An 89,163-nucleotide genomic window follows, 5' to 3' on the forward strand; every position below is an offset into this window, starting at 1 on the left:
CGCAAAGAGGCCGAGATCGAATACGGCGAAAGAATCAAATAAGCATAATCACATGTATGATACATCAGAGCAGGGTCTTAATCCCAGTTCCGTAGCAAGTAACGGGTTTCACCTTGTCTCAGCAGACTTGGGCACAAGTCGGCGGGACGTCTTTCACTGCACTTCGTTAGCAAAAGGCAAGCCTCACGAATAAAAAAATCGGCACAGGCGATGAACCTGTGCCGGATGAATGAGTCGTTAGTTTCTTAAGCTATTTCATCAACGTGATCTTATGACTTTGTGAGAAATTCCCTGCCTGTAAAAGTACGATATAAATCCCGCTCGGTTGTATATTTCCACTATCATTGGTCGCATCCCACTGCACGATATGTCGACCGGAGGACTTGACGCCACGATAAAGTGTTTTCACTTTCTGCCCCAACGTGTTATATACCGTCAGCGTGACATACGCTTCTTCCGGCGCTTCAAAGGCAATCGTCGTACTGGGATTAAAAGGATTAGGATAGTTGGCGGTGATTCTAAACTGTTCGGGTATGGAAGAAAGTGAGGATGAAGAAGAAGCTTTGGACAATAATGCCGGCTTGATCTCAGGCGTAGCGCTTGGGGTTGTTTCCGGTATAGATTTTGCCCCCCCCATTGATTCCTCTTGATCCAATGCTTCTACATATGGGTCAAGTCCTTCCGTATAAGGATCGTTTTCTGTCCAGCGGAAGTGATAACCTGAGGCGCGCACCATTTCTTTGATCGGACGAAGCCATTCTTTTTTCTCCACATCGCTCATCGTACTAAAGTCCGGGATGGATTGAGAAGCAGTACCGGAGCTTTGCGCATAGTACTCTGAATTCTCGTCACGCTGTGCGATTTGGGGTCCGCCACCACCGCCTCCGCCCGCATAATCTACGGCATGATCTTCAGCAGAGTATTGAACAATCTGCTCGGACGAATCTCGGGTATAACAACGCAGTAAAAAACTGTAATCTGAAGAGGCATTGGGAGTAACGTACGCTACGGTATCCGAGCCCAGCATCTGCCACACGTTAGAAAAATTCCACTTGACGTACCACCGGAATACAGCACGGAGCGTCGGTATGGCTAATTGCCGCCTAAAAGTCAGTGTCTGCTTCTGTGTAAATATCTCAGGCCCGGTGATCGTCGTTACCTGATTACTTTGTTTGTAGCTTGGTTGAAGATAATTACCATCCAAGTTGGCGCTAACGCTGCGAATCGTATCAAAAAGCGCTCCGTTTTCCCACTGGCTAAAATAAATCGAACTCCCGGCACGATGCGGCACGATGATAGACGTCGAACCGGTAGCCGCTACGAAGTACAACTGATCTTTGGCTAACGTGACATTGGCGCCATTGATATTGACTATCACTGGATTCATAGCCGCAGTTGATGTGGGCTGAACATTCATATTCTTAAACGGCGCGGCATTCTGAGTGCGGTTACCAAGTCCCCATATCGTCCGCGTACCGCCACTAGCGCCAAACTCGATACGCTCTGCTATATTGCCAAAACAAGTTACATAAGTATAGTAGTTCGTAGCCGGATCAGACACTTTCTGAAAGCCAACGGCATCGTAATACACCCTGAAGTCGTAGTCACATGAATAGCTATTACAATACGGCTGGGACGTATTATAATCCGCATCACGAAAATCCAGATACACAGGACTGCCGGGAAGGGGGTCATACCTTTGAGAAGAACTGTTCCATATTTGATAATTGATTTCATAGAGTCCGTAATACACCGTGCCGTTTATTTGTTCTGCGGATCCAGCCGGAGATCCATCCCCCACGAAATTCCAAAGAACATTCTCCGGATCGGTGAATTCGTTGTAGGCAGCATGCCCGAGAGGTAAAGCGTTGTAATTTTGGTCGAACACTAAGGTATTCAATTTAGGTTTGATAGAGATGCGCACCGTGCCGGTAGGTTTGGTTTTCCAGCGCACGTAGAGTTCCGAGGCGCCATCGGCTAATATCGCTTGCAGTAAGCAAGCCTGTAGTAATAAGAGATAAAATAAACGCATAATTCAAATTCCTTTTTTGTGTGTTAATTGATCGCATACAGATACCCCGTCTTTCCCGCACTCCCGTGCACCCAGCTTGCGATATACAGCACTCCATCGCGTCCCATCGCCAAATAACTTTCTAGAAGATTCCCATCTCCCTGAGGAATGTGCATATCCCAATGTTTGTTGATCAAAAAAGATGGACCGGTTTCAGTCCCCTCTGCTAAATACGCTGAAATACCTGCGCCGGGGAACGGCATATAAAGTGTACCGGCATCATCTATCAAGGGCGCGGTGTTTTCACTAATATATCTTGCTAATGGTACATAGCCAAATGTTACGGGATCAGTCCCGGTATCCTTATCAAGCCTAAACATAGAGGTAAAAGCCCCGAAATACAGATACTGTCCACGCAGTGCCAGATCGCTCATACCGCCGATGTTATTGACGCTGCCTACCCAGCGTAATACGCCATTACGATCTATCGAGCGAAGATTATTGGAACTCGTTTTGAAGTAGATATTCTCCTCCTCATCGGATACCATACTAAAATGAAGTGGGCTAAAAAAATCAACAGGATAAAACCACTTTTTCTTACCAGTATAGGATAAAGCAAGTATTCCATCCGAAAAACCACAAATAACCATTGTTGGAGTCAGTACAATCTTCGTACAATACCCTATATACTCATCCGGTATATACTGCCATTGCAATTTACCACTACCACTGTAACACCAAATCGTATCTGATCCAAAGTAAGCCCGATGAGAGACATCCACAGCAGGACCAGCCGGCGCGTTTTTGCGCTTTGACCATTTTATACTACCGTCTTTACGAAGCGCATAGATTATCCTATCAAACAAGGTTAGATAGATTGTTCCATCATCCGCTAAGGCAACGGACCGGCCATGCATAATCGCGCCACCGGGCAGAGTGGAATCAGGTCTGGAAAAATACCATTTCTGCGTACCATTGGGATTGATAGCAAAAAGCCCGACATCGCGGTAACCTCCGTTATCCGCTTGACCTGGTTTTTCGGCGACTAAGTAGATCGTGCCGTCATCGCCGATCACCGGAGGCGCGGCTGTGCCCGGGCCGCCGATCTCAAACTTCCACTTGACCGTCGGGGGCAGATACGGCGCTGAAGGCCCTAGATGCCGATATACACAGCCTTTGGTGCGAATATCTGTAGCTCTTTTAGTATTTTGCAGATCGCCAAGGCCGTGCGACCACATCGCATCCGATGCCGAGAGCAGACTGTCGGAGCAGTATTGGGGTTCATACTTAGTCTCATGCTCCTTTGGGTCGCAGCCGGGTATCAGTAGCGCGACAGCCAAAAGCATGATTACAAGACCTCTCAAGCGTTTACGTTTCATCTTATTCCTTTTTATCATTTTAGATCACCTCCCTACAAGGAATGTTTGGTTACTTTAAGTTCACGGAATTCTCCCGTGAAACGACGTACATTCCTTGTAGTACAGATAGGCTTATAGATATTACAAAATATTTATAAAAATAATAAAATTTCTTTGTACGCTATATTCTGCATGACGATTCTAATCTATGGGATTGAGTTATTTGCTACTGCTATAAAAATGGGGAATAATGGAGAGCGAAGCAAGAGATAGAACGATTGGAATAACATGTATCGTACCCCTCAGGGCACGCGCTTAATCCAGGTTCCGTAGCAAGCTGTAGAGTAATATACATTCCATCTTGCATCGCTCACGCCTTGCCTCGATACGCTCGGCGCAAGCGTGAGCAAAATTGTTCGACTAAACCTTTCGGTGTACTTCGTTAGCAAAGGCAAGCCTCACAAATAAAAAACCCCTTTCCATACGGAAAGGGGTTTTAAGTTGTTAAACGATAAATTCTATATCTGCATCAAATACTGAAATTTTAAAAAGAAGTTAGTGCGATTGAGGTTCGTTCCGTCATAATTCGGAAAATCTAAATTATTCCTGCCCATGAAATTGGCACCAAGATAAAACACCGTAAACGGATTGATCTTGTAACTCATAAGCGGTGATATGGCGTAGAAAACATCATGCGTTTTATCGAGCACCTGCTGATTGTTTACATCAAGTACGATGTCATCGGTATTTTTATCGCGTTTTGCGCGGTGTGAATTGATAGCACCCATCTCTCCGATCAAGCGAAGAAATAGCCGCTTAGTGAATTGATACTGCAATGTATTGCGATAAATCAATTGTTGATCAATGAGATCGCCACCAAAGTCTTTGCGGAAGCTTGCTGAATTAAATTCGAAATCATTACGCAAGCGGCTGATCGGTCGAATCGTAGCCCAAACCGTCAGCTTGACGCCTTTGATTTTGGATAACGGATTAAACGTGTCTTCTGCGTTTCCTGAGCGATTAATATAATTACCGACTTCTCCATAGAGCCCGCCGGAAAGTTTTTGAAAAGCATCCGTACCCGATTCAAATGAAATACGATGAATGTTGTTAAACTGTTTGCCTGCAAAATTTTCATTGTTGAGTGCTGCGACGCCTAACCAAAAGTAAGTTTGTTTTTTGAATTGTAAAAAAATCTGAGGATTGATCCACCAATCTTTGAGTTTACCGTCGTAATTATATTTACGATTAAATCGTACGCGCGGTTCAACGCGGGTCAATAACGGATGGTCGTCATTCATATAAAACGTGTAACGACTAAAGGCGCCCGCTTCACGAACATTATTGTTGGTGATAAAACCCTGTTCGGAACGAAATCCTGGCGAGCGGTCATTAAACCATGCAAAGAAACCCCACTCGCGAGCGGTTCTGTCCAAGGTAACGCGCGTTGCTATGCCCTTAAATTTTTCATTGTTAAATCCATACGTTAAGGAATCTCCAAACGCTACAAATCGGTCGGTGCTTCCATACAGCGACGTCGCATCCGGCTCATCCGTAGTACTAGCGGAGACAATACCGGAAAGAGTGTAGGTATCATTGATTCGTATTTTAGTATCTATCGTGCCGACGGTATTCGAACCGTCGGACGTCCGGCGATCTGTTCCTAAAATGCCGACATAGGTGCCTTTGGCAAGTTCGTATTTGGCGCGAATTGTGTTGTTTGTTGTATTGTTAGTACTTAACAACGTGCGGCTGCCTTCTTCTTTGGGTACAATGTAAGGCGCATTTTCATCCAAGCCTAAAAGATATCCGTAACTTAGCCGGTCTGTTTTTCCGGACAATTTGCCAAGCAACAGGGGATCATTGATACTGCGCGTGTACATCAGATTAAGATCGTCGTCCACGAAAAAAACATCACGCCCCTCAAGGAAAAAAGGCCGTCTTTCGTTATAGTACAATGCAAAAGTATTGTTGACGCTGATCTGCGTTGCATCGGCTTCGATCTGGCTGAAATCGGGATTGTAAGCCAAATCCAAAGTCATATCGGAGGTGATTCCATACTTCAAGTTGAAACCGAAGTTTTTATCGTAATTACTTTTACTCCATATCCCTTTGGTTGTATCGCCGTTAAATTTGACAAAACGATCGCGCGAACCTAAAGCATAAGGTAGAAATTCAATCGGCTTGCTCGGCCGCTTTTCCATATTCATCGCAATTTGGCCGGCCTGTGCATATTGGTTTCCTTTCCCGCGGTTAATCGGTATCCATGAATAGAGAAAGCGATTTTCACGAGGATAAACTCGCCAAAGGTGGATTAGCCAGTTTTGATCTTGTCTGTCGGGGAATCGTAAACTTTTGAACGGGATGGCGATTTCTACGGTCCAACGATCATCATAAATTTTAGCTGCGGATTCCCAAACGGCATCAAAACTTTCATCCTCATTTTCGTTGACATCCACGGAAAGATCACCTTGGATACCGAGGGGATTTACGAAAAACTCAAAACCATTAGTTTGTGCGCCAAACGGATCAATGTTGACTCCGACGAAATCATCGCGAAATATGCGATCCCGGTCGCTCAAATTGGCGCGTAGCTTATGCATCTCCGGGTCATAAGCGATAAATGCAAAATAAACATAGTCATTATCAAACAAAATATAACCTTGTGTTTCCGCTAAAGGCTGGCGCCCCTCGACCGGGCCGTTTTCAACAAAATTCCCAAATGACGCGCCTTGTAACCATGTATCTTCAATTTCACCGTCTATGATAAGCGCCGATTCGGCTTTCGGTACATTGAGAGTCATTTTAGTATTAGGTTGGAAGGTGCTTCCACCTGAGCGATGCGCTTTTTTGTTTGCGGACTCGGCCAGTTGTGCAGATACATCCAAACCAAACTGCATCGGCAAAGTCATAAGCCAGGTGTGCATCAGTATGCGTATCCAAGAGTTGCGTTGCATAAGATTCCTTCCGGTATGAAGAGAGTGACTGTTACGCCCTGTCATACGATGAGATAAAAAAAAGGTTGCAGGATTTTTTATAAATGAGGGCGTAGTTTTTCTAAAAATTCATACACGATAAACCCGGTAACACCCCAGACGGTGTGTTCTTGGTAATCGAAATAGTGGATTTCATACGTACGATCTTGCCACATACGAAATCCCTTGCGATGATGGCGTTCATCCAAAAGATGGGACATCGGTATTTCGATGATGGATTCGGTTTCATACGGATTGATTTTCCAATCAAACGGGTAGGGCACGATGCCGATAAAAGGAGTTACATGAAATTGTGTCGGCGTGACCATCGGGCTGGTTTCAGCTAAAATCTCGACGGTATTTCCGGGTATGCCGATTTCTTCTTCTGTTTCGCGAAGTGCGGTATATTGTAAATCATTATCTTCCGCATCCCGCGCACCACCGGGGAAAGCGATCTGACCTTTATGGGTGCGTACAGTTTCGGTGCGTTTGGTAAATAAGACGTGAATTTTTTTTTCTTTGAGAAAGAGCGGGATTAAAACGGCGGCTTGCGTATTCTGTCCGGCGGGCAATATGCGCTTTTCGTGACCCTCGTACACTTGACGAATCAGAGTGCGCAATGTATTCAAATCTTCAAGCGGATGGGGCATCGTAGGATTCTAACATGTGCATAATGCGCAATACTTCGGCGACGGACCAAGCCTGTGCGATGCAGCCTTTGGGTAAGTGCGGTGCATCCCCGTCGGCGATTTCCGATAATGTACCTAAGCCGGCGTCGTGTATCAGCGGTTCGATCGTTTGCAATATCGCCCGGATATGTGTGCGTGCTTCCGCAGAAAAATGATGAACTCGCAAATAAGCTTCCATGTAAGGGCCGATAAGCCACAGCCATGCCGTGCCTTGATGATACGCCGCATCACGATGATACGCATCGCCGGCGTAAACGCCCGTATATCCGCTATCGGAAGGCGCAAGACTGCGCAGGCCGGCGGGCGTTCTCAGCTGCGCATCAACGCAGCGTACCACAGCCAAAGCTTTATCATCAGATAACAACGCAAAAGGCAGGCTGATCGCAAATATCTGATTGGGGCGTATACTCCCGTCATTTCCTGATGAACTGATTACATCGTAGAGGCAGCGGCGCTCTTCATTCCAATATGCGGATTCAAAAATATTTTTTATCCGATCGGCCATCGCTTCATATGCTTTAGCCGCGTCGTCATGGTGGAGCTGGTTTGCAAAGTAAGCCATGATCCGGAGTGCGTTATACCAAAGGGCATTGATTTCGACCGGTTTGCCGATGCGCGGAGTGACAACCCAATCTCCGATTTTGGCGTCCATCCATGTCAGCTGCACACCGTTGTCACCGGCATATAGCAGCCCGTCATCATCCATGTGAATGTTATAACGAGTGCCTTGCGTATGCGCCGTGATGATATCTTTGAGTGTATCAAACAAGCGATGTTTCAGAAATTCTGTATCTTTGGTTTTTTCATAATACTGATAACAGGCCATCACAAACCACAACGTGCCGTCCACGTTATTGTATTCCGGTGCTTCGCCGGCATCCGGAAAACGATTGGGGATCATGCCTTGCGATACGAATGGAAGAAATGTCGAAATGATAGCCTTCGCGTCTTCGGTTTTTCCTGTGGCCAGCGTGAGGCCCGGTAAACTGATCATCGTGTCGCGTCCCCAATCGGTAAACCAGTGATAACCTGCGATAATGGTCTTACCGCTTTGTCCGGTCACCATAAATTGGTCGGCGGCCAACGCCAATCGCCGGGCAAGCGGATCTTTCAACGGAAAATCCGACAGTATTTTTATACGGCGATGAACTTCATGGGTCCACATTTCCCAAATCGCTTCAGAAGTGAGGCGGGTATCATACAAGGAAGCGGCGACATCGAGAGCCGATCCGGGTTCCAATGTCACCGAAAGAGTGCCGTGCGTAAATAAATCTTCGCGAAATTCAAGCCCGCGTTCCTGTTCTTTACGGTACTCAGTGTTATTGTACCAATAAAATTTAGGATCAAAAAAAGCACCGGGTGCGGTGATGTACAAAGGCGGTAAATGATCGTAGGGACGAATGGTCAACCGATGTTCGGAGAATTCGGCTTCTTTACGAATTTGCGATGTTTCGCGGGAAAGGCTATGGTAATCGCGGAATGCGCATAAGGGGCGAAGAATCAGTGTGACGGGCTGACTGGATTCACGAAGGTGATACCAAACGATCACGGTATTACTTCCATGCGGCATGAGAATGGCTTTTTCGAGCAGTACACCGTCCAGATCGTAGATCATGCGCGGATAAAGATCGTATTCGAAGGACGCCATGCGCTTATGGCCGTCGGGATGAATAATAAACGGATATTGATTGGTCGCGAGGTCATACAATTTGTCGCCGATACGTACTTGTTCGTCGTATTTGGATAAAAAAACAAAACGTTGAGCAGGCGGGCGTAGCGGGGCGCATAATAAACCGTGATATCGGCGTGTATGCGCGCCGATGATCGTTGACGAAGCAAAGCCACCAAGGCCGTTGGTTTCCAGCCATTCTTTTTGCGTGGCATAATAATAATCACCACAGGTTTCGCGGTCTAATCGTATGGGCTCCGGAGGTGCCGGTTTTTGCATGGTAAAATCCTGATAACTAATCGGTAAACCGGAAAATGTAAGCCATGCGGCAAGTTATCGTTCTGATATGAATAGCATAAGTTAGAAGAAATTAGAAATAAAGCATTAGAAAATAATCAGTATGCTCAAATGAAAATTTGCATGGCAAAAGTTAATGATAATCTGCTGCAAATTATAAAGTGCATGACTTAGTTTGGAAATTTTAATGCTTTTAGGTTAATAATAAAGCGCTAGCCTAGTCATACTTACGCACTTTTGATTGGCACTATGTGTATTCTAAAATAGATAGCGTCCCGGATATTTACGTTACCTGTTTTCGCCGAGGGATGATGCGGAGTGCACCACACGGCCTTTTTTGATGACGTGCGCGACATGATTTTGTCCGAAATTATAAGGGATGTACCTATACCCCGGTACATCAAACAAAACCATATCCGCTTGCATACCCACGGCGATATTTCCGATATGTGCTTTATCCAGCGCACGCGCGGCATGCAGCGTCACGCCTTTGATCGCTTCGTCCGGCGTCATGCGCATTTGGGTGCAGGCGATGGACATGATGAGCTGTAGATTTTGCGTCGGACAAGAACCCGGATTAAAATCCGTAGCTAAAGCAACCGGGATGCCCATGTCGATCATTTTACGGGCCGGCGGATATTGCATACGCAGGTAAAATGAACAGCCGGGTAATAAACCGGCGACGACATTGGATTCGGCCAGTGCCGCAAGCCCTTTATCGGAAATGGTTTCAAGATGATCGGCGGAAATAGCGCCCATCTCCGCGCATAATTCGGCGCCTCCGGTATTGGTCAATTGATCCGCATGCAACTTTAACTTCATCCCGTATTTTTTGGCCGTTTCAAAAATGTGACGCGTTTCATCCGGTGTAAATACGTTGGTCTCGCAAAACGCATCACAGAATTCGGCCAGTCGGTGTTCCGTTACCATGGGAATCATGGTTTCGCAAACCAAACGAATATATGCTTCGCGTTGCTGGCTGTATTCCGGAGGAATGGTGTGCGCGCCGAGGAAAGTGGCGCAAATCTCAAGCGGTGTGTGTTGCCGCACATCGCGAATGGTTTCGAGTATTTTGATTTCCGCTTCGACCGACAAACCGTACCCGCTTTTCATTTCCATCGTGGTGATGCCGAGTCCCAATGCCGACTGACAACGTCGGATACCGAGTTGCAGTAGTTCCTCTTTGGATGCCGCGCGGGTTTTGTGCATTGTACTTTTGATGCCGCCGCCTTTAGCCGCGATGTCTTGGTAGGTGGCACCGCGCAGTTTCATTTCAAATTCGTCTTCGCGGGAGCCGCCGAAAATCGTATGCGTGTGCGAATCAATCAATCCCGGAAGCGCGACATACGATGCGCCGTCTAAAATCGTTGCATGGGCCGGCGCTGAAGTGGTCCCGGTGGGAGTAATGTCTGCGATCATTCCGTTTTCGATACGTATGTCTACCGTGTTGGCTGTGCGGAACAAGTCTTTTTCAAAAAAAACGACTTCTTTGATGTTTTGGATAAAAAGCGTCATGGGTGTATTTTTTTGCAAGTGAAATAATCGTGCAATGGTAATAAAAACACACCGCAAAAGAAACAGTGATGTATAACCAAAAAAACAGAGGACGGTATACTGTCGAAGGCTTTGAAACAGCATGAAACAAGGTTGATTTTAAGCGTCAATTTCAATATCATTTTCGGCTTATGATACAAATCCAAGATATACTCAATGCCTATAAAACGGTTCAGCCGATTGTACATAAAACTCCGCTGATGCAGTCCCATGCGCTGGATGAAAAAACGGGGAACTCGGTTTTTTTTAAGTGCGAAAATTTTCAAAAAGTGGGCGCTTTCAAAATACGCGGGGCGTATAATAAAATTGCATCGCTTTCTGCGGAACAAAAAGACAAAGGTGTAGTAGCTTTTTCCTCCGGTAATCATGCACAAGGCGTGGCCTTGGCGTCGCGCTTGCTTGGTACGACGTCCAAAATTGTCATGCCGGACAATTCGCCGAAATCTAAAATGGAAGCGACCCGCGCGTATGGTGCTGAGGTGATTGTTTACGATTTTCTCAAGGAAGATCGTGAAGCGATCGGTAAACGGATTTCCGAATCGGAGGGACGTACGTTGGTGCCGCCGTTTAACGATGAATACATCATGGCCGGTCAGGGTACGGTGAGCGTTGAATTGGCGGAGCAAATATCGGATTTGGACTATGCCTTTATTCCTTGCGGTGGCGGCGGGCTTTTATCGGGCAATGCCGTCGCACTCAAACATTTTTATCCGCACATCAAAGTGGTCGGCGTAGAGACAGACACCGCTAATGATGCGTACCAATCATTTAACAAAGGCGAAATTGTAAAAATAGCGCCGCCGCCGACGATCGCGGACGGCATGCGAACCCTCGCTCTCGGCGACAAAACCTTTCCTGTGATCCGGCGTTATGTGGATGCGATGCTCACTGTGTCGGATCACGCCGTGATTGAAGCGATGTATTGGATTTATTCACGACTCAAGATCGTTGTCGAGCCGACCGCTGCGGTACCTTTTGCTGCGGTCATGCAAAATACATTGCAATTGCGCGGAAAAAAAATCGCCGTGATACTTTCCGGCGGAAATATAGACTTGGATGATTTTTTTGAACTTCTCAAACGACAGGCCGCTTAGATTATGAACTTAGCAACGCTCCGGCAAAAATTACTTGATTCCTCTCGCCCTAAGATACTGGTGGTCGGCGATATTATTTTAGACAAATTTATTTGGGGCAGCGTTGATCGCATTTCGCCCGAAGCGCCGGTGCAGGTCGTCAATATGCGCAGAGAGACTCTGGCGCTGGGTGGCGCAGCGAATGTCGCCCACAATCTTGCGGCGATTGCTTGTGATGTTACGATGTTGGGTGTGATCGGACAGGATGCGCACGGCGCGGCGCTGAAAGAAGCGCTTGGGCAGGCCGGTATTCATTCCAGTCACGTAGTTACCGATGCGACGCGTCCTACGACCACCAAAACCCGCGTTATGGCCGGAAGCCAGCACGTCGTCCGTATTGATAACGAAGTCGCGGATGCTGTTTCGCCCGACGTTGAAAATCAAATCATCGCTTCCGTTAAAAAAATTATCGGTAACGTTGATGCAGTGATTATTTCTGATTATCAAAAAGGCGTTTTGACCGATAAAGTCTTACTCAATACGATACAGTTGGCCCGTCAAGCCGGTGTTCCGAGTATCGTGGATCCTAAACGCCGTGAATTTTCAGCGTATTCGGGCGCTACGATCATCAAGCCTAATCTCAAAGAAGCTGAAGCGGCCACGGGAAAAAAATTGACCAATGCGGACGAAGTTTTAAAAGCAGGGCGGTCCTTGGTCAATCAATATCAAACCGATGCGGTGCTGATCACACGCGGCAAGGACGGCATGATGCTCGTCGAAGCGCGCACGCATACCTCGATTGCGGCTACGGCGCGTGAAGTTTTTGATGTTACGGGTGCCGGTGATACGGTGAGCGCTTTTTTGGGAATGATGTTGGCCTCAAAAGCTACGCTTGCGGAAGCGGCCGAAGTGGCCAATCTGGCTGCCGGTGTGGCGGTGAGTCGTATGGGCACGGTGACGGTGACGCGGGAAGAAGTGCTGCATCAGATGGAGCAATCCGCGAGCGGTTCACGAAAAATCCTGACGGCCGGTGAAGCGCGTGTACTCATCGCCGGTATGCGCGGAAAAAAGAAAATCGTATTTACCAACGGTTGTTTTGACATTCTCCATGTCGGTCATATCACGTTGCTCAATCAGGCACGGGCACTCGGTGATGCGCTGGTCGTAGGACTTAATAGCGATGCTTCCGTGCGGCGACTTAAGGGCGAAAAACGCCCGATCGTTTCGGAGCAGGAACGCGCGCATATCCTTGCGGCGCTGGCATCGGTAGATTACGTCGTGTTGTTTGATGAAGATACGCCGTTGGAACTGATACGACAGATTCAGCCGGATATTTTAGTCAAAGGTTCGGACTACACCTTGGATCGCGTTGTCGGACGCGCGGAAGTGGAGTCGTATGGCGGACGGGTCGCGCTTGTTGATTTGGTCGTCGGGTTTAGTACGACCAATATTGTCGAATCTATTTTGCAGGCCTACGGCGTAAAACAAGAAAATAAAACAACGGACGATAAAAATTTGGCCCATGCTGAAAATACCATGCAACGCATCACATCGTTGCAGGATCGGTATGAAGAAAAAATTGATCGCATTGAAAATAAAAACAAATCCGACGCGCTAAACGCATTGCACCCAAAAAAGAAATAATCAGATATTCTAATCTATGAAGTACTCCGAAATCAAATTTGATTGCCGCTTTTTCCGCGGTGATATTCCGTGTAAACCTAATAAATTGCACGGCAAAATTTGTAATACCTGCGATCAGTATCAACCGATTTCGCGTCGCATACTTATCATCAAACTGGGCGCTATCGGTGATGTCATTCGTACGACGCCGCTTGTGGTGCGTTATCATAAAATGTTCCCCAATTGCCATGTATCTTGGATCACGCACACACCCGAGGTCGTACCCTCTTCGATCGTGGACAAAGTTTACAAATTTGATTTCAAATCCGTGTATGCGTTAAGTCATCAACACTTTGACATCGCAATCAACTTAGATAAAGATATCGAAGCCTGCGCTTTGCTCAACGATGTGCACGCCAAAGAAAAATTCGGTTTTGGCCTGAAAGACGGGCATGCGGCGGCAGAAAATCCGCTGGCAGAACATAAGTTTATTACCGGCGCTTTTGACAGCATCTCGCGCGCCAATACTAAAAATTACCTCGAAGAGATTTTTGAAATATGCGGGCTTACGTTTGAACGTGAGCCCTATATTTTAGATGTGGATAACAAATATCTTTCTGTAGCCGATCCGGTTTTACGTGCCGCGCAGGGCAAAAAAATCATCGGACTCAATACCGGTTGTGGAGACCGATGGCTCACGCGATTGTGGCCGGAGGCGTATTGGGTCGAATTGATCCAGATTCTTCAGATGAATGGTTTTTTTCCTCTGCTTCTGGGCGGGCCTGCAGAAGATGCGATGAACAAAAACTACGCTAAAATGACCGGTGCGTATTATCCGGGAACATTTACATTGCAGGAATTTATCGCGTTGTCTTCTCGCTGTGATGTAGTGCTGACAGCGGTTTCCATGATGATGCACATTGCGATCGCAACGCGGGTACCGCTGGTACTTTTTAATAATATTTTTAATCCGCATGAATTCGAATTGTACGATAACGGTATCATGGTTCAGCCGGCTACCGGGTGCGATTGTTATTTCGGCAATACCTGTTCCCGCACGCATCACTGCATGCTTGATATTCCTGTAGATTCGGTATATCAGGCGATTGTTCGACTGAAAGACCGCAAAGCATGAAAATTGCTTATCTGTCCACGTTTTATCCCTTTCGCGGCGGGATTGCTCAGTTTAATGCATCGCTGTACCGCACGTTTGAAAAACAACACACTGTTCAGGCTTTTACCTTTACGCGTCAATATCCCGATCTTCTTTTTCCCGGCAAAAGCCAATACGTAACTCCCGATGATCACGCCGATCCGATACCGTCCCGTGCGCTATTGGATACCGTCAATCCACTCTCGTATCGTCGCACGGCATTAGAATTAGCCGCGTTTGCTCCGGATATGCTGGTGATGAAGTTTTGGATGCCATTTTTTGCACCATCGTTAGGTTATGTGGCGGGTTATCTTCGCCGACGCGGCACCAAAGTGATAACCGTGCTTGATAATGTTATCCCGCATGAAAAGCGACCGGGGGACATGGCATTGATTCGTTATTTTCTCCGTCGCAATAGCGGCTTCGTTGCGATGAGCAAAACGGTCGAACAGGATTTATTGGCATTGATGCCTGACGCACGATACACGCTCAAAGCGCACCCGCTGTACGATCATTACGGTCCGGCTATCGCCCGTGATGAAGCGTGTGCGAAGCTGGGTATTCCGAAAAACAAAAAAACTATTCTTTTTTTTGGTTTTATCCGCGATTACAAAGGACTAGATCTTTTGATCCGTTCCGTTGCGCGATTGAGTGAATCGCATCATCTGATCATAGCCGGCGAAGTGTATGGAAGCTTCGATAAATATCAGGCTTTGATCAATGAATTAGGGTTACAAAATCGCATTTCACTGTTTACCCGTTATGTTGACGATGCCGAAGTGCCGTTGTTTTTTTCCGCGGCACAGTGCTGTGTATTGCCTTACCGTTCCGCAACTCAGAGCGGCATTGTGCAAATCGCGTATCATTATCACCTGCCCGTATTAGTTACCGATGTCGGTGGTTTATCGGAAATGGTGTCCGGCGGTCAGACAGGTGCGATCATTCCGCAAGCAGAACCGGAATCCATAGCAGCAGCAATTTCAGACTATTTTGATAAGGGATATTATGAAGCCATGTCACAAGCGATAGCTGGTCGGCGTGCGGAGTATTCATGGCAAGGATTTGCAGTCGCGATAGAAAAGCTATATGCGCAGGTTTCCGGATAGCGTGAACTTAAAATAGAAATTGAAAAATCAAATTATATAAGTTACTTTTCACTCCGTTCTGAAATTAAGATTTAGAATATACCCCTTAATCTAATCGGTTCGATCCATATGTATACTTTTTCAAAGAATTTCGCTTTTCTTTGGATTTTTCTATTTCTGGTGCAGTCCGCGGTTTATTCGCAGTCGGCGGCTTCTCTTAGCGGTATTGTGCGGGATAGCGATACGCGCGAACCGATGATCGGCGCGTATTTGAAATTGGCAGGTACTTCTTTGGGTGCCGTATCCGATAGGGAGGGACGTTTTCGTATCAGCGGTATTGCATCGGGGTCATACACACTCAAAGTTTCATATCTCGGCTATACAACTTACGAAAAAGAAATCACTGTAGCTGCCGGTGATCATACTAAGATGGAAATTTTGCTTAAGGCCGGCAGTATCGAATTGTCCGGTAGTGAAGTGTATGGTATGCGCGAAGGTCAAGCGAAAGCATTAAATCTTCAAAAAAATGCAGACAATCAGCAAGTTGTTACTTCGTCGGAGATTATCAAACTTTTTCCGGACCCCAATATTTCCGAGGCTTTGCAACGCATGCCGGGCGTAGCCGTACTGCGTGATCAAGGCGAAGGGCGTTATGTTTTTTTACGCGGATTAGAACCTAAATATTCGTCTGTCAAAATTAACGGTCAACCGGTGCCTTCGCCGGAGGGCGATATTCGCCAGGTTAGTTTGGATGTAATTTCTTCGAGCATGGTATCCCGTATTGAAGTTTCCAAAACGCTCACGCCGGACATGGATGCCGATGCCGTCGCCGGTGCGATCAATCTGGTTACAAAAAATGCGTTGGATTTTGATCAACAAATGTGGCAAGTGTCCGCCGGAACAGGTCGTAATATGCTTGAAGGCAAACCTCTGGCCAATTTTGATATAACCTACGGCAACCGTTTCGGGGAAGAAAAAAGGTTGGGCGTGTTTGTCAATGCGATGGGTTATTACACGCATCGCAATTCCGATGACATGGAACGCGTTTGGGGTGAACGCGCTTTCAATGGTAAAAATCACTACTTCATGAATGAATTTGAACTCAGAGACTATAATGCAATACGGAAAAGGTTAAGCTTCAATGCCGCGACCGATTATCGTTTTTCGGAAACGAGCGATATACACTTTGGGGCCGTACATAATTATTTTAGAGATGACGAGATACGTCGTCGTTTGCGAATTAAACTGAGCGAAGGTTCTGCTGCCGTTCGTGCACGACGTTTTAAATTTGTGTCGGATTCATCGGTAACTATGGATTCGGCCGTCGTAGAGAGAGAGACCAAAGATTGGGCGTTGACCCGAAGCCTTACGAGTTTTCAGATGAGTGGTCACGCACAGTGGGCAGATATGGACTGGACATACAGTGCCGCTTTATCGCGCGCAACAGAAGCGATTCCGGATCGCTTTGATTTCACCACCCGTCAGACGGATGTCAATCTTAAATACGACATGACGAACCGTCAATTTCCAAAGTTCGCGTTTCTTTCCGGCGATCCTTATGACCCGGCCCTTTTCAAACTTAAGAACTTTGAAGTGCAAGAATACGACATTACGGAATGGGATCGTATTGCTGAGCTGAATATTCGCAAGTCTTTGAGAATATTGTCGAACGGCGATTATGTCCAGTCCGGTGCAAAAGTGAGGTCCAAGGCAAAAGAACGGAATGATGAACACAATCGTGCAACGATAGCGAATCCCAATGCTCCACCATTCATGAATTTTTTTGCGGAATCGGATGAAGACATAAATTTTCTTTATTCGCGATACCGATTCGGCACGTCAGCGGATCCTTCGCTCATTCGGCGTTGGGCCGACACAGTCAACTTGCAGAATAGCGCAGCGTATTCGGCCGATAATAATTTTATTACAAACTACAAAGCGGCTGAAAAAATTGTCGCCGTTTATGGACTGTCAAAAATATATTCCGGTTCTTGGGAATTTTTAGCAGGCGTGCGTATGGAAAAAACCTACATTGATTACGACGGTATAAAGGTGGTGCAAAACGGAAACAGGATTCGATCTACACAACAAGGGTATCCTGACACACTTCATCCTGCCGGTTATCCGATCGATACGATAAGCCTAAACGGTAAACATGAATATTATCAATTGTTTCCGTCGGTCAACATAAAGTATTCGATGTCGGATAGGTTTGTTATGCGCGGTGCGATCAGTCGGGCTATTTTTAGAGCTGATTATTTTGATCTTATTCCCTACGAAGTCTTTGATTATCAAAATTTAACTATCGCAAGGGGCAATACATACCTCCGCCCCACGACTTCATGGAATTTTGATTTGTCTGCCGATTACTATTTTCAGAATGCGGGAATTATAGCCGGCGGAGTATACTATAAATATATCGATGACTTCATTTATCAACGGCAATATATTGATAGCACGAATATTCAAGACGGTGTCCCGTGGATCGTGAATCAAAAACAAAATGGTAAAGCGGCTAAACTTTTTGGCGCTGAATTTAATTGGCAGCAAACATTTACTTTTTTACCTCCCAATTTTGACGGGCTTGGCATTTATTTGAACTATGCCTATACGCATTCGCAAGCCTACTATCCGCAAAGGCCGGGTAATAAAAATACGTTGCCGGGTCAGCCTAATCATGTGGGCAATTTTGCTTTGACTTACGAGAAAAAAGGATTTGCCGCGCGCGTAGCGTGGAATTATAGCGGGCCTTATGTGTTAACGGTTTCCGATTCGGTAGATACGGATTTTGATACGTACGTGGATCGGCATTTGCAGTTGGATATTTCCGCTTCCCAGAAATTGACCAAACATATTCGTATTTACCTTGAGCTCAACAACCTGACCAATGAACCGTATCGTGAGTACGTCGGTTCCCGTAAACGGTTACGCCAGCAGGAATATTATTCGTGGTGGGGCAAATTGGGTGCGGAATATACTTTTTAATTTACGGATTCCAGTGGCTCAAAAAAAAGACTATCTGATATCTGTCAGACAGTCTTTATAGCAGATTTTCTTTTGTAATTGGCTATTCCGATTTCAACTTATCTTTAAAAACCTTCCTGAATTTTTCCAGTTTTGGTTTGATCACGTACGCGCAGTACGGCGCATTGCCGTTATCATTGAAATAATTTTGATGATAATCTTCCGCGGAATAAAATTTCTTAAACGCCGAAATTTCGGTTACGATGGGGCTTTTGAATGCGCCGGATGCATCTAATTTTTGTTTGATGTCCTCGGCGAAACGGCGCTGATCATCACTGTGATAAAAAATAGCAGAGCGATACTGCGTTCCTTCATCCGCGCCTTGACGGTTGAGCGTGGTCGGATCGTGGGTGCCGAAAAAAACTTCAAGCAATTCGACAAACGAAACGGTTTTAGGATCAAATGTCAATTGGATGACTTCCGCATGGCCGGTATTACCGTTGCAGACTTGTTGATATGTCGGGTTGTCCACATGCCCTCCGCTATAACCGGACTTGACGGACAATACACCTTTGGTTCGCTGAAATACTGCTTCCACGCACCAAAAGCAACCGGCGCCAAATGTCGCAGTATCTACCGCCGCTTGATTAGTTATCATAGGTTCCTTCCTCATGGTTGAACGTAAAATTTCGGTTGAATTATCATGTTCTTTACTGCAACCGATGATAAACAACATACTCAATAAAGAGTATAAACTCATAGATTTCCTTTCATGTTATTGCCGTGTAATACAACGGTGACAATCGTCATCTATTCCCTCATGGCGTCAAAATAACACAAAATAAAAAAGGTTTGTGATCGTCGTCACAAACCTTGAAGTGAAATTATTTATCAAATCGTTTAAGAAGACCAATCTTCCGCAGATTTGATCCATTTTTCGACCGTAAGATAAGCCGGCATGCGACCGGTGCTGATGATGTGCCCATTGATGAGCAAGCCCGGCGTCGCAAAAACGCCAAGGCGGCTGTAGTCCTGCCTCTCGGTAATGCGTTCGATCTGAGCATCCACGTGATAAGCGTGTATCGCTTCACGGCACATATCTTCGAGTTTGGTGCAGTTGATACATCCCGGTCCGGCAATCTGAATGCGCATCATGATGAGACCTCCTTCGTCTATTAAAAAATAATACGACGAATAGCATCGTGATGGCAATGCGGAGAGTCAGGATGGCGATTGACCGAAGTCAGGTGTTTTAAATTCTATTTTGAACCGATGATATCGTTGACCCAGCTCATCGCCGCCATCATACCGGGAAATCCGATGGTGGGAAGCGTAAGCATGATTACGTGACGCATTTCCTCCGGTGAAGCGCCGGCTGTAAGGGCTTTGCGCACATGCGAATGGACGGCGCCTTCTTGGCGACTGGCTGCGGAAATAGCCAATTTGATCAGTGCACGTGTTTTGGTATCCAGAGGTCCGGCATGATGCACGGCATCGCCAAGTTCCTCATACGCTTTAGCTACACGCGGATAGTCTTTGACAAAATTCTGATAATTTTTCGGGATCTGCTTTTTTTTATTCGTTTTCATGGGTACTTACTTTCAAATATGGATCACAGATTATTCACGCCATGAGTTTACTCAAAAAAAATTAATAAAAAAAGGGATGTCCCAAATTGATTTCGCAATCCGGGACATCCCTTCATAAGGGCGTTATAAAAAACTATTTATACACATAAAAAAATGTCAAACGCGCTACCACATCGGCGTCACGGGAACTGCCTTTTTTGGCCGAGAAACCGTTGATCCAAATATTGGGCATGAAGTGAACATTTTTGATCGGCATATAATCCAAACCTGCAGTAAAGAAATATTCATTGAACCCGGTTTTGGATATTTCGGTGTTTGGATTATATGAATCATAGCGTACAAATGTGTTGAGCTTTTCTTTGATCACCGGAGCAGAAGCAAATATGGAAAAACCGAACGGTTTTACATCCGTTGTGTCTGTCAATTTCTGTGTTTGCTGAATAACTTCCAAGCCGGCTGTAGCCATTTCGCTCTGATAAGCAACAAGTCCTTTTAGAGTATTACGGCTATCCACTTTGTTGTATTTTTTCGGATCGGTGATGGATCCTTCATAATCGGCATAAATTTCTGTTATAACAGATTTGATGGGTTTAACGCTTAATGATCCGATATACTTTCTGGATTTATTATTTTCCGGTTTTTGACCGTTTCCATTGACGACAGATAATGTATAGCCGAGCATTCCGTCATCAAGAAATTTTCCTCTCGCTACAATACCAATATCGGATGCGCCACCCAATCCACGATAGTCTGTAATAGTTTTTTCGATTGCTCGGTAACCCCAATATTTTTCAGATAACGACCATGTTGCTGTTGGGATCAAACCGATCGCGATGGAGTGATCTTTAATATAATCTTTCCATTCTAAGTTAGCGAGTTTGATAAAAACAGAATGGCGCCCAGGCACTTGAGCTTTTGATGTGTCTTCGGCCCACTCCATGGCTTTATCGTTTCCTTCAAGTAAAAATGTGGCGTGGAAATTAGAACTTAAATCATGTTCATAATACAGATACATACGACGTAATTGAAAAGCGCTTTTTTTTCGTAACGCCGGGTCGGAGTACTGTGTATTGCTTTGAGCTTTTGCTTTGTCGCCGCCCATCTTATAATAATAATCGCCAAATACATAACCGTGGACTTTGCCGGCGGGTTGGTCCTGTGCAATCGAGGCCGTCGCTACGCACAAGGCGAGCAGTAAAAACATTTTTTTCATCTCTTTCTTTCTCCTGATTAAATAGCAGTTGATTGAAAACTGCGGGTTCAAAATACATGCAAATTTTCGATAAAATAATTCCAATACATTACCCCGATATGATACAAATATTATGGATTTGTTAAGCTTATAATATGACAAAAATCCTATTTCAGATAAATAAATCTGAAATAAATATATGCTACTTATTAATATAAGTATAGAAAAAACAATATTATTTATATCTTTTATATAACAATTTCATAACAATTGAATAATCTTTAGAAAACAAGCCAACTATAGATTGCTGCATTATTATATCGAAACAGAAACATGAATTTAATAAACGATCAGGAGAAAGTATGAAACACATGCAGCAGTTATTAGCCTCCGCTGTTTTTGCCGGGATGATGATGCTCGGTGCGTGCGGTGATAAGAAAAAAGAAATCAAAAACGAAACGGTGGATCCTTCCAAAACAACAACAGCTGTTGCCGCTTCGACAGCCGTCAAAGTGGATGAAGGTATTGCGGCTTATGCCAAAACATCCGGTGTTTCAGGCAACGTGAATAGTATCGGTTCCGATACGATGAATAACCTCATGACGTTTTGGGCGGAAGCGTTTAAGAAATTTTATCCTAGCGTCAATGTGCAGATCGAAGGCAAGGGCTCCAGCACGGCGCCTCCGGCTTTGATCGAAGGCACGGCCCAACTTGGTCCGATGTCGCGCCCGATGAAAAAAGAAGAAGAAGATAAGTTTGAAAAAAAATACGGTTACAAACCTACAGGTATCGCAACGTCGTATGACGGCTTAGCGGTGTATGTTCACAAAGACAACCCTATCAAAGGTCTGACGCTGCAACAGGTGGATGCGATTTTTTCAAAAACACGTAAAGGCGGCGCCAAAGAAGATGTCGTGACCTGGGGTCAACTCGGCCTTGAAGGGGAATGGAAAGATAAACCGATCAGTTTGTATGGCCGTAATTCGGCTTCCGGTACTTACGGATATTTTAAAGATCATGCGCTTTTCAAAGGCGATTTCAAAGATCAAGTCAAAGAGCAGCCGGGTTCGGCTTCGGTCGTGCAAGGTGTGGGAAGCGATAAATACGCGATCGGTTACAGCGGCATCGGTTATACTACCAGCGAAGTGCGCGCCATTCCCGTGGCCAAAGATGATAAATCGGAATTTGTCGGCGAATCCTACGACAATGTGAAATCCGGAAAATATCCGCTCAGCCGTTATCTGTATGTATATGTTGCCAAACATCCCACGAAGGATATGGATCCGCTGACGAAAGAATTTTTGAAATTTATTCTTAGCAAAGAAGGTCAAGAAGTGGTAGTCAAGGACGGTTATATGCCGTTAACCGCCGATGTAGTCAAACAACAACTGGAATTAGTTGAAAAGAAAAAATAATCGCACCTAATTTTCCCGACGGAAGTCTGCCCGCATGTCAGATTTCCGTCGGTATGTTATAACCTAACCGAAAGCTCGTACTACAATGTCAAACGAAGTGTTGATGTGGATCGGTTTCAATGTGTTTGTTCTGCTCATGTTGGCGCTTGATCTCGGGATATTTCATAAAAAATCCCATTCCGTCGGCATGAAAGAAGCGCTGATTTGGAGCGGTGTGTGGATCACGCTGGCGATGGTTTTTAATATCGGCGTGTATCACTACATGGGTTCTGAAGCCGCGATGCAGTTTTTGACGGGTTACGTCATCGAAAAATCGCTGAGCGTGGATAATATTTTCGTTTTTGTACTGATTTTTTCATACTTCGCGGTGCCCGCCGAATATCAACATAAAGTGCTGTTCTGGGGCATCATCGGTGCGCTTATTATGCGCGCCATTCTGATCGCTGTCGGCGCGGCCTTGATCTCCGAATTCCATTGGATCATATACATTTTCGGAGGTTTTCTGATCATCACAGGTATCAAAATGCTTGTGCAGAAAGAAATGGAAATTCACCCGGAATCCAATCCGGTTGTACGGTTTTTTAAAAAATTCATGTCCGTAACACCGAGTTTTGAAGGCGATCGTTTTTTTGTAAAAAAAGATGCCAAAACATGGGCCACGCCGCTTTTTGTCGTGTTGTTGATTGTCGAATTCACCGATTTGATTTTTGCCGTGGATTCGATTCCCGCGATTTTTGCGATCACCACCGACCCTTTCATCGTGTACACGTCCAATGTGTTTGCGATTTTGGGTTTACGCTCGCTGTATTTCGCCCTTGCCAGTGTGATTGAAAAATTTCACTTACTCAAGCTCGGTTTGGCGTTAGTACTCATTTTTGTCGGCGTGAAAATGACCATCGTTGATTTTTACAAGATACCGGTCGTCATCGCCTTAGCGGTGGTCGCTTCTATACTTTCGGTTTCCGTAATATTGTCACTGCTGATTCCCGCAAAATCTAAAACGGAAAAATCATGAATTTTTTGAACCGGCGACATATTTATGATCGCTTAGCAAGCGGCATCATTGCCGCGGGCGGATTTGCGCTGATCGTGATCATTTTAGGTATGATGGGTTTTATCATCAAACAGGCGTTGCCGCTTTGGTCCGGCGCTGAATTGTCAACAGTGTCGGCGATCGAATTAGCCCAAGATACCAATGATAAAAGTGCAATCAAGCTGATCGGTCAGGAGGAGCAGCGCGAAATTCTATTTGCTCTCACCGATAGCGGTGCCGTGCGTTTCATGCGTACCTCTGATCAAAAAGAACTGCAAACGTTTCACATCCCATTGCATAAGGATGAACACATAATCCATGCGATGGAAGCTTTTGCATCGCATCGTATCGCCTGTGTGACGGATCAAGGTCGTATCATCGAAGCGGAGATAAAATTTTCTTCGCAGTTCACCGGTGATCATCGTTCCATCATTCCCGAACTTCATATCCTCTCCGTACGAACGTCTTCAAAAACCAAAACGCCGGTCCGTGGTATTTCCTACGCCGTAACGGCTTCGGATGCGTATGTTGCCGTGGCGAAAGAGAATACGGCTTATTACTACAAATCATCAGACACGGTGCCGTCACTCGTCGTGACCGATGCGGTGATCCGCTCAATGGCTATCAATCCATTGCGCGAAGAAATCGTATTGGGATTGGAAGACGGGCACATGGAACGTTGGGATATACGCGAAACCAATGCGCCGACGCGGATCGAATCCGTGGCGGCTACCGCTCAAAACGGAATTGCGGTGACAGCGCTGGCGTATCTGATCGGCGATATCAGTTTGATCGTCGGAGATGAAGAAGGGCGTGTCTCGGGATGGATGGAAGTCAAGCATACCGACGGCAGCAAAAATTTTGCACGCATCCGTGATTTTGATCGGCACGAATCTTCGATACAAGCCATCACGGCTTCCTGGCGCAATAAATGTTTTGTAACCGCCGATGGCCGCGGTGTATTCAAACTGTTTCATTCAACCAGCAATCGGTTGCTGGTAGAACATAAGTTATCGTACGCGCCGTCGCAGTTGAGTTATGCACCCAAGGCCGACGGGTTAGTTTTCCTGAGCGGCGAAGGCAGAGTTGAAAATTTTGCATTGCATAATCCGCATCCGGAAAGCAATTGGCAAACGCTCTTCGGCGAAGTATGGTACGAGAGTTATGATGCGCCGGGTTATACTTGGCAATCTACCGGCGGCACGGATGATTTTGAACCCAAATTCAGTCTGATACCGTTGATTTTTGGTACACTCAAGGCAACCTTGTATGCGATGCTTTTTGCGGCGCCATTGGCTATCCTGGGCGCGTTGTATACCTCGCAATTTGCTCATCCTCGCATTCGTACGATCGTCAAACCGACCGTGGAAATTATGGCGGCATTGCCTAGTGTCGTCATCGGCTTTATCGCAGGTTTATGGCTTGCGCCGTTGCTCAAAAATGTGCTGATCGAATTTATCGCCGTGATAACGCTTCTGCCATTGTTGATCATTCTGTTTGTATTGTTGTTTGATAAGCTGCCCAAAAAATGGACGAATCCGTTTCGTCACGGCTATGAAGTATTTTTGATGTTGCCTGTCTTGGCGATTTCCATTTGGATCGGCTACATGGTCGGTTATTGGATTGAAACCAACATGCTTGGCGGTGATGTGCAAAACTGGCTTTATCAAACGCTCGGTATCCGCTACGATCAACGTAATTCGATCATTATCGGCATAGCGATGGCGTTTGCGGTGATGCCGATTATTTTTACGATTACCGAAGATGCACTCTCCAGCGTACCTAAACATTTGACCAGCGCTTCATTGGCATTGGGTGCGACGCGTTGGCAGACGGCGATCAAAGTGGTGTTACCCGCGGCCAGTGCGGCCATTTTTTCCGCCGTGATGATCGGTTTTGGTCGTGCGGTCGGTGAAACGATGATCGTACTCATGGCGACCGGCAATACCCCCATTATGGACTGGAGCATTTTTAACGGGATGCGTACGCTTTCCGCCAATATCGCCGTTGAAATCCCAGAAGCGCCTGAGGGTGGAACACTGTACCGCGTACTCTTTTTATCCGGTTTGTTGTTATTTGTGATCACGTTTGTGGTCAATACGCTGGCGGAAATAGTGCGTCAGCGTTTGCGAAAAAAATATGCATCCATGTAACGGAATAATGACGTGAAAAATCTTTTTAAAAGCGGCGATATTTTTTTGTGGTTCACCGGTGCCGTACTCGGTATGATCATGTTTCTCGTTGCGGGCTTGCTGCTCATCGTAAGCTTGCAAGGTGTGGGCGTTTTTTGGCCGGGCAGTGTGGCGGAAGTCGAACTCAAAGATGGACGACGTTTTGCCGGCGAAATCATGCAGGAGGAAAATATCCCGCTGACCAATGTGCCGGATGCATATAAAGAAGAAGTGCAAACGCGCATTCAAATCAAAACCGGTAATCGCGATATTTATGGGTTGGATTTCAAATGGCTAAACACATACGATATCGCGTCATTGCAGTATCCGGATGACTTCGTAATTATCGAACGGCGTGAATTCGGTAATTTCTACGGACGCGTGGCTTCGATTTCAGAAAACGGAACAATCATCGCCAGCGGAGCACAGGCGACCGAAACGTTGGATCAGTTTCTCCGCAAAGCCTTGGACGTGCATGATGAACAACTGCACCTCGAAAAAGGGGAAGGCGGTCGCATCAACCGGGCGATCGAGGATACGCGACTTGAAATCAAACGTCTGAAATTTTATAAAGAAGATACGCCGGAATTATTGTCGTCGCTTGAGGCGGAGATTCATCGTTTGCAAGAAGCGTATCAGGGCATTCAAAAACAATTGGAAACGTTGCATCTGAAAACGAGCGGCATGTATGTCAGCGTGATCACTACCGACGGTCAAACCCGCGATTTACCGGTGTCCAAAATCGTGCGTTTTTATCAACCCAATACGATGAATACGTTTGAGAAATCCGGTTTTTATATAAGCAAAATATTTGAGTATCTGACGGATGAACCGCGCGAGTCGAATACGGAAGGCGGCGTTTTCCCGGCTATATTCGGTACGGTGTTGATGGTGTTTTTGATGAATCTGGTCGTAGTTCCATTTGGCGTCGTGGCCGCGCTGTACCTGCGCGAATACGCGAAACAGGGAATCGCTGTACGATTGATTCGCATCGCGGTCAATAATCTTGCGGGCGTACCGTCGATCGTTTTCGGAATTTTCGGATTAGGTTTTTTTGTGTACTTCTGCGGCGGCACGATAGATCAACTTTTTTATCCGGATCGCCTTCCGACGCCGACATGGGGCACCGGCGGTATTTTGTGGGCATCGCTGACACTTTCTTTATTGACGGTGCCGGTCGTGATCGTTGCAACGGAAGAAGCCCTGACTACCGTTCCTAAAGGCGTACGGGATGCGTCGCTGGCGCTGGGTGCGACAAAGTGGCAAACCACATGGCGCGTGGTCATACCGGCTTCTACACCGGGTATTTTGACGGGTGTGATTTTGGCTATGGCGCGCGGTGCAGGCGAAGTGGCGCCGCTGATGATCACGGGTGTCGTTAAGCTGGCTCCCAATCTGCCGTTGGACGGATCGTTTCCCTTCTTTCATTTGGATCGCAAATTCATGCATCTCGGATTTCATATTTACGACGTGGGTTTCCAATCGCCCAATGTAGAAGCGGCCAAACCCATGGTGTTTATGACGGCGTTGCTTTTGATCACGATAGTGCTTTTGCTCAATCTGACGGCGATCATCGTGCGTGCGCGTTTACGAAAAAAATATCAAGGTTCGGCATTTTAATGTATATTCATAAAGAGAACACTATGGACATTCGTATCAGTATGGACAATTCCGCGCCGGGTGAATCAACACCGGAGCAAGTTTCACATCGTGTGAAAATCGTTTCGCGCGATATCAATATGTATTACGGCGCACACCATGCGCTCAAAAACATTTCGGTGGATATTCATGCCAACGAAGTCACCGCGTTGATCGGTCCGTCGGGTTGCGGTAAATCAACATACCTGCGCTTATTTAACCGGATGAACGATCTGATCGAAAACGTACGTATCGACGGTCAGATTCTCATGGAAGGGCAAAACATCTATGATAAAGATACGGACGTGGTGGAGCTTCGAAAAAAAGTCGGCATGATTTTTCAGAAGTCCAATCCGTTTCCTAAATCCATCTATGAAAATGTGGCATACGGTCCGCGCGTCAATGGTGAAAATAACAAAACCAAATTAGACGGCATCGTCGAACGGTGTTTACGAAAGTCGGCCTTGTGGGACGAAGTAAAAGATCGTCTTCACGCTTCGGCGTACGGATTGTCCGGCGGTCAACAGCAACGTTTATGTATAGCCCGTGCGTTGGCCGTGGATCCCGAAGTCTTATTGATGGATGAACCATGTTCCGCTCTGGATCCGATCGCCACACAAAAAATCGAAGATCTTATCGAAGAATTGAAGCGTGATTATACCATCGTCATCGTCACGCACAATATGCAACAAGCGGCCCGCGTGTCGGATAAAACGGCATTTATGTGGATGGGCGAGTTGATCGAATTTAACGCCACTAAAAAAATATTTACCTCGCCGGAGAAAAAAATGACCGAAGATTATATCACGGGTCGCTTCGGATAGAAAGACATAAACCTAACCATGAAAAGTTTTGAGAATAAAGGATTATAATACATGAAAGCTCAGTTTACGGAACAGCTCGGCCAACTTGAAAAACTTGTTATCGAAATGGGCAGCGTCGTTGAATCGCAGGTCAATAACGTCGTGACCGCGCTGCTGACGCACAATTCGGAATTAGCCCAGACCGTGATCAAACAGGACGAAACAGTCGATGCGTTGGAAATGCAAATTGACGAAGCCGTGCTTAATCTGCTTGCTTTGCATCAGCCTGTAGCGATGGATTTACGCGACATCATCGGTATTTCTAAGATCAACGGTGATCTTGAACGTATCGGCGATCATGCGCTCAATATCGCGCAGTCCGTGCTGGTGATCAATGAACGCAATTACCGCGGCATCCACGCACAGATATCCAAAATGGCCGATATTACGCGGGAAATGCTCAAAGATGCGATTGACAGTTTTATTCACAAAGACGCCGATCAGGCTATCGCGGTATGCCGACGTGATGATACGATTGACGATATCAATAAGTTCATGTTTGCGGATGTATTGGCCGGAATGATCAAAGACCCGCAGAGTATTCCGATTTCGATGGAGATCATTCGCATCAGTAAAAATTTCGAACGCATGGCTGATCTTTGTACCAATATTGCCGAGGACGTTGTGTTTATTCGTAATGCGAAGTCTATCAAACATCAGAAAGAACTACTACAACCAAAGTAAAGCGTATGTCTAAAAAACCAAAAACCATCCTGTGCGTTGACGACGAACACGATATCCTGGATATTCTAACGTACAATCTCAAAAAAGAAGGATACCAGGTATATACCGCGGACAATGGCGATAAAGCGATCACCATGGCGGAGAAAATTCGACCCGATATGGTTTTACTGGACATCATGATGCCGGGCAAAGACGGATTGGAAGTGTGTAAAGCGCTGAGAGCGAATCCGCACCTTAAAGATGCGCACGTTATTTTTCTGACCGCCAAAGCCGATGAAGTGGATGAAATCATCGGGCTTGAATTTGGTGCCGATGACTATGTAACCAAACCATTCAGCCCTCGCAAAATCGTAGCCCGCGTGAAAGCGCTGTTTCGCCGTGTCGAAGTCCAAAAAGAACTTACGGACGACAAAAAAAGCATCATTAAAATCGGCGGTATCGAAATCAACCGGATCAACTATACCGTACAAGTGGACGGCCAGGAAGTAAAATTTCTCCACAAAGAATTTGAATTGTTGTATTTTCTGATGAATCGGCCCAATATGGTGTTTTCCAGAAACAATCTTCTTTATCATGTGTGGGGCGAAGATGCATTTTTTGTGGATCGCACCGTGGATGTCCATATAACAAAAATTAGAAAAAAATTAGGCCCGTACGGCGATTGGATCGAAACCATTCGCGGTGTGGGTTATAAATTCATACAAAACGCCTGATCATGAAAAAAATCAGTTCGCAGATTTCATATGCGACGATCGCACTTTTCCTGGTAGGAATCGTAGCCCTTCTTTTCGTTGTAGATAATCTTCTTCGCAAAAATCTCCAACACGAACTGATCGAAAACCTTAAAGTTCATTGCTTACTGATTGATGAACTATTGCCGGTACAGCCGGATTCGCTGGAGCGGGAAATCCCTATGTATTCGCGTATGGCCGGCGTGCGTATCACCGTGATGGATATCCAGGGTCGTGTATGGGCTGATTTTGACGGTACGCGTTTTACACGCACCATCGAAAATCACATCATGCGTCCCGAGATACAAATGGCGCTGAGCGATGTGGCGGGATTCGGTTATGCGATACGGCATTCCGGTACCGTGGATCAGGATTTGGTTTATACGGTGTATAAGTCGCCTAAACAGCGTTTTGTGCGCGTCGCTCAAAATCAATCGTTCATTGACGGCATTACATCACAAGTCCGATTTACGTTTTATTTGGCGTCCGTATTGGTCGTCGGATTGATGCTGTTTCTTACCGTTCGTATAGCCAAACGCATCACGCGTCCTTTGACTGAGATCATACAGGCTTCGTCGGAAATCAAATCCGGAAATTATGATAAAGAGATCATTGTCCGTGAAGACAATGAACTCGGCGAATTGGGTCGTACACTCAATGCCATGTCGGCCAAATTGAAAGACGATATCAAACAGCTCAATAAAGTACAGGAAATCAGAAAAGATTTTGTGGCCAATGCTTCGCATGAATTGCGCACTCCGATCAGTTCGGTACGCGGGTATATCGAAACATTGCTGGACGGTGCGTATCATGACGAAGAAGTGAGCAAAAAATTTCTTGAACGCGCGCATTCTAATATTTTGCGTCTTGAAAATATCGTCAATGATATGCTGGACCTTTCCCGTTTGGAGTCCCGCGATCAATCGCTGAGTCTGCGCTATTTTAATGTCGAACAAAGTCTGCGTAATATTGTTGCTGATTTTGAAGAGGTGGCACGGCGTAAAAATCTGGATTTGGCATGTACGGTCAATTTGCCCTCGGATTTCAAATTTATCGCGGACCCGTATCAGTTTGATAAGGCCGTATTGAATCTCGTAGAAAACGCCGTCAAATATACGGAAAAAGGGCGCGTGGATGTGCGCGCAAAGTTTGAGAATAAGAAACTAGTGGTCGAAGTTGAGGATACCGGCAACGGTATCAAACAAGAAGATACGGAGCGTATTTTCGAACGTTTTTATCGTGTGGACCGTGGTCGTTCACGGGAACAAGGCGGGAGCGGTCTGGGGCTTGCTATTGTCAAACATGTTATGGAAATTCATAAGGGAACTGTACGTCTCGAAAGTGAAGTCGGGAAAGGTTCCCGCTTTATTCTCACTTTTCCTGTGTGAGTCGTATGAAATCAATACAATTACTCTCGCAGCTTGAGCTTACCTGCATCAAACCCGATGACCATCAAAAACGATTTCAGATCATGGATGGAGCCGACGTGGTCGGTGAGCTGAGCTATGCCAAATCGGCGGGCACACTTGCCCGCGCCGAGTCCGGCGATGCGATTTGGACGTTCAAACGATGCGGTCTTTGGAAGCCGTACATCTCAATCCGTAAAGAGGGCACGCACACCAATCTGGCGCGCATCGTTCTCGGTTGGCACAATGTGCTGATGTCGGAGCCGCCACTCCGGCGCGTACATTTTCGCAATTCGAGCTTTTGGCACAACGAATGGTCGTGGGTGACCGATGAAGATGAAACGATCATGAAATTCAAACCGACGCATGATCATCATATGCGCGGGAAAATTGTGATTCATGAAAAATTTCGTCAGGACGGATGGCTCATGATGATGGCATTGCTGGGCTGGTATATGCTGGTTTCGCTTGAAGATGAAGCCGGCGATACGATGGTCGTGATGTCCTGATTCAGTTGGGTGCGTCGGTGATTTTGCCGCCTTCGACACGGATAATGCGTTTGGGAAGCGCCTTCACGATGTTATAATCGTGGGTGGCCATAACGATGGCTGTGCCTTCCGCGTTTATTTTGGTCAGCAGCTGCATGATCTCCATCGAAGTATCCGGATCAAGATTACCGGTCGGTTCGTCAGCGAGGATCACCATCGGTTCGTTGACAAGTGCGCGTGCGATGACGACGCGCTGTTGTTCGCCGCCGGATAATTCGTACGGCATGCTGTTCTTTTTGGTGGAAAGCCCTACTTGGGCCAGTGCACGCATCACTTTTTTCGGAATTTCGCTTTTGGGCGTCTCCGTGACGAGCAACGTAAACGCTATATTATCGTAAACCGAACGATCCCGTAATAACCGAAAATCCTGAAATACAATACCCAGCTGTCGGCGCAGGTAAGGGATTTCCTTTTTTTTGACATTCGATGATTCAAATTCACCGATGCGCACCTGACCTTCTTCAGGTATGATATCCATATATAATAATTTAAGCAGTGTGCTTTTGCCGGCACCGCTAGGTCCCAACAAATATACGAACTCACCCGGAGCGATGCGTAGCGAAGCGTTTTCCAAGCTGGTGCGATTGCGATAACGTACGGTTACGTTTGAAAGTTCGATCATCGGTTACTCCGCGTCTTTTACGACAAACGCTTTGGGAAACGTTTTTTTCAATTCATCGGCTTTCGCGCGGTCCTCAAACCCGCCGATCCATACCTTGTACATACCGTCGGTATGGGAAATTTTAGAGCGTACTGATTGTTTGGATTCGGCTTCCGTTTTTGCTTTTTGCGCTGCCGCTTCAGTAGAAAAAGATCCGATTTGAAGCCAGAAAAGTTCTTTACCGGAAATCTTCGGCGTAGCCATATCTTTCATTTCATGGATCCACGCATCGGGATAACCGTTTTGTATTAGTTTCTGTTTGGCGGCATCGGCTTCTTCCCGTGTCATAAAATCGCCGACCCAGACGCGCCACTTGCCGTCGGTTTTGTCATCCAAAACATACACGGCTTTTTTCCATGTGGTATCGGCGGAGAGCGATGTATAATTTTTCTGTGCGTTGGAGGGACTGCCTGCAAACACCTGTACGCGGAAACGCGCCTGGATCGTGGGCTCGTAAGTTTTATAAGTGATCGAATCGGGCGCAGGCGTCATCGGGCTTACCGTATCCGGGGGAGTGATCATATCATTGGGTAGTTTTTCATCGGCCAAAAAATCTAATTTTTCTGATTTATTTTTTTCCGACGTCTCAAGCGCTTTGGCAAAGTCGGCATCGGATTTAGCCGCAGGCTGCGTGGTTTTACAAGAAACTACCGTAAGCACAGCCGCAATGGTCACAATCATCAAACGCATACATTTTCTCCGATAGGTGTATTAAAACAAATTACTTTTTTCGCGCAAATAGCTGTATGAATATATACCCGTATCATGTCCGTCCGACCAGGTAAAACGCAGAGCATAGCGCCCGACTTCCTGCACGTCCGACATCGTAATATCCGCAAATTGCTCCGGATACAGTGGGTTGGCTTCTCCGCCGTGTTTGGTCGTGTCACAATTGGCGCAGGGGCATGCTGCGCGCAGATAGGCGTACGGTAACTCGCTGAGTTTTCCGTCGGCCCATTGGATCGTGACTAATTTTTTACCGCGGTCTATCGTGACGTCCGTAGCGGTTTCGTGATTCAGCATAATGATTTCAAAAAATTTATGGTTTCGTTTTGTACTATCGTTTTATCAAAATCCAACGTGGCTAAATGATACGTGTTTTCGAGAACAACTTTTTTCTTTTGGGTCGAAGCGACGCGGCGATAAATCATGTCCTGGTTGCGAAAATCAAACGTATGATCTTCACGTCCGTGTATCGTAAGCAACGGGCAAGCTACATTGCCGATCTCGGCCCGCAGCGATTTCAACAGTTTGAGCAACTCATGAATACTGGCATACGGCATGCGTGTGTAATGCACTTCCGTTTGTTTGACGCGTTCATCTTTGACATCCGGCCCGTACAATTTTGGTTTGTGTTTTATGAAATGTTTGACTAACGGCACCAACCCAATGCCGGTATTATAGATTTTTAATCCCGATGCGATGGTAACTACACCGTCTACAGCACGGTTTCGCGCCGCGAGCAATAAAGCGAGGCATCCGCCCATAGATTGTCCGGCGATAAAAACTTTGTTGTAATTTTTTTTCATTTCTAAAAAAGCAATATTAACCGCTTCATACCATTCCGACCAATAACGTGTAGCGAGGTCGTCGGGTGTAGTACCGTGTCCCGGAAGCAGTATGCCGCGTGCATCCATGCCGTTTTCATAAATTCTCTTTCCGAGTTCGCGCATCGAGTGGCAACTGGAAGTGAAACCGTGGACTAATAGTACGGCGTTACGTGCCGGGGTTTCCGAAGTGTAAAAGAACGGTTCGGCGCCGGGCATGAGCTCCGGGGTCATATCACTTAAACGCCGCGAGGCGCTGCATAATACCGCTGATATCAAAGCCGTCAGTAGTGCCTTCATTGGCCAATTTATCAATGAGTTGCGCCATACCAAGGACGGCAACATTCACGTTTTCGATCATATCGGGCGTCAGGAGTGGTTTCCCGTCTTTGACGACTTTGAATCCGTCTTCCAGCGCACGCCCGATCTCTTCGATAGGGGTCAGACCGAGCATACGTGCTGCGCCTTTCATGCTGTGGGAAGTGCGGTGAAGCTGCTCAATCGCTGCAGGATTGGAAGGGTTCGCAGCAATTTCTTTCATCTTATCGTTAAGTATCTGAAGATTTTCGGCGCTCTCGGCTTTGAAAACGGCCATAATCTCCATCATTTCTTCTTTGGAAAATTCCATACACACCTCGGAATGTTTCAGGTCGGTGAATGTAGGCGATTTCTCTAAAAACTTCAATTTGTTTTCCGCACGAATAATTCCTTTAGCCTTTGCTCTTTTTTTATGACATTGGTGAATACAACGGAGCACACGATGGAAATTGTTTTAGCAACAAGTAATCCCAAAAAAGTAAAAGAAATGAATGCTATTATGAGCGGGATGCAAGTCCGGTTCAGACGGCTGAATGAATTTTCTGATGTACCGGAAATCATTGAGGACGGATTGACGTTTAAGGCCAATGCATTAAAAAAAGCGCACGTGATATTTGAGCATACGGGGATAATGGCGCTCGCGGATGACTCGGGTATCGAAGTGGATGCGCTGGGCGGAAAACCCGGTGTTTTTTCGGCACGGTATGCCGGCCCGTCACAAGACGATCGTGCTAATCTGGAAAAATTGTTACGGGATACAGAGCATGTGCCGGATGAAAAGCGTACCGCGCGCTTTCATTGCGTCATCGCGCTGGTGTGGGGTCAAGCCGGTAATGCGATGGAAAAAACATTTCACGGTGTGATGGAAGGCGCGCTTCTGCGTGCGCCGCGCGGAACACATGGTTTTGGCTATGATCCTATTTTTATGGTGCCTCAATACGATGGAAAAGCCGCCGCGGAATTAGATCCTGATCTTAAAAATAAAATCAGTCATCGCGGTCGAGCGTTGGAACAGTTTAAAACATTTTTTGAAAAAGAATTTTCTATACGATGAAAAATAACCTTTTTAAAATTACATCCGTTCTAGCGGTGACGCTCATCGGTATCGTGGTGAGCTGCAAAAATGATCAAACAAAAAATTCGGTCAACCTATCGGCCGATTCAAACATCGTAAAAAACGATACAATGTTGCTATCCAAAGTAATGCCTAAAGGGATTATTACACGATTGCCGGGTTCAGATTCGGTTGTAGCGCTGACATTGGATGCCTGTGAGTCACTGATCCCTTCTTATTTTGACACTACGATTTTAAACTATTTGTTGCTTGAGCGTATTCCGTTTACTCTGTTTATGACGGGCAATTTTGCCGTACGAAATCGGGAGACATTACGTATGTTGGCGGGTTATGAATGGATAGATATTCAAAATCATTCCTACCATCATCACCTGCACATGGAGTCGCTGAGTGACAGTGCGGTTGTAGCCGAAGTGAGATCGGCGGAAGATACTATTTTTTCGATCACGGGCCGACGAACAAAGTTGTTTCGTTTTCCGGGCGGAAATTACGATACGCTGACATTAAATCGTGTCGAACACTTGGGCTATCGCGTCGTCCACTGGAGTTTCGAAAGTGGGGATCCGGACAAAAAAATTACGCCACAAAAGATGATTCCGTGGGTTACATCCAAAACACGACCGGGGGGTATTTTGATTTTTCATATCAACGGCCGCGGGTATGCTACAGGCAAGGCTTTACCGGAAATCGTCACGCATCTGCGTAACACCGGTTATCACTTTGCGAAGCTTAATGACTACACCTTCGCCGAATAAGTGATTTTTATTCCTCTTCCTCTTTTTCCCAATTGATTTTACCGAGCATCGTACCCATGATGTCTTTGTAGCTTACATGCGATTCGATCCAGTCTTTGCTTAACGACGAATTTTGATGAAGGCCTTCCAAAACAAACTCCATCGCTGTTGCCAAGGTCATCGCGTCTTTGTTTTCTGTTTTCATGTATTTGGCGGCGACATCGCGTAAGCCGGGAATGGATAATAATTTGGCGTTGTACGATGCAAAAGATTCTTCGTTAGAAAGCTCCAGTTTGTTGCCGGTGGAAAACCAACTAAGGATGGATTGGTACGTCGGGAGATTTTTTTTGTTGAGCGGGTCGGGAAAGTATTGTTTAAATGTCGCTTTGACGGCGCGCCCGATCAATACTTTAGCGACAGAGGCCATACCTTGTTGTTCGCCTTCATAGACGAGTTCGATTTTTCCGGTGATCGAAGGGATGAGATAAAACAAATCGCAGATACGCGGAAAAGATGTTTCTTCGTGCAATAGTATCATGCGTCGCTCGATGGTGCTCAGAAGGTTTTCCATGCACGAAATCGTAAGCCGGGCGCTTACTCCGGATTTTTGATCAATGAATTCACTGCCGCGCGCTTGAAAGGCGATATTTTCGACAATCTCACGGAAATAATCGGGTATGGCGATCGTAGCCGGATTTCGATCTTCCCACGCTTCCTGACGTGTGATACGAATGCCGTCCTCTATTTGTGTGGGGTAATGGGTCAGGATTTGCGAGTCAATACGATCTTTGAGCGGCGTGATAATGCTGCCGCGATTGGTATAATCTTCGGGATTTGCCGAAAAGACAATCATGATGTCCAGCGGGATACGAATATTGAACCCGCGAATCTGAAAATCTTTTTCTTCCAAAATATTAAACAAACTAACCTGAATGCGCGGTTGGAGATCGGGTAATTCATTGATGGCAAAAATGCCGCGGTTGCTGCGAGGGATAACACCAAAGTGCATGACGCGTTCATCGGCGTAGTGAAGTTTTTGGGTAGCCGCTTTGATCGGGTCGATATCGCCGATCAGATCGGCGACGGTTACATCGGGTGTGGCCAATTTTTCACCGTAGCGCTCATGGCGCGGCCACCATGTGATCGGTGTGGCATCACCGTATTTTTCCACGGCATCTTTGGCCGCTCGTGAAACCGGATCAAATGGATTGTCGTTGAGCGGTGCCTCTTCGATGACGGGGATTTCTTCGTCTAAAAGATTGGTAAGGCTGCGCAGAATACGTGTCTTAGCTTGTCCGCGTAATCCCAATAGGATAATATCGTGTTTGGATAAAATAGCATGAATGAGTTCAGGTATAACGGTTTTATCATAGCCGATGATATTGGGAAAAATTGTTTCGCCCTGTTTCAGTTTGCGCATCAGATTGCGCCGCATTTCATCTTTGACCGATAAAGCTTGATAGCCTGAAGATTTGAGTTCGCCGAGCGTCCGCGGTTTTGCCATATATATCCTCTATTGTAAAGTGGTCTTAATCTAATACGATTATAGGTGATCTTCAACGCTCAGGTTTGAGAATTGTGCTGATAAAAAAAAGCCGCTTCGGTTTAACGAAGCGGCTTATGTCGACAATGTAAATCAAATTATTTTTTCGTCGTGTCTTTACCGCTGAAAGGTACCGGCATAGACGGAGGTACTTTGGAGTTGAGTTCGTTGAGCAGTGTTTCCGTCAGGTCGTGGCCGGTTTCGCCGTATACGATCAATCCTTCGACGGGCGTGCCAAGGATAACGGTATATCCGTTATCTTTACCGTATTTTTGAATAAACGTGCTGATGTCCTGGAAAATAGGTTCCATCAGTTGGGATTGTTTTTGATTGACCTGTTGCTGCAGTGATTGCTGCAATTGGTAAAATTCGGATTGTTTACGTTGAAAGGATTCCATCTGCGGTGCCATAGCGGCCGAACTTAAGACTTTAGATTTTTTTTCAAGGTCTTCGCCGATGGTTTGCAGCTCCGCATAACGCTTTTGCAAGTCAGCTTGGAAAGGCGCTGTTTCTTCTTGCAGTTTTTGCTGAATTGCGAGCGCGGGTTTGTACTGTGCAAGCAACGCATCCGATTTGATGAAGCCGACTTTGGAACCGCCTTTTTCGAGCGAAGTTACTTTGACGAATAAAATGATCATACCGATCAGAAGCAAAGCGCCGAGCGCCACGCCGGCGTAAAGCAGGTTCTTAGAATTATTTCCGGATTCTTGAGACATGGGATTCTCCTTGTTATTTTATGATAATGTAGGAATTTGTTTGTGTTGATCGGCGGCGATCAAGGTGCTGATATTCATCAGCACGGGAAACATCTCCGTATCACGCGCCAAATTTTCGACCGTTGCGGACTTGACAGCGATGGCGTGACGTTCATTGAATACCGCAAATTTGAATCGGCATTTTTCAAATAATTCGATCAATTCCGTCTGAATAAAAGGATTTTCAAACGTATGTTGAATCGTTTCTTTATCATAATTGGAAAAAACGATCCCGTGGCGTTGGTACGCATACCGGCGCGCATTGAGCACCATCGGTGCATAAAATTCTACGTCCAAAGATTCGCGAATATCCACGCGCGGATTGACAATAACCATCTGAAACGGCTGGGGTACCCGTACAGCGATGGTGATAAGCCCTTGCTCACCGATAATCGTTTTTTGATCCGCGGTTTCTTTCCCCAAAAAAGTTAATGAAATGCGTATATCCGTCTGGCCGTCGCGAATACTATAGCTGCAACCGCGTTCGCTGATCAATCCCCGGGATGTCGCATGCTCCCGGTGAAAATGCCTGAGCTGTACATGGTTATGCGTAGCCGTTATGGCAAACACTTCCATCACGTCGCGATCATCCAAAATATAAGACCAGTAACGTCTGATCAAAAAGACCACGCATGTGAGAACGGAAACAAACCCTAGGATCAAAAGAAAGGCCTCGTATTCGCCGTCGATAGCGCGGCGGAGATCTTTGATGAGCCAACCCGCTCCGACAACGATGGTAAGGGCCAGCACGGCGTACCAAAAAAACCGATAACGGAGGACTGCGTAAATCGCCTGCACGTCAGACAGCCTGATTGGGGGTAACGGGTTTTGCAGCGCCGAATTTTTTTTCTTCGCCTCGCATCAAACGCCGTATATTTTCGCGGTGAGTAAAAGTGATGAGCGCCATGACAAAGAGACTAAAACCCAACAAGTAATCGGAAACAGGTAGTTGTAACACAAAACGCTGGATAAAAACAACGATTGGAAAAACCCATGAACCGATGATTGAGCCCAGGGAAACATAGCGTGTGAGCGCAAAAATCAGAATAAATGTTGCGAAACAAATACCGACAGGTAACGGTGCTACACCCAATACTGCGCCGGCCATGGTTAAAACGCCTTTTCCGCCTTTGAATCCGAAAAATATGGTCCATATATGCCCGGCAACAGCGGCGATAGCCGCTAAGATTCGTACCAGAGTGATCTCCAACGGTGTCGCATCAAATGCAGAGTATAAGGCATCAGTAAGCCACAACGATGAGATCAGACCTTTGAGAATATCAATAATGGCGACGACAGCTCCCCAGCGTCCCCCGAGCAATCGGATCGCATTGGTCATACCTGCATTGCCGCTACCGTAGGTGCGAATATCCACACCTTTTATCCAACGGGATATTAGAATACTCGGACTGATTGAGCCTAGGAGATAAGCTATTATAAGTATTGCTAAGAGTGAAATCATGATGTTCTCTATGTTACTGAACGGCGCATGATACGTAATAATGTAAGAAAATTCAATGTTATATTTGAAATGTGTGAGATACTCTAAATACATCAAACCCTCATGCTGACCAAACATGAGGGTTTGTTATTAAGAAAAGGAGGAGGATTCAAAACGGGTACAGTCTAAATCTGTGTATGCCGAAAGCCGCCGGGCGAATCACTGATACGACCATTCAAGCGTTGAGTTTTTCCCAGATTCACAATGATTGCAGGGATTTGATCCATGTCCGTAGATTTATCAAGAAAAAAATCGGCACCATAAAATATGCATCGGCTTTTAAATTGAGGATACGGATGTTGCGTAAACATGATAACAATCGGGGGTGAAGACAGGTTTTTGATCTGAGTCAAAACACCGACGCCGCTGCCATCCCGCATTTTGATGTCCAGTATGACAACGTCAGGACGTATTGTGCTTACGGATTCTAACGCTTGTGCGGCACGGGCTTCAGTTTCTATAAAAACATCCCGGCATTCCTCCGTAATCAACGTTTTTAAACGCTCTCGTATAAGCTCCGAATCATCTATGATCAGTATGCGCATATACTTATTCCGTAAAAAATAAAAATTTAGTGTTCGAACGATCGTGCAAGAAAATATATAAAACCGAGCAGAATGAATATAATACATCACGTGATCATACTAGAACACAATGTCTGATTAGATATTGATGCCTACATAAGATAATCAAAATTAAGTTATTTGTCTGTAGGTAAATGGCTGAAAATCGTGTAGGTAATTTACCTACAAATCTTGATGAGGCAGGATTAAGTTTAAATTAATCAAAGCAAGGTAAAACAAAACAACCTGCGATGAGTTCGCAGGTTGTTTATGTTAAAATCAAAATGGGATCAATTCATCGCGATTTTTTCGAGGACATCACCGATACGATCAAATTCGCTGGTTTTGTCAAAAAAATAGTCGGCTCCATATTGGAGGCAACGATCCCTAAACTGTGGATAAGGGTACTGTGTAAACATAATAATAACCGGCGGTTTTGGCTCGGATTTTAGTTGTTTAAGGACTTCGATGCCGTTCCCTCCGGGCATCTTAATGTCCAAAATTACTACATCCGGTTTTTGCATGATAGCCTGTCGAATTGTATCAGGCGCCGTTTCCGCATGACCGACTAATTCCAGATTTTTATGCAACTCATGTATTAATGATGAAAGGCGATCATACACTAGCGCTGAATCATCTGCAATCAGTATTCGCACAATACCCCTTTTCTCTTTTGTCCCCTAAAAGAGACTCTTATTATTTTACGATAATAGACCCAAGTAACATTTGAAATATAATGTTCGAAATCACGAAAGTATGTAGGTATTTTTCTGAAAATATTGTAGGTAAATTACCTACAAGATTTATTTAAACTAAACATTTACAATATAAACATATAACTGTTTAAATTTATTTTAAGGGTTATATAAAACTGCTTTGATCCAATCCACTCAGGTGTTCGATCATTAGGAAATGAAATGTGAATCAAGGAGAATGAAAAAAATTAGTTGGTATTCAGAGGATCAGCGGAGGCAAACAAGATTCAATACACAAAAAATAAAAACACAAAGTAGAATTTACTCGACTAATTTTTTTTGAATGGCGTAGCGGATAATTTCGGCATTAGATGTTAGATTCATTTTTTCAAGAATACGGTCTCGCATCGAATTAACCGTTTTGGGGCTGATGCTGAGTGCTTCACCGATCTCTTTGGGTGACAATCCTTGTGCGATCAAGCGCATAACCTCGTATTCACGATCCGATAGATTGGTATGGGGTTCATCCGCTCCGGTATCTTTTTCAGCTAGGATCATGGCTACAGCTTTGGTGATAAATTTTTTTCCGGCCTTTACTGTACGAATTGCTTCGACCAGCTCGTCCGATGCGACGGATTTATTGATATATCCCATAGCGCCTAGGCGAATCGCACGTTCGGCGTATTGGCTTTCCGGATAAGCCGTTAGTATCAGAACCGGTAATTGAGGTCTTATCATACGCACCTGTTTGAGTGCTTCTAATCCCGTGACACCTGGCATCGAAATGTCCATCAACGCGACATCAAATATTTCCGTCTGAATGCAGCCAATTAATTCGTCGGCATTCGACGCGTGTGTGATGTGGCAACGCGGATAACGTTCTAGTACCGTTTCGGCAAGGCCTTTGCGTACGATAGCGTGATCATCAGCAATAAGAATGCAAGCTATGGGAGCGGGCTGTTCCATAATGTGGTTTACGAAATGGGGTTAATAATTGGCAGAGATACATGTACTACGGTACCTTTACCTTGTTCGCCGGAGATTGTGATTTCGCCTTGTAAATGTTGAATACGTTCACGCATGCCCACAAGACCCAATGAATGGGGGCTGTTGAGTTGTACTTTGGTAATACCTTTTCCGTTGTCGCGAATAATGAGATGAAGATGTTCATGTTCGGCGAAAAACTCAATAACGACTTCCGTAGCTTCGGCATGGCGCATCACGTTCGTCAGTGTTTCCTGAAAAATACGAAACAGCGCAGTGCCTTGCTCATTGGTGACCGGTGTATCGCCTTGTTCCAGATAACAACGGCACTGAAGGCCCGTACGCTTTTCAAATTCCGATGCTTGCCATTCGATGGCGGCCGAAACACCGAGATCGTCCAGAAGTCCCGGACGCAATTCGCTGGCAATTCGCTGGACACTTTTAACGGTGGCGTCGATGAGTGAACTCATCGTGTTAGATTTTTCTTTGAGGGAAGGGTCTTCAGGGAGGCGTTTTTGTATCCAGGAAAGATCCATTTTCAGTGCGGTCAGTTGTTGACCCAGTTCATCATGCACTTCGCGCGAAATCCGCGTACGCTCTTCTTCACGGACCCGAACCAAGTGATCGGAGAGATCGCGCAGCTGTTTAGTGCGCTCTTCGACCCTCTTTTCCAATTCGTCATGCGCATGCTGCAATTCATCTTTCTTCTGATTTAAAGCTGCCGTGCGTTCGATTACGATACCTTCAAGTCTGCGGTTCATCGCTTCAATATTGCGTACACGAGCGGAATAAGCAAATAGTAAAATTCCAATCAGCGCGGCAAATAAGATCGTTCGGAACCACCACGTTTCCCAATACGGCGGGCGGATCACAATCGGAAAACGAAGACCGTCGCTATTCCAAATCTGATCGTGATTGGAAGCGCGGACCAGGAGCGTGTAATTTCCCGGATCAATGTCCGTATATTTTACGATGCGATTTTTTCCTGTTACAAAATTCCAATTTTCATCAATACCATCCAGTTTGTAGGCGTATTGATTTTTTTCGGGGACATAAAAATTGAGTGCGGAAAAGGAAAAGCTAAAAAAATTCTGATCATAATCTAAATGAAGATCGTGTTTGTAAGGAATGCTTGTATCCAATTTAGTGGGTTTGTCAAAAAGCCTGAAATCCGTAAGCGCTAGTCGCGGTGCTTGTTCGTGAGGTACGATAGCGCGCGGATGAAAGATATTAAATCCATTAACACCGCCAAATAGAAATTCGCCTTCACGCGTGCGAAGGCAAGCATTCGGTTCAAATTGATCAGCTTGTAAACCGTCATCGGATGTATAAACAGTAAAAACGCGGGAAGTATCGGATTTTGTTTGCATCCGAATAATACCGCGATTACTGCTCAGCCACAGATTGTCATTTTCATCGCCGATAATACCGTAAATGACATTGTTAGGCAAACCGTCTTTACGGGTGATGCGTTGAAATTTCTGTGTAAGTGGATCAAAGCGATTTAACCCGTTAGCCGTGCCGATCCATAGATAACCTGACTTATCCTGATAGATGCTATATACGTGGTTATCTGAAATCGTGAAGGCATCCGCCGTGTTTTTGGAAAACGTCATAAATTGTTCGGTTTGTCGATCAAAACACATCAAGCCCCGCAGTTGTGTGCCAATCCATAGTTTTCCTCTGTTGTCCATATAGAGTATTGTTAACATCTCATGTCGGATATTCTGATCTCCTAATTTGGTTACTCCATAGGTTTTAAATTGCTCATTTTTTGGGTCATATCGCACAAGTCCGTTGCGATAAGTTGCAATCCAGATGAACCCTTCGTTGTCTTCGACAATGTCATATACGCGGTTGGCAGTAAATTGACCTTGCGTCGTCGAACGGCGATAGGATTTCATTGTCCTACGTGCAGGATCATAACATTGCAGCCCACTCTGATGCGTACCGATCCATATTTTACCGGAGCGATCTTCGAAAACGCGGTGTATTTGACGATCTCTCAGTGCATCGGAACTATCGGGACTATATCGCAAATGTTCAAAACGATCCGTAGTGCGGTCCCACCGCGAAATGCCGTCATCCGTACTGATCCAGATTGAACCATCGTCGCTTTCGGTGAAGCTGCGTACTACATTATGGATCAGACTGTGCGGATCCAACGGGTTTTTTTTGTAGTGAACAAAACGCGGCTCCATTCCGCTGATTTGTGTTACACCATTGGAATACGTACAAACCCAGACGATGCCGTCGGTAGATTGGTAAATATCATAAATATACTCATCGGTAAAAATGGCCGGCTGATTAGGCGTGTTGCGGAAATTAAGAAATGTGTCGCCGGTCATCAAGTTAATGCCGCCTTCGGTGGTACCTATCCACAATCGGCCATAGGCGTCGCGTAGAATCCGGCGAACACGGTTGTGGCTTATAGTGTTTGGGTTCTTATTTTCAAACGTAAAAAATTCCCATTGTTTCGTTGTGCGGTCAATTTTCCCCAGCCCTTGCGGTGTACAAACCCATAAGGTATTACCTCTGTCTATCGGATCTTCATACACATCCCAAATCGTACTAAAATTGAAATGAGGGGGCACAACCAGATCGTCATATATCTTTGAAAATTTATTGGTCTCCGTATCCATTACGCAGAGACCGCCGGCAGTTGTTCCGATCCAAAGTTTTTTTTCTGCCGTGCCACCTGCGTTATGAACTTGGCAAATTGCTCGAATCAAATTGGATGATACACTTTTGCTATCGTTGGGGTTGTGTAAGAATGACTCGAAATCCGTTGGATTGGTTTGCCGTAACTTATTGAGCCCTACGTGCGTGCCGATCCACAATGTGCCGTAACTGTCTTGATATAATACATTGATATTATTATTGCTGATAGATGTCGGCTGCATCGGGTCATGAAAAAACTTTTCGAAGCGGCCTGTGATGGGATCAAAACGGTTGAGTCCGTCTTCCGTTCCGACCCAAATACGTCCGTCTCGATCTTCGAGCAATGCCGTTACATAATTGTGAGAAATGGAAAAACTGTCGTTTTCGTCGTGCTGAAAGACAAGGAATTCATACCCGTCAAAGCGGTTGAGGCCTTCGCGTGTACCAAACCACATAAATCCGTCCCTGGTCTGAAGCGCGCATGTTACCAGATTTTGAGATAATCCATCTTCGAGCGTATAGGATCGCACCTGGAAATGGCGTTGTGGTTTAGCGTCTCCGCCTTGGACGGCGTAACCACAAACCATGATCCATATGCACAATACCGTTGCAAAACGACGCCGTGGGGACATTTGAAAAAAGATTAATGAATTGAGATCGGTGTAGTGAAAACTAATCGAAAAGAGTCGAAAAAAAAAGTGAAAAAATATTATTTAATCCGTGCCTGATTTGTAACGTCAAAATCTATTTTTTAGGACCGATGCGCGTAAGTAATAAACCGGTGGCTACGGTGTCTCCGTCTTGGTCACGGATATCAACCCGTACGGAGATGTCGCGCGTTTCGGCTGTCGCCACGATCTCGGTTTGGCATTCTCCAACAAGTGTACCCCGTGCCTTTTTTTGATAATCCACCGCGATATTTTTTACGATAAAACGCGCATCCTCCGGTAATCCGCATACCAACGCAAGATTGCCGGTGTATTCCGCGAGGTTAGCAAGAGCAATGGCATGTATCGAACGCAGATGGTTGCGCACTTTACGCCGATCCCGTAATAAAACACGCGCATAACCGGGTTTGAGTTCTAAAACGCGGGCTGATATGCTCCCGGTGTAGGGTATGTAGCGGTTGACAAAACAACTGAATATCAAGGCACCCAATGGAAGTTTATTCAAAAATAACCATTGACGGTGTATAGCGTTGCGTCCTTCAGTTTGCATAAATCGTTATCGGGGTTTAGATGAAATACAATTCCATTCAGTTCATATACTTATTGTAAAGGAAATCCGACTAAATTCCAATTGAATTGTGTCTGTGAAAAGACTACTTTACGCGCGAATTTAAAGAAAATGTTAATATGAAGAAAATCGATTTTTTAGATTGGTCACTTGACGCTTGGTTTTTAGCGTTATGTTTGATGTTGTGTTTAACATGTATGGCCTTCAGTTGTTCATTGAACGCACAGGAAAAAGACACGGTTATTTTGCGCGACTCCGCTGTAACCGAGGGCGACAGCGTGGACACGTTTAATGCCACAGTACAGAATGTGGTGAATGAAACTCGACGTATCGTCAAACGACGCGCCCAAGCCGCATCGCGTTTTCTGAACGAACGCTACATCATCGTCATTGACCCAGGCCATGGCGGCACAAAGTACATAGACAAAGGGAATTCGGCCAAATTGGATGGCATCGAATACCACGAAAAAGACATGATGTTTGAATATGCACAGCTAGTGGAGAAAAAATTAGCCGCGGCAGGATATGAAGGACTGCGAAAAACGAAAGAAGCGGCGGATGATTCGTCGCTATCCATTTACACGCGTGCCGGTCGTGCGGCCAAATTCGGAAAAGATGCAGGCAAAAAAGTTCTTTTTGTCAGCCTCCACTGGAATAATTTTGAAGATCCTTCGGTCGGCGGTACGGAGATATATATCAAAGAAAGTCAAAATTACAAAAGTCGTAAATTGGCGGAATTTCTGCGCGGTTCGATGAGTCATATTTTACAAATGCACGGTGCCGGTCAAAATATTACGGGTATCGTCGAACGCGATTATCGTGTGCTGCGCGAAATGGATACCGGTGTTTTGATCGAAATCGGGTACGCAAGCAACCCCGGCGACCTCCGAAAGATGCTGTCACAAAAAGACGAGATTGCCACCGCTATTGTCAATGGCATTGATGCGTTTGCGGAATATATGCAGGAACAAGAGGCGCAAAAACAAATGCCCAATGATGATCCCAAAAAAGCGGCTGAGGATGCCAAGTTAGCCGAAATCCCGAGCATCCCGTTTGGATGGTCCTGGCGCAAAAAAGATATTAGCGCCGATGTGGATCATCTGATGAAACGTTACGACGGGATGTACGAAAAGGTCACCACTGAAAAAGAAATTTACCTGACGTTTGACTGCGGTTGGGAAAACGGCTATACGCCGAAAATATTAGATGTGCTGAAAGCCAACGAAGTCAAGGCCGCGTTTTTCATTACCGGCGGATATTTGAAGTCGGCAGAGGATGTCGTGGCGCGTATGGTGCAGGAAGGTCATATCGTCGGCAATCATTCTGTCAACCACCTCAGCATGCCGCAGCTCAAAGTGCGGGAGATGAAGCGGGAGATTCTTGGTTTAGAGCAGGATTTTTATGATCTTTTTGAAATGAAAATGAATTATTTCCGTCCGCCCAGCGGCGAATGGAGTCGTCGTTCGCTGGCCGTGACCCAGGCGCTGGGATATAAGACCGTATTTTGGTCGTTTGCGTACGATGATTGGGATGTGCAGGCACAACATGGGCGGGATTATGCATACAAAAAAATCACCCAAAATGTTCGCCCCGGCGTCATTATTCTGTTGCATGCGGTATCAAAGGATAATTTTGAAGCATTAGACGCCGTGATCAAAGATCTGCGCAAAGACGGTTATGTATTTAAGAGTTTGGATGAAATCAAATAAAGAACGATGAGAGCGAATGGGTACACATGATCAAACGGCGGATGCCGTACTCCCCAAACCGGAAGAAAAAAAACAATACGTACGCGCCATGTTTGACGGCGTGGCGTCAAAGTATGACTTTCTCAATCATTTATTGAGTCTCGGTATTGATATTTATTGGCGCCGTCGTGCCCTGAAACTGATCAATTTTTCGATGAATCCGAAATTGCTGGATTTAGCCACCGGCACGGGCGATGTGGCGATCATGGCTATACGTATGGGTGCGCAACATGTGTACGGTGTGGATTTATCGGAAGGGATGTTGGCCTACGGGCGAAAAAAAATCGAAAAAGAAAAAATGACGGATGCGATCGATATGATCTGTGGTGAGGGCGAACGCATACCGATGGAAGATGCGTGTGTGGACGCTTCGACGATCGCTTTCGGCATTCGTAATGTCGTGGATATCCCGCAAACGCTGCGCGAAATGGCGCGTGTGACCAAAACATCGGGCATGATCGTGGTGCTCGAGTTTTCCCAACCGCAATGGCCGGTGATGAAGCAGTTGTACCAATTCTACTTTACGCAAGTTCTTCCGCGCATTGGTTCTCTCTTTTCCAAAGATAAAAAGGCGTATCATTATTTGCCGGCGTCGGTGATGCGTTTCCCGGCACGTGACGAGTTTGCTCACATGATGGAACAAGCCGGCTATACCAACGTTCGTCATTTTGATATGACGCTGGGTATCGTGACAGTTTATTCCGGCATCAAATTGTAAACGTTTTTTTGGAGAACACTATGCTGATCGAAAAAAAAGTAACAGAATTTTTAGATGAATTGGCCTCGTCGGCGCCTGCGCCCGGGGGAGGCAGTGTAGCCGCGTTGGCCGCGGCTCTGGGGACGGCACTCACAGCGATGGTCGCGCAGCTTACGATCGGAAAAAAGAAATATGCCGATGTCGAACCTATCATGCAGGAGATCAGCCGTAAAGCGGAAACCCTGCGCCGTGATGCAACAGCCCTGATTGATAAAGATACGATTGCATTTAATGCCGTGATGGCCGCATTTGCCATGCCCAAAGAAACCGACGAACAAAAACAAGCGCGCGCGTCGGCCATCGAAAGTGCGACACAAAACGCAACGCGTATTCCTCTGGATGTTATGAAGTTGTGCGCAGCCGCAATCGGGTTGACCCATACGGTCGTTACGCGCGGCAATACTAACGCCCTCAGCGACGGCGGCGTCGGTGCGCTGATGCTGCAGGCCGCTTGCCGCGGTGCTTATTATAATGTGATGATCAATTTGGGCGGACTCAAGGATGCGGCATTTGTATCGGCGACCCAATCGGAAGCGCAAATTACCATGAAAACCGTGGATGATGCGGCGCTTGCGATCAGTCAACACGTAGGCAATCAGTTCGGCGTATGAATTTAGATACGATACTTTTTTTTATTGTCGTTGTCGGACTGTTGTCGTTTACGTTTTTGATTTATATCGGTCGTAAAAGAAAAAAAAGTATAGGCGCGCGTAAAGAACGCATCAAAAACCAATGGCGTAACCGCCTTGAGGAATGAGTATGGAACCGATGGACAAGCCGCTGGATAAACAATCCCTCATCAAAGGCGAGGTGCAGGATGACGTGGATCGCAAACTGCTGGAACTGTCTGCGCTTTTTGAAATAAGTCAGTTGCTCAATTCTTCCCTCAATCTGACTTCGATCGTAGATAATATCTTGCTCTCACCGATGGGCCGCATGATGATCAATAAAGGTCTTTTTTTGCTGCATCGCGGTGATCATCAGTATGAAATATTTACCCTCAAAGGTTTATCCCGCGATCTGATCGGAAAAAAAATAAGCATCACCGAGATACCGCAAAAATCTTTTCTCCTCGATGAGGTTTCCGACGCGCCGTATCCGTGGCTTTCGTTTTTTACGCAGTACGACATGAAGCTGATCGTGCCGATCGTTTTGCGCAACGATATGCTTGGGTTGGTCGCTTTCGGAAAAAAATTGATCGGTGGTCCGTACATCGAAAGCGAGATCGAATTTTTATCGTCCATCGCCAATATTGCCGCCACCAGCATTCAAAACGGTATTGTGTTCGAAGAGTTACGATCGGTCAATGCGCGCTTAGATAAAAAAATACAAGAACTGCACACCCTTTTTGACATCGGCAAGGAACTCAACGCCACGTTAGATGCGCAGAAGGTCGTCAAATTGCTTTCCTACGGGCTTATGGGTGAAATGATGGTTAATCGTTTCGCGATTTTGGTGCGTCGCCATGACGGTGTCGAATATGCCGAAAAACGGGGCCTTGCCCGATTGCAGCTCGATGACACCCAGACGTCGCTGGTATTCAATTATTCGCAACCGGCGGTGGTGACGGATGACGAGCACAGCGAACTGCAGCACGCTCTTCAAAATCAGGATATTATCGCAATTGTTCCGATGCGAAGCCAGGATCGCACAAAAGGTGTTCTGCTTCTTGGCCCTAAAATTTCCGGAAAAGGATTTACTAAAGAAGAATTAGATTTTGTTTTTACGCTGGGTAATCAGGCGATGATTTCGCTTGAAAACGCATGGCTTTTCGAAGATTCACTGGAGCGTAAACGACTGGAAGAGGAACTCGAACTTGCACGCAAAATTCAGATGGGCTTGTTACCTAAAGATTTTCCAAAACTGAACAATTTTGAAGTGTACGGTTTGAATATTTCATCCAAACAAGTCGGTGGCGATTACTTTGATGTGCTCAAAATCGATGAAACGCATTATATCATAGCGATCGCGGATGTGAGCGGTAAAGGCGTACCGGCTTCGCTTTTGATGAGCAATGTGCAGGCCAGTTTGCTGGCGCTCAGTACCGAAGTCAGTGATTTTAGCAAGCTTGTCTATAAGGTAAATAATATCATTTACGCGAATACCGATTCCGAAAAATTTATCACGTTTTTTGGCGGTGTACTGGATATCGAAAAACGTACGTTTACATATGTCAATGCAGGGCACAATCCGCCGTATTGGCGGAAAACGGATGGGACGTTACATACACTGGATAAAGGCGGTTTACTTTTGGGTATGTTGCCCGACATGCCGTATGAACAAGAAACGATCACGCTTTCACCCGGTGAAGGCATCGTCATGTTTACCGATGGCGTGACGGAAGCGATGAACGAAAAGTTGGATCAATATGACGAATCGCGCCTTGAAGCATTGATCAAGACGCATCCGAAGATAACGGCCAAAGAATGTACGGAAAAAATTGCCGCTGAAGTCAAAGCCTTTGCCGGTGCGGCGCCGCAGTCAGACGATATCACCGTTGTTATCCTCCATGCTATTTAAGAGCCTACCTTTATTTTGGAAACATAGCGGCGTGATGTAAAACATCCGCCGTTTTTGATATGAAAGTGATATGTATAAAATGTTAGTAAAGAATTTAATTTTTTTAGCGTTGTTTGTTACCGTCGCTGTAGTCACTGGCCAAGAAACCGGTGTGATCACGGGCGTGGTCATTGACGCGAAAACCAAAGAGTATCTTGCCGGAGTGAATGTGCAGATACTGGGCACAACGCGCGGAACGGTAGCCGATATCAACGGGCAGTACCGGTTGGATAAATTGGCCGGTGGGACATACCGCCTGCAATTTTCACTGATCGGATATGCGCCGCTCATCAAGACCGATGTCATTGTCACGGGGAACAAGCCGTTTCGGCTCAATGTTGCAATGGAAGCGGAAAGTATCGAAGGCGACGAAGTGATCGTAACGGCGGGATATTTTGAAGAGCAAAATCAAACTAAGACGAGCACGGCTAATCTATCCCGTGAAGAAATACGGCGATTTCCCGGCGGTTTTGAAGACGTCGTGCAAACAGTGGCTACACTGCCCGGTGTGGCGGTCAATGGCGGCGGTGGACGCAATGATTTACTGGTGCGCGGCGGCGGTCCGTCAGAAAATTTGTATATCGTCAACGGGTTGGAAATTCCCAATATCAATCACTTTGGCACGCAGGGAAACAACGGCGGTTCGCTGAGTTTCATTAACCTGGATTTCGTGGATAATGTTGATTTTTCGACAGGCGGTTTTTCGGCACGGTACGGTGACAAGATGTCATCCGTCACACAACTTACATTGCGAAGCGGACGCGATGATCGTATCGGCGGTAAAGGGCTGATCTCGGCGACGCAATTTGGCGTCAACACCGAAGGACCATTGGGAAAAAGCGGAAACTTTATCATGTCGGCCCGACGGAGTTATCTGGATTTTATTTTCAAAGCCGCCGGATTTGCTTTCGTGCCGAGGTACACGGATTTTAATGTGATCGGTCAATACGAACCATCGCCGCGTGATAAATTCACTTTTCTCGCATTGACGGCACTTGATGATGTGAGTAAAAATAATGAAAAACGGAAAGATCGTATTTTTAATTCCGGGCTTCTTGATAATGAACAATTCATACAAGTCGTCGGTGCCAGTTACCAGCACAACCTTGAAAAAGGATTTTGGCAGGCTACAGCCAATGTCAATTTTTCAGGATATCGTTTTTCACAAAAAGATACGACGCTGCGCGAATATTATAACAGCCGTGCCAACGAAGTGGAAACGAATGCTTCCGTTCAGCGGTATTTTGTGATTAATAAATCCATGGGTATTTTGACCGGATTGAGTATGAAATCCGTCAATAATCGCAATGAAACCGTATTTGGTGATACGATCGTGGATCGCAACGGTAATCGTATACCCGCGGATTCGCTGGGCCTAGCGGGATTGGATGAAACACGTGCGTCAGCGTATAAATACGGCGGGTTTACGGAAATGGATTGGGTCGTGTCGCCGCGCCTCAATGCTAATGCAGGTTTACGCGTAGATCGGTACTCGGCTTTGGAAAAAACAACGTATGTTGCTCCGCGTTTGGCATTCAAATATAAAATATCGGACAAATCCAATCTTAAATTGAGCGGCGGAACCTATTATCAATCGCCATCGTACGTATGGTTAGTCAATCCGGCTAATAAAAAACTCAAAGCATTGCGCAACGACATGGTCGTAGCGGGTGCGGACCGTTTATTGCGTCCGGATGTGAAGTTATCCATTGAGACATATTACAAAAAGTACAGTCATCTGCCGACCGGAACACAACAAGGTATCAATGATTATATCGTCATTACAAGCACCGGCACCGGGTTTGGTGGGCGCGAAGATAATTTTCAATCCTTCGGATATACGACGTTGGTTTCGCGTGCAACTGGAAAAGCGTTTGGTGTCGAAATGTTACTTCAAAAGAAATTTTCTGACATACCATGTTACGGTCAAATCAGTATTACGGTGGGTAAAAGTACAGTGGTAGCGGGTAACGGTAAAACCTATCCCAATCCGTTTGATCAGCGCTTTATTTTAAATGTTTCCGGCGGTTATAAATTGAATACCAAATGGGAATTCAGCGGTAAGTTTCGCTATTTTACCGGCGCTCCGTATACACCGGTTTATCGTCCTCAGGATAATCCCGTGCAACCGGGTGTCGTTCAAAATCTTCCGGATGAGTACCTTTCCAAACGTCTGGGAGCGAGCCATCATCTGGACTTACGCGCGGATCGGTATTTTAATTATGAACATTGGCGGCTTATTATTTTTATGGACGTACAAAATGTATATAACTACAAAGTCAAAACGCCGCCGTCGTACGATTTCGCGGAGGATAAAGTGACCCGTGGTGATCGCATAGGGATACTGCCTACGATCGGTATCAGTGCTGAATTTTAATCTAATGGAGAAGGATATGCCGAAAATATTGATTTGCGTAGTCGTCCTGAACCTAACCGGTTGTGGTTTTTTTATCACGCCCCGCTCTTCAGACCAGGCATCCATTCGCGAGGAAAATTTAGTGGCTCATTTGACGTATCTTGCATCGGACGAATTAGAAGGACGGGAGGCGGGTACACGCGGAGAAAAATTAGCTGCCGGTTATATCGCCTCACAGTTAAGACAAAACGGTGTTAAACCTTTTGCGCTCGCCCGAACGGCGGACGGCCGAGACAGTCTGTCGTATTTTCAGGAATTTTCTTCGACCAAAATTGCGATCGGCAAACATTCATCCGTGATTTTTTATGACAGCGCAAGCGGGAATTCGTACACCATGCCTTATGCCGAAACATTTAGTAATTTTCATGAATATGTAGATAATTGTAATACTTCTGCACCGCTCGTTTTTGCCGGGTTTGGTATCACGGCGCCGGAATACGGATACGATGATTATGCAGGTCTGGATGTACGCGGTAAAGTCGTATTAGTGCTTGATGGTGAACCGACATCGGATGATGATCAGTTTTTCGACGGGAAAATAGTAAGTTCGTATAGTAGCGCTTTATTTTATAAGAGGCATCGGGCAAAGGAATTGGGTGCGGCTGTGTTGTTTGTGTTATCATACCAAGCGCTTTTGGAAAAATGGGATGACTATGTGGATTTCTTCGGATCCAGCCGCATGATTTTTGATCCATCGGTTTTACCAAAATCGGAGGGCGAACGGGTTCCTTTTTATTATTGCCATATGGCATTTGCCAAACGTGCATTGGCATCCGCTGAGACGAATTTTGAACAAATTCAATCTAAGGCGCAGTCGGGTGCGATGGTGCCGCGGTTTACTGTGAAAAATATACGTTGCGATGTACGTGTCGAACGCACGGTTACAGAAGTGAAAGCGATGAATATTATCGGTAAAATCGAAGGCCATGATCCGGTATTGAAAAATGAATATGTGGCTATCGGGGCACATTTCGATCATTTGGGAGTCAATGCGTCGGCCGCCATATTTAATGGGGCGGATGATGACGGTTCCGGCACGGCCGCAGTTTTGGAAACGGTTCGTTCGGTATTTGTTTCACAACAAAATAAACGTTCGGTATTAGTTGTATTTCACGGAGCGGAAGAAAAAGGGCTGATTGGTTCAAAGTATCTGACCGATCCGGCCACCGTCAACGCGTGGGCATGGAAAGACGTCACTGCACAAATTAATATGGATATGGTAGGAAGGGAAAGTGTAGATAGTATTTATGTGATCGGCTCGGGCCGCCTTAGTTCACAACTCAAATCAACCAATGAATCCATTAATCGCGGAACGGGCTACTTTCATTTTGATTACACATTTGATCGCGACGATGATCCTAATCAATATTACTACCGAAGCGATCACTATAATTATGCCAAATTAGGTATTCCCATCGTTTTTTTCTTTGACGGCATGACGTCCGATTATCACAAACCCAGCGATGATGTTGCTAAGATCAATTTCAAAAAATTATACAAAATCACCGATCATACGCGCCGGCTATTGATGAATCTGACCAATAGGCCGGAGCGACTTGTCGTGGATAAACGCTAAACGATGTTTCTCCGTCGTAAGGAAATAAATATAGACGAATTTCTGCGCCCCGGATCGCGCGGGCACGGCTATGTTGTTAATTTTCATCGTAAATACTTCGATGTGTTCCGCGGTACAGATTTGGAAAATCAGGACGCATTCATCAATGAGGTATATATCGGGTTATCGTCTATTCGCGAAGAGAGCATTCGCGAAAAAGCCGATCATTATCTGATGAAAGCCGTTTATTTTCGTTGCTGGCGTTTATTTGAAGATAGTAAAGTATACAAACAGTCCGAAGTACCGGCGAGCCGTGCGCAACGCGACAATGAAGATGATGATGCCGTAACGCGTGCGCCCTCGACGACCCCGCTACCTGATTCACCTCTTTTAGCTCAAGATTTGCTTGAACATATCCATCGTTTTCGTATGACATTGAATTCGCGAGAGATCGTGATACTCAATGGGCTGATTGATGAACTGACTGTTGCTGAAATTGCTCGAAAAGCCGGAATCACAATAAATTATGCAGGCGTACTGATACACAGAGTACGTGAAGCGTTACATGTTTATTTAGAAGTTATCGGGTATTTCAAAAAAAATAAAAAAAAGTTGTAAGTATTTTATTGCTATCCGTACTTACTGTTTGTGAGGAGTTAGTTTAGTGCAAAAAAAGGCCGTATTATGACAGATGATGAGAAAAAAATAAATCTAGATTTCTTGGACCCGTTACGTCAGATTCCGTCCGTGATATGGAATGCCGAGAAGATGAGCCGTTGTATTCACGGGTACTCCGTTATGAGTAAATATGAACGGGATTGGTTTGATACGCAGATTCGTGAAGAAGATTCCGCCCGTAATCTTTTTGAACAAGTATTTGATGATGATATTCTTTTGGATCCGTCCTATCGCACAGAATCTCCGCTCATACAAAAAATGAGCAAAGGAATCCAAATACGCTGTGCGACGGGACTGACATTGCAAATAGATCAATCCACGGCGTTGATTTCTGAAGCGGGTCCGACGTGGATCGGCCAAAGCGCATTAATTACGTCGGTAGGGTGGTCCTTACGGATTCTTGAAGTACAAACAGGGTTAAGGTTACCATGCGCATCGCTATCTGAACAATTTTTTAGCGAACTTAAAGTTTGTAGTGTTTCGCTTGCCGATAAAGAAAATTTAGTTCGCACAGATAGGCCTGTATGGTATATTTGGTCGGCCGCTGCAACGATTGTCGTGATGATCATGGCCGGTATATGGTGGCTGCAGAAGCCGACTGAAGTTTTAACGACGGATACGAAGCCTGATATTTCCAAAGATACACTCGTGGTGCCTCAACATCACCTCACGGAACAACCCCAAGTCGCATTGCCTCTGCAGCAAACACCAAAGCCGAACAAAGAAAAATTATTGGCAGCGCATTTCGAACCGAATGCCGTTCTTGAAAATTTTATCGGACGTACATACCGCGCGGAGGTACGTATAGAAATAATCCAGCCCTCTTCTGGGGATACGCTTCGCGGGCCTTTGGTTTTTACTTGGAAAAAATCGGATCCTAATGTAAATGTTACGGTAAATATTTTAAACAATCGTAATGCTTCGGTATGGGAAGCTAATACGAAAGAAGATCAATTGTCGTATAACGGTGTATTGACACCGGGATTGTATTATTGGATTATCAAGTCCGGTGATGTGCGTCTTGATGTACGAAAATTTTATATTCCTGTTCAGTAACCGATCAAAACAAACGCGCCCCAATCGCCGGGGTAGGATGTGTGTTGTTGTGCTATCCATCGTTTTTGTGTTTTTTGCAGCGCCAGGCTCAGGTTTTTTTCAGTAAAGACATTACGATAAAACTCTGTCATAAATTCGGCCGTCAAACGGTCATCTACCGGCCAGAGTGACACAAGCACGTGTCTTGCTCCGGCGTAAATGAAGCCCCGTGTTAATCCGATCACCCCTTCGCCTTTTTCGATTTTTCCCAGCGCCGTTTTGCAGGCACTGAGTGTTACCAAGTGGGCTTTGAGACGGAGGTTGTATATTTCTCCGGCATATAATATATCTTCTTTCACGTCAACCGAGTCGTCGGAGTAAAGAGCAATGCCTGATAATTTCGGATTCACTTCATTTATAAAACCGTGACTGGCCACGTGGATATAACCGTAATGGATCAAGGTGTCATTTAATACTTGTTTTTTTGTTGCCGCACGGTGGACTATGATTTTAGAATCCAATTTTCTTTGGGAAAAGAGCGATTTAATTTGTTTTACCTCTTGAATACTGTAGGGTAAAGTCGGAAAACCTTCCCCCTTTTGCTGGATTTGTCGTGAAGAGGTTTTTGTTGAGTCGTAAAATTTATATGATTGAATATCGCCGCTCGTTACGCTGTCATCAAATACCGGTGCAATGCCATAGAATGAATTGGGTGCGATTGTAGAATGGGATGATAATAGCATATCTGCTGACATTAAATACTGTATCGAATAATCCTCAGATAGATAACGAGCACGCGTATTTTGTTTATCACCTTCGGTAAGCTTTGCTTTCATTAATAATGTTTCAAACGGTAAATAATATAACATGCCGTCCGGAATAATAATTAGTGGGGTTCCTATGGCTATTGATTCCAACGAAGGTTTAACCCATTGATTATAAAATGCTATTGAATACCTCTCATACGAAGAAATATCAAGATCAGTAAGTCCTTGACGTATATGTCTAATAGTGTATTCAAAGGTACTGTCTTTGCTTTGAGCAATCATGGTTTTAGTTTTATCCGTCAATCGGATAATCATAATCAAGGAATCACCGACAAAATAATCCAAAACGACACCCGGCCTGATTTTCAGATGATTTTGAATATCTGAAATATTCGGCACGGTGATATCATATTTTAACTGATAGTAAGCAGGGTTTGTTTTTTCAATCGACTGCTGCAGAGTTTCGTATCTGCTTTTTAGGTCGAAAAGTATTTTAGCTGTGTATGATTGTTCGTCTGAATTATTGAATTTACTGCTCTGTGGCGATGGTGTGTATTTTGTTTCATAGAAAGCAATTTGAGTTTTTAACTCGCGTTCTAAGCGGAGAATCGAATCGGAAATTGTAGCAAAATTCCGAACCTGGAGTTCATGTAGAGCTTCACGTAATGTCCCGGCTTTACTGCGTTGTGACATAACAAATGCGCGATCAATCCATTTATTGTCGGAAGTAATATAATAGGCTTCAGAGATAGTTTTTAATGCCGATTCATAGATTATTTTGGCTTTGGAACCTAAAAAGATTTTGGATCCTTCAAGGCGGTAACCTTGACGGAGAATATCTATCCATGATGCCGTAAGGTTATAAACATTATAGGATTCTTCTAAGTACAACAATTTCTTTGTTCGATCGTATTGCTTTTTAAGAAGCCGTGCTTTTTGAGCGAGGATAACAATTGTACCGGTTTCAGGGCGGATCAATTGCAGAGGAGGATTTTCACTAATTGAGGAGTCAGAAAATGCTGGTAATTGTGTTATGAGAGCATTCTGAGTGTAACGTAATGCAACTTCTACATTGTTATTTTGCTCAGCGATTTCAGCGCGATGCATCCACATCTCAGCTATTTCAGGATTTTTTGAACCAAAGGCCTTGTTTGCCATTTCGATTGCTGCAGAAAAAAGTGAGTCAGACAGGAAAAATTCTTTTCTTTTCCCATGGATAATCGCTAGGTAAGTCATGTTTTTAGCGACTTCGCCGTGAATTTTATATTTTTTTTTATTGACTGCAAAAGCTGAATCATAATAAAATAGTGCTGAATCATTATCTCCCAGTTCGCGATAAATATTTCCAATATTACCAAGGCTCGCGGCAGCGGCAATAGAATTTATCCCGAATATATTTTGGCGAACTTGTAATGCTCTTGACTGATAGTCCAGCGCTGAACGATAGTTTTGGCGATTGTAGTTGAGGATGGCCAAATCTACATAACTCCCAGCCACATCCGGATGATTTGTCCCAAAAGCTCGGATACGAGACGATAGCGCTTTGGCATGATAATCTGCAGATTTTTCGACATCTCCCATAATGTCATAACAGATGCCGAGATTGTCGTATATTAAGGCGGTACGTGGATGCTCATCACCCAGTGTTTTGATGCGAATGGTCAAAGCTTTTTTATAGTACTCTTCTGCCGATGTATAATCTCCAAGCCTCCTATAGATGACACCAATGTTGATATAGCTTGAGGCTACCGAATTGTGAAATGGGCCAGAAGTAGATATTCGTATTCGCAGCGCCTCTTTAGAGTAAAATAACGCACTATCAAATTTGGATTTGTCGGAGTATATAATACCAATCATATTATAAATAGCGGCAACATCAAAATGGTCATAACCAAGTTTCGCAATGCGAATTTGTAAAACAGAACGATTTGCCTCTAATGATGAATCTAAATCACCTTTACTCCACAAAGTAATAGTTATAGCACTCAAAACTTTGGCGTACGACAAGTTATCTGAGCCTAGGTTTTGTTTAATTTGCTCTAAAGCCATATAGCCTTTTGTGAGAGCTAAATCATATCTGGCCACTGTGCGGTGTGTTTCAATTATTTCTGAAGCGATGTCGGCAATACGCTCCCAACATTGATGTGATTTATATGCCTCATAAGATTGGTTTAAGTAAATGAGAGCACTGTCATATTTCAGAACTTTCAAAAACTGTTGTGCTGTAGTGTAGTCGCGTTGAGCCTGAAGCGTATCTTTAAGGGTTTGTGAAAACGAATAGTCTGTAGGACAATGTAAAAACAATATTGACCATGATAGAAATAATAATGGTAGCTTATTCATGCGTTCCCCTTTACAAATGCTATAGCCCTCTCTTCCGACCAATAATAACCTTTTTTAGAAGATGCAGGAAAACCGACATGTCCTCCGTCCCGAGGCATTTCTAAAGTAATGTGAGTATGGTGTTGTATCTGTGCGATCGGAAAACACGATGGGCCTAAAAACGGATCGTTTTGTGCATTGACCAGTAATGTCGGTATCGCAATGTTATCCAAAAACGTCACGGCACTGCACCGGGACCAATAATCTTCAGCGTCGCGAAAACCATGTATCGGTGCCGTATAGCGGTCATCAAATTGGCGAAATGTTTTAATTTCTGAAAATCCTGTGTCACTGATTTGTCCGGGAAACATCGTTGATTTCAATTTTATTTTTTCATGAAGCATGCGCAAAAAACGACGCATGTAGATGCGGCAGGCAGGAGACTCCATTGTTAATGCCGATGACTTGAGGTCCACAGGAACTGAAAATGTGACCGCTTTACGGATAGCCGGATGGACTTGATTTCCCTTGTCACCGAGATATTTGAGGGTCATGTTTCCACCCAAACTAAATCCGATCAATACAATTTCCGTATATCCTCGGCTGAGTCCATGATGTATGACGACTTCTAAGTCTTCGGTGGCTCCGCTGTGGTATGAACGCAGCAAACGATTCGATTCACCGCTGCATCCGCGATAATTCCAGGCGAGAACATTCCAACCTTCTTCATGAAATCGTTTGGCCATGCCGCGCACGTAAGTGCGCGAGGTATTCCCCTCAAGACCATGCGATAGGATTGCCAGTTTGGTTGATGTGTGCGTAGCGAGCCAATCCAAATCCAGAAAATCATCATCCGGTGTCGTTATGCGTTCACGCGTAAATGAAACGTCATGTACTTTCCGAAATAACGTCGGAAAAATCGTTTGCACATGGCCGTTAAAAAGAAGTAATGGCGCCCGGTATGTTGATGCTTCGATTAAAGGCATAGTCCTTCTATAAATTACGTTTCCAAAATTCAATCATGGTTTTGCATAGATGCAGTTTGGCCGCTGTATCCGTAAACGTATGTTTGCGCATGGGGTACATCATCATTTCAAAACGTTTATCCGCGCGAATCAGCTCGTCAACAAAGTGCCATGTATTTTGCGGATGGACATTATCGTCATACGTGCCATGCACTAGGAGTAATCTTCCGCTCAGGTTTTTCGCATACCGGTTGAGATCTGTTTTAAGATAACCATCCGGATTTTCCTGAGGGGTCTTCATTGTAGCTTCACCATATTTGGTATCATAATAATGCCAACTAGTGAGCGGAGCGACGGCGACACCGGCTTTAAAAAGCGAAGTTCGTGTCATGGCCAGTAGAGTAAAGGTTCCGCCACCACTGCGACCCCATATGCCAATACGTTCGGGGTTAACGAATGATCGCGTTTTAATCCAAGCCACGGCATCCTCTAGATCGCGTAATTCACCGTCGCTGGCTTGCATGCGGACAACGGTATTTTCCAGTATTTTGCTGATTCCGGTAGCGCTTCTATTATCCACGGTGATGACGATATATCCGTCGCGCACCCATAACTGATGCGGCATGATGGTTTCTTTCGGCCAACGGTGATTGACTTGCGGTGCGCTCGGGCCACCGTACACATGGAGAATGACGGGGTATTTTTTGGTCGAATCAAAATCGGCAGGACGCAGCATCATTGCGGGCATCGGAAAACTGTCACGCGTGGCGATCGTAAAAAAACGGTATGGTACGAATCCCAAAGTACGCGCATACGTTGTATCCGCCGCGGCGATCACTTGTTTGATGGAGCCGTCCGGTTTGTGCAACGTAAGGGAAGGTGGTGTATCGGCGGATGAATGATGGTACATTAGAAACCGTCCGTCCGGACTTAGTGTCGCATCATACGTACCATCTTTGATCGAAAGTCTTTTTTTATTTTTTCCGTCAAAACGAATGCTGTAAATGTGGCGTTCAATCGAAGATTTTTCCAGTGACTGATAATATAAGGTCTGCGTTTTTTCATCTATACCGACCACACCGCCTTTGCTGTACAGCGTTGTCATTTGTACAGACCATGTTCCAGACGTAACGGGACGTATCAAGCGCCCGTCACTTTGATAATGATACAGATGCGTGTATCCGCTGCGTTGAGACGACCAGATAAATTCGCTGCCACCTTTTAAAAAATACAAATCGTTGTGTTCGCGGACAAATCCGGAGTTGGTTTCTGAAAGTATCCGTGTAGGTTTTCCGGAAGCCGCATCTACAAAATAAAGATTCAATTCGGTTTGCGAACGGTTCATCGTCTGCATGGCCAATCGCTTGTTGTCGGGAAGCCATTTTACCCGCACGATGTATTCATACGTCAGGCCGGTCATATCCACAGCCACCGTTTTTCCGGTATTCATGTTTCTGCAGTGCAGGGTAGCGATAGGATTGACGCTTCCGGTTTTAGGATAACGTTGGTGTATCAATGCCGGAACGGCGGGTTTATAATCCTGAAAAACCACATCGTCAACTTGCGATTCATCAAATTTATAAAACGCAAGTAGCGAACCGTCGTCTGACCAAAAGCTGCCAAGCTCTTCGCGATCGTAGATTTCTTCCCAATAAACCCAGGACAAACGACCGTTTAGTAATGTCGAACTTCCGTCGGAGGTGATCCGTGTTTCTTTTTGCGAAACAAGATCGTAACTAAACAAATCATTGTGGCGGACGTAAACGACTTTTTTTCCGTCCGGAGCAAGCCGGGGCGCCATTTCTTCGTCCGATGTCGCGGTTACGCGCGTCCATTGTGATGTTTTAAAGTGAAAGATAAATACGTCGCCTTCAAAAGAAAATAAGGCCAGCGATCCAGATGCATCCAAACCCTCCGGCCAAGGCAATGCGGGGGGAGCGGAGGAGATATGTTTTTGTAAACCCGCGATAGCCGTACGCATATCAAAGAGTGTAAAGCGTTCCCCGCTTTGGGGATTCAACATTTGATAAGAACGTTCGGACCATGCGACGCGTGTGTCGTAAAGTATAATGGTATTCTGCGAAGTCCAAAAATAAGAAGGCGCTTCGGTGCGTTGTTTAATTTCACCGTTGTACAGATATTCAGGTGTGAGTGTTACGTTCGTTTGAGCGTAAACGGGCGCGGTTATCATCGCCGCTATGATCCATAATAATCTTTTTTTCATACATCACTTTGCCGGTATTATGGGTTGTTATGCATTGTTGGGATTCATTCGAAGCTGGATTGCGTGCAATTTTTTTCCGGTACGATACCCGTGAATTCCCATAGCCGGTCCGATCATCCAATACGTTAAGCCGGCCCAATTGGCCATAGCGGAGCCGCCGTATAAAAGTAAAGAGGTTGAAAAAAGCGCAATACCGATATTGATGATATATGAACGCCGTTCGGAACGGGCAATGAAAATCTCTGCTTCATTAAGTTCAAATCGCGCGCGAAGACGGTACGCATGGTGGTACAGCAAGGCATAGATACCGCACACGGCGATGTATCCTGCATTGTAGATGTACATCATGTCGTCGCCTTGACCCGCCGCGATCGGCGGTTGTTCATAAGCAACACCCAACATCATATTGACGACGAGGGTCATGACAAATTTGAGCGGATAAACAAAGAATAACACTACAAAAAGGAGCGCGGCATTCCAAACAATTGTAAAACGGTCTTGTAAACCGAAACGTCTGAAAAATTTATAATGCCAATACCATAACATCACCAAGATCGTAAAACACGTGGCAAATGCCGGGAAACCGCGCATGGTTTCCAAAAGCTGGGAAAGGTTTTTGGGTACTTCAAGTGAAACGACCAGCAAAGTCATTGCAAAAGCAAATACCGCATCGCTGAAAGCTTCCACACGGGTGACTTCATGCCCGCGCCAGCGAAAATGAGGGTCAAGCGCTTGATTACTCAGCATAACGACCTCGCTAATTTCGAAGTTAGTCTGGAAAAAGAAGAAACGTTAAAGATTGTTTTGCATTACGGCAGTTTTTCGCGCCATACGGAGTACGGATTCTTCTGTTGTATAATCGGCAATGCGATTCAACGCAATCCAAGCTAAATCTTTGGACTCGGAAGAAATGCGCAGCGGTATGGCATCATCTATTTCGATCAGAAACCGCACGTCGTAATGAAGATGCGCCGCGTCCGATTTGTGCGGCGGAATTTCGTGAATATCCAAATCAAAGGGCATATCGGACAAAAGCGTTGTCGCTTCGACACCGGATTCTTCCTGCGCTTCGCGCAAGGCCACGCGATCTACATGGGGATCGCCATCCGCATGCCCGCCTAATTGCAGCCATCGGTTGAGTTTGCCGTGATGCGTCAGTAAAACTTTATCGCGCGAGGGGTTGACGATCCATGCGCTGCCGGTAATGTGCCCGATGGACAGATAACGTTCAAAACAATCGGGGTATGTGTGGACAAAATTCAACATACGATCGCGCATCGCCGATTCGTGCGGATCGCTCGGATGGTATGCGTTTAATCGGGAGATCAACCAGTTGCGATGCATGGCTTAAGAGACGTTGCGCGGATCAACGGGCAGATACACAGTAAATGTAGAGCCCATACCGGGAGCCGATTCTACTTCGATGCGGCCATGGTGCTTTTTGATGATTTCAGCAGAGATAGATAGGCCGAAACCGGTACCTTCGCTTTCCGGTTTGGTCGTAAATCCTGGATCAAAAATCTTACCGATGATGTCTTTAGGAATACCTGCGCCATGGTCAGTGATAGCGATACGAACCGTGGTATTTTCTTGGCGGGTTTGTATGGTGACTTTGCCGTCCGCCGGTGAGGCTTGTGCCGCATTATTGATAAGATTGATCAATACTTGGGATAGCGGCCCCGGTAATCCCAGAATGTGTGATACGACACCAAAATCTTTTACAAATTCGAGGTGATGTTTGAATTTTGCTTTCAGAAGTGTGAGTGAACGTTCGATCTGCTGGTGTATATCGGTTTGAACAAATTCGGCGTCATCAAGCCGCGAAAAACCACGCAAATCTTCGACAATTTCTGTAACCAGATCACACGAGTGTTTGATCACACCGACTGCCGTTTCAAAATTCTGCAACACTTCTTCGATGTTATATCGATCCTTAACAGCCGACTTAAATTGTTCGGCTGTCTTTTGACCGGTCGTGAGTGCGTTGACTTCGATAAAAAGGTTTTTGACATCCGCCCATTCCAGCGAAATCAATTTGGTCGAATTGCTTATATTGTTTATCGGGTTGCGGATCTCGTGGGCAATGCTGCTCATGAGTTTGCCCAACATGGACATTTTTTCGGAGCGAACCAGTTGCTCCTGAGCATTTTTCAGGTTTTCGTAAGCCGTCTTGATTTCAAGATGGGCCCGTTCGAGAGCCCGGCTTTGGGCGAAGAAATCCAGGCTGCGTTTAACAATAATACGCAGATCATCGGTTTCAAATGGTTTGGTCACATACTGGAATACGCGCCCCGCATTGATGGATTCGATCAAATCTTTGACGTCGGTATAACCGGTGAGAATAATGCGGATGCAGTCGGGGTTAACGCTGATGGAGCGGTTGAGAAATTCGGTTCCGGACATGACCGGCATTCGTTGATCGGAAATTATCAGCGCGATATTGGGATTTTTCTCAAGGATTTCAAGGCCGTCTTTTCCGTTGGTGGCCGTGTGCACTTTATATTCATCACTCAAAAGACGCGATAAAACAGAAAGTACATTTTCTTCATCATCCACGACCAGGATTTCGTGATGATTCAGCATATTGCTGTCTCCGGTATCCTGCGAATGCGGAAGACGTTTGAGCGACATAGGATTGTATTGAGATGGTGGCTTGAAATTTGAAAAAAATACGTTCTGAGTGAGTTTAAATCAAGAATAATCATTTATTGTTTTTCCAGCGACGGTGAAACCAAAACCATTGTTCGGGAGCGGAACGGATTGCCGATTCGATCAACGCGGTATAATGCGATGAGAACGATGTTTCCGACGCAGAAATGGTGTCAATGGAAAACACAAATTGATCCGAAGTTTCACGTTTTCCAAGACAAAGCCAAGCCCGGCATCCCGTGCGTCGGACGAGCATTTCAGGACCGGCCGGTGCAAAACACGGTTGAGAAAAAAAATGCACAGGTATTTTATTGTGACCGAAATCCTGATCCGAAAGCAAAGCCAAAGCGTGACCGGATCGAAGTGTTCTGAGTATGCCGTAAATATCATCTTCGTACAAAACTCTCATGCCACAGCGTGTGCGATGCCGAAATAACCATGCATCCACATACGGATTCGTTTGACGGCGTACTACCACCGCCAGCGAAACGCCATGCGCGATCAACGCTTTTCCCATCAATTCCCAATTCCCAAAATGGGCGGAGATCAAAACCGAGTTGCGCAAGTTTTGCCAATCCCAATCGTCCGGTAAGCGGAATGAAAATTGTTTAGTATGAGTGCCATCGTAACGGTCCAATACCAGGAGTTCTGCAAATGTTTTGCCGAACTGGCGGTATGTTTGCCTGAGAATGCGTTGTATCGCAGAAGCATCAAACAAACCCGTGCGTACCAGATTAGAATACGCTACGCCATGACGGATTTTAAAAAAATGAAATACGTCACCGATGAAGGTTCCGATGGATGGAACGAGAGACAGAGGAATAACTAAAAGAAAATAACGAAAAAAAAGCAGAATTAAATATTCGATCCGCCAGATCAAACGTTTCATTGAACCGACAAGGCTTCGTTGCACAACGTGTCCACGCGTTCATTATAGTGGATGCCGGCGTGGCCTTTGACTTTTTCAAAGCGGACGGTATGCGTTTGGCATAGATCGATGATGATTTCCCACAGGTCACGGTTTTTAACAGGGCTTTTGTCGGCGGTGCGCCAGCCGTTGCGTTGCCAGTTATCCAGCCACTTTTGATGGAAGGCGTTGACGATGTAAGCGCTATCGGAATGCAACGTGACCCGGCAAGGGCGTTTGAGCGCTTTAAGCGCTTCGGCGACGGCCGCCAATTCCATCCGATTATTGGTCGTGGCGTCTTCCGTTCCGGAAATTTCTTTACTTTTTCCATCCTCGGCGAGCAAAACAGCCGCCCATGCGCCGCGCCCGGGGTTACCCTTGCAGGCACCGTCGGTGTAAATCGTGATATGAGGACTTTGTGATGTTGTCATAGCTACATTTTATAAAAATTATCATCAACCAAAAGATTTTTTTTAAATAAGATCGAAACTGCATTGAACTTGACCTTGAATGTCCTACATCCTGTTTTCTTAGATGATAATCGCTTATACACAAGACAGGTCATGAAAGATCGGCTATTTCGTCTGGACATAGCAGGGAGTATGAAGAATGAGACTATACAAAAAATACGTGTTATGTTGAATAGACTCGAAAGTAATATTTCTTGCGATTACACTTCATTTTTCTTTACATTGGGGCGGTTCCGTCTTATCACTTATCAAATAACAACAAAAACCCTTTTTTGGAGGAGCGTGTGAAACGATTGACCGTACTTATCGGTTTCGTGTGTTGTCCTATTTTGAGTTTGTTTGCTCAATATCAAATTGATGCCACAGAATCCGTGCATGTTCCCGTGCTGATCAAAAGTTTATCGTATGACAGCAAACTCAAAGGCGGAAATCTTCTGATATTGTCGCGTACCGATGAAAACGGTAATCGCAATAAAGCGTCTTCGTTGTTTTCCGGGAAAACGATCAAATCCAACACATTACAGGCGTTTGACGGGACGTATTCCGGTAAAGCAGCATTGGCCTCCATACTTGATAATCTCGGCGTACATCTGATATACATATGTGATGATCTGACAGCGGCCCAGGTGTCGGAAATTTCGGCTTTGTGTAATGCTAAAAGTATCCTGAGTATATCCGGAGTAACGGATCATGTGACCACAGGGTTGGTCAGTTTATCGGTGTCCAATGAAGGCGGGAAAACAAAAACATTTCTGAATAAAACGAAGATGCGTGCTGAAGGCCACGCTTTTAGTGCGCAGTTTCTTCAGCTGTGTAAAATCGTCGAATAAGGTTGCGACGTTATATTGCTGTAAAAAAATATATCAAAAATTTATACTGATTTTTTGATGCGTTTCTGTAAGTTTTTGAAACGGTTTTTACAGATTGAAGGGTCAGATTTCGCCGCGTAAAGACTTGGTGATCACTTCGGCTTTGGAGTGGACATGCAATTTGCGGTAAATATTTTTGATGTGCGAACGGATTGTCTCAATCGTCACATCCATGCGATCGGCGATCATTTTGTAACTCAAACCATCCACCAATCCCACCACGACTTCTTTCTCTTTATCGGACAGCGTTGACTGAGGTTTTTGTGACGGCGCGGGATAAAAGTGCTGAATCACTTTGCGGGCTATCTGCGGTGACATCGGTGCACCGCCGTTATGCAATTCGTCCAGTGATCGTGCAATATCCGCAAACGGAGTATTTTTGATAAGATAACCGGATGCACCGTTGCACAGGGCTTCAAAAATTCGCGCCGGATCATCATGGACCGTAAACATCACGATGTCCGTATCGGGAAATTTTTCCCGGAAGAGACGTATTGCACTCAATCCCGACATACCGGGTAAGCCTATGTCGAGAATCAGAATATCAGGCGTATGCGTTTTGAACGCTTCCAAATCTTCTTCGACGGATCCGGCGGAAGTCGTTATCGTAAAACGGTTGTCTTTTTTCAAAAATGCCGTCACATTCTGGCGAATTTCCGCGTCGTCCTCGATCATCGCAATGCGTATCATAAACGATCCTTTGTAAAACATTCATCGCAAACTAAGGCCGTCATCGGAGAAAACCAATCCCATAACGATGGGATGGCTAAGCTTCGACACGAAACCAGTCGGTTATGGCCGCGCTGTTTTCTTTGAACTCTTTGTGGCGAAATTCGTTGGCCGATCCGTCGTAAACGTAGCCTTTCGACCATGTTTTGTGATGGGACGCCACATCGCTAATCGCGCGAAGGATGAAATCCACCTCCTGGTCGGTCATCACCGGGTGAAGAGAAAGTCGTATCCAACCCGGTTTTTCGGACATGTCGCCGTGATCAATTTCGTCCGTGATGCGTTTGGAAAATTCGCGCGTCACATTGAGTAAATAATGACCATACGTGCCGGCACAGGAACAGCCGCCGCGAACTTGAATGCCAAAGCGATCGTTGAGCAGTTTGACGCCGAGATTGTAGTGCAGACCGTCTATATAAAACGAAATGATGCCGAGGCGATGTTCGACATGATCGGCCAGTATGTGCAACCCCGGTGCCTGACGCAAAACCTGGAATACGCGCGGCAACATTTCTTCTTCTCTCGCCATCATACGCGACGGATCCATCGTTTCTTTGAGGCGAATCGCCATCGCGGCTTTGATCGCCTGCAAAAAAGGCGGTGTACCGCCGTCTTCGCGAATTTCGATATCCTGAAAATATTTATGTTCGCCCCAGGGGTTGGTCCATGTCACCGTACCGCCACCGGGTTGATCGGGAATTTTATTACCGTAAAGTTGAGCGTTGAAAATCAAAACACCGGGCGTGCCGGGTCCGCCGAGAAACTTATGCGGAGAGAAATAAATAGCATCCAGACGCGCATCGGTATCGGCGGGGTGCATATTGATCGGTACATACGGCGCGGAGCATGCAAAATCCACAAAACAATACCCGCCGTTTTGATGCATGATTTTAGCTATGTCGTGATAGGGCGTTTGAATCCCCGTGACGTTGGAACATGCGGTGACGGAAGCAATTTTCATAGGCCGGTTTTTGTAGCGTTCCAGCAGCCTTGAGAGATCGTTCAGATCCACCAAACCTTTTTCATCACGTCCAACTAATTCTACATCCGCGATGGTTTCCAGCCATGAGGTATGATTGGAGTGATGCTCCATGTGGGTTACAAAAATCACAGGGCGCTCCGCTTCGGGTACGGAAATGCGTCCGCTGAATTTTTCAGGAATGCGAAGATTGAGTATGCGTTGAAACTTGGCGACCGCACCGGTCATACCCGAACCCGCAAAAATTAAAACGTCATTAGGAGCGGCATTTACATGCCCTTTGATGATCGCTTTAGCTTCGTGGTACGCATGCGTCATTGTCGTTCCGGTAGTGGTGGTTTCCGTATGCGTATTGGCGACGTAAGGGCCGAACCGCGAAAGCAGTTGTTCCTCGATAGGACGATACAACCGTCCGCTTGCTACCCAGTCGGCGTAAACGATGTGTTGTGTTCCGTACGGAGTTTGGACAGTCAGGTCGTGACCGATGGTGTTGGTACGAAATTTTTGGAAGTACTCTTCAAGTTTCATGAATGCAGAGCTTATAAGGGTTAATGATTTTTAAACCCGAGAGGATAATTAAAAAAACAACCAACTGCATGCAAAAAATCATCGGGTTTTCTGTACGTAAAATCGCTGTTTTATATGGCCGTCGCATCGATCACCGCAAAAGGTATTTCGATGCGAAACACATCCTCATCCGCGACGATATCGTTCATGCGATCTTCCATTGCCGTAAAAACAGGGCGCCGGATTTCCTGAGGCACTAGATTTTTCCATGAAGGGAGAAACCAATGGCGGATCAAATGATGTTCAAAGAAAGCTTTCCCGTCGGTAAAATCCATGTGAAACTGCCGCAGTTTGATTTCTCCGATTTCAAATCCTGATTCTTCGATCCATGCTTCCATACGATCCAGCGGAGGTCTTTTTTGTTGGATATGCTGATCAATAAGGGGAAGGTTTTCTTCGCGGCGATGATCACGCAGCGCTGCACGCAACACATCGTAAAAAGCGCGCATCGTGCCTTCGAGATTGTACGTCATGACAAACTGTGCACCGTGTTTGGCGGAACGGCGGCACGTGCTTAAGGTTTTTGGAATATCGCTTACATTGTTAATGCCGTTATTAGATACGATCAGATCACACGTATGTTCTCCGATGGTTGCATCTTCGGCCTGACCTTCGATGATACGCACCTGCGTGATGCCCAAACGTTCGGTTTTTTCACGGAGGCGTGCGACCGCCGCCGGCCACGGATCAATGCCCCATACCGTTCCTTTTTTTCCGATACGTTCGGCGATTTCAAGCATTGGAAATCCGGTACCGCAACCGATGTCCATCACGGTCATGCCGGGTTTAAAGCGTATGGCGTTGAGCAGTTCCGTTCCAAACGGCGCCGACCAAAGCGGCAATTCATCGGTGACCGCCATCAGTGCGGGATCATTGGGATCGTATTGATAATCTAAATAATCCATACGGTTTTTCTTTTATTAGTGAAGTGAAATTATTTTACAGAGGTATAAAAATTTCGGTTACCGCTCCGTTATCGTTGATTTGTTTTATGCGGCCGCGCACGCGTTCGGCGCGCATGCGCATATTGCGAAGGCCGTTGCCTTTTCCGATCCGCTCATCGGGAATGCCGCGGCCATTGTCCCTCAGAGAAATTATGAGACCGCGATCTGTACGCTCGATGCGAACGTGTACGGAGGTAGCTCCCGAATGTTTGGCCGCATTATGCAGCACTTCTTTGACGATCAGAAAAACATTTTGCCGCACATCTACAGCCAGCGATTCTTCCGCGCGGATGCCGTGTACATCCCACGTGCAGGCGATCTCGGCCGTGTTAAGCACCTGATACGCCGTATCCTGCAGGCGCGCGATCAGGTCGCCCATGCGATCATTGCGTGCGTCAATGGACCAGACAATATCGCTGAAGGTGCGTATCACATCACGGCTGAGTTGGCCGATCCGTTCGGCGGAATGACGAATAGCCGAGAGATCATCGGAACTGCGAATGGATTCCGAACTGACGGCAATACGCGTGAGCGTTGAACCGATATCATCATGCAGATCGCTGGCAATGCGCACGCGCATACGTTCCATGGCGAGCAAACGTGTGACACGAATGCGGTAAATAACCCACAATAATCCGATCACGGCTAGGACGAGTATCAACCGGAACCACCAGGTTTTCCAAAACGGAGGCGTGATCGTAAAGACCAGCGATTCCGTCGGGCTCCATACACCCCAGTCGTTGGCGGACTGCACCTCAAACGTATAATCGCCCGAAGCGAGATTGGTATATTGGATCGTGCGTTCCGTAGTGGGAATCCACTGCGCATCAAGACCTTGTAGCCGGTAGCGGTAGCGCACCTGTTCCGGCGCTGAAGGATAGATTCCGATAAAATCAAATTTCAAATAATTTTCGTCATGACGGAAAGCGGTGTGCGCCACGACCGGAATGCTATTTTCATACACGCGCAAACGATGGATACGCGTCTGCGGAACGGTATAGAGGCTGTCGGAACTCGGGTTGATCTCTGTCATGCCGTTGACGGTTGCAACCCATACCCGGCCGTTCTGATCCGTACACACACCTCCGAGGCTGCATTCATCGCCGGCCAGGCCGTCGCTGCGCCGAATCGTGCGTATCAACGTGTCTCCGCCGGAAAACGAAAGGATGTGCATGCCGCGATTGCTGGCCGCATAAATGGCGCCTCTAGCATCACCGGTGATCGCATAGATCGTATTGTCACGCAATCCGTTTTTGGTATCAAAATTACGAATAACTCCGTCGCGTATCAAAGACAGACCGCCGCCATCGGTACCAACGCACAAAAGGCCGTCGGGCGCTTCGTATATGGAAACAACAAAATCGCCGGCCAGTCCGTTTTTCTGAGAAATATTTTTGAATTGCGATCCGTCGTATATAAAAAGACCGGCGCCGTCGCTGCCAAAGGCCATGCGGCCGTCGCGCAACGTACGTGCACACCATACGATCTGCCCGGAGAGCGGCGTTCCGGTAGCCCATGGCACGATCTGGCGGTTTTCTACTTTAGCAAGCCCTCCGCGTGTAGCCAAAATCATGTTCCCGTCGGCATCTTCGGTCATTCCGTAAGCCCGATTCATCGGTTTGTCGGAGTGACGATAAGTGGCGGTCACGCGTCCGTCGGTTACCGTGTGAATTCCGTTGTGTGTGCCGATCCACAACCGGCCACGTCGATCTTCAAAAAGACTCCAGATCAGGTTGTGCGCCAACCCTTTTTTTTCATCGAGAATTTCCGGTTTATCGCCACGCATGGTGATAAGACCGGCGTGTGAACCAAACACCATACTTCCATCGCGTCTCTGGGTGACTGTGGTGAAAGGCGCATCGGGCAATTCTTTACCGCTGCGCCACGTCGTCAAACGCCCGGGCCGATACATACTGACGCCGCCGCCATTGGTCCCGAAATAAAGCGTACGGTCGTAATCTTCATAGATATTCCATACTAAGTCATTGGCCAATCCGTTTGCTGTCGTCAGATTCTCAAAAACGCCGTGGTGCCATAGACTGATGCCATTGGCCGTAGCGATGCACAATGCGCCGTTTTGCAGGAGCAGCATTGCATTGATGTCATTATCGGCAAGACCGTCGCGTGTGGTGTAGTTAGTACAACGCCCGTTGATATACACACTCAGTCCCTCGCGTGTACCCAAAGCCCATGCGCTGTCATTGAGACGGCGAATGCTGCGTACAATGGGATGGATCAGTCCGTCGCGTGCCGTGATGCGCTGTTGCGTTTGTGGGGACAGAATCGCTACACCGCTGTCGGTGCCAAACCACCAGACATCGTTATCGGCGTGAACGCCGGTGTACACGCGCAGATCGGGTAACCCTTCGTGAAGGCCGATGGTTTTCCAGCTTCGCCGTTGCGGTTGATAAAAACTGACGCCGCCGCCATAAGTACAAATCCACAACGCCGAATCACCGGACGGAATGATATTCCACACGCGATTATCGCACAAACCGGAATCTTTATTGAGTGTCGTAAAACGCCCGTCGCGATACACAGAGAGGCCGCCACCGTCGGTTCCGATATACATAGATCCGTCATGGTACTCGTGCAACGCCGATATTTGCCCGCCGGCGAGACCGTCCTGCGTTTGAAAATTTTGAAAACGAACACCGTCCCACCGACTCAGTCCGCCCAACGTGCCGATCCACACATAACCCCAACGGTCGCGGGTGATCGCCGTGACTTGCGATTGGACAAGCCCTTGTTCGACATTGACGGAGCGGTGGATTTTGATTTGTGCGCTGACGTTGGATGACGGCATCAGCAGTACAAAAAAAATCAGAGTTAGTTTTTTTAGCGGATGCATCGGGGTTGATGTTACCATATTAAACTGCGCAATCAGACGTGATTTATGAAAATAAGAACCGATTATTTTCGAGATGCGCGAGTACCGATTACACGGTCTGACGAAACAACTATGCGTGCTGTGCGATGCGCTGCGATCCGCAGTAGATATTGTACTGACCGGAGCGAAGAAACCCGATCAATGTCATGCCGAACTCGTGTGCGGATTTGACGGCCAGACTGGACGGTGCGGAAACCGCCGCAATACACGGTATGCCGACGCTCAATGCTTTCTGCACGATTTCGTAACTGACGCGCCCGCTGACCAAAAGCAGATGGCCATGGAGCGGCAAACGTCGCTGCATGAAAGCCCAGCCGATGATTTTATCTACGGCGTTATGCCGTCCGATATCCTCGCGCGCGCAGAGTAAGTTTCCTGCATTATCAAATAATCCGGCGCCGTGCAGGCCGCCTGTTTGTTCGAATATTTTTTGTTCGCGGCGCAGGCGATCGGGCAAAGTGAGAATTTGCTCAGCCATAAAAACCGTCGCGTCCTCGATGCGACGAAACCCCTTAGCGCGCAAATCGCTGATTGAGCGGCTCCCGCAGATACCGCAGCTGGATTGGACAAACGAATAGCGGCGCAATTGGTCGGCCTCGGCCATGCGTGCGAAGGCGGATTCGTTCACATGCAGCGTGATTGAATTTTCTTCCGGTGATAGGATTTTTTGTATGATGGTATAGTCGGGAGAGCCGTCTCCGGCGTGAAGTAAGCCTTCGGCCGCCAAAAAACCAAGCGCCAAGTCGGCGTCATGACCGGGTGTACGCATCGTAACGGCGATTTCGACGGTGCGTTCCATGTGAGCGACCGCGATGGACAGCGGTTCTTCAGTGACGAGCGTGTCGGCATGATCGCGGTCCAAACCATCGCTGAATTTTTTTATGAGATAGGTGCGTGTTGCCGATTCCACATAAACCTCGAAGTTTCGCACAAACTACCCAAAAAGGGCTTCAATTTCACTAATTTTATGGTATTTTTATGGTATAAAGGTGTTAATTTCCGGATCGGCTTATAATTAAGAAAAAAATTGACAAATCATGTTCTTTTAGATATATTGCGTTGCTTTTTGGAAAAAAAGGCGTATGTTCTATAAAAATTTAGATTTAGCATCGTTTTAAAGCGATATAAACGCGATCCGATCGGTCATCAAAAACGGGTTGAACGTGGAAGAAAAAAAGAAATCGCCGCACAAATATGTCACACTTCTGGTGATGTTTGATGCCGTTTCCGATCCCCGGAGTTTTCGCCTTAAAGTTTCAACGCTGCGCGTGATGCTCGGTACATTGGCTGTAGTAGGTCTTGTGCTGGCCGGTTCTTTGATATACTATTTTTCGTTTGCCTATAAGGTGTTTTATTACGACGAGCTGGAGCGTAAATACGAAAAGCTCGCCGAAGATAATACCCGGATCAAGCAGATCGAACGCGAGTACCGTAAGGTCAAGCAGGAGAATGAAAAAATCCGCATCGTGTTTGGTTTGCTGAAAAACATGCCCCGGGACACGACGTACGAAGGCCGCTCAACGTATGAAAATTTTACGGCGCCGAGTGAAATGGGATATTATCCCGGCAAAGACCTCAACGATCCGATGCATGAAAAAATGGCGGAGGATATCAGCAGCGATGTCGGCCGTATCGGTATAGATTATTTATCCTACGCCCGCGTCGTGCCCACGTTGATGCCGGTTAACAGCCGCTTTATTGCGCGCGGTTATCAGGATAACCGTTACAACGATCCGTCGGCTACACGCATACATCGCGGTGTGGACATCGTGGCGGAGGAAGGCGCGCCGGTCAAGGCCGCTTCCGAAGGTCGGGTGATCGTTTCGGAATGGTTTACCGACTACGGCAATACGATCGTCCTGTATCATGGATTCGGTTTTTTTTCAGTGTATAAACATTTGCAATTTCGCCTGAAAGAAACGGATGATGCGGTCAAGACGGGTGAAGTGATCGGCACGGTCGGTAAGACCGGGCGTTTGGCAACAGGTATTCATTTACATTTTGAAATATGGCGCGACGGCGTGCCGCGGGATCCGGCGACTTTTATACCGCAGATCCGCGATGCGCTGGTGATCACGGTGAAAGCCGACTCACTCGCCAAAAAAAGCAGTTAAACTAAACGAAAGAACGCCCATGGCGTTTGGTGAAAAAAATACGAACAATACCGCCGGTGCAGGTCTCAACCTGATCAGCCGCGGTACCGTGATCAACGGCAATATCAGCGCCTCGACGAGCATTCGTATCGAAGGCGAAATCAAAGGCAAAATCGTTTGCCATGATGCCGTCACGATCGGTACGACGGGTATGGTCGAAGGCGATATTGATGCCAAAAGCGTGATCGTAGGCGGCAAAGTAATCGGCAATGTGACTTCGCAGGATCGTTTGATGATGGAGTCGCGTTCCGGTATCCAAGGTAATATCAAAGCCCGCCGGTTGGTGGTCGAAGAAGGCGCGGTGTTCGAAGGTCGTTGTTCGATGAAAGATACGAAAGATAAGCCGCTCGTGATCAACGAGAATGCGAATCGCGATATGTTTGAGGAACCTGAAGCTGCGCGTTTAGCTAAAGCGCAGTAGGTTTTATGCCCACGGGTAAACATACGACCCAAAGCTTATCGGAAACGATGCATGCGCTTGGGCCGTGGATCGGATGGGGTTGGCAATTTGCCCTGACGCTCGGCGTTTTGACTTGGGGCGGGCACTGGTTAGACGGATATTTTGAAACGAAAGTTCTTTTTACGCTGGCCGGTATTTTTTTGGGATTGGCCGGCGGTTTTATACAGTTGATCCGGATGGTTCGGAATCTTCCGAAGCCGGAACGACATCACCACGGAGAGGAGCGTCATTCGGACCGCGTAACCAAGCCGACGAATGAAGAGAAGGAATGAGTCAAAAATTGTTTCTGATGGTCGTATCGCTGATCACCGTCATTGTTCTTTTGATATTGAATGCCTTCATTGAAACGGCACAGGAATTTCGAGTCGTGCTTTGTGCGAGCGTTGTAGCATTGGCGCACGTGCTTTGCGGCTTTTATATGACGCGTTGGGCTTTTACTAAGTCAAACAAACTTTTTATGAGCGTCGTGATGGGCGGCATGGGCATTCGTATGATGTTGGTCGGCATTATCCTCGTGATCGTGTATAAATTGGTGGCGATCGATATCAAGTTGTTCATCGTTACATTTGGTGTGTATTACCTGCTGTTTCAGATTGTCGAGATTTATTTTGTAAACCGCGGGCTGCAGATGAAAAAATTAAATAATAATACTATATAGGATATTCGTACGCATGCTCATGCCTATGTTAACCTTCTGGCAAGCCGCTTCGCAGGAAGCGCCCAAAGCCGCCGACAAAGCAGAAAAAGTGGATATCGGCGGGACCATCATCCACCACATTACCAATTCCAATGAAATCGAACTCCCCATATTGGGTTATGTGAAACTGCCGCATTTTGATCCCATTCATATCGGCACTATGACGATAGACCTCAGTCCGACCAAACATGTCGTGATGATATGGTTGGTAGCGCTTTTGCTATTGGTGATTTTTTCCATCTTGGCTCGTCCCAAACTGATTCCCCGCGGCCTCTACAATGCCATGGAAGCGTTGATCAGCTTCGTGCGCGAAGAGATTGTGCGCCCTAATTTCGGTGCTAAAACCGACCGCTATATCCATTATTTCCTCACGTTGTTTTTCTTTATTCTGTTTATGAATCTTCTGGGGCTTATCCCGTATGGTTCGACAGCAACCGGTAATATCGCCGTCACAGCGACCTTGGCCGTCGTGACGTTTTTTGTCACGCAATATACCGCTATCAAGTCGCAAGGTATCGGCGGGTATCTGAAACATCTTACGGCCGGCGTGCATTGGCTTTTGTGGCCGATCATGATTCCCGTCGAAGTAGTGGGGCTTTTTACCAAACCTTTCGCGCTCAGCGTTCGTCTTTTTGCCAATATGACGGCAGGCCACGTCGTGATTCTCTCCCTGCTTGGTTTGATCTTCGTATTAAAAACATATTTTGTCGCGCCGATTTCTATCCTGTTCGCGTTGTTTATTTACGTATTGGAACTTTTCGTCGCCTTTCTGCAGGCGTACATTTTTACGCTGTTATCGTCGCTTTTTATCAGCATGGGTATGCACCACGAACACCATGAAGAGCATCATGACGCGGAGCATCCGGTGCATGCAGGGCATCACTGAATAGATAATGAATGAATGCAATTAACAAATACATAAACGAACTCATTTACAACATCATTTAACGGAGGAAACTACAATGGGCGATTTAGGATTTGGCTTCTTGGCCGCCGGTATCGGCGCAGGTCTGGCTACGATTGGTGCGGGTTTGGGTATCGGTAAATTGGCCGCTTCCGCCCTCGAAGGCAGTGCGCGTCAACCGGAATCCGCCGGTGATATCCGTACGACCATGATCATTGCAGCCGCCCTTATCGAAGGTGTGGCGCTTTTTGCAGAAGTTATCTGCATCCTGTTGGCATTGAAGTAATCGTATTGATTGTACGTTGGAATACGGCGGGAGTTAATCCCTCCCGCCGTTTGTTTAATGATGTTGTTGTAAACTGAGTTGTAACTGAAAAGGTTTTGTACGCTATGAAGACATTACTGCTTCTGCACATGATCTCCGGCGGCGGCGAACATAAAGGCGGATTGCTGGACATCGATCCGGGGTTGATCTTTTGGACCATAGTCACCTTCGTCATTTTGCTCGTGCTTTTACGTCTGACCGCATGGGGCCCGATCATCAAGATGCTCGAAGAACGCGAAGAAAAAATAAAAAATTCTCTCGAAGAAGCGGAAAAAGCCCGCCGTGAAGCGGCCGCTCTGACCGAAAAAAATCAGGAAATCATGGCGAAGGCCGAACGTGAGGCTCAGGAAGTCGCGCGCCGCGCCAAAGAAAATGCCGAAAAACTGAAAACCGAAATCATGGATCAGGCCAAAGCCGAAGCGGCCCGTTTGGTAGCGGAAGCCCGTACGCAGATCGAAAACGAAATGAATTCTGCGATCAGTGCGTTGCGCAAAGAAGTCGGTGACATGGCGGTCACGGCCGCCGGCAAAATCTTGGCGACCAACCTGGATGCCGATAAACATAAAAAACTGATCGATGATTTTATCAAAGACATGCCGGTGGGGCGTAATTAATTAACCGGTACAACGTTAAAGTATTAATACCAAAGTAATATGAAAAATTCCGCAACCGCACGACGCTACGCCAAAGCCCTGTTTGACATCTCGGTCGAGCAGAACGCGCTGGATGCCGTCTATGCCGATATGCAGAGCATCGCCACGATGATAGAACAGTCGCCGGAATTCCGTGCTTTTTTGCACAATCCGGTGATCCCCAATGCGCAGAAAAAAGACGCGATGAAAGCGCTGTTTGATAAAAAAATTCACACCGAAGTGTATCGCTTTATGCATTTGATCTGCGATCACGACCGTGAAAACATTTTAGGCGATATGATCGAAGCGTTTGAAACGCTGCGTAATGAAAAACTCGGTTTCATCCATGCGGAGGTTATCTCCGTCGTGGATATGACCCCCGATCAGGTCAAAGGCGTCACCGAAAAAATCAAGGCCCTGACCGGCAAAACGCCGCAACTGGTTTTCAAAAAAGATGCGTCATTGATCGGCGGATTTATGGTTCGCATCGGAGATACGATGATTGACGGTACGGTCAAGCATCAGCTGGAACGCCTCAAATCGGCGTTTACGGCCGTGTATCACCATTGATGATGTAAAACATTCGAACGAATAGAGACAAATAAATATAATATAACACAAGGAACCTAAATCATGGCAGTTTCTGTAAGACCAGATGAAGTATCCGGCATTCTCAAGAAGCAACTTGCTTCTTTTGAACGCGAGATGGATACCTATGAGACGGGTACCGTGCTGCAAGTCGGTGACGGTATTGCCCGTATTTACGGGTTGACCAAGGCCATGGCGAGCGAGCTGGTGGAATTTCCCAACGGCGTCGTCGGCATGCTTCTCAATCTCGAAGAGGATAATGTGGGTGCCGTACTTTTCGGCGACTCCTCCGGCATCAAAGAAGGCGATACCGTCAAGCGTACGGGCCGTCTTGCCGAAGTGGCCGTCGGACCGGAAATGCTCGGACGTGTCGTCAACGCGCTCGGCCAGGCTATCGACGGCAAGGGTGCGATCAATGCCAAACAAAAAACTCTGATCGAACGCAAAGCGCTCGGCGTTATCGAACGTCAATCCGTTAAAGAGCCGCTTGCTACCGGTATCAAAGCCATCGATGCGATGATCCCGATCGGTCGCGGTCAGCGCGAACTGATCATCGGCGATCGTCAGACGGGTAAAACCGCCGTTGCGATCGACACGATCATCAATCAAAAAGGCAAAGATGTATTTTGTATCTACGTCGGTATCGGCCAAAAAGAATCCACGATCGCCAAAGTGGTGAAGATTTTAGAAGATAACGGAGCGATGGCGTACACGACCGTAGTTTCGGCGGCCGCTTCAGAACCTGCACCGTTGCAGTTCCTTGCGCCTTATACCGGTTGCGCGATCGGCGAACACTACCGTGATAACGGTAAACACGCGCTGGTGATTTATGACGATCTTTCCAAACACGCCGTAGCGTATCGTCAGATGTCGCTGCTGCTCCGTCGTCCGCCGGGCCGCGAAGCGTATCCGGGCGACGTATTTTATCTGCACAGCCGCTTGCTTGAGCGCGCCGCGAAACTCAATCAGGATCTCGGCGGCGGTTCGCTGACGGCGCTCCCGATCATCGAAACGCAGGCGAGCGACGTGTCGGCATACATCCCGACCAACGTGATTTCGATCACCGACGGTCAGATATTCCTCGAATCGAATTTGTTTTATTCCGGCGTACGTCCTGCGATCAACGTCGGTATTTCCGTGTCCCGCGTAGGCGGTAGCGCGCAGATCAAAGCCATGAAACAAGTGGCCGGCCGTCTGCGTTTGGAATTGGCCCAGTATCGCGAACTTGAAGCGTTTGCTAAATTTGGTTCCGATCTTGACAAAGCGACACAGCAGCAGCTTCGCCGCGGTGCGCGTTTGGTGGAAATCCTCAAACAAGGTCAATATCAGCCGATGTCGTTTGATGCGCAAATCACCATCATCTATGCCGCGACCAACGGATTCCTTGATGATGTGCCGGTCGGTGATTGCCGTCGTTTTGAAAAAGAACTGACAGAGACGATGGAACTGCGTCACAAAGACGTTTTGTCGGCGATCATGGAAAAGAAAGAGCTGACGGACGACATCAAAAACAAACTGAATACGATCATCGGCGACTTCAAAGCCGCGTTCAAAGTTACAAAAGAAGACTAAACGGAAATCTTTATGCGAAACGTACTGCTTCTTTTCGGTTGGGTGATGTTGGCCGGTTGCGGTCCCAAAGAAATACCGGCGGAGCCGATGGCCACAATCACTTACGAAGTCATGCGCAGCAAATCGTTCCTCGTGGATGATGTGAAGTTCGAGGAATTGCCCGATGCCGATCTGGAACCGATCGTCAAAAAACTTGGTTTTACGCCGTCGGATTACCGGCATACCGTAAAACTTTTTGACAACGATGCGGCCAAAAAAAGTGATCTGGCTGTGCGTATCGGCAAATTGCTGCAGAGCGACTTGGAAAAAGCAAGTCAGAACGATTCCACTGTTTTCAAACAACTGATGACCAAATGAAACGTATCGCACGCATTATTACTCTGATTTGTATCGGCGCGGCATTGTACGGATGTGCGCCCAAAGCGCAGGAAGTTCCGATGGAAACGTTTGTGGACATCTGGATTCAGGCGCAGAGTGATTCCGCTTTCAAAGTCAAATACGCCAAACCTTTTGAAGAGGTCACGGCGGCGGATTTGGAAGCATTTGCAAAGCCGTACGGCTATACCGGCGCGGATATGAAGTTTACCACGTCGGAAATCATCAGCAAAAACAAAAACAAAGAAAACGAATTTCTGGAACGGATGAACGAAGCGACGCTGCGGACACTCAATGAGAAGCCCGACACATCGGCGGTCATCGAATCCAAAAAGTAAACACACACTATGGCGACATTACGCGAAATCAAACGACGCATCGTATCCGTCAAAAGTACGCAAAAAATCACCAAGGCCATGAAAATGGTGGCGGCGGCTAAACTCCGCCGAGCGCAGGAAAATATTATTTCCGCGCGTCCGTATGCTTACAAACTCGGTGCGTTGATCAAACATCTGGCACGCAATGAAGAAGTACAACAAAATCCGCTGATCAAACCGCGCGATGTAAAAAACATCATGATCGTCGTCGTGACGGCCGATCGTTCCTTGTGCGGTGCGTTCAATACCAACATTATTCGTTATGTCAATAATCTGCTTAAGGGCGACCTCAAGTCCAAATTGGATAACAACAATGTGAAGTTGGTTACGGTCGGACGTAAAGGGGATGAGTTTTTTACCAAACGTCATTTTCCGGTCGTATTTCGTCATGCTAATTTTTTCAATCACCTCAATTTTGACGATGCATCGAAGGTGATCACATATTGCGTGCAGGAATATTCGGCCGGACGTGTGGATGAAGTGCATGTCGTGTATAACGAATTCAAATCGGCGATTCAGCAAAATCTCGTGATGGAAAGACTTTTGCCGGTGGAACCTGAAAAAGTCGAATCGTCCAATGTGAAGTACAATATCGAAACGGATTATATCTACGAACCTTCGCAATACGAAATCATCAATACGCTGATCCCGCGTCATCTGAACGTGCAGATGTGGCGTATTTTGCTGGAATCATTTGCCGCCGAAATGGGTGCGCGTATGACGGCGATGGAGTCGGCAACGGAGAATGCGGGCGATTTGATTCGAACGTTGACCTTGTATTATAACCGTGCTCGCCAAGCCGCGATCACCAAAGAAATATTGGAAGTCGTCTCCGGTGCGGAGGCTTTGCGGAAGTAAATTTTTACGTAGAGGGATAGGGTATGTTTAGGGGATGTTCTTTGACAATACGTTACGTTTTTTTAGTCGCTACGATGGTTACGCGTCTGACGGCCGGAGAAGAAAATGGTGTCGGTTTTACATTTCTCGGAAGCCGTCCGGACGCACGTTCTGCGGCGATCGGTCCGATGGTGGCAATTCCCAATGCATGGTCCGCTTTTTACAATCCGGCGGGAATTGCTTTCGTTACCGGTTTTGATATGAGTCAAAGCACTAATGACTATATCGCAAACTCAACTATCAATTTTTGGACGTTGGGTTTGGGGCATTCACGTTTTGGGTCATTAGCTGTCAATAATTACCTATTTAATTATCTGAGAACGCAGATTACCAACGAAGAACATCCGGATGGTACAGGTGAATATTATCATCCTTATGAAAAAGCATTTTCTGCGTCTTATGCGTATGCTTGGTCCGGTTGGCTTGCCGTGGGTATTTCTCATAAATGGGTCCGCGCTGATTATGGCCCGGTAACAGCAAAAGTACAATTTAATGATATCGGTATTATGGCGCGCCTTCCCCTCGTATGGCTCAACACAAGCGGTTATCATCATGAGATGAGTGCCGGATTTAGCAGTATCAATAATCGCGCAGGGAAAAAACCGATATTTGAGGCATCAGGAAAAGCGATGACTGATCGGTTGTCTGGCGATAGTGCTTTTTGGTATTGGGAATACAAACCAATGAATACACCAAAATTTGACTTTTGGGCATTTGCTTATACACTTTCATACCAATCCGATGCGTGGCGCTTCACTGTATTCAAAGGTATGATTCAGTTAGTTTACAAAGATGCCAATTTGCTAGATGATGAACTGCGTATCGGAACGGAATGGACTATATTTGATATGTTGTCTTTGCGTGCACAGACTAAAAATTTTGAGAAACCAAAGAATAAGCCGCAATACAAAGAAAAATTAATAGGCGGCGCGTACGGCGCTTCGGTGATTATACCTCTCAAAGCTTTAGCCCTATCGCAATGGGATATTACACCGCGTATAGATTGGACACGTAGTCGCGGGTTATACGAAAAACAAACGTACACGTATTGGAATTTTGGAATACAAATGAATTTTTGGAATACGAAATAATTTAACACATATAGAATTAAGGATCGACACTCATGAACAAAGGTAAAATCGTTCAGATCATCGGCCCTGTGGTGGACATCGAGTTTGCCAACGGCCAATTGCCGGAGATTTACAATTCGGCTCATGTTACGCGTCCCGACGGTTCGACGCTGGTTGTCGAGGTGCAGCAGCATCTTGGCGAAAACCGTGTGCGTGCGGTCGCTATGGATGCGACGGAAGGTCTTGTGCGCGGCATGGATGCCGTGGACACCGGCGCTCCGATCGCCGTACCGGTCGGTGAAAAAGTACTCGGCCGTTTGCTTAACATTACCGGCGATACGATTGATGGATTCGGTAAAATCGAAGCCGCCAACAAACGTATGCCCATTCACCGTCCTGCGCCGAAACTGGAAGAGCTGACCACCAAAAGTGAAATGTTTGAAACGGGTATCAAGGTTATTGACTTGATCGAACCGTACATGCGCGGCGGTAAAACCGGTCTTTTCGGCGGTGCCGGTGTAGGCAAAACCGTGTTGATTCAGGAATTGATTCACAATATCGCCAAGCAGCACGGCGGATACTCGGTATTTGCCGGTGTAGGCGAGCGTACCCGTGAAGGTAACGACTTGTATCACGAAATGAAAGATTCCGGCGTGCTCAATAAAACCGCGCTGGTATTCGGTCAGATGAATGAGCCGCCCGGCGCGCGTCAGCGTGTTGCGTTGACGGCCCTCACGATGGCCGAATTTTTCCGTGATGACGAAGGCCGCGACGTGCTTCTGTTTATTGATAATATCTTCCGTTTTACGCAGGCCGGCTCCGAAGTGTCGGCGCTCCTCGGTCGTATGCCGAGCGCCGTAGGTTACCAACCGAACCTTGCAACGGAAATGGGTGAACTTCAGGAACGTATCACGTCAACGAAAAAAGGTTCGATCACATCCGTACAGGCCGTTTATGTGCCTGCCGACGATTTGACCGATCCCGCACCGGCGACAACGTTTGCACACTTGGATGCCACGACCGTGCTTTCGCGCGCGATCTCCGAACTCGGTATCTATCCGGCGGTGGATCCTCTGGATTCCACGTCGCGTATTCTCGATCCGTTGGTCGTAGGTCAGGAGCACTACGATACGGCGAAACGCGTGCAGGAAATTCTCCAGAAATATAAAGATCTTCAGGATATCATCGCGATCCTCGGTATGGACGAATTGTCGGATGACGATAAGATCGTCGTAGCGCGTGCCCGTAAAATTCAGCGTTTCTTATCTCAGCCGTTCCACGTCGCGGAGCAGTTTACCGGTACGCCCGGCCGCTATGTGAAGAAAGAAGATACGATTGCCGGTTTCAAAGCGATCGCCGAAGGTCAGATGGATGATCTGCCGGAACAAGCCTTCTACATGGTGGGTACCATAGATGAAGCGGAAGAAAAAGCGGAAAAGATGCGCCGATAATCGGTAAACGAAGGAAACATCATGGATAATAATAAATATCATTTGGAAATCATCTCACCGCGCCATGTCGTGTTCAAAGGGGAAGTTGAGAGCTTTACGGCCCCGGGTGCGAGTGGTAGTTTCCAGATCCTCAAAAACCACACGGCTTATATTTCATCGGTACTTATCGGTGAAGTCAAAATCCGTCACACGGACGGGTATGACGAAATTTATGCAACGAGCGGCGGTTTTGTGGAAGTGGAACACAATAAAGTTACTTTTCTTGCGGAGACCTGCGAAAAAGTCAGTTCGATTGACTTGATTCGCGCTCAGGAATCTTACGAGCGCGCCCGCAAACGTCTTGAAGATCGTTCCAGCTACGATCCCGAGCGTTCGCGTCAGGCATTGCTTCGTGCGCGCAATCGTTTGCGTCTTGCGGAAAAATACAACAAACAATAAAACAAGATTGTGTCTGATACACAAAAGCCCTCGTAAATATAACGAGGGCTTTTTGTTTTATGGGACAATGCCCCCGGTAAATACGGAGCGATTTTCCGGGAACGATAGTGTGTCATATTACGCTCACGAAGGCGCAAAGTCAGCAAAGCGAAATTTAGGCCTTAGAGTCTTTGCGTCTTTGCGAGAAGTGGTATTAGCTTTTGAACATGCAACAGATATTCTCATGCATACTTTCCTCACCGTATGACGGCGAATTTGACAAGTGATGTACCGGCCGATGATTCGATATGGGCGATATAGACACCTGCCGCGATCAGATGATTTTCTTCAGTACGCAGATTCCAGTACTCGGTGGCCGTGTAGCTATCCGGCCGTCCGTCGTCTGCCGAAGCGGTAGGGTCTTTGCGGCCGTTATCGGAGCGTGCATTGTGATGCAGAGTTTTGACAAGGTCCCCGGCGACGGTAAAGATGCGAATGGTACAGCGCTGAGGCAGGTGGGTAAACTGTATGCGTCCGGACTCCAGCGCACCGCCGATGCGCGTGTAATAAGGATTGGGCACAACGCGTATATCCTTCATGGATTTACGAAGTTGTTTATTACTCGTGACTTTCTGATCGGCCATGGTGGTAAAGGTGTATCGGTCTTCATAGCGCAAAAGATGCGCCACACGGATTTTTAGCGTACCATTGTCCACCCAGTTACTGAAGATGGTGTGTCTTTCAGCCGCGGTGATCGCTGTCCCGCCGTCAGAAGCGGCACCTCGTGCTGTGACATATAAGCTATGCAGAGCGATAGCATAAGGATTGGGTGTTGCTGAAACAGCGTCGCCCCGGTAACCCATCCACATCACACCGTAGGATGGGCGAGTGTACGGCGATGGAAAGAAGTTCATTGCACGCGTACCACCGCTGTAGGTATTGGTATCGAAGTACGTGTAGTTAAAACGGCCCACACCATTAAAGATGGTGTTTAAACCATCTAATGTCCATGCGTCAAAGTTATCACGGTCACGGAAGTTGACTTCGATCTGACGTTGTCCGGGGCGGGTGCGGTCTACATCATAAACCCGGAATGGCGCCAGTGTGGTATCATGGGAGGCACTCGTGCTGCCGGTACCATGCCGGTAGATGATCTGCCATTCACCGGGATTGCGGCTGAAGACGATGTCCATATCATGGCGCTGATCTTGATCAACACCTCCGATGCCCCAGAACTCTTCGGTGAATTCGAAAATACCATTCCCGTACGGCAACCCACCGGGGCCGGAATACCAGCGGGGATCGGAGAGATTGTAAGATTGGAATATGCTGCCGATCGTATAGGTAATCGATGGTACGCCGGTATGGCAATAGACCTGCACTTCAACACCGTCCACGATACCAAAGTCCTGCGGGGGATAGTCCGCTGTGCTGCTGTAGGATATAGCGGTGTGAAAGAGGGCATCATCATAGGCAGCATCGGTACCGCTGTCCCATACACCATTGCTATTGATATCAATGAACGTACGCGGATCATCAACACGGCTGGAGAAAGGACGCACGCTCTGATCGGTAGTATCTATGACCCGGTAGGCGAGCTGTCCGGGCGAGTACAGCGCATCATAGAATACCGGAGAACCATTGACGGAGTCCGGGAGGTTGAAGAATTCGATACGATAGGTAGTGCTGCGCATCTGATCGGGGAATACATTGCGCAGACGGATCATGGCATCAGCGTAGCCGGCTATATGCGCGGCGGTATCGCTCAAGGCGCCATAGCCGCTGATCGTACCTGAGATGGCTTTCATGGGCGTGGCCGAGAGGATGTTATCACGCAGGGAAGATTCCTGGCTGACGGGAATACCCGAGGGCATACGCATCCACAGGCCATTGATCAGGACGCTGTCCGGCAGATCGATGTAGGGTTGTGCGTCGTAAGCGGTGACGGCGTAATAGTAGGTATGACCGTTGATCAGGGAGGAATCGCTGAAGGCGTAACGCAGTCCGGTGTTATCGCCCAGATGAACGGAGCGTGAGGTCAGGTTGCCATTTTCGTCAATCTGACGTTCGAAGATAGTGCCAAGGGTATCGGCTTTGTCGAACTCGGCGATTTTGGTAAAGCCGCCTTGGATACCGGTGAGGCTGCGATAGACGCGGTAGCCTTGGAAGTCGTAGGTGATGTAGTCGGCACGGAAGCCATTGGCCTTGGTGATACCGGCATTTTCTCCGAAGTTATCGGGCACGGATTCGGCGTTGTTTTTCCAGGTGAGACTGATATTGCCGTCACGGGCGGAGATATCGCATTGTGGTGCATCCGGTGCAGAGGGCATGGTAAAGCCGCTGCCGGCCATACGCTGCAGATAGCTGTCGTTGGCCCACAGGCGGGCTACGGCGCTAAGGTGGTCATCTCCTGAGCCACCTACCACCGCCGCCCATATCTCCTGCGTGGAGCCGGCTTCCATACGAAACGGGCCAGTGGAAAGCAGGATACGTTTATCTGCTGGAGAGTTATCAATATTAGTGCCAACAAACGGATTACCGGGGAAAAGCCAGCGATTAAATGTACCATATGGGACAGAACCATCCGTCCTGAGACCTTGTAACATCCGATAACGTGCGAGGTTATTCTCCGGATCGTCATGAGGAAATTCATACATGGCGGTAGCCCCCATCCACACGGAGCCTCCACCGAGCGCACGCGGGATATATTTATTGGTTGAAGGATCGTAGGTGAGGATTTGTTTTTGATGTTGAAACTTCATGGCATACAGCGGGGCAAGACTATCACTGTTTACCAGAGGCCCTTGCAAAAAATCAAATCCTACCGCTAGAGGCGCATCCGTATTATCGTAGTTGTATGCATATCCCAGTCCGCGAATCGAATCAGAGCCAAAAAGGTCGTTACCGGAATTGGCCACATCACAATCCATCCAAAGACCGAAGTACGCACCCGGGTAGGAGGTATTGGTTTTATTAGTGATCGTGTATTTTAAGATAACAGCATCCTCAAGTATGGGTTTATCAAAGACAAATGATTCGAGGGTGATTTCAAGACCGAGCCCGGGTGAGGGACTTGATATGTGCTCCCACGGGTTGAGTGTAGTATCCAGATCATTGAAGATGGCCCATGTTTGTTGATCAGCGATTAAAGCAGGATCACCGTTTGCATCCAGTCCCGCCTCTTGTGGCCACTGATCCCAGTCCGTTCCACTGCGCGCCTG

At 46.5% G+C, this 89,163-nt stretch carries 79 protein-coding genes; 41 read left to right on the forward strand and 38 right to left on the reverse strand.

All coding sequences use genetic code 11. From position 1 onward, the window contains the following. Nucleotides 1–250 precede the first annotated feature (250 nt). The 6 genes from HUU58_08820 to HUU58_08845 all read right to left on the reverse strand — a co-directional run bounded on the left by HUU58_08820 (nucleotide 251) and on the right by HUU58_08845 (nucleotide 10,532). Nucleotides 251–2,032, reverse strand: a complete 1,782-nt coding sequence (locus HUU58_08820) for a T9SS type A sorting domain-containing protein (protein NUN45772.1) — start codon at nucleotides 2,030–2,032, stop codon at nucleotides 251–253. Nucleotides 2,033–2,055: 23 nt separating this feature from the next. Beyond that, complete coding sequence (locus HUU58_08825) at nucleotides 2,056–3,390, reverse strand: PQQ-like beta-propeller repeat protein (GenBank protein NUN45773.1); 1,335 nt, start codon at nucleotides 3,388–3,390, stop codon at nucleotides 2,056–2,058. A 497-nt stretch (nucleotides 3,391–3,887) separates the two neighbouring features. Beyond that, nucleotides 3,888–6,326, reverse strand: coding sequence for a carbohydrate binding family 9 domain-containing protein (locus tag HUU58_08830; protein NUN45774.1), 2,439 nt, complete (start codon nucleotides 6,324–6,326; stop codon nucleotides 3,888–3,890). A gap of 77 nt (nucleotides 6,327–6,403) precedes the next feature. Continuing rightward, a complete protein-coding gene (locus HUU58_08835; GenBank protein NUN45775.1) occupies nucleotides 6,404–6,994 on the reverse strand; it encodes a CoA pyrophosphatase in 591 nt (196 codons plus the stop codon). Further along, nucleotides 6,978–8,981, reverse strand: coding sequence for a glycogen debranching enzyme N-terminal domain-containing protein (locus tag HUU58_08840; GenBank protein NUN45776.1), 2,004 nt, complete (start codon nucleotides 8,979–8,981; stop codon nucleotides 6,978–6,980). The genes HUU58_08835 and HUU58_08840 overlap by 17 nt, the downstream gene beginning before the upstream one ends. 306 nt (nucleotides 8,982–9,287) lie before the next feature. After that, complete coding sequence (locus HUU58_08845) at nucleotides 9,288–10,532, reverse strand: imidazolonepropionase (protein NUN45777.1); 1,245 nt, start codon at nucleotides 10,530–10,532, stop codon at nucleotides 9,288–9,290. 152 nt (nucleotides 10,533–10,684) lie between these two features. Between HUU58_08845 and HUU58_08850 the strand changes: the two genes are divergently transcribed. From HUU58_08850 to HUU58_08870, 5 genes are all read left to right on the forward strand, one after another. Next, nucleotides 10,685–11,647 carry a threonine/serine dehydratase gene (locus tag HUU58_08850; GenBank protein NUN45778.1) on the forward strand — a complete coding sequence of 321 codons (963 nt, stop codon included), beginning with the start codon at nucleotides 10,685–10,687 and terminating at the stop codon, nucleotides 11,645–11,647. A 3-nt stretch (nucleotides 11,648–11,650) separates the two neighbouring features. Continuing rightward, nucleotides 11,651–13,270, forward strand: coding sequence for a D-glycero-beta-D-manno-heptose-7-phosphate kinase (rfaE1, locus tag HUU58_08855; protein ID NUN45779.1), 1,620 nt, complete (start codon nucleotides 11,651–11,653; stop codon nucleotides 13,268–13,270). 16 nt (nucleotides 13,271–13,286) lie between these two features. Beyond that, nucleotides 13,287–14,384, forward strand: coding sequence for a glycosyltransferase family 9 protein (locus HUU58_08860; protein ID NUN45780.1), 1,098 nt, complete (start codon nucleotides 13,287–13,289; stop codon nucleotides 14,382–14,384). Further along, nucleotides 14,381–15,508, forward strand: coding sequence for a glycosyltransferase (locus tag HUU58_08865; protein ID NUN45781.1), 1,128 nt, complete (start codon nucleotides 14,381–14,383; stop codon nucleotides 15,506–15,508). The genes HUU58_08860 and HUU58_08865 overlap by 4 nt, the downstream gene beginning before the upstream one ends. Nucleotides 15,509–15,667: 159 nt before the next feature. Next, nucleotides 15,668–18,472 (forward strand): TonB-dependent receptor, encoded by a 2,805-nt coding sequence (locus HUU58_08870; protein NUN45782.1) that lies wholly within the window; start codon nucleotides 15,668–15,670, stop codon nucleotides 18,470–18,472. 82 nt (nucleotides 18,473–18,554) lie between these two features. Here the strand turns inward: HUU58_08870 and msrA are convergent, their stop codons facing one another. The 4 genes from msrA to HUU58_08890 form a co-directional block, all read right to left on the reverse strand. Continuing rightward, nucleotides 18,555–19,211 (reverse strand): peptide-methionine (S)-S-oxide reductase MsrA, encoded by a 657-nt coding sequence (gene msrA, locus HUU58_08875; GenBank protein ID NUN45783.1) that lies wholly within the window; start codon nucleotides 19,209–19,211, stop codon nucleotides 18,555–18,557. A gap of 140 nt (nucleotides 19,212–19,351) precedes the next feature. Further along, complete coding sequence (locus tag HUU58_08880; protein ID NUN45784.1) at nucleotides 19,352–19,606, reverse strand: thioredoxin family protein; 255 nt, start codon at nucleotides 19,604–19,606, stop codon at nucleotides 19,352–19,354. Between the two features lie 104 nt (nucleotides 19,607–19,710). Beyond that, entirely contained in the window at nucleotides 19,711–20,040 is a 330-nt protein-coding gene (locus tag HUU58_08885) for a carboxymuconolactone decarboxylase family protein (GenBank protein ID NUN45785.1), read from the reverse strand. A gap of 133 nt (nucleotides 20,041–20,173) precedes the next feature. Further along, nucleotides 20,174–21,253 carry a hypothetical protein gene (locus HUU58_08890; GenBank protein ID NUN45786.1) on the reverse strand — a complete coding sequence of 360 codons (1,080 nt, stop codon included), beginning with the start codon at nucleotides 21,251–21,253 and terminating at the stop codon, nucleotides 20,174–20,176. A gap of 350 nt (nucleotides 21,254–21,603) precedes the next feature. Here HUU58_08890 and HUU58_08895 point away from each other — a divergent pair, with 350 nt between their 5' ends. From HUU58_08895 to HUU58_08935, 9 genes are all read left to right on the forward strand, one after another. Further along, on the forward strand, nucleotides 21,604–22,647 hold the full coding sequence (locus HUU58_08895) for a phosphate ABC transporter substrate-binding protein (protein NUN45787.1): 1,044 nt from the start codon (nucleotides 21,604–21,606) through the stop codon (nucleotides 22,645–22,647). A gap of 85 nt (nucleotides 22,648–22,732) precedes the next feature. Further along, nucleotides 22,733–23,662 carry a TerC family protein gene (locus tag HUU58_08900; protein NUN45788.1) on the forward strand — a complete coding sequence of 310 codons (930 nt, stop codon included), beginning with the start codon at nucleotides 22,733–22,735 and terminating at the stop codon, nucleotides 23,660–23,662. Then, the gene (locus HUU58_08905; GenBank protein NUN45789.1) at nucleotides 23,659–25,833 is read left to right on the forward strand and encodes an ABC transporter permease subunit; all 2,175 of its coding nucleotides are present in this window, start codon (nucleotides 23,659–23,661) and stop codon (nucleotides 25,831–25,833) included. The genes HUU58_08900 and HUU58_08905 overlap by 4 nt, the downstream gene beginning before the upstream one ends. Nucleotides 25,834–25,845: 12 nt before the next feature. Continuing rightward, on the forward strand, nucleotides 25,846–27,471 hold the full coding sequence (gene pstA, locus HUU58_08910) for a phosphate ABC transporter permease PstA (GenBank protein ID NUN45790.1): 1,626 nt from the start codon (nucleotides 25,846–25,848) through the stop codon (nucleotides 27,469–27,471). Next, the gene (locus HUU58_08915) at nucleotides 27,471–28,313 is read left to right on the forward strand and encodes a phosphate ABC transporter ATP-binding protein (protein NUN45791.1); all 843 of its coding nucleotides are present in this window, start codon (nucleotides 27,471–27,473) and stop codon (nucleotides 28,311–28,313) included. Before pstA ends, HUU58_08915 begins: the two co-directional genes overlap by 1 nt. 51 nt (nucleotides 28,314–28,364) lie before the next feature. Next, a complete protein-coding gene (gene phoU / locus HUU58_08920; GenBank protein NUN45792.1) occupies nucleotides 28,365–29,036 on the forward strand; it encodes a phosphate signaling complex protein PhoU in 672 nt (223 codons plus the stop codon). Between the two features lie 5 nt (nucleotides 29,037–29,041). Further along, nucleotides 29,042–29,749 (forward strand): response regulator, encoded by a 708-nt coding sequence (locus HUU58_08925; GenBank protein NUN45793.1) that lies wholly within the window; start codon nucleotides 29,042–29,044, stop codon nucleotides 29,747–29,749. Between the two features lie 2 nt (nucleotides 29,750–29,751). Next, nucleotides 29,752–31,155, forward strand: a complete 1,404-nt coding sequence (locus HUU58_08930; protein NUN45794.1) for a HAMP domain-containing protein — start codon at nucleotides 29,752–29,754, stop codon at nucleotides 31,153–31,155. 5 nt (nucleotides 31,156–31,160) lie between these two features. Next, entirely contained in the window at nucleotides 31,161–31,682 is a 522-nt protein-coding gene (locus tag HUU58_08935) for a hypothetical protein (GenBank protein NUN45795.1), read from the forward strand. Nucleotide 31,683: 1 nt separating this feature from the next. Here HUU58_08935 and ftsE read toward each other — a convergent pair whose 3' ends face one another. From ftsE to HUU58_08960, 5 genes are read right to left on the reverse strand one after another with little or no spacing between them, the layout of a single operon-like run. Then, nucleotides 31,684–32,343: a cell division ATP-binding protein FtsE gene (ftsE, locus tag HUU58_08940; protein ID NUN45796.1), complete on the reverse strand. Its 660-nt coding sequence runs from the start codon at nucleotides 32,341–32,343 to the stop codon at nucleotides 31,684–31,686. A 3-nt stretch (nucleotides 32,344–32,346) separates the two neighbouring features. Continuing rightward, nucleotides 32,347–33,072, reverse strand: coding sequence for an SPOR domain-containing protein (locus HUU58_08945; GenBank protein NUN45797.1), 726 nt, complete (start codon nucleotides 33,070–33,072; stop codon nucleotides 32,347–32,349). A gap of 21 nt (nucleotides 33,073–33,093) precedes the next feature. Then, nucleotides 33,094–33,405, reverse strand: coding sequence for a DUF971 domain-containing protein (locus HUU58_08950; protein NUN45798.1), 312 nt, complete (start codon nucleotides 33,403–33,405; stop codon nucleotides 33,094–33,096). After that, on the reverse strand, nucleotides 33,399–34,163 hold the full coding sequence (locus HUU58_08955; GenBank protein NUN45799.1) for an alpha/beta fold hydrolase: 765 nt from the start codon (nucleotides 34,161–34,163) through the stop codon (nucleotides 33,399–33,401). Before HUU58_08955 ends, HUU58_08950 begins: the two co-directional genes overlap by 7 nt. A 1-nt stretch (nucleotide 34,164) precedes the next feature. Further along, nucleotides 34,165–34,557: an Hpt domain-containing protein gene (locus HUU58_08960; protein ID NUN45800.1), complete on the reverse strand. Its 393-nt coding sequence runs from the start codon at nucleotides 34,555–34,557 to the stop codon at nucleotides 34,165–34,167. Between the two features lie 132 nt (nucleotides 34,558–34,689). Between HUU58_08960 and HUU58_08965 the strand changes: the two genes are divergently transcribed. Both HUU58_08965 and HUU58_08970 read left to right on the forward strand, forming a co-directional pair. Then, nucleotides 34,690–35,301, forward strand: a complete 612-nt coding sequence (locus tag HUU58_08965) for an XTP/dITP diphosphatase (GenBank protein ID NUN45801.1) — start codon at nucleotides 34,690–34,692, stop codon at nucleotides 35,299–35,301. Nucleotides 35,302–35,432: 131 nt separating this feature from the next. Beyond that, nucleotides 35,433–36,077 (forward strand): polysaccharide deacetylase family protein, encoded by a 645-nt coding sequence (locus tag HUU58_08970; GenBank protein ID NUN45802.1) that lies wholly within the window; start codon nucleotides 35,433–35,435, stop codon nucleotides 36,075–36,077. A gap of 7 nt (nucleotides 36,078–36,084) precedes the next feature. Here HUU58_08970 and HUU58_08975 read toward each other — a convergent pair whose 3' ends face one another. The 9 genes from HUU58_08975 to HUU58_09015 form a co-directional block, all read right to left on the reverse strand. Next, nucleotides 36,085–37,560: a sigma 54-interacting transcriptional regulator gene (locus HUU58_08975; protein ID NUN45803.1), complete on the reverse strand. Its 1,476-nt coding sequence runs from the start codon at nucleotides 37,558–37,560 to the stop codon at nucleotides 36,085–36,087. A gap of 137 nt (nucleotides 37,561–37,697) precedes the next feature. Continuing rightward, on the reverse strand, nucleotides 37,698–38,315 hold the full coding sequence (locus HUU58_08980) for an OmpH family outer membrane protein (GenBank protein NUN45804.1): 618 nt from the start codon (nucleotides 38,313–38,315) through the stop codon (nucleotides 37,698–37,700). 18 nt (nucleotides 38,316–38,333) lie between these two features. Beyond that, complete coding sequence (locus HUU58_08985) at nucleotides 38,334–39,152, reverse strand: hypothetical protein (protein NUN45805.1); 819 nt, start codon at nucleotides 39,150–39,152, stop codon at nucleotides 38,334–38,336. 1 nt (nucleotide 39,153) lies between these two features. Next, nucleotides 39,154–39,816: a glycerol-3-phosphate 1-O-acyltransferase PlsY gene (gene plsY, locus HUU58_08990; protein NUN45806.1), complete on the reverse strand. Its 663-nt coding sequence runs from the start codon at nucleotides 39,814–39,816 to the stop codon at nucleotides 39,154–39,156. A gap of 164 nt (nucleotides 39,817–39,980) precedes the next feature. Beyond that, nucleotides 39,981–40,400 (reverse strand): response regulator transcription factor, encoded by a 420-nt coding sequence (locus tag HUU58_08995; protein NUN45807.1) that lies wholly within the window; start codon nucleotides 40,398–40,400, stop codon nucleotides 39,981–39,983. 308 nt (nucleotides 40,401–40,708) lie between these two features. After that, nucleotides 40,709–41,074 (reverse strand): response regulator transcription factor, encoded by a 366-nt coding sequence (locus tag HUU58_09000; protein ID NUN45808.1) that lies wholly within the window; start codon nucleotides 41,072–41,074, stop codon nucleotides 40,709–40,711. A 360-nt stretch (nucleotides 41,075–41,434) separates the two neighbouring features. After that, complete coding sequence (locus HUU58_09005) at nucleotides 41,435–42,079, reverse strand: response regulator transcription factor (GenBank protein NUN45809.1); 645 nt, start codon at nucleotides 42,077–42,079, stop codon at nucleotides 41,435–41,437. Between the two features lie 8 nt (nucleotides 42,080–42,087). After that, complete coding sequence (locus HUU58_09010; protein ID NUN45810.1) at nucleotides 42,088–45,345, reverse strand: hypothetical protein; 3,258 nt, start codon at nucleotides 45,343–45,345, stop codon at nucleotides 42,088–42,090. A gap of 157 nt (nucleotides 45,346–45,502) precedes the next feature. Continuing rightward, entirely contained in the window at nucleotides 45,503–45,976 is a 474-nt protein-coding gene (locus HUU58_09015) for a DUF4442 domain-containing protein (protein NUN45811.1), read from the reverse strand. A 137-nt stretch (nucleotides 45,977–46,113) separates the two neighbouring features. Between HUU58_09015 and HUU58_09020 the strand changes: the two genes are divergently transcribed. The 9 genes from HUU58_09020 to HUU58_09060 all read left to right on the forward strand — a co-directional run bounded on the left by HUU58_09020 (nucleotide 46,114) and on the right by HUU58_09060 (nucleotide 56,763). Continuing rightward, nucleotides 46,114–47,703: an N-acetylmuramoyl-L-alanine amidase gene (locus HUU58_09020; GenBank protein ID NUN45812.1), complete on the forward strand. Its 1,590-nt coding sequence runs from the start codon at nucleotides 46,114–46,116 to the stop codon at nucleotides 47,701–47,703. 16 nt (nucleotides 47,704–47,719) lie between these two features. Beyond that, nucleotides 47,720–48,460 (forward strand): bifunctional demethylmenaquinone methyltransferase/2-methoxy-6-polyprenyl-1,4-benzoquinol methylase UbiE, encoded by a 741-nt coding sequence (gene ubiE, locus HUU58_09025; protein ID NUN45813.1) that lies wholly within the window; start codon nucleotides 47,720–47,722, stop codon nucleotides 48,458–48,460. Nucleotides 48,461–48,480: 20 nt separating this feature from the next. After that, entirely contained in the window at nucleotides 48,481–49,110 is a 630-nt protein-coding gene (locus tag HUU58_09030) for a cyclodeaminase/cyclohydrolase family protein (protein NUN45814.1), read from the forward strand. After that, nucleotides 49,107–49,256 carry an LPXTG cell wall anchor domain-containing protein gene (locus tag HUU58_09035; GenBank protein NUN45815.1) on the forward strand — a complete coding sequence of 50 codons (150 nt, stop codon included), beginning with the start codon at nucleotides 49,107–49,109 and terminating at the stop codon, nucleotides 49,254–49,256. Before HUU58_09030 ends, HUU58_09035 begins: the two co-directional genes overlap by 4 nt. 2 nt (nucleotides 49,257–49,258) lie before the next feature. Beyond that, entirely contained in the window at nucleotides 49,259–51,019 is a 1,761-nt protein-coding gene (locus HUU58_09040) for a SpoIIE family protein phosphatase (GenBank protein NUN45816.1), read from the forward strand. A gap of 70 nt (nucleotides 51,020–51,089) precedes the next feature. Further along, nucleotides 51,090–53,435, forward strand: a complete 2,346-nt coding sequence (locus HUU58_09045; protein ID NUN45817.1) for a TonB-dependent receptor — start codon at nucleotides 51,090–51,092, stop codon at nucleotides 53,433–53,435. A gap of 16 nt (nucleotides 53,436–53,451) precedes the next feature. Next, nucleotides 53,452–55,050, forward strand: coding sequence for a M28 family peptidase (locus tag HUU58_09050; GenBank protein ID NUN45818.1), 1,599 nt, complete (start codon nucleotides 53,452–53,454; stop codon nucleotides 55,048–55,050). A 3-nt stretch (nucleotides 55,051–55,053) separates the two neighbouring features. Further along, entirely contained in the window at nucleotides 55,054–55,647 is a 594-nt protein-coding gene (locus tag HUU58_09055; GenBank protein ID NUN45819.1) for a sigma-70 family RNA polymerase sigma factor, read from the forward strand. Between the two features lie 180 nt (nucleotides 55,648–55,827). Then, complete coding sequence (locus HUU58_09060) at nucleotides 55,828–56,763, forward strand: hypothetical protein (GenBank protein NUN45820.1); 936 nt, start codon at nucleotides 55,828–55,830, stop codon at nucleotides 56,761–56,763. On the opposite strand, the gene HUU58_09065 is transcribed toward HUU58_09060, so the two are convergent. From HUU58_09065 to rnhA, 8 genes are all read right to left on the reverse strand, one after another. Further along, nucleotides 56,757–59,852 (reverse strand): CHAT domain-containing protein, encoded by a 3,096-nt coding sequence (locus tag HUU58_09065; protein ID NUN45821.1) that lies wholly within the window; start codon nucleotides 59,850–59,852, stop codon nucleotides 56,757–56,759. The genes HUU58_09060 and HUU58_09065 overlap by 7 nt on opposite strands. Then, on the reverse strand, nucleotides 59,849–60,817 hold the full coding sequence (locus HUU58_09070) for an alpha/beta fold hydrolase (GenBank protein NUN45822.1): 969 nt from the start codon (nucleotides 60,815–60,817) through the stop codon (nucleotides 59,849–59,851). Before HUU58_09070 ends, HUU58_09065 begins: the two co-directional genes overlap by 4 nt. A 7-nt stretch (nucleotides 60,818–60,824) precedes the next feature. Then, nucleotides 60,825–63,020 (reverse strand): S9 family peptidase, encoded by a 2,196-nt coding sequence (locus tag HUU58_09075; GenBank protein ID NUN45823.1) that lies wholly within the window; start codon nucleotides 63,018–63,020, stop codon nucleotides 60,825–60,827. A gap of 27 nt (nucleotides 63,021–63,047) precedes the next feature. Continuing rightward, nucleotides 63,048–63,767, reverse strand: coding sequence for a DUF1211 domain-containing protein (locus HUU58_09080; protein ID NUN45824.1), 720 nt, complete (start codon nucleotides 63,765–63,767; stop codon nucleotides 63,048–63,050). A gap of 45 nt (nucleotides 63,768–63,812) precedes the next feature. Then, complete coding sequence (locus HUU58_09085; GenBank protein NUN45825.1) at nucleotides 63,813–64,364, reverse strand: NUDIX hydrolase; 552 nt, start codon at nucleotides 64,362–64,364, stop codon at nucleotides 63,813–63,815. 3 nt (nucleotides 64,365–64,367) lie between these two features. Then, the gene (locus tag HUU58_09090) at nucleotides 64,368–65,603 is read right to left on the reverse strand and encodes a response regulator (protein ID NUN45826.1); all 1,236 of its coding nucleotides are present in this window, start codon (nucleotides 65,601–65,603) and stop codon (nucleotides 64,368–64,370) included. A 118-nt stretch (nucleotides 65,604–65,721) separates the two neighbouring features. Then, entirely contained in the window at nucleotides 65,722–66,558 is an 837-nt protein-coding gene (locus tag HUU58_09095) for a lysophospholipid acyltransferase family protein (GenBank protein NUN45827.1), read from the reverse strand. Next, nucleotides 66,555–67,007, reverse strand: coding sequence for a ribonuclease HI (gene rnhA / locus HUU58_09100; protein NUN45828.1), 453 nt, complete (start codon nucleotides 67,005–67,007; stop codon nucleotides 66,555–66,557). Before rnhA ends, HUU58_09095 begins: the two co-directional genes overlap by 4 nt. Before the next feature lie 323 nt (nucleotides 67,008–67,330). Here rnhA and HUU58_09105 point away from each other — a divergent pair, with 323 nt between their 5' ends. Next, on the forward strand, nucleotides 67,331–67,876 hold the full coding sequence (locus HUU58_09105; protein NUN45829.1) for a DUF4154 domain-containing protein: 546 nt from the start codon (nucleotides 67,331–67,333) through the stop codon (nucleotides 67,874–67,876). 102 nt (nucleotides 67,877–67,978) lie between these two features. On the opposite strand, the gene HUU58_09110 is transcribed toward HUU58_09105, so the two are convergent. The 5 genes from HUU58_09110 to fdhD all read right to left on the reverse strand — a co-directional run bounded on the left by HUU58_09110 (nucleotide 67,979) and on the right by fdhD (nucleotide 74,934). After that, nucleotides 67,979–68,605, reverse strand: coding sequence for a response regulator transcription factor (locus HUU58_09110; GenBank protein NUN45830.1), 627 nt, complete (start codon nucleotides 68,603–68,605; stop codon nucleotides 67,979–67,981). A gap of 76 nt (nucleotides 68,606–68,681) precedes the next feature. Then, nucleotides 68,682–70,151, reverse strand: a complete 1,470-nt coding sequence (locus HUU58_09115) for an aminotransferase class V-fold PLP-dependent enzyme (protein ID NUN45831.1) — start codon at nucleotides 70,149–70,151, stop codon at nucleotides 68,682–68,684. Nucleotides 70,152–70,261: 110 nt separating this feature from the next. Then, complete coding sequence (locus HUU58_09120; GenBank protein ID NUN45832.1) at nucleotides 70,262–71,095, reverse strand: class I SAM-dependent methyltransferase; 834 nt, start codon at nucleotides 71,093–71,095, stop codon at nucleotides 70,262–70,264. Between the two features lie 34 nt (nucleotides 71,096–71,129). Continuing rightward, a complete protein-coding gene (locus HUU58_09125; GenBank protein ID NUN45833.1) occupies nucleotides 71,130–74,003 on the reverse strand; it encodes a hypothetical protein in 2,874 nt (957 codons plus the stop codon). A gap of 91 nt (nucleotides 74,004–74,094) precedes the next feature. Beyond that, nucleotides 74,095–74,934, reverse strand: coding sequence for a formate dehydrogenase accessory sulfurtransferase FdhD (gene fdhD / locus HUU58_09130; GenBank protein ID NUN45834.1), 840 nt, complete (start codon nucleotides 74,932–74,934; stop codon nucleotides 74,095–74,097). 253 nt (nucleotides 74,935–75,187) lie between these two features. Between fdhD and HUU58_09135 the strand changes: the two genes are divergently transcribed. The 15 genes from HUU58_09135 to atpC all read left to right on the forward strand — a co-directional run bounded on the left by HUU58_09135 (nucleotide 75,188) and on the right by atpC (nucleotide 85,963). Continuing rightward, the gene (locus tag HUU58_09135) at nucleotides 75,188–76,138 is read left to right on the forward strand and encodes a peptidoglycan DD-metalloendopeptidase family protein (protein ID NUN45835.1); all 951 of its coding nucleotides are present in this window, start codon (nucleotides 75,188–75,190) and stop codon (nucleotides 76,136–76,138) included. 19 nt (nucleotides 76,139–76,157) lie between these two features. Then, a complete protein-coding gene (locus HUU58_09140; GenBank protein ID NUN45836.1) occupies nucleotides 76,158–76,598 on the forward strand; it encodes a polymer-forming cytoskeletal protein in 441 nt (146 codons plus the stop codon). 5 nt (nucleotides 76,599–76,603) lie between these two features. Then, a complete protein-coding gene (locus HUU58_09145) occupies nucleotides 76,604–76,909 on the forward strand; it encodes an AtpZ/AtpI family protein (GenBank protein NUN45837.1) in 306 nt (101 codons plus the stop codon). Then, nucleotides 76,906–77,295 carry a hypothetical protein gene (locus HUU58_09150; protein NUN45838.1) on the forward strand — a complete coding sequence of 130 codons (390 nt, stop codon included), beginning with the start codon at nucleotides 76,906–76,908 and terminating at the stop codon, nucleotides 77,293–77,295. Before HUU58_09145 ends, HUU58_09150 begins: the two co-directional genes overlap by 4 nt. Before the next feature lie 13 nt (nucleotides 77,296–77,308). Next, on the forward strand, nucleotides 77,309–78,220 hold the full coding sequence (gene atpB, locus HUU58_09155; protein ID NUN45839.1) for a F0F1 ATP synthase subunit A: 912 nt from the start codon (nucleotides 77,309–77,311) through the stop codon (nucleotides 78,218–78,220). Between the two features lie 76 nt (nucleotides 78,221–78,296). Further along, complete coding sequence (gene atpE, locus HUU58_09160) at nucleotides 78,297–78,524, forward strand: ATP synthase F0 subunit C (protein NUN45840.1); 228 nt, start codon at nucleotides 78,297–78,299, stop codon at nucleotides 78,522–78,524. Nucleotides 78,525–78,628: 104 nt separating this feature from the next. Further along, on the forward strand, nucleotides 78,629–79,177 hold the full coding sequence (gene atpF, locus HUU58_09165) for a F0F1 ATP synthase subunit B (GenBank protein NUN45841.1): 549 nt from the start codon (nucleotides 78,629–78,631) through the stop codon (nucleotides 79,175–79,177). 39 nt (nucleotides 79,178–79,216) lie between these two features. Next, the gene (atpH, locus tag HUU58_09170) at nucleotides 79,217–79,765 is read left to right on the forward strand and encodes an ATP synthase F1 subunit delta (protein NUN45842.1); all 549 of its coding nucleotides are present in this window, start codon (nucleotides 79,217–79,219) and stop codon (nucleotides 79,763–79,765) included. A gap of 63 nt (nucleotides 79,766–79,828) precedes the next feature. Next, on the forward strand, nucleotides 79,829–81,355 hold the full coding sequence (locus HUU58_09175; GenBank protein NUN45843.1) for a F0F1 ATP synthase subunit alpha: 1,527 nt from the start codon (nucleotides 79,829–79,831) through the stop codon (nucleotides 81,353–81,355). A 12-nt stretch (nucleotides 81,356–81,367) separates the two neighbouring features. Further along, nucleotides 81,368–81,712: a hypothetical protein gene (locus HUU58_09180; GenBank protein ID NUN45844.1), complete on the forward strand. Its 345-nt coding sequence runs from the start codon at nucleotides 81,368–81,370 to the stop codon at nucleotides 81,710–81,712. Beyond that, on the forward strand, nucleotides 81,709–82,068 hold the full coding sequence (locus HUU58_09185) for a hypothetical protein (GenBank protein ID NUN45845.1): 360 nt from the start codon (nucleotides 81,709–81,711) through the stop codon (nucleotides 82,066–82,068). The genes HUU58_09180 and HUU58_09185 overlap by 4 nt, the downstream gene beginning before the upstream one ends. 9 nt (nucleotides 82,069–82,077) lie before the next feature. Beyond that, complete coding sequence (gene atpG, locus HUU58_09190; GenBank protein ID NUN45846.1) at nucleotides 82,078–82,965, forward strand: ATP synthase F1 subunit gamma; 888 nt, start codon at nucleotides 82,078–82,080, stop codon at nucleotides 82,963–82,965. Between the two features lie 41 nt (nucleotides 82,966–83,006). Further along, nucleotides 83,007–84,095 carry a hypothetical protein gene (locus HUU58_09195; GenBank protein ID NUN45847.1) on the forward strand — a complete coding sequence of 363 codons (1,089 nt, stop codon included), beginning with the start codon at nucleotides 83,007–83,009 and terminating at the stop codon, nucleotides 84,093–84,095. A 32-nt stretch (nucleotides 84,096–84,127) separates the two neighbouring features. After that, nucleotides 84,128–85,525: a F0F1 ATP synthase subunit beta gene (gene atpD / locus HUU58_09200; GenBank protein ID NUN45848.1), complete on the forward strand. Its 1,398-nt coding sequence runs from the start codon at nucleotides 84,128–84,130 to the stop codon at nucleotides 85,523–85,525. A gap of 21 nt (nucleotides 85,526–85,546) precedes the next feature. After that, on the forward strand, nucleotides 85,547–85,963 hold the full coding sequence (gene atpC, locus HUU58_09205; protein ID NUN45849.1) for an ATP synthase F1 subunit epsilon: 417 nt from the start codon (nucleotides 85,547–85,549) through the stop codon (nucleotides 85,961–85,963). 236 nt (nucleotides 85,964–86,199) lie between these two features. On the opposite strand, the gene HUU58_09210 is transcribed toward atpC, so the two are convergent. Then, nucleotides 86,200–89,163: hypothetical protein (locus HUU58_09210; protein NUN45850.1), on the reverse strand; the 2,964-nt coding region annotated here is incomplete at its 5' end.

This window comes from bacterium, from assembly GCA_013360215.1.
In the GTDB taxonomy this organism is placed as follows: Bacteria; CLD3; CLD3; order SB21; family SB21; genus JABWCP01.

What these genes read in the sequence shown, in the direction of transcription:
- atpB (NUN45839.1), top strand. Translation starts at nt 77,309, where the DNA reads ATGCTCATGCCTATGTTAACCTTCTGGCAAGCCGCTTCGCAGGAAGCG.
- HUU58_08900 (NUN45788.1), top strand. Translation starts at nt 22,733, where the DNA reads ATGTCAAACGAAGTGTTGATGTGGATCGGTTTCAATGTGTTTGTTCTG.
- HUU58_09070 (NUN45822.1), bottom strand. Translation starts at nt 60,817, where the DNA reads ATGCCTTTAATCGAAGCATCAACATACCGGGCGCCATTACTTCTTTTT.
- HUU58_08840 (NUN45776.1), bottom strand. Translation starts at nt 8,981, where the DNA reads ATGCAAAAACCGGCACCTCCGGAGCCCATACGATTAGACCGCGAAACC.
- HUU58_08945 (NUN45797.1), bottom strand. Translation starts at nt 33,072, where the DNA reads ATGCGTTTGATGATTGTGACCATTGCGGCTGTGCTTACGGTAGTTTCT.
- HUU58_08880 (NUN45784.1), bottom strand. Translation starts at nt 19,606, where the DNA reads ATGATGCGCATTCAGATTGCCGGACCGGGATGTATCAACTGCACCAAA.
- HUU58_08960 (NUN45800.1), bottom strand. Translation starts at nt 34,557, where the DNA reads ATGGAATTTTCCAAAGAAGAAATGATGGAGATTATGGCCGTTTTCAAA.
- HUU58_09030 (NUN45814.1), top strand. Translation starts at nt 48,481, where the DNA reads ATGCTGATCGAAAAAAAAGTAACAGAATTTTTAGATGAATTGGCCTCG.
- HUU58_08930 (NUN45794.1), top strand. Translation starts at nt 29,752, where the DNA reads ATGAAAAAAATCAGTTCGCAGATTTCATATGCGACGATCGCACTTTTC.
- HUU58_09115 (NUN45831.1), bottom strand. Translation starts at nt 70,151, where the DNA reads ATGAAACTTGAAGAGTACTTCCAAAAATTTCGTACCAACACCATCGGT.
- HUU58_09005 (NUN45809.1), bottom strand. Translation starts at nt 42,079, where the DNA reads ATGGAACAGCCCGCTCCCATAGCTTGCATTCTTATTGCTGATGATCAC.
- phoU (NUN45792.1), top strand. Translation starts at nt 28,365, where the DNA reads ATGAAAGCTCAGTTTACGGAACAGCTCGGCCAACTTGAAAAACTTGTT.
- HUU58_08975 (NUN45803.1), bottom strand. Translation starts at nt 37,560, where the DNA reads ATGGCAAAACCGCGGACGCTCGGCGAACTCAAATCTTCAGGCTATCAA.
- HUU58_09095 (NUN45827.1), bottom strand. Translation starts at nt 66,558, where the DNA reads ATGAAACGTTTGATCTGGCGGATCGAATATTTAATTCTGCTTTTTTTT.
- HUU58_09140 (NUN45836.1), top strand. Translation starts at nt 76,158, where the DNA reads ATGGCGTTTGGTGAAAAAAATACGAACAATACCGCCGGTGCAGGTCTC.
- HUU58_09010 (NUN45810.1), bottom strand. Translation starts at nt 45,345, where the DNA reads ATGGTTTGTGGTTACGCCGTCCAAGGCGGAGACGCTAAACCACAACGC.
- HUU58_08885 (NUN45785.1), bottom strand. Translation starts at nt 20,040, where the DNA reads ATGAAAACGAATAAAAAAAAGCAGATCCCGAAAAATTATCAGAATTTT.
- HUU58_09060 (NUN45820.1), top strand. Translation starts at nt 55,828, where the DNA reads ATGAGTAAATATGAACGGGATTGGTTTGATACGCAGATTCGTGAAGAA.
- HUU58_08980 (NUN45804.1), bottom strand. Translation starts at nt 38,315, where the DNA reads ATGTCTCAAGAATCCGGAAATAATTCTAAGAACCTGCTTTACGCCGGC.
- atpC (NUN45849.1), top strand. Translation starts at nt 85,547, where the DNA reads ATGGATAATAATAAATATCATTTGGAAATCATCTCACCGCGCCATGTC.
- HUU58_08905 (NUN45789.1), top strand. Translation starts at nt 23,659, where the DNA reads ATGAATTTTTTGAACCGGCGACATATTTATGATCGCTTAGCAAGCGGC.
- rnhA (NUN45828.1), bottom strand. Translation starts at nt 67,007, where the DNA reads ATGACAACATCACAAAGTCCTCATATCACGATTTACACCGACGGTGCC.
- HUU58_08950 (NUN45798.1), bottom strand. Translation starts at nt 33,405, where the DNA reads ATGCTGAATCACGAAACCGCTACGGACGTCACGATAGACCGCGGTAAA.
- HUU58_08995 (NUN45807.1), bottom strand. Translation starts at nt 40,400, where the DNA reads ATGCGCATACTGATCATAGATGATTCGGAGCTTATACGAGAGCGTTTA.
- ftsE (NUN45796.1), bottom strand. Translation starts at nt 32,343, where the DNA reads ATGATCGAACTTTCAAACGTAACCGTACGTTATCGCAATCGCACCAGC.
- HUU58_08915 (NUN45791.1), top strand. Translation starts at nt 27,471, where the DNA reads ATGTATATTCATAAAGAGAACACTATGGACATTCGTATCAGTATGGAC.
- HUU58_09065 (NUN45821.1), bottom strand. Translation starts at nt 59,852, where the DNA reads ATGAATAAGCTACCATTATTATTTCTATCATGGTCAATATTGTTTTTA.
- msrA (NUN45783.1), bottom strand. Translation starts at nt 19,211, where the DNA reads ATGAGTTTATACTCTTTATTGAGTATGTTGTTTATCATCGGTTGCAGT.
- HUU58_09035 (NUN45815.1), top strand. Translation starts at nt 49,107, where the DNA reads ATGAATTTAGATACGATACTTTTTTTTATTGTCGTTGTCGGACTGTTG.
- HUU58_08895 (NUN45787.1), top strand. Translation starts at nt 21,604, where the DNA reads ATGCAGCAGTTATTAGCCTCCGCTGTTTTTGCCGGGATGATGATGCTC.
- HUU58_08955 (NUN45799.1), bottom strand. Translation starts at nt 34,163, where the DNA reads ATGACCCCGGAGCTCATGCCCGGCGCCGAACCGTTCTTTTACACTTCG.
- HUU58_08830 (NUN45774.1), bottom strand. Translation starts at nt 6,326, where the DNA reads ATGCAACGCAACTCTTGGATACGCATACTGATGCACACCTGGCTTATG.
- HUU58_08835 (NUN45775.1), bottom strand. Translation starts at nt 6,994, where the DNA reads ATGCCCCATCCGCTTGAAGATTTGAATACATTGCGCACTCTGATTCGT.
- HUU58_08860 (NUN45780.1), top strand. Translation starts at nt 13,287, where the DNA reads ATGAAGTACTCCGAAATCAAATTTGATTGCCGCTTTTTCCGCGGTGAT.
- atpD (NUN45848.1), top strand. Translation starts at nt 84,128, where the DNA reads ATGAACAAAGGTAAAATCGTTCAGATCATCGGCCCTGTGGTGGACATC.
- HUU58_08925 (NUN45793.1), top strand. Translation starts at nt 29,042, where the DNA reads ATGTCTAAAAAACCAAAAACCATCCTGTGCGTTGACGACGAACACGAT.
- HUU58_09110 (NUN45830.1), bottom strand. Translation starts at nt 68,605, where the DNA reads ATGATACGCATTGCGATGATCGAGGACGACGCGGAAATTCGCCAGAAT.
- ubiE (NUN45813.1), top strand. Translation starts at nt 47,720, where the DNA reads ATGGGTACACATGATCAAACGGCGGATGCCGTACTCCCCAAACCGGAA.
- HUU58_09015 (NUN45811.1), bottom strand. Translation starts at nt 45,976, where the DNA reads ATGCAAACTGAAGGACGCAACGCTATACACCGTCAATGGTTATTTTTG.
- HUU58_08850 (NUN45778.1), top strand. Translation starts at nt 10,685, where the DNA reads ATGATACAAATCCAAGATATACTCAATGCCTATAAAACGGTTCAGCCG.
- HUU58_08965 (NUN45801.1), top strand. Translation starts at nt 34,690, where the DNA reads ATGGAAATTGTTTTAGCAACAAGTAATCCCAAAAAAGTAAAAGAAATG.
- HUU58_09080 (NUN45824.1), bottom strand. Translation starts at nt 63,767, where the DNA reads ATGCTGAGTAATCAAGCGCTTGACCCTCATTTTCGCTGGCGCGGGCAT.
- HUU58_09150 (NUN45838.1), top strand. Translation starts at nt 76,906, where the DNA reads ATGAGTCAAAAATTGTTTCTGATGGTCGTATCGCTGATCACCGTCATT.
- HUU58_09055 (NUN45819.1), top strand. Translation starts at nt 55,054, where the DNA reads ATGTTTCTCCGTCGTAAGGAAATAAATATAGACGAATTTCTGCGCCCC.
- HUU58_09050 (NUN45818.1), top strand. Translation starts at nt 53,452, where the DNA reads ATGCCGAAAATATTGATTTGCGTAGTCGTCCTGAACCTAACCGGTTGT.
- HUU58_08865 (NUN45781.1), top strand. Translation starts at nt 14,381, where the DNA reads ATGAAAATTGCTTATCTGTCCACGTTTTATCCCTTTCGCGGCGGGATT.
- HUU58_08820 (NUN45772.1), bottom strand. Translation starts at nt 2,032, where the DNA reads ATGCGTTTATTTTATCTCTTATTACTACAGGCTTGCTTACTGCAAGCG.
- atpH (NUN45842.1), top strand. Translation starts at nt 79,217, where the DNA reads ATGAAAAATTCCGCAACCGCACGACGCTACGCCAAAGCCCTGTTTGAC.
- HUU58_08890 (NUN45786.1), bottom strand. Translation starts at nt 21,253, where the DNA reads ATGAAAAAAATGTTTTTACTGCTCGCCTTGTGCGTAGCGACGGCCTCG.
- atpG (NUN45846.1), top strand. Translation starts at nt 82,078, where the DNA reads ATGGCGACATTACGCGAAATCAAACGACGCATCGTATCCGTCAAAAGT.
- HUU58_09090 (NUN45826.1), bottom strand. Translation starts at nt 65,603, where the DNA reads ATGCTGAATCATCACGAAATCCTGGTCGTGGATGATGAAGAAAATGTA.
- HUU58_08825 (NUN45773.1), bottom strand. Translation starts at nt 3,390, where the DNA reads ATGAAACGTAAACGCTTGAGAGGTCTTGTAATCATGCTTTTGGCTGTC.
- atpF (NUN45841.1), top strand. Translation starts at nt 78,629, where the DNA reads ATGAAGACATTACTGCTTCTGCACATGATCTCCGGCGGCGGCGAACAT.
- HUU58_09175 (NUN45843.1), top strand. Translation starts at nt 79,829, where the DNA reads ATGGCAGTTTCTGTAAGACCAGATGAAGTATCCGGCATTCTCAAGAAG.
- HUU58_08970 (NUN45802.1), top strand. Translation starts at nt 35,433, where the DNA reads ATGTTGCTATCCAAAGTAATGCCTAAAGGGATTATTACACGATTGCCG.
- HUU58_09120 (NUN45832.1), bottom strand. Translation starts at nt 71,095, where the DNA reads ATGGATTATTTAGATTATCAATACGATCCCAATGATCCCGCACTGATG.
- HUU58_09020 (NUN45812.1), top strand. Translation starts at nt 46,114, where the DNA reads ATGAAGAAAATCGATTTTTTAGATTGGTCACTTGACGCTTGGTTTTTA.
- HUU58_09145 (NUN45837.1), top strand. Translation starts at nt 76,604, where the DNA reads ATGCCCACGGGTAAACATACGACCCAAAGCTTATCGGAAACGATGCAT.
- HUU58_09085 (NUN45825.1), bottom strand. Translation starts at nt 64,364, where the DNA reads ATGCATCGCAACTGGTTGATCTCCCGATTAAACGCATACCATCCGAGC.
- HUU58_09040 (NUN45816.1), top strand. Translation starts at nt 49,259, where the DNA reads ATGGAACCGATGGACAAGCCGCTGGATAAACAATCCCTCATCAAAGGC.
- HUU58_08935 (NUN45795.1), top strand. Translation starts at nt 31,161, where the DNA reads ATGAAATCAATACAATTACTCTCGCAGCTTGAGCTTACCTGCATCAAA.
- HUU58_09180 (NUN45844.1), top strand. Translation starts at nt 81,368, where the DNA reads ATGCGAAACGTACTGCTTCTTTTCGGTTGGGTGATGTTGGCCGGTTGC.
- HUU58_09185 (NUN45845.1), top strand. Translation starts at nt 81,709, where the DNA reads ATGAAACGTATCGCACGCATTATTACTCTGATTTGTATCGGCGCGGCA.
- plsY (NUN45806.1), bottom strand. Translation starts at nt 39,816, where the DNA reads ATGATTTCACTCTTAGCAATACTTATAATAGCTTATCTCCTAGGCTCA.
- HUU58_09045 (NUN45817.1), top strand. Translation starts at nt 51,090, where the DNA reads ATGTATAAAATGTTAGTAAAGAATTTAATTTTTTTAGCGTTGTTTGTT.
- atpE (NUN45840.1), top strand. Translation starts at nt 78,297, where the DNA reads ATGGGCGATTTAGGATTTGGCTTCTTGGCCGCCGGTATCGGCGCAGGT.
- rfaE1 (NUN45779.1), top strand. Translation starts at nt 11,651, where the DNA reads ATGAACTTAGCAACGCTCCGGCAAAAATTACTTGATTCCTCTCGCCCT.
- HUU58_09075 (NUN45823.1), bottom strand. Translation starts at nt 63,020, where the DNA reads ATGAAAAAAAGATTATTATGGATCATAGCGGCGATGATAACCGCGCCC.
- HUU58_09125 (NUN45833.1), bottom strand. Translation starts at nt 74,003, where the DNA reads ATGGTAACATCAACCCCGATGCATCCGCTAAAAAAACTAACTCTGATT.